This is a genomic window from Streptomyces sp. NPDC032161, from assembly GCF_040636995.1.
Lineage (GTDB): Bacteria > Actinomycetota > Actinomycetes > Streptomycetales > Streptomycetaceae > Streptomyces.
In genome coordinates, this window is the sequence record NZ_JBEZVN010000010.1 from 1 (window position 1) to 115,343 (window position 115,343).

82 protein-coding genes, 1 tRNA gene, 1 other RNA gene and 2 pseudogenes (1 of these 86 running past the window's edge) are annotated in these 115,343 nt (G+C 71.3%); 56 read left to right on the forward strand and 30 right to left on the reverse strand.

Going from position 1 to position 115,343, the window contains the following annotated elements:
* Positions 1–187: 187 nt before the first annotated feature.
* Genes AB0E67_RS20050 through AB0E67_RS20070 form a run of 5 tightly spaced genes read right to left on the reverse strand, consistent with a single transcriptional unit; the run spans position 188 to position 5,581 of the window.
* A complete protein-coding gene (locus AB0E67_RS20050) occupies positions 188–1,498 on the reverse strand; it encodes a DUF58 domain-containing protein (protein ID WP_362028392.1) in 1,311 nt (436 codons plus the stop codon).
* 10 nt (positions 1,499–1,508) lie between these two features.
* Positions 1,509–2,510 carry a MoxR family ATPase gene (locus AB0E67_RS20055; protein ID WP_362028394.1) on the reverse strand — a complete coding sequence of 334 codons (1,002 nt, stop codon included), beginning with the start codon at positions 2,508–2,510 and terminating at the stop codon, positions 1,509–1,511.
* Positions 2,507–3,688 (reverse strand): DUF4350 domain-containing protein, encoded by a 1,182-nt coding sequence (locus tag AB0E67_RS20060; protein WP_362028397.1) that lies wholly within the window; start codon positions 3,686–3,688, stop codon positions 2,507–2,509. Before AB0E67_RS20060 ends, AB0E67_RS20055 begins: the two co-directional genes overlap by 4 nt.
* Complete coding sequence (locus AB0E67_RS20065) at positions 3,685–4,374, reverse strand: DUF4129 domain-containing protein (RefSeq protein ID WP_362028400.1); 690 nt, start codon at positions 4,372–4,374, stop codon at positions 3,685–3,687. The genes AB0E67_RS20060 and AB0E67_RS20065 overlap by 4 nt, the downstream gene beginning before the upstream one ends.
* A 4-nt stretch (positions 4,375–4,378) precedes the next feature.
* Positions 4,379–5,581, reverse strand: coding sequence for a glycerophosphoryl diester phosphodiesterase membrane domain-containing protein (locus AB0E67_RS20070; RefSeq protein WP_362028403.1), 1,203 nt, complete (start codon positions 5,579–5,581; stop codon positions 4,379–4,381).
* Between the two features lie 140 nt (positions 5,582–5,721).
* Here AB0E67_RS20070 and mtnA point away from each other — a divergent pair, with 140 nt between their 5' ends.
* The 7 genes from mtnA to AB0E67_RS20105 all read left to right on the forward strand — a co-directional run bounded on the left by mtnA (position 5,722) and on the right by AB0E67_RS20105 (position 14,331).
* The gene (mtnA, locus tag AB0E67_RS20075) at positions 5,722–6,867 is read left to right on the forward strand and encodes an S-methyl-5-thioribose-1-phosphate isomerase (RefSeq protein WP_362028406.1); all 1,146 of its coding nucleotides are present in this window, start codon (positions 5,722–5,724) and stop codon (positions 6,865–6,867) included.
* A gap of 4 nt (positions 6,868–6,871) precedes the next feature.
* Positions 6,872–7,561 carry a two-component system response regulator MtrA gene (mtrA, locus tag AB0E67_RS20080; RefSeq protein ID WP_007448372.1) on the forward strand — a complete coding sequence of 230 codons (690 nt, stop codon included), beginning with the start codon at positions 6,872–6,874 and terminating at the stop codon, positions 7,559–7,561.
* Between the two features lies 1 nt (position 7,562).
* Positions 7,563–9,596 carry an MtrAB system histidine kinase MtrB gene (gene mtrB, locus AB0E67_RS20085; protein ID WP_362028409.1) on the forward strand — a complete coding sequence of 678 codons (2,034 nt, stop codon included), beginning with the start codon at positions 7,563–7,565 and terminating at the stop codon, positions 9,594–9,596.
* 34 nt (positions 9,597–9,630) lie between these two features.
* Positions 9,631–11,454, forward strand: a complete 1,824-nt coding sequence (locus tag AB0E67_RS20090; protein ID WP_362028411.1) for an LpqB family beta-propeller domain-containing protein — start codon at positions 9,631–9,633, stop codon at positions 11,452–11,454.
* A 187-nt stretch (positions 11,455–11,641) separates the two neighbouring features.
* On the forward strand, positions 11,642–12,424 hold the full coding sequence (locus tag AB0E67_RS20095; RefSeq protein ID WP_362028413.1) for a ComF family protein: 783 nt from the start codon (positions 11,642–11,644) through the stop codon (positions 12,422–12,424).
* A gap of 291 nt (positions 12,425–12,715) precedes the next feature.
* Complete coding sequence (gene raiA, locus AB0E67_RS20100; RefSeq protein WP_073791785.1) at positions 12,716–13,405, forward strand: ribosome-associated translation inhibitor RaiA; 690 nt, start codon at positions 12,716–12,718, stop codon at positions 13,403–13,405.
* Positions 13,406–13,590: 185 nt separating this feature from the next.
* The gene (locus AB0E67_RS20105; RefSeq protein ID WP_362028416.1) at positions 13,591–14,331 is read left to right on the forward strand and encodes a response regulator transcription factor; all 741 of its coding nucleotides are present in this window, start codon (positions 13,591–13,593) and stop codon (positions 14,329–14,331) included.
* A gap of 93 nt (positions 14,332–14,424) precedes the next feature.
* Here AB0E67_RS20105 and AB0E67_RS20110 read toward each other — a convergent pair whose 3' ends face one another.
* Together AB0E67_RS20110 and AB0E67_RS20115 are read right to left on the reverse strand one after the other, a co-directional pair.
* Positions 14,425–15,600, reverse strand: a complete 1,176-nt coding sequence (locus AB0E67_RS20110) for a crosslink repair DNA glycosylase YcaQ family protein (protein WP_362028419.1) — start codon at positions 15,598–15,600, stop codon at positions 14,425–14,427.
* Between the two features lie 147 nt (positions 15,601–15,747).
* On the reverse strand, positions 15,748–16,329 hold the full coding sequence (locus tag AB0E67_RS20115) for a GNAT family N-acetyltransferase (RefSeq protein ID WP_362028422.1): 582 nt from the start codon (positions 16,327–16,329) through the stop codon (positions 15,748–15,750).
* 239 nt (positions 16,330–16,568) lie between these two features.
* Between AB0E67_RS20115 and secA the strand changes: the two genes are divergently transcribed.
* Positions 16,569–19,388, forward strand: coding sequence for a preprotein translocase subunit SecA (gene secA / locus AB0E67_RS20120; RefSeq protein WP_362028424.1), 2,820 nt, complete (start codon positions 16,569–16,571; stop codon positions 19,386–19,388).
* Between the two features lie 290 nt (positions 19,389–19,678).
* Here secA and AB0E67_RS20125 read toward each other — a convergent pair whose 3' ends face one another.
* Positions 19,679–20,107, reverse strand: coding sequence for an Rv3235 family protein (locus AB0E67_RS20125; RefSeq protein ID WP_351525498.1), 429 nt, complete (start codon positions 20,105–20,107; stop codon positions 19,679–19,681).
* A gap of 290 nt (positions 20,108–20,397) precedes the next feature.
* Between AB0E67_RS20125 and AB0E67_RS20130 the strand changes: the two genes are divergently transcribed.
* Both AB0E67_RS20130 and AB0E67_RS20135 read left to right on the forward strand, forming a co-directional pair.
* Positions 20,398–20,904: a hypothetical protein gene (locus AB0E67_RS20130; protein ID WP_360115547.1), complete on the forward strand. Its 507-nt coding sequence runs from the start codon at positions 20,398–20,400 to the stop codon at positions 20,902–20,904.
* Between the two features lie 183 nt (positions 20,905–21,087).
* Positions 21,088–21,759, forward strand: coding sequence for an HAD family hydrolase (locus AB0E67_RS20135; protein ID WP_362028427.1), 672 nt, complete (start codon positions 21,088–21,090; stop codon positions 21,757–21,759).
* A gap of 212 nt (positions 21,760–21,971) precedes the next feature.
* Here the strand turns inward: AB0E67_RS20135 and AB0E67_RS20140 are convergent, their stop codons facing one another.
* Positions 21,972–22,541, reverse strand: a complete 570-nt coding sequence (locus AB0E67_RS20140) for a DJ-1/PfpI family protein (RefSeq protein ID WP_362028430.1) — start codon at positions 22,539–22,541, stop codon at positions 21,972–21,974.
* Positions 22,542–22,930: 389 nt separating this feature from the next.
* Between AB0E67_RS20140 and AB0E67_RS20145 the strand changes: the two genes are divergently transcribed.
* Entirely contained in the window at positions 22,931–27,985 is a 5,055-nt protein-coding gene (locus AB0E67_RS20145; protein ID WP_362028432.1) for an NAD-glutamate dehydrogenase, read from the forward strand.
* 220 nt (positions 27,986–28,205) lie between these two features.
* Here AB0E67_RS20145 and AB0E67_RS20150 read toward each other — a convergent pair whose 3' ends face one another.
* Both AB0E67_RS20150 and AB0E67_RS20155 read right to left on the reverse strand, forming a co-directional pair.
* A complete protein-coding gene (locus AB0E67_RS20150) occupies positions 28,206–29,021 on the reverse strand; it encodes an ABC transporter ATP-binding protein (RefSeq protein WP_362028435.1) in 816 nt (271 codons plus the stop codon).
* Entirely contained in the window at positions 29,014–29,955 is a 942-nt protein-coding gene (locus AB0E67_RS20155) for an ABC transporter permease (protein ID WP_362028438.1), read from the reverse strand. The genes AB0E67_RS20150 and AB0E67_RS20155 overlap by 8 nt, the downstream gene beginning before the upstream one ends.
* A 129-nt stretch (positions 29,956–30,084) precedes the next feature.
* Here AB0E67_RS20155 and AB0E67_RS20160 point away from each other — a divergent pair, with 129 nt between their 5' ends.
* Complete coding sequence (locus AB0E67_RS20160; protein ID WP_362028440.1) at positions 30,085–30,708, forward strand: TetR/AcrR family transcriptional regulator; 624 nt, start codon at positions 30,085–30,087, stop codon at positions 30,706–30,708.
* Positions 30,709–30,837: 129 nt separating this feature from the next.
* Here the strand turns inward: AB0E67_RS20160 and AB0E67_RS20165 are convergent, their stop codons facing one another.
* Entirely contained in the window at positions 30,838–34,512 is a 3,675-nt protein-coding gene (locus AB0E67_RS20165) for a CDP-glycerol glycerophosphotransferase family protein (RefSeq protein WP_362028443.1), read from the reverse strand.
* Between the two features lie 101 nt (positions 34,513–34,613).
* On the opposite strand from AB0E67_RS20165, the pseudogene AB0E67_RS20170 reads away from it, so the two are divergent.
* The 5 genes and pseudogenes from AB0E67_RS20170 to AB0E67_RS20190 all read left to right on the forward strand — a co-directional run bounded on the left by AB0E67_RS20170 (position 34,614) and on the right by AB0E67_RS20190 (position 42,969).
* Positions 34,614–35,616: pseudogene (locus tag AB0E67_RS20170) on the forward strand (glycosyltransferase family 2 protein).
* Positions 35,617–35,730: 114 nt separating this feature from the next.
* Positions 35,731–39,486: a CDP-glycerol glycerophosphotransferase family protein gene (locus tag AB0E67_RS20175; protein ID WP_362028696.1), complete on the forward strand. Its 3,756-nt coding sequence runs from the start codon at positions 35,731–35,733 to the stop codon at positions 39,484–39,486.
* A 144-nt stretch (positions 39,487–39,630) separates the two neighbouring features.
* Positions 39,631–40,842 (forward strand): hypothetical protein, encoded by a 1,212-nt coding sequence (locus AB0E67_RS20180; protein WP_362028446.1) that lies wholly within the window; start codon positions 39,631–39,633, stop codon positions 40,840–40,842.
* Positions 40,843–40,934: 92 nt separating this feature from the next.
* The gene (locus AB0E67_RS20185; protein WP_362028449.1) at positions 40,935–42,449 is read left to right on the forward strand and encodes a bifunctional glycosyltransferase/class I SAM-dependent methyltransferase; all 1,515 of its coding nucleotides are present in this window, start codon (positions 40,935–40,937) and stop codon (positions 42,447–42,449) included.
* 148 nt (positions 42,450–42,597) lie between these two features.
* Complete coding sequence (locus AB0E67_RS20190; RefSeq protein ID WP_362028452.1) at positions 42,598–42,969, forward strand: hypothetical protein; 372 nt, start codon at positions 42,598–42,600, stop codon at positions 42,967–42,969.
* On the opposite strand, the pseudogene AB0E67_RS20195 reads toward AB0E67_RS20190, so the two are convergent.
* From AB0E67_RS20195 to AB0E67_RS20215, 5 genes and pseudogenes are all read right to left on the reverse strand, one after another.
* A pseudogene (locus tag AB0E67_RS20195) lies at positions 42,941–43,234 on the reverse strand (CDP-glycerol glycerophosphotransferase family protein); the annotation flags it as partial. The gene AB0E67_RS20190 and the pseudogene AB0E67_RS20195 sit on opposite strands and share 29 nt — an antisense overlap.
* A gap of 225 nt (positions 43,235–43,459) precedes the next feature.
* On the reverse strand, positions 43,460–44,359 hold the full coding sequence (locus tag AB0E67_RS20200; RefSeq protein ID WP_351516623.1) for a carbohydrate ABC transporter permease: 900 nt from the start codon (positions 44,357–44,359) through the stop codon (positions 43,460–43,462).
* Positions 44,356–45,810 (reverse strand): sugar ABC transporter permease, encoded by a 1,455-nt coding sequence (locus tag AB0E67_RS20205; protein ID WP_362028455.1) that lies wholly within the window; start codon positions 45,808–45,810, stop codon positions 44,356–44,358. The genes AB0E67_RS20200 and AB0E67_RS20205 overlap by 4 nt, the downstream gene beginning before the upstream one ends.
* Before the next feature lie 4 nt (positions 45,811–45,814).
* Complete coding sequence (locus AB0E67_RS20210) at positions 45,815–47,182, reverse strand: ABC transporter substrate-binding protein (RefSeq protein WP_362028458.1); 1,368 nt, start codon at positions 47,180–47,182, stop codon at positions 45,815–45,817.
* 311 nt (positions 47,183–47,493) lie between these two features.
* Positions 47,494–51,231 carry an FHA domain-containing protein gene (locus AB0E67_RS20215; protein WP_362028461.1) on the reverse strand — a complete coding sequence of 1,246 codons (3,738 nt, stop codon included), beginning with the start codon at positions 51,229–51,231 and terminating at the stop codon, positions 47,494–47,496.
* A 567-nt stretch (positions 51,232–51,798) separates the two neighbouring features.
* Here AB0E67_RS20215 and AB0E67_RS20220 point away from each other — a divergent pair.
* The 3 genes from AB0E67_RS20220 to prfB all read left to right on the forward strand — a co-directional run bounded on the left by AB0E67_RS20220 (position 51,799) and on the right by prfB (position 56,261).
* Positions 51,799–53,472, forward strand: a complete 1,674-nt coding sequence (locus tag AB0E67_RS20220) for a serine/threonine-protein kinase (RefSeq protein ID WP_362028463.1) — start codon at positions 51,799–51,801, stop codon at positions 53,470–53,472.
* 214 nt (positions 53,473–53,686) lie between these two features.
* Positions 53,687–54,925, forward strand: a complete 1,239-nt coding sequence (locus AB0E67_RS20225; RefSeq protein WP_362028465.1) for a serine/threonine-protein kinase — start codon at positions 53,687–53,689, stop codon at positions 54,923–54,925.
* 229 nt (positions 54,926–55,154) lie between these two features.
* Complete coding sequence (gene prfB, locus AB0E67_RS20230; RefSeq protein WP_073783485.1) at positions 55,155–56,261, forward strand: peptide chain release factor 2; 1,107 nt, start codon at positions 55,155–55,157, stop codon at positions 56,259–56,261.
* Positions 56,262–56,576: 315 nt separating this feature from the next.
* Here prfB and AB0E67_RS20235 read toward each other — a convergent pair whose 3' ends face one another.
* Positions 56,577–57,629 (reverse strand): pentapeptide repeat-containing protein, encoded by a 1,053-nt coding sequence (locus AB0E67_RS20235; RefSeq protein ID WP_362028468.1) that lies wholly within the window; start codon positions 57,627–57,629, stop codon positions 56,577–56,579.
* 104 nt (positions 57,630–57,733) lie between these two features.
* Positions 57,734–57,928, reverse strand: a complete 195-nt coding sequence (locus AB0E67_RS20240) for a hypothetical protein (RefSeq protein WP_351516633.1) — start codon at positions 57,926–57,928, stop codon at positions 57,734–57,736.
* Positions 57,929–58,197: 269 nt separating this feature from the next.
* Here AB0E67_RS20240 and ftsE point away from each other — a divergent pair, with 269 nt between their 5' ends.
* From ftsE to ssrA, 5 genes are all read left to right on the forward strand, one after another.
* The gene (gene ftsE, locus AB0E67_RS20245; protein WP_351516634.1) at positions 58,198–58,887 is read left to right on the forward strand and encodes a cell division ATP-binding protein FtsE; all 690 of its coding nucleotides are present in this window, start codon (positions 58,198–58,200) and stop codon (positions 58,885–58,887) included.
* A 23-nt stretch (positions 58,888–58,910) separates the two neighbouring features.
* Positions 58,911–59,828, forward strand: a complete 918-nt coding sequence (ftsX, locus tag AB0E67_RS20250) for a permease-like cell division protein FtsX (protein ID WP_362028471.1) — start codon at positions 58,911–58,913, stop codon at positions 59,826–59,828.
* 68 nt (positions 59,829–59,896) lie between these two features.
* Positions 59,897–61,132, forward strand: coding sequence for a S41 family peptidase (locus tag AB0E67_RS20255; RefSeq protein ID WP_362028473.1), 1,236 nt, complete (start codon positions 59,897–59,899; stop codon positions 61,130–61,132).
* A gap of 18 nt (positions 61,133–61,150) precedes the next feature.
* Positions 61,151–61,642, forward strand: coding sequence for an SsrA-binding protein SmpB (gene smpB / locus AB0E67_RS20260; RefSeq protein ID WP_351516638.1), 492 nt, complete (start codon positions 61,151–61,153; stop codon positions 61,640–61,642).
* Positions 61,643–61,837: 195 nt separating this feature from the next.
* Positions 61,838–62,207: a transfer-messenger RNA gene (gene ssrA / locus AB0E67_RS20265) on the forward strand.
* A 131-nt stretch (positions 62,208–62,338) separates the two neighbouring features.
* On the opposite strand, the gene AB0E67_RS20270 is transcribed toward ssrA, so the two are convergent.
* Positions 62,339–63,625 carry an MFS transporter gene (locus tag AB0E67_RS20270; RefSeq protein WP_362028476.1) on the reverse strand — a complete coding sequence of 429 codons (1,287 nt, stop codon included), beginning with the start codon at positions 63,623–63,625 and terminating at the stop codon, positions 62,339–62,341.
* A gap of 83 nt (positions 63,626–63,708) precedes the next feature.
* Between AB0E67_RS20270 and AB0E67_RS20275 the strand changes: the two genes are divergently transcribed.
* The 4 genes from AB0E67_RS20275 to AB0E67_RS20290 all read left to right on the forward strand — a co-directional run bounded on the left by AB0E67_RS20275 (position 63,709) and on the right by AB0E67_RS20290 (position 67,182).
* Complete coding sequence (locus tag AB0E67_RS20275) at positions 63,709–64,719, forward strand: LysR family transcriptional regulator (RefSeq protein ID WP_362028479.1); 1,011 nt, start codon at positions 63,709–63,711, stop codon at positions 64,717–64,719.
* 168 nt (positions 64,720–64,887) lie between these two features.
* Positions 64,888–66,033, forward strand: a complete 1,146-nt coding sequence (locus AB0E67_RS20280; protein ID WP_362028482.1) for a uroporphyrinogen-III synthase — start codon at positions 64,888–64,890, stop codon at positions 66,031–66,033.
* A gap of 94 nt (positions 66,034–66,127) precedes the next feature.
* Positions 66,128–66,508, forward strand: coding sequence for a DUF4259 domain-containing protein (locus tag AB0E67_RS20285; RefSeq protein WP_362028485.1), 381 nt, complete (start codon positions 66,128–66,130; stop codon positions 66,506–66,508).
* A 110-nt stretch (positions 66,509–66,618) separates the two neighbouring features.
* A complete protein-coding gene (locus AB0E67_RS20290; RefSeq protein ID WP_362028488.1) occupies positions 66,619–67,182 on the forward strand; it encodes a GNAT family protein in 564 nt (187 codons plus the stop codon).
* Between the two features lie 54 nt (positions 67,183–67,236).
* On the opposite strand, the gene AB0E67_RS20295 is transcribed toward AB0E67_RS20290, so the two are convergent.
* Entirely contained in the window at positions 67,237–67,803 is a 567-nt protein-coding gene (locus AB0E67_RS20295; RefSeq protein WP_362028491.1) for a GNAT family N-acetyltransferase, read from the reverse strand.
* Between the two features lie 127 nt (positions 67,804–67,930).
* On the opposite strand from AB0E67_RS20295, the gene AB0E67_RS20300 reads away from it, so the two are divergent.
* The 4 genes from AB0E67_RS20300 (at position 67,931) to AB0E67_RS20315 (ending at position 73,887) form a co-directional block, all read left to right on the forward strand.
* Positions 67,931–68,566, forward strand: a complete 636-nt coding sequence (locus tag AB0E67_RS20300) for a CGNR zinc finger domain-containing protein (protein ID WP_362028494.1) — start codon at positions 67,931–67,933, stop codon at positions 68,564–68,566.
* Positions 68,567–68,802: 236 nt separating this feature from the next.
* Positions 68,803–71,232, forward strand: coding sequence for a UvrD-helicase domain-containing protein (locus AB0E67_RS20305; RefSeq protein ID WP_362028497.1), 2,430 nt, complete (start codon positions 68,803–68,805; stop codon positions 71,230–71,232).
* A 611-nt stretch (positions 71,233–71,843) separates the two neighbouring features.
* Complete coding sequence (locus AB0E67_RS20310; protein WP_362028499.1) at positions 71,844–73,277, forward strand: NAD-dependent malic enzyme; 1,434 nt, start codon at positions 71,844–71,846, stop codon at positions 73,275–73,277.
* Between the two features lie 328 nt (positions 73,278–73,605).
* Positions 73,606–73,887: an HU family DNA-binding protein gene (locus AB0E67_RS20315; RefSeq protein WP_017237029.1), complete on the forward strand. Its 282-nt coding sequence runs from the start codon at positions 73,606–73,608 to the stop codon at positions 73,885–73,887.
* 513 nt (positions 73,888–74,400) lie between these two features.
* Here the strand turns inward: AB0E67_RS20315 and murA are convergent.
* Positions 74,401–75,741, reverse strand: coding sequence for a UDP-N-acetylglucosamine 1-carboxyvinyltransferase (murA, locus tag AB0E67_RS20320; RefSeq protein WP_073783455.1), 1,341 nt, complete (start codon positions 75,739–75,741; stop codon positions 74,401–74,403).
* A 310-nt stretch (positions 75,742–76,051) separates the two neighbouring features.
* Here murA and AB0E67_RS20325 point away from each other — a divergent pair, with 310 nt between their 5' ends.
* From AB0E67_RS20325 to AB0E67_RS20405, 17 genes are all read left to right on the forward strand, one after another.
* Positions 76,052–76,612 (forward strand): YqgE/AlgH family protein, encoded by a 561-nt coding sequence (locus tag AB0E67_RS20325; RefSeq protein ID WP_362028503.1) that lies wholly within the window; start codon positions 76,052–76,054, stop codon positions 76,610–76,612.
* 30 nt (positions 76,613–76,642) lie between these two features.
* On the forward strand, positions 76,643–76,930 hold the full coding sequence (locus AB0E67_RS20330) for a DUF3039 domain-containing protein (protein ID WP_073783451.1): 288 nt from the start codon (positions 76,643–76,645) through the stop codon (positions 76,928–76,930).
* Between the two features lie 498 nt (positions 76,931–77,428).
* Entirely contained in the window at positions 77,429–78,733 is a 1,305-nt protein-coding gene (locus tag AB0E67_RS20335; RefSeq protein WP_362028506.1) for an extracellular solute-binding protein, read from the forward strand.
* Positions 78,734–79,008: 275 nt separating this feature from the next.
* Positions 79,009–79,854, forward strand: coding sequence for a sugar ABC transporter permease (locus AB0E67_RS20340; RefSeq protein WP_362028699.1), 846 nt, complete (start codon positions 79,009–79,011; stop codon positions 79,852–79,854).
* Positions 79,851–80,732, forward strand: coding sequence for a carbohydrate ABC transporter permease (locus tag AB0E67_RS20345; RefSeq protein WP_073783447.1), 882 nt, complete (start codon positions 79,851–79,853; stop codon positions 80,730–80,732). The genes AB0E67_RS20340 and AB0E67_RS20345 overlap by 4 nt, the downstream gene beginning before the upstream one ends.
* A gap of 4 nt (positions 80,733–80,736) precedes the next feature.
* Positions 80,737–82,404 carry a beta-N-acetylhexosaminidase gene (locus tag AB0E67_RS20350; RefSeq protein ID WP_362028509.1) on the forward strand — a complete coding sequence of 556 codons (1,668 nt, stop codon included), beginning with the start codon at positions 80,737–80,739 and terminating at the stop codon, positions 82,402–82,404.
* 467 nt (positions 82,405–82,871) lie between these two features.
* Complete coding sequence (locus tag AB0E67_RS20355; RefSeq protein ID WP_360112864.1) at positions 82,872–83,768, forward strand: FAD binding domain-containing protein; 897 nt, start codon at positions 82,872–82,874, stop codon at positions 83,766–83,768.
* Entirely contained in the window at positions 83,765–86,569 is a 2,805-nt protein-coding gene (locus AB0E67_RS20360; RefSeq protein ID WP_362028512.1) for a 2Fe-2S iron-sulfur cluster-binding protein, read from the forward strand. Before AB0E67_RS20355 ends, AB0E67_RS20360 begins: the two co-directional genes overlap by 4 nt.
* Positions 86,566–88,902, forward strand: coding sequence for a molybdopterin cofactor-binding domain-containing protein (locus AB0E67_RS20365; protein ID WP_362028515.1), 2,337 nt, complete (start codon positions 86,566–86,568; stop codon positions 88,900–88,902). The genes AB0E67_RS20360 and AB0E67_RS20365 overlap by 4 nt, the downstream gene beginning before the upstream one ends.
* A gap of 123 nt (positions 88,903–89,025) precedes the next feature.
* A complete protein-coding gene (locus AB0E67_RS20370) occupies positions 89,026–89,589 on the forward strand; it encodes a hypothetical protein (RefSeq protein WP_362028517.1) in 564 nt (187 codons plus the stop codon).
* A gap of 42 nt (positions 89,590–89,631) precedes the next feature.
* The gene (locus tag AB0E67_RS20375; RefSeq protein ID WP_362028520.1) at positions 89,632–91,095 is read left to right on the forward strand and encodes a hypothetical protein; all 1,464 of its coding nucleotides are present in this window, start codon (positions 89,632–89,634) and stop codon (positions 91,093–91,095) included.
* A gap of 156 nt (positions 91,096–91,251) precedes the next feature.
* Positions 91,252–92,541, forward strand: a complete 1,290-nt coding sequence (gene mycP, locus AB0E67_RS20380; protein ID WP_362028522.1) for a type VII secretion-associated serine protease mycosin — start codon at positions 91,252–91,254, stop codon at positions 92,539–92,541.
* Positions 92,542–92,591: 50 nt separating this feature from the next.
* A complete protein-coding gene (locus tag AB0E67_RS20385) occupies positions 92,592–93,179 on the forward strand; it encodes an AAA family ATPase (RefSeq protein WP_362028525.1) in 588 nt (195 codons plus the stop codon).
* Positions 93,180–93,355: 176 nt separating this feature from the next.
* A complete protein-coding gene (locus tag AB0E67_RS20390; RefSeq protein WP_362028528.1) occupies positions 93,356–93,556 on the forward strand; it encodes a hypothetical protein in 201 nt (66 codons plus the stop codon).
* 237 nt (positions 93,557–93,793) lie between these two features.
* Positions 93,794–94,228, forward strand: a complete 435-nt coding sequence (locus AB0E67_RS20395) for a hypothetical protein (protein ID WP_362028531.1) — start codon at positions 93,794–93,796, stop codon at positions 94,226–94,228.
* A gap of 20 nt (positions 94,229–94,248) precedes the next feature.
* Positions 94,249–96,621: a hypothetical protein gene (locus tag AB0E67_RS20400; protein WP_362028533.1), complete on the forward strand. Its 2,373-nt coding sequence runs from the start codon at positions 94,249–94,251 to the stop codon at positions 96,619–96,621.
* 183 nt (positions 96,622–96,804) lie between these two features.
* Positions 96,805–97,452 (forward strand): hypothetical protein, encoded by a 648-nt coding sequence (locus AB0E67_RS20405; protein ID WP_362028536.1) that lies wholly within the window; start codon positions 96,805–96,807, stop codon positions 97,450–97,452.
* A gap of 663 nt (positions 97,453–98,115) precedes the next feature.
* Here AB0E67_RS20405 and AB0E67_RS20410 read toward each other — a convergent pair.
* Positions 98,116–98,190, reverse strand: a tRNA-Cys gene (locus AB0E67_RS20410).
* A 187-nt stretch (positions 98,191–98,377) separates the two neighbouring features.
* Between AB0E67_RS20410 and AB0E67_RS20415 the strand changes: the two genes are divergently transcribed.
* Entirely contained in the window at positions 98,378–99,868 is a 1,491-nt protein-coding gene (locus tag AB0E67_RS20415; protein WP_362028539.1) for an MFS transporter, read from the forward strand.
* Between the two features lie 517 nt (positions 99,869–100,385).
* Positions 100,386–102,167: a DEAD/DEAH box helicase gene (locus AB0E67_RS20420; RefSeq protein WP_362028541.1), complete on the forward strand. Its 1,782-nt coding sequence runs from the start codon at positions 100,386–100,388 to the stop codon at positions 102,165–102,167.
* Positions 102,168–102,504: 337 nt separating this feature from the next.
* Here the strand turns inward: AB0E67_RS20420 and AB0E67_RS20425 are convergent, their stop codons facing one another.
* Positions 102,505–103,074 carry a hypothetical protein gene (locus AB0E67_RS20425; protein ID WP_362028544.1) on the reverse strand — a complete coding sequence of 190 codons (570 nt, stop codon included), beginning with the start codon at positions 103,072–103,074 and terminating at the stop codon, positions 102,505–102,507.
* 581 nt (positions 103,075–103,655) lie between these two features.
* Here AB0E67_RS20425 and AB0E67_RS20430 point away from each other — a divergent pair.
* The 4 genes from AB0E67_RS20430 (at position 103,656) to AB0E67_RS20445 (ending at position 109,515) form a co-directional block, all read left to right on the forward strand.
* Positions 103,656–105,317: a hypothetical protein gene (locus AB0E67_RS20430; RefSeq protein WP_362028547.1), complete on the forward strand. Its 1,662-nt coding sequence runs from the start codon at positions 103,656–103,658 to the stop codon at positions 105,315–105,317.
* A 336-nt stretch (positions 105,318–105,653) separates the two neighbouring features.
* Positions 105,654–107,624 carry a hypothetical protein gene (locus tag AB0E67_RS20435; RefSeq protein WP_362028549.1) on the forward strand — a complete coding sequence of 657 codons (1,971 nt, stop codon included), beginning with the start codon at positions 105,654–105,656 and terminating at the stop codon, positions 107,622–107,624.
* Between the two features lie 338 nt (positions 107,625–107,962).
* Entirely contained in the window at positions 107,963–108,604 is a 642-nt protein-coding gene (locus AB0E67_RS20440) for a helix-turn-helix domain-containing protein (RefSeq protein ID WP_073783412.1), read from the forward strand.
* A 113-nt stretch (positions 108,605–108,717) separates the two neighbouring features.
* Positions 108,718–109,515 (forward strand): S16 family serine protease, encoded by a 798-nt coding sequence (locus tag AB0E67_RS20445; protein ID WP_362028553.1) that lies wholly within the window; start codon positions 108,718–108,720, stop codon positions 109,513–109,515.
* Between the two features lie 109 nt (positions 109,516–109,624).
* Here the strand turns inward: AB0E67_RS20445 and AB0E67_RS20450 are convergent, their stop codons facing one another.
* The 6 genes from AB0E67_RS20450 to AB0E67_RS20475 all read right to left on the reverse strand — a co-directional run.
* Positions 109,625–110,917 carry an MFS transporter gene (locus AB0E67_RS20450; protein ID WP_362028556.1) on the reverse strand — a complete coding sequence of 431 codons (1,293 nt, stop codon included), beginning with the start codon at positions 110,915–110,917 and terminating at the stop codon, positions 109,625–109,627.
* An 8-nt stretch (positions 110,918–110,925) separates the two neighbouring features.
* The gene (locus AB0E67_RS20455) at positions 110,926–111,132 is read right to left on the reverse strand and encodes a hypothetical protein (RefSeq protein WP_362028558.1); all 207 of its coding nucleotides are present in this window, start codon (positions 111,130–111,132) and stop codon (positions 110,926–110,928) included.
* A 146-nt stretch (positions 111,133–111,278) separates the two neighbouring features.
* A complete protein-coding gene (locus AB0E67_RS20460) occupies positions 111,279–111,887 on the reverse strand; it encodes a winged helix-turn-helix domain-containing protein (protein WP_362028561.1) in 609 nt (202 codons plus the stop codon).
* A 165-nt stretch (positions 111,888–112,052) separates the two neighbouring features.
* Positions 112,053–112,943 carry a glycine betaine ABC transporter substrate-binding protein gene (locus AB0E67_RS20465; protein ID WP_362028702.1) on the reverse strand — a complete coding sequence of 297 codons (891 nt, stop codon included), beginning with the start codon at positions 112,941–112,943 and terminating at the stop codon, positions 112,053–112,055.
* A gap of 238 nt (positions 112,944–113,181) precedes the next feature.
* Positions 113,182–114,222 (reverse strand): ABC transporter permease, encoded by a 1,041-nt coding sequence (locus AB0E67_RS20470; RefSeq protein WP_362028564.1) that lies wholly within the window; start codon positions 114,220–114,222, stop codon positions 113,182–113,184.
* On the reverse strand, positions 114,219–115,343 hold the 3' portion of the coding sequence (locus tag AB0E67_RS20475) for a betaine/proline/choline family ABC transporter ATP-binding protein (RefSeq protein ID WP_362028705.1). It continues 75 nt past the right edge of the window; only the last 1,125 of its 1,200 coding nucleotides appear in the window; its start codon lies off the right edge, out of view; the stop codon is at positions 114,219–114,221. The genes AB0E67_RS20470 and AB0E67_RS20475 overlap by 4 nt, the downstream gene beginning before the upstream one ends.

Genomic DNA, 115,343 nt, shown 5'->3' on the forward strand with positions numbered 1-115,343 from the left:
TACTGCAGGGGGGACCCTGTGGGAGAGTAGGTCGCCGCCGAACAGTTTTTGTGGGGAAGCCCCGCACCCTTGTGGTGCGGGGCTTTCTCGCGTTCAAAATCTTTTCCCTCCAGCACCCCGTTGCCGAGGAAACCCCTCGGTATCCGAGGGGACATTTCCCGAAAGCGTCGGGGAACGGCGGCAGGGATCAGAGGCGGCCCGCTGCCTTGAGGGCCAGGTAGGCGTCGGCGAGGGCCGGAGCGAGATCCTCCGGGGTGGCATCGACGACCAGGACGCCGTGGCGCCGGAGTTCTTCTGCGGTCCGAAGCCGGCTCTCCTGGGCCTGAGCGCCGGCTGCGGCCTCATACACCGCGTCCACTGTGCCCCTGGAACGCACCATCTTTTTGATGTGCGGGTCGGCCACGGAGGCCAACAGCACGGTGTGGCGTGGGGTCAATCGGCGCAGGACCGGCAGCAGCCCTTCTTCCACAGGAGCAGCGTCCAGGCCGGTGAGGAGCACGATCAGACTGCCACGAGGAGCGCTGGCGAGGGCGGCGGCTCCGAGCCCCTGGGCATCCGTTTCCACGAGCGCTGGTTCGATCGGAGCCAGGGCGTTGACCATGGCCGATAGAACCTCTCCCGCGGACTTCCTCTGAACGTGGGCCCGGACGCGCCGGTCGTACGCCAGCAGGTCCACGCGGTCGCCCGCGCGAGTGGCGAGCGCAGTCAGGAGCACGGCCGCGTCCAGAGAGGCGTCCAGACGAGGCACGTCCCCGACACGTCCGGCCGAGGTCCGACCCGTGTCCAGGACCAGGAGGATCTGACGGTCGCGCTCGGGGCGCCAAGTACGCACGGCGACGGCGGACTGCCGTGCCGTGGCCCGCCAGTCGATGGATCGTGTGTCGTCGCCGGGAACGTAGTCACGCAAACTGTCGAACTCCGTGCCCTCTCCACGAGTGAGAACGCTGGTGCGGCCGTCGAGCTCGCGCAGTCTGGCCAGGCGCGACGGAAGGTGCTTGCGGCTGGTGAAAGGGGGCAGGACGCGAACCGTCCACGGGACGTAATGGTTTCCCTGTCGAGCGGCGAGTCCCAACGGTCCGAACGAACGAACCGTGACCCGCTCGGCTCGGCGGTCACCGCGCCGGGTCGGCCGCAGAAAGGTGGTCAGCCGACGGCGTTCCCCAGCCGGAACCGCCAACGTATGGCGAGAGGCCGTCCGGTCCTCGCCGGTGGGCCAGCTGCTCGGCGGCCAGGCGTCACGAACGTGTGCACGCAGCCGCCGACGGGAAGGATTGGTCACGGTGAGTTGTACCTCGGCCGTTTCGCCAAGTCGAACGCTTGTGTCACCGGATCGGGTGAACTGAAGCGTTCGTACTGGCGCGGCGAGGGCGTAGTCGCAGAGAATCGCCAAGGAAAGCGGTGCGTTGACCGCGAGCAGGCCGGTCCAGCTGGGGGCCAGGATGCCTACGGGGAGTGACCCCAGGGCGGCCAGCAGGGCGGTGCGTCCGGTAAGGGCCACGGTCAGCGCCTCATCGGGGTACGGGGACGTGGGCGAGGACCGAGGTGATGACGGAGTCGGGGGTGACTCCCTCCATCTCCGCCTCGGGCCGCAGGTGGATGCGATGACGAAGAGTGGGGAGCGCGAGGGCCTTCACGTCATCCGGAATGACGTAGTCGCGGCCGGTGAGCCAGGCCCAGGCTCGGGCGGTCGACAGCAGGGCGGTGGCACCTCGGGGGGATACCCCGAGGGCGAGCGAGGGGGATTCACGCGTGGCACGACAGATATCGACGACATAACCGGCGATCTCGGGCGAGACCTTGGTTCGAGCAACTGCGGCACGAGCTGCTTCCAGGTCGGCGGGCCCGGCGACGGGGCGTATGCCGGCCGATGCGAGATCGCGCGGGTTGAAGCCGTCTGAATGACGGGTGAGGACGTTGATCTCCTCGTCCCGGGACGGCAGGGGGACTGTCAGTTTCAGGAGGAACCGGTCCAGCTGGGCCTCGGGGAGCGGGTAGGTGCCCTCGTATTCGACGGGATTCTGTGTGGCCGCCACGAGGAAGGGGTCGGGCAGGGGCCTGGGGACGCCGTCGACGGTGACCTGCCGCTCCTCCATCGCTTCCAGGAGGGAGGACTGTGTCTTGGGAGGCGTGCGGTTGATTTCGTCTGCCAGGAGCAGATTGGTGAAGACCGGGCCGGGCTGGAAGGAGAACTCCGCTGTACGGGCGTCGTAGACCAGCGAGCCGGTGACATCGCTCGGCATCAGATCCGGAGTGAACTGGACACGCTTGGTATCGAGTTCGAGCGAGGCGGCGAGAGCCCGGACCAAGAGGGTCTTGGCCACACCAGGAACGCCTTCGAGGAGGACGTGCCCTCGGCACAGCAGAGCGACGACGAGTCCGGTCACTGCCGGGTCCTGACCGACCACGGCTTTGGCGATCTCGGAGCGCAACGCTTCCAGGGACGCACGGGCGGTGTCGCCGTTCGCGAGGGGCTCAGTGGTCCCGGCGGGCACTGGGGGCGGGGCGCTCATGAGGTGCGTACCTCTCTTTCGAGGGTGTCGAGTTGATCTGCCAGTCGTACAAGAGCCGCATCGTCGGACGGAGCGGGTCCGAAGAGCACGTACTGGAGGCGGCTCTCATCGCCGTCGAGGCGAGTGGAGACAGCGGGGACGAGTGTGGTGGGGAAATGGGCGTCTCGGGGAGCGACGCCGAGAAGGGTGGCGATACGTCCCCGTGCGGCGGCACGCAACGAGTCGGCGGCGAGGCCGCGGGCGTTCGTCGTGCGGTAGAGGCGGGCCCGGCCCTCGGCGGACTCGGACGCGCGGATGGCGACGGGCAGCTGTTCCGTCACCAGGGGCCCCAGTCGGCGGGCCCGCCAGATGGCGGCCAGTACGGCGGCGAAGGCGAGTTGCAGGGTGCCCCACAGCCAGCCACGAGGTATCAGGTCGGTGAAGCCGCGGTCGGCGCGTTCGCCGTCGTGCTCGGTGAGCGCGCCGATGTCGGTGAGTGAGGGGAGGTACCAGATCAGATGGGGACGGGAACCGAGAAGTTGCAGGGCCAGGGACGCGTTGCCCTGGTCGTCGAGGCGGTCGTTGTGGAGGAGATCGGAGGATCCGAGGAGAACGGTCTCTCCGGCGCCTTGCTCGAACAGGAGCAGGGTGGGAAGGCCGTTGCTCGGGAAGCACGCGGTGGTGGCGAGGTCTCCCGCGGCATAGCGGAAACCTCCCGTTTCGATGGCGCCCGCCCTGCGGGCAGCCGGCAGGGAGCACTCGGGGTCGCGGGTGGTCGTGGGCCCGGCGGACTTCGCGCGGACTCCGGGGACCAGGGTGCCAGCGGATGGAGGACCCGCCGCGAGAAGGACGGTGCGACCACCCGAGTGAGTGGTCCTGGCCCGCAGCTCCTCCTGCTGGTGAGGTGCCAGAAGATCTGGGGAGGTCACGAGCAGGGTGGTGTCGGGGCCGAGGCTGGTTGTGGCCTCGGCCAGGGTGGTGGCGACGCGGACGGAGACTCCGCGGTCCTTCAGGAGTTCGGCGACGGCGCGGCTGCCGTAGCGGTCGGCGGAGCGTGGGTCGAGGCGGCCATGCTGATCGCCGGAGCGCACGGATGCCAGGGCGATTCCTGCCGCGAGGAGCACGAGGAGGGCGAGCAGCAGGCCGCGCACACGGGACCAGGCCTGGCGCGGGGTGAGGGAGGTGGAGGTGCCTGTCATTCGACCGCTCCCTGGGCCGGCGTCGTCAGGAGAGGCTTCGCGGCTTCGAGATCGATGTCCAGTTCCCGCACGGACGAATACACCTGCTCGTCCGCTGTGCGGTCGCCGTATGTGACGTCGTCGAAATCGCCGGCGGCGGCGCGAAGGCGCGTGGCGTGCGAGGGCAGCAGGCGTGCGGCTTCGGCGGCGGCCTCGTCGGCGGTGCGCCCGGGGCGCGGGTCGATCAGGGCCCGTTCCTCCAGAGAGCGCACGATGGCGCGCGTGCGTTCCTGGATCGCTTCGTTCCAGTGTTGCGCGGCGGCATGCGCCTCGGCGGCCGCCCGGTGTTCGGCCGCTGTCCGCGGGGTGTCGTCGAAGAGGGTGTCGGTGGTGCGCACGATGCGGCGTGGGGTGCCCAGCCGCCACCAGAGCGCGGCCACCAGACCGATGACCGCCAGTGCGAGCACGACCAGGCCGAGCGGGCCGCCCGGTGCCGCGCCGGAGGCCATGTTCAGGAGATCGCCGAGCCAGCCCCAGAGCTGGTCGAGACCGCGTCGGAGGAGACCGGGATCGTTCTCGTGGTACATCGGTTTGGACAGCTCGCGCTCCGCGGCCTCACGGGCGGGGACACGCGGAGTGTCCACGGGTATGTCGCCGCTCGCCCGGACCAGCAACCGTGCCGCTGTCGAACCCCCCACCCCCGACACGACATCAGCTCCCGGTGTCGTATTCGGGCAGACCCGCTGCCCGGGCGAGTTCGAGGTCCAGCGCCTCGCGGCGGATTCGCTGGTCGATGTAGAGCAGCGCCATCACTCCGGCGGAGAGTGGGTAGGTGATCGTCGCGGTGATCACCTGGCCGATGCCCGAGATGATCAGGTACGGCCAGGTGGAGAACATGGAGCCGTCGAAGAGAAGGGATTCGGTCCCGCTGCTGTCCACGACCATCGCGATGATGGTGAACGGGATGGCGATGATCACGGCGACGATGGCGGTCAGCAGCCAGGTCAGAGCCAGCACGCCGAAGGTCCGCCACCACGCGTTCCTGACCAGCTTCGCGGAGCGACGCATGGAGGTCGTGATCGATTGGCGTTCCAGCATCAGGGCTGGGGAAGCGAGCGCGAAGCGGACCATCAGCCAGAGGACGACGGCGAGCGCCGCGGGGAGGCCGATGACGACGAGGCCGGCACCAGCCGTGGAGCCGACCAGCAGACCGGGCAGAAGGCCGAGGGTCATGAGCGCGGCGCTCATCAGCGTCAGCAACATGGTCAGGCCCAGCAACTGCGGAAGCCTGGGCCGGGCCTCGGCCCAGGCGTCGGCGAGCGACACCGGGCGTCCCAGCACCGAGCGACTGATCACCACGGTCAGCACGGATGTGGTGAACAGTGTGGCGATCAAGGTGATGAGCATGGACGGCACGTTGGTGATCAACGTGGACTGAACGGATTCGGTGGCCTGCCGGAGTACCTCGGGACCGGTGGCGGTCGGGTCCATCACGGTGGGCTCGGGCAGCAGGTAGCGCTGCATGAGAATCGTTGCGATCTGGGCGATCACGGACACGGCCAGCGTGAAGCCGAGCACGGTGCGCCAGTGGGTGCGCATCGTGGAGACCGCGCCGTCGAGGATCTCGCCGACACCGAGCGGACGCAGCGGGATCACTCCGGGCTTGGCCGCGGCAGGCGGCTGCCCCCAGCCGGGACCCTGGGGGCCGGCACCCCAGCCGTAGCCGGGGGGAGGCAGGCCCGGGCCGGTGCCGGGGGCACTCGGTGGGGACCACTGCGCTGCCGGTGGCTGGGCCGGGGACCAGTTGCCTGCCGGGCCGCTGCCGTCGACGGGCTCGGAGGGGCGGGGGACATCCGCCCCCTGGCCCTCGGAGGGGGCAGATCCGGGCGAGGCCCAGCCCGGAGTGTCGTTCATTCTCGCTCCTTAACGGTCCTGTCCGTTCATCGGCACGGCAGGTCGGCAGCCCATCGTGCCACGCGCAGCTTCATTAGGGACCGGGCGCGGTATCTCCTGCGCGCCTTCATACGGGGCGGCTCACCGGGCAGACTGGGCGGATGGCTGATCACGACGAGCAACCGCCGGTGGGCGACGAGCCTCCCGTCCTTTCCGTACTCCACTGGGACGAGCTGCCGGAAGGGCCCGCGCTGGTGCTTCTCGACCAGACACGGCTGCCCGCGGAGGAGGCCGAGCTGGTGTGCCCCGACGTGCCCTCGCTGGTGCGGGCGATCCGGACACTGGCGGTGCGCGGCGCGCCGTTGCTGGGCATCGCCGGGGCCTACGGGGTGGCACTCGCCGCAGCGCGGGGGGACGACGTCGAAGAGGCCGCGGGGTTGCTGGCGGGTGCGAGGCCCACCGCGGTGAACCTCGTGTACGGGGTACGGCGGGCCCTGTCCGCACACCGGGCGGCAGCGCAGAAAGGGGCGGACCTCCGGAATGCCGCGCAGGCGGCGCTGGCCGAGGCGAGGGCACTGCACCGGGAGGACGCCGAGGCCAGTGCGCGCATGGCGCGGCACGGGCTCGCCCTCCTGGACGAGCTTCTGCCGGCCGGCGGGCACCGGCTGCTGACGCACTGCAATACCGGAGCGCTGGTGTCGGGCGGCGAGGGAACCGCCTTCGCGGTGGCGCTCGCGGCACACCGGGAAGGGCGGCTGAGTCGGCTGTGGGTGGACGAGACCCGTCCGCTCCTGCAGGGGGCCCGGCTGACGGCGTACGAGGCGGCGCGCAACGGCATGCCGTACAACCTGCTCACGGACAACGCGGCGGGGTCCTTGTTCGCCGCGGGAAAGGTGGACGCGGTGCTCATCGGGGCCGACCGCATCGCGGCGGACGGCTCGGTGGCGAACAAGGTGGGGAGTTATCCGCTGGCGGTGCTGGCGAAGTACCACCACGTACCGTTCATCGTGGTGGCGCCCACCACGACCGTGGATCTGGACACAGCGGACGGAGCGGCGATCACTGTGGAACAGCGACGGGGGAGCGAAGTGACCGAGTTCACATTTCTGCAGGGCGGGGTGGTGGAAGAGGAAGTCGGTTGGCGGCTCGTCGCGCCGGCCGGAACCGCCGCGTACAACCCGGCATTCGACGTCACACCGCCGGAGCTGGTCACGGCGATCGTCACGGAGGAGGGCGTGGTTTCCCCGGTCACCGGGGGCGGACTCGCGGAGCTGTGTGCCAGGTCATCGCAGGTAACGATTAGCTAATGGGATGATGTCGATTATGAAGGGACGCGTCCTTGTCGTCGACGACGACACCGCACTGGCCGAGATGCTCGGGATTGTGCTGCGTGGTGAGGGGTTCGAGCCGTCGTTCGTAGCGGACGGCGACAAGGCACTCGCCGCGTTTCGTGAGGCCAAGCCGGACCTGGTCCTGCTGGATCTGATGCTGCCCGGCAGGGACGGCATCGAGGTCTGCAGGCTGATCAGGGCCGAGTCGGGTGTGCCGATCGTCATGCTCACGGCCAAGAGCGACACGGTCGACGTGGTGGTGGGTCTGGAGTCCGGGGCCGACGACTACATCGTGAAGCCGTTCAAGCCCAAGGAGTTGGTGGCCCGGATCAGGGCACGCCTGCGGAGGTCCGAGGAACCGGCGCCGGAGCAGCTCACCATCGGGGACCTGGTCATCGACGTGGCCGGGCACTCGGTGAAGCGGGAGGGGCAGTCGATAGCGCTCACCCCGCTGGAGTTCGACCTGCTGGTCGCGCTCGCGCGCAAGCCGTGGCAGGTGTTCACTCGTGAGGTGCTGCTGGAGCAGGTGTGGGGGTACCGCCACGCGGCCGACACCCGGCTCGTGAACGTCCATGTCCAGCGACTGCGTTCCAAGGTGGAGAAGGACCCGGAGCGGCCCGAGATCGTGGTGACCGTCCGAGGGGTCGGTTACAAGGCCGGACCGAGCTGACATGCCTCTGGGCGGTGCTGCTCCGCGGCCCGGGGAGCCGGGAGCCCGTGCGGAGCGGGCTGCCGCTCCGGTGCACAGGTCGTCCCGGATCGGCCGCCTCCTCAAAGGGGGTCGGCTGTTCCACGACCATGCGCCCGGCGGCCCGGTGCCGCGACTGCTGATGCGCTGGGTGCGGCGTCCGCTGCTGCCCGTCGTACGGCTGTGGCGGCGCAATCTCCAGTTGCGGGTGGTCGCGGGCACACTGCTCATGTCGCTCGCCGTCGTGCTGCTCCTCGGCATCGTCGTGATCGGGCAGGTCCGCAACGGCCTGCTCGACGCGAAGGGCAAGGCCGCCCAGACCCAGGCCGCCGGCGGCTTCGCCGCGGCCCAGGAGAAGGCGAACACCCCGCTCGCCCCCGGTGGACAGGGCAGCGGTGACACCGCGGACGGTACGACCGCCAACAACTCCTGGCGGACCGAGCTGGTCGACCAGCTCGCCAGCGGGGGGAAGAACGCCTTCAACGTGGTGGCGCTCAGCGCGGACGAGGGAACGCGCGCGCCGCGCGGCTCGGGCAGCGTCGAGGCGGCGAGCGTCCCGCAGAACCTGCGGGACGCGGTCAACAAGGGCCCGGGCGCCTTCCAGACGTACTCCGTGATCCGGTACGCGAACGGGCAGGACCCGCAGCCCGGACTCGTCGTCGGCAAACGGCTCTACGACATCGACCACAACCCGTACCAGCTCTACTACCTCTTCCCGCTGACGCAGGAGGAGAAGTCGCTGACGCTGATCAAGGGCACGCTGGCGACCGCGGGGCTGTTCGTCGTCGTGCTGCTCGGGGCCATCGCGTGGTTCGTGGTGCGCCAGGTCGTCACGCCCGTACGGATGGCCGCGGGGGTCGCCGAGCGGCTCTCCGCCGGCAGGCTCCAGGAACGGATGAAGGTCACCGGCGAGGACGACATCGCCCGGCTCGGTGAGGCCTTCAACAAGATGGCGCAGAACCTGCAGCTGAAGATCCAGCAGTTGGAGGAGCTGTCCCGGATGCAGCGGCGTTTCGTCTCCGACGTCTCCCACGAGCTGCGCACGCCGCTGACGACCGTCCGGATGGCCGCCGACGTCATCCACGAGGCGCGCAGCGACTTCGACCCGGTGACGGCACGTTCCGCGGAACTGCTCGGGGACCAGCTCGACCGGTTCGAGTCACTGCTCTCCGACCTGCTGGAGATCAGCCGCTTCGACGCGGGCGCCGCGGCGCTGGAGGCCGAGCCGATAGATCTGCGGCAGGTCGTGCACCGGGTGATCGGCGGGGCCGAACCGCTGGCCGAACGCAAGGGCACCCGGATCAGGGTGGTCGGCGACAGCCAGCCGGTGATCGCGGAGGCCGACGCGCGCCGGGTGGAGCGCGTCCTGCGCAACCTGGTCGTCAACGCGGTCGAGCACGGCGAGGGGCGGGACGTCGTGGTGCGCATGGAAGCGGCCGGAGGCGCGGTCGCCGTGGCCGTCCGCGACTACGGGGTGGGACTCAAGCCCGGCGAGGCGACGCGCGTGTTCAACCGCTTCTGGCGGGCCGACCCGGCCCGTGCGCGGACGACCGGCGGCACCGGTCTCGGGCTGTCCATCGCCGTGGAGGACGCCCGGTTGCACGGCGGCTGGCTGCAGGCGTGGGGCGAGCCCGGCGGCGGTTCGCAGTTCCGGCTGACCCTGCCGCGCACGGCGGACGAACCGCTGCGCGGCTCTCCGATACCCCTGGAACCGGAGGACTCCCGCCGCAACCGGGAGAACCGGGAGCGGGCCCTGCCCGGCTCCGGGGGAGGACACCGGCTGACGGCGGTGCCGGTCCAGCCCGCGGACAGCGACCGGCCGGCGCTTCCGGTGCCGTCCCGCTCCGCCTCGGTTCCCCCGGCGGCGCCGCCCTCGGTGCATCCGGCGGCCCTGCCCGGCAACGGGGCACGAGTGGTCGCACGCCCCGCCGAGGACCGGGCGGGCGGCGAACCCGGGGGCGAGATCGACACCGTGGTACGGGAACAGGAGCGGGGGGACGCGAATCGTGGGATCTGACCGTCGCGGGAGCGCCCGTGGGCGCGTGCCGCGGATGTCCGCGCTGCTCGGATGCGGGGTCGTGCTGCTGTCCGCGTGCAGTTCGATGCCCGTCAGCGGGGACGTCAGGCCGGTCGGCGGCGGCTCGCAGCCCGGCGACTCCCAGGTGCAGGTGTACGCCGTGGCACCGCGTGACAACGCCACCCCCAACGAGATCGTCGACGGCTTCCTGGAATCCATGACCAGCGACGACTCGAAGTTCATGACGACGCGCAAGTACCTGACGCGGAAGGCCGCGAGCACCTGGAAACCGAGCGCGTTCACGACCGTGCTCGCCAAGGCGCCCAACCGCAGCGACCGCCCGCTGAACGACAGCGATCCCGGTGTCACCGAACTCGCCTACACCCTGACCGGCGAGAAGGTGGCGACGGTCGACGGCCAGAGCGCGTATCAGCCGCTCGCGCCCACGGAGTACAACGAGACCCTGCACCTGGTGCGGGAGAACGGCACGGACGGCAAGGAGTGGCGCATCGACGTCGTGCCGGACGGGCTGCTGCTCGGACAGTCGGACTTCCGACGCCTCTACCGTTCGGTCGACAAGTACTACTTCGCCGCCGGACGGACGGTGGGGCAGTCGACGCTGGTCGCCGATCCCGTCTACCTGCGCAGCCGCACGGACCCCGTCACAGGCATGGACACCGTGACGCAGGCGGTCCGCAGTCTTCTGGCGGGACCGACCGACTGGCTGCGTCCGGTGGTCCGTTCCCGCTTCCCCGCCGGTACGACGCTGAAGAAGGACGTCACCTCACTGGCCCCGGACGACCGCAACGTCCTGAGGATCCCGCTCGACAAGAAGGCGGACGGCGCCGGGCAGAGCTCCTGCCGCATGATGGCCTCGCAGGTGCTGTACACGCTGCGGGATCTGACGTCGGCACGGATCGAGCAGGTCCAGCTGCTGCGCTCGGACGATTCCCAGCTGTGCGTCCTCGAGGCGGACCAGGCGGAGGAGTTCGCGCCCGACGGTTCGTCGAGCGGGCCGGACAGCCAGTACTACATCGACGCCAAGGGCCATGTGGAGCGCATCCCCGGCAGCACCAAGGGCAGTGGTGTTCCGGAGCCGGTGTCCGGGCCGTTCGGCAACGGACTGCGGATGGGCGAGGTCGGCGTGGCCAGGGACGAGCAGTCGGCGGCGGCGGTCTCGCGGGACAGGACCTCCCTCTACGTGTCCTCAATCGTCTCGGACGGCGAGCTTCCCCCGGCCCTGGTGACCAGCAGGGCCAAGAAACAGAACGACCGGCTGTCGGCACCGAGCTGGGACGGCCGGGGCGATCTCTGGGTGGCCGACCGGGACCCGCACAGGCCCCGGCTGCTGCGGATACCGGGAGGCACCGGTGAACCGCAGGAGGTCGCCGTGCCCAGCCTGGCCGGCAACCGGATCGAGGCGCTGCGGTTGTCCACGGACGGTGTGCGCATCGCACTCCTGGTGAACCAGGGCGACGGCCGAAGGACCCTGAAGATCGGCCGGATCGAGCGCCACGGCGCGGGGGAGCCGCAGCGGCTCTCGGTGGTGGATCTGCGGCAGGCCGCACCGCAGTTGACGGACGTCACCGCGATGTCGTGGTCGGGCCGCAACCGCCTCGTGGTGGTCGGAAAGGAGGAGGGTGGCGTCCAGCAGGTGCGTTATGTGCAGGCGGACGGTTCGACGCCCGCCTCGGGCGTCCTGCCGGGGCTGAACGAGGTGTCGTCGATCGCGGCGGCGGACGACGAGCAGCTGCCGCTGATGGCGGCGACACGCAATGACGGGATAGTGAAGCTGTCCCCGGGCGACAACTGGCAGACCGTGGTCAAGGAGGGCACGTCGCTGGTCTATCCGGGCTGAGCACACATCGCTGGTCCGTCCCGGGCTGAGCACACGGCTGGCCGGGGCGGAGCGGGGCGCTGCCCGGGCCGGGAGCGGGGGGCGTGTCCGGGGCGGGGAGGCGTGGCTCGCCGGGGCCGCAGCGCGTCGGCGACCCGGGTTTTCCACAGGGGTGGCCGGGTGCCGCGAGTGAGTGCACAGTGGATTCATGCGGGGATGGTGGCGGGAGATCTCCGGGCTGGTATTGCCGGTGTCCTGTGGTGGTTGCGGCAGACCGCGAACGGAGCTGTGCGAGGAGTGCCGGGCGGTGCTGTACGGCGGGGTGCCGCGCCGGGTGAGGCCGGATCCCGAGCCTGCGGGCCTGCCGGTGGTGCACGCGGCCGCGCCGTACGAGAACGGCGTGCGCGGGGTGCTCCTGGCGCACAAGGAGCGTGGGGCACTGGGCCTCGCAGGGCCGCTCGGCAGGGCACTTGCCGGGGCCGTACGGGCCGGGGCGGGGCCGACGGGAAGCGCGGAACCGCTGCTGCTGGTGCCCGTGCCGTCCGCGCGGCGCTCCGTGGCGGCGCGAGGGCATGATCCGACGCGGCGGATCGCGCTGGCGGCCGCCGCCGAGCTGAGGCGGGGCGGTGTTCCGGCGCGCGTGGTCCCGGTGCTGCGGCAGCGCCGGGTGGTGGCCGACCAGGCGGGGCTGGGCGCCCGGCAGCGGGAGCGGAATCTCGCCGGGGCGCTGACGGTCGCGGTCGGCGGCGGGCGGCTCCTCGCGACGGGAAGGGTCGTGCTCGTGGACGACCTGATGACGACCGGTGCCTCGCTGGCCGAGGCGGCGCGGGCGATCGGAGCGGAATGCGGATACGGACGGTCCGCACATGGCGGCGGGCGCGTGAGGGCCGAGCACGTAAACGGGCGGGCGGCCGTCGTCGCCGTATCCCCATCGGCCTTCGAAATAAACCGGAACTCTCTCCGAAGCCGCATCGTTGCAGGTAGTGAGTGAGTAAAAAGGCCTGAACGGAGGTACGCGCGAGTAGCGGGTGCCGAGAACCGGCCGGGCAGGCTATGTTCAGTGGTGAGGAATGGTGAATGCCGGACCTCAATGAATGCACCGCCAGGTTTCGGGCAGGTAACTCACCGACAGTCCGGAAACGGGAATTCGGTGGGGGCGAGTCCCCACCGCTGGGGGAGGAGGTGGACGTCACCCAGTCCGCGGCTCCGGTCATCACCGGGGCCTGGTGCAAAAGGGAGATGCTCCGCCGCTGAGCGGGGCGATCCGGGAACGGAGTTCTGCGTGGACATCGTCGTCAAGGGCCGCAAGACCGAGGTGCCCGAGCGGTTCCGCAAGCACGTGGCCGAGAAGCTGAAGCTGGACAAGATCCAGAAGTTCGACGGCAAGGTGATCAGCCTCGACGTCGAGGTGTCCAAGGAGCCGAATCCCCGTCAGGCCGACCGTTCCGACCGGGTGGAGATCACGCTCCGGTCCCGTGGTCCGGTCATCCGGGCGGAAGCCGCGGCCGGCGACCCGTACGCGGCGCTGGACCTGGCCACCGGCAAGCTGGAGGCGCGGCTGCGCAAGCAGCACGACAAGCGCTACAGCCGCCGGGGCAACGGCCGGATTCCCGCCGCCGAGGTGGCCGAGGCCGTGCCGAATGCCGCGTCGTTCAACGGCGAGGGCGAGCTGGTCCCCGGCGAGACGGCTCCGTCCGTACCGACGACCAGATTCGGTTCCCTGGAGGTCCAGGGCGAAGGACCGCTGGTGATGCGCGAGAAGACGCACGTCGCCGCACCGATGTCGCTCGACCAGGCGCTCTACGAGATGGAGTTGGTCGGGCACGACTTCTATCTGTTCGTCGACTCCGAGACGAAGGAACCCAGCGTCGTCTACCGACGACACGCCTATGACTACGGTGTCATCCACCTGAGGACCGATCCGCTCGCGGCCGACGGGGCGAGCGGCGCGGGCGGTGCGCTCGGCGGCTGACGTCACCCCTCCACGGTGCCCCTGGAGCGTCTGTGCGCCCCCAGGGGCACACGTGTGCGGTCGGCGGGATCACCGCTCGGGCGTCCAGGCATGAAATCATGTCGTCCCAAGCCAACGGCTGTTCGGAGAGCCGCTGTTGGCGGACAGTTGTGAACTTCAGGCCATGGCCTTCAGGGGGAGGAACGATGGCGGACGCCTTCGGGCCCGTGCGCGATGCGCATCACGCCGACGACGCCGGTGCGGACGCGACCGGCGGTTCCCGCAAGGAGCCGATCAGGGTCCTCGTCGTGGACGACCACGCGCTGTTCCGCAGAGGCCTGGAGATCGTCCTCGCCCAGGAGGAGGACATCCAGGTCGTGGGCGAGGCGGGTGACGGCGCGGAGGCGGTCGACAAGGCGGCCGACCTGCTGCCCGACATCGTGCTGATGGACGTACGGATGCCCCGGCGCGGCGGCATCGAGGCATGTACGTCGATCAAGGAGGTGGCACCCAGCGCGAAGATCATCATGCTGACGATCAGCGACGAGGAGGCCGACCTCTACGACGCGATCAAGGCGGGCGCCACCGGTTACCTCCTCAAGGAGATCTCCACGGACGAGGTGGCCACGGCGATTCGCGCGGTCGCCGACGGCCAGTCCCAGATCAGCCCGTCCATGGCGTCGAAACTGCTCACCGAGTTCAAGTCGATGATCCAGCGGACCGACGAGCGCAGGCTGGTGCCTGCGCCGCGGCTCACCGACCGGGAACTCGAGGTGCTGAAGCTCGTCGCCACCGGCATGAACAATCGCGATATCGCGAAGGAACTGTTCATTTCCGAGAACACCGTGAAGAACCATGTCCGCAACATCCTGGAGAAGCTGCAGCTGCACTCCAGGATGGAGGCCGTGGTCTATGCCATGCGGGAGAAGATCCTGGAGATCAGGTGACCGGTCCGGCGATGCGACGGGCGGGGTGACGGCAGCGGATCCGTCGGCGCCCCGGCCCGGCGACGCCGAACCCTCGGTGGTGGGGCGGCGCGCTCACGCCACGCTGCGGGCGATCTCCTGGGCGAGCGGTCCGCGCAGTTCCGGGGCATCGACCCGCTCCAGCCGGACGTCCGAGCAGCCCACCCAGGACGCGGCCTCCGCCAGCGCCTCGGCCATCGGCACCACCGCCTTGCGGCCCTCCAGGGACACCTGACGCGCGACCAGCGTGCTGCCTTCACGCGCCGGGTCCACGCGGCCCAGCAGCTTTCCGCCCGCCAGCAGCGGCATCGCGAAATAGCCGTGTATTCGCTTGGCCCTGGGGACGTACGCCTCCAGGCGGTGCGTGAAGCCGAAGAGCCGCTCGGTGCGCGCCCGCTCCCAGATCAGCGAGTCGAACGGCGACAGCAAGGTGGTGCGGTGCCGCCCGCGCGGCTCCGAGGCCAGCGCCGCGGGGTCGGCCCAGGCGGGCTTCGCCCAGCCCCGTACGGTCACCGGCACCAGGCCGGAGTCCGCCACGACCGCGTCGAACTGCTCACCCTTGAGCCGGTGGTAGTCCGCGATGTCGGCGCGGGTGCCGACTCCCAGGGACTGCCCCGCGAGCGCCACCAGTCGGCGCAGGCACTCCGCGTCGTCCAGATCGTCGTGCAGCACGGCATCGGGCAGGGCCCGCTCGGCGAGGTCGTACACCCGCTTCCAGCCGCGGCGTTCGGTACACACCACCTCGCCGTACATCAGGGCGCGCTCGACGGCGACCTTCGACTCCGACCAGTCCCACCACTCGCCGCCGTTCTTCGCGCCGCCCAGCTCCGTGGCCGTCAGCGGGCCCTCGGCGCGCAGCTGCTTGATCACCGTCTCGTACGCGCCGTCGGGCAGGTCGTGGTGCCAGTGGGGGCGGGAGCGGTAGGCGCGGCGGCGGAACGCGAAGTGCGGCCACTCCTCGACCGGGAGGATGCAGGCCGCGTGAGACCAGTACTCGAAGGTGCGGCCGCCCGACCAGTACGCCTGCTCGATCGTGGGCCGACCGACCGCGCCGAGGCGCGCGTACGGAATCAGCTCGTGCGAACGCGCGAGCACCGAGATCGTGTCGAGCTGTACGGCGCCGAGGTGCCGCAGCACTCCCGGGACCCCGGCCCTGCGGTCCGGGGCGCCAAGGAAGCCCTGGGCGCGCAGGGCTATCCTGCGCGCCTGGTCGGCGGAGAGTTCGACGGCGGGAGGCGGCACGAGCGTCATGTCCCGCACCTTAGAGGCAGGCACTGACAACGGGCTGCCGAGCCGGTGGACCGGGAGCGGACCCTCCGGTTCCGTGGCGGGCGGGTGCGGACGGGCGGGTACGGAACCGGAGGGGCGGAGGCGGAGCGGATCGGTGTGCCGGACGCCTCAGGCGGTCGTGGTCGTGGGCAGATAGGTCCGGTTGCCCGGCAGGCCCAGATCGGACGGGAGCAGCGCGCCGACCCAGGCGTCGCGCCGCACCCCTTTGTTGAGCAGGCCGGACCGCTGCTCGCCCTCCAGTCGGAAGCCGGTCCGCAGCGCCACGGAGCGCGAGGCGACGTTGCCGACCTCGGCCCGCCACTCCAGCCGGTCACCGCCGAGCGAGGCGAAGGTCCAGCGGGCGGCGGACAGCACCCCCTCCGCCGTGTAACCGCGGCCCCGGTGTTCCTTCGCGGTCCAGAACCCCACCTCGTACGTGTCCGGCAGGTTGCGGCGCGTGATGCCGAGGGCACCCGTCAGGGCCCCGCCCTCGCGCAGTACCACCGCGAAGTTGTACATGGAGTCGTCGCGCCAGCCGCCCGGGCACAGCTCCCGCACGAAGAACTCCGCGTCGCCGCGGCCGTAGGGGGAGGGCACGACCGTCCAGCGCTGGATGTCCGGGTCCTGACAGGCCGCGTGGATCCCGTCGGCGTCGCCGTCGGTGAAGGGGCGCAGCAGCAGACGCTTGGTGGTGAGGGTGATCGGCTCCATGCACGGATTGTGGTGAGGCGGCGGCCCGGATGCGAACACTTTTCGGACTTCCCGGCACCTTCGGACCCTCCCGTCCGTTGACAGACGGGAGGACGGCGCAGGCGACGCGGCGGCAGCCCTCCCGGCGTGACGGGGTCCTCGCTTACGATGGCCGTTGCGGTGGGGCCCGCCTGCCGTGCCCGCGCCAGCGTCCACACCCGACCCAGTGCCAGGCCCGACCGGCAAGGAGACCAGCCTCAGTGTCCGTCTTCAACAAGCTCATGCGTGCAGGCGAAGGCAAGATCCTGCGCAAACTGCACCGCATCGCGGACCAGGTCAGCTCCATCGAAGAGGACTTCATCAACCTCTCCGACGCCGAGCTGCGGGCGCTCACCGACGAGTACAAGGAACGGTACGCGGACGGCGAGAGCCTGGACGACCTGCTTCCCGAGGCGTTCGCGACCGTCCGTGAGGCCGCCAAGCGAGTCCTCGGACAGCGCCACTACGACGTCCAGATCATGGGCGGCGCGGCCCTGCACCTCGGCTATGTGGCCGAGATGAAGACCGGCGAGGGCAAGACCCTGGTCGGCACCCTGCCCACGTACCTCAACGCGCTGTCCGGCAAGGGCGTGCACCTGATCACGGTCAACGACTACCTGGCCGAGCGCGACTCCGAGCTGATGGGGCGGGTCCACAAGTTCCTCGGTCTGACCGTCGGCTGCATCATCGCCAACATGACGCCGGCCCAGCGCCGCGAGCAGTACGCCTGCGACATCACCTACGGCACGAACAACGAGTTCGGCTTCGACTACCTCCGCGACAACATGGCCTGGTCCGCCGACGAGCTCGTACAGCGCGGCCACAACTTCGCCGTGGTCGACGAGGTCGACTCGATCCTCGTCGACGAGGCCCGTACGCCGCTGATCATCTCCGGCCCGGCCGACCAGGCCACCAAGTGGTACGGGGACTTCGCCAAGCTGGTCACGCGCCTGACCAAGGGCGAGGCGGGCAACCCGCTCAAGGGCATCGAGGAGACCGGCGACTACGAGGTCGACGAGAAGAAGCGGACCGTCGCCATCCATGAGTCCGGCGTCTCGAAGGTCGAGGACTGGCTCGGCATCGAGAACCTCTACGAGTCGGTGAACACCCCGCTCGTCGGGTACCTCAACAACGCCATCAAGGCCAAGGAACTCTTCAAGAAGGACAAGGACTACGTCGTCATCGACGGCGAGGTCATGATCGTCGACGAGCACACCGGCCGTATCCTCGCCGGCCGCCGCTACAACGAGGGCATGCACCAGGCGATCGAGGCGAAGGAAGGGGTGGACATCAAGGACGAGAACCAGACGCTCGCCACGATCACCCTGCAGAACTTCTTCCGCCTCTACAGCAAGCTCTCCGGCATGACCGGTACGGCGATGACCGAGGCCGCCGAGTTCCACCAGATCTACAAGCTGGGCGTGGTCCCGATCCCGACGAACCGGCCGATGCAGCGCGTCGACCAGTCGGACCTCATCTACCGGACCGAGGTCGCGAAGTTCGCGGCGGTCGTCGACGACATCGTCGACAAGCACGAGAAGGGCCAGCCGATCCTCGTCGGCACGACGTCGGTCGAGAAGTCCGAGTACCTCTCGCAGCAGCTTTCCAAGCGCGGCGTCCAGCACGAGGTCCTCAACGCCAAGCAGCACGACCGCGAGGCGCTGATCGTCGCCCAGGCCGGCCGCAAGGGCGCCGTCACGGTCGCCACGAACATGGCCGGACGAGGCACCGACATCAAGCTCGGCGGCAACCCCGACGACCTCGCCGAGGCCGAGCTGCGCCAGCGCGGTCTCGACCCCGTCGAGCATGTCGAGGAGTGGGCGGCGGCGCTGCCCGGCGCGCTGGAGCGGGCCGAGCAGGCCGTCAAGGCGGAGTTCGAAGAGGTCAAGTCGCTCGGCGGGCTCTACGTCCTGGGCACCGAGCGGCACGAGTCGCGGCGCATCGACAACCAGCTGCGCGGTCGTTCCGGCCGTCAGGGCGACCCGGGCGAGTCCCGCTTCTACCTGTCGCTCGGCGACGACCTGATGCGGCTGTTCAAGGCACAGATGGTCGAGCGCGTCATGTCGATGGCCAACGTGCCGGACAACGTGCCGATCGAGAACAAGATGGTGACGCGGGCGATCGCGTCGGCCCAGTCGCAGGTCGAGCAGCAGAACTTCGAGACGCGCAAGAACGTCCTGAAGTACGACGAGGTGCTCAACCGGCAGCGCGAGGTCATCTACGGCGAGCGCCGCCGGGTCCTGGAGGGCGAGGACCTGCAGGACCAGATCCGTCACTTCATGGACGACACGATCGACGACTACATCCGCCAGGAGACCGCCGAGGGTTTCGCCGAGGAGTGGGACCTGGACCGGCTGTGGGGCGCGTTCAAGCAGCTCTACCCGGTGAAGGTCACCGTCGAGGACCTGGAGGACGCGGCCGGCGACCGGGCCGGGATCACCGCGGAGTTCATCGGCGAGTCCATCAAGGACGACATCCACGAGCAGTACGACGCGCGTGAGAAGCAGCTGGGCTCGGACATCATGCGGGAGCTGGAGCGGCGTGTGGTGCTGTCCGTCCTGGACCGCAAGTGGCGTGAGCACCTCTACGAGATGGACTACCTCCAGGAGGGCATCGGCCTGCGCGCCATGGCGCAGAAGGACCCGCTGGTCGAGTACCAGCGCGAGGGCTTCGACATGTTCAACGCCATGATGGAGGGCATCAAGGAGGAGTCCGTCGGCTACCTGTTCAACCTGGAGGTCCAGGTCGAGCAGCACGTCGAGGAGGTTCCGGTGCAGGACGAGGCCGAGCGCACCTCGCTCGCCAAGGAGGACCTCGTGCCCGCGGCACGTCCGGAGATCCGGGCCAAGGGGCTCGACGCCCCGCAGCGCCCGGACCGGCTGCACTTCTCCGCCCCCACGGTGGACGGCGAGGGTGGGGTCGTCGAGGGCGACTTCTCCAACGGTGGCGGCGCCGCCGCGCCCGCCCCGGACGGGATGACCCGTGCGGAGCGGCGCAAGGCTCAGAAGAGCGGTGGAGGCGGACGCCGCCGGAAGAAGTGACGCCGGGCTCGTCGGCGTACGGGCGATGGCGGCCGCATTTCGGTGCGGCCGGGGCCGGGCACTCCTCGCGGGTGCCCGGCCCCGCCGCGTTCCCGGCCGGTCGTGCGGGGCCCCGGGGCCGTCCCGGAGCCGCTCCGGCGGGGCCACCGGGGCGTGTCGTCCGGGCGCGCCCCCGACGAGCCGGAGCGTGTGTCCCCCGGTCCCGGGCGTGGCTTCCGGGTGTTCCCCGAGGGTGTGTCCCGCCGTCCTGGACGCGGCTTCCGGGGCACGGGGAAGCATCGGCGCGGTCTTCATCGGGGCGTGGCCGCGGGCCGGCATTCGTCTCCCATCTCCACCGCCGCGCAGCGCCAGCGGAGGTCCTTGCCCTGCTCCAGGCGGAAGGCGATGGCCCGTACCCGCTCGCCCGCCGCGATGCTCGCGCACGCCTCCACCACACCCGGAACGGGCTGGGCGCCGTGGCACATGCGGATCACGGGGCGGGCCCCACGGGCCCTGAGCGGGCTCCGTGGGGCCAGTTCGGCCAGTTGGTCGTACGCCTCGCCGATGGTGTGCCCGAGCATCCAGTGCACCGGGCGCTGGCCGCTGAGAACGGCGAGGAGGCGCTCGGCGAACCAGTGATGGGGCCGGACACGCCGCGGAACCCTCGTGCGCTGCGGAGGGACGGTTTCGGGCCTGCACCGGTCGTGGCGTCCGGCGGGCCGGGTCCTGTTCGTGCTCAACGCGCATTGCCCCCGTGCTTCAAGGCCCGGACTGATACCGGGCGGTAACTTCCGATGGGGACCTTCTACGGTGACGGCGAGGCGCCCGCAAGCACCGGTGTGGCGTTGGACACGGTCGGGGCGAATCACCTATCCGGGTGATGAGGGCGGTGGCGTGCGGGGTGTGCGGCGGGCCGGGGGAGGGTGAGGGGCGGTTGCCGGGTGGACGGGGGCGGGCCCGGTGCGCGTAGCCCCAAAGGGGGACGTCGCACGTATCCTGAGGGCGATTCCGACTACGAAAGCGGCCAGCCATGCGCGTGTACGTCCCCCTGACCCTTTCCGGTCTCGCAGCGGCGCACCGGGCGGGGGAGATCGGTCCCGGCCCGCTGACCGCCTACGCCGTGACCCCCGGACTGCGCGAGTGGTACGTGTCCGACGACATCGAGGAGTTGGAGTACGCGGCGCTCAACCGGGCCGCCGCCGCCTCGCTGCGGATGATCGCCGGGGACCCCGACGCCGTTCGCCGGAGGGTCGTCGTCGCCGTCGACGTACCGGATGGTGCGGCCGTGGCCGACCCGGACCGCAGCCTCGACGCCTCGTCGCTCGGCGAGGTGCGCATCGCGTCTCCCGTGTCCTTGACCGTGGCGGCGGCGGTGCACGTCGACGCGGACGACGCCGAGAAGGACGTCAGCGCCGCCGCGGCCGCGCTGGGTGCGGCGGACCTCGGTGACGACGACGCGCAGTTCGTCGTGGACGGTGCCGAGGACCATGAGCTGCTGTGGTTCGGCGTCCAGGAGATCCCGAACCTGATCGGCTGAGAGCGCGGGCCCGGAGCGGTGCCCGGGGAACGACGGAGGCCGGGAGCAGCTTCCGCGAAGGGCGAACGGCAGAGGCCGGGAAACCGGGCTCGGGCACGGCACGGGGCGCCTCATGCGTCCCGCCCGCCCCGGTCACGGCCGCTCCCGCACGGACTGTCGGACCCGCGCGGTACTTTCTACGGCATGGGGACGCACGGAAAGCACCGCACGCATCTGGTCTGGGACTGGAACGGCACTCTGCTCGACGACAACGCGGCGGTCGTCGGGGCGACGAACGCGGCCTTCGGCGAGGTCGGGCTGGCGCCGATCACGCTGGAGCAGTACCGCGAGATGTACTGCGTCCCGATTCCCCGCTTCTACGAGCGGCTGATGGGGCGGCTCCCCACGGACGCCGAGTGGGAGCGGATGGATGTGATCTTCCACGAGTACTACGCCGAACGGCGCGCCGCCTGCGGGCTCACCGAGGGAGCCGCGGACCTGCTCTCGCAGTGGCAGCTGACCGGCGGGAGCCAGTCACTGCTGAGCATGTACGGCCATGAGCACCTGGTCCCGGTGGTGCGGGGGTACGGCATCGAGCGGCACTTCCTTCGGGTCGACGGGCGCACCGGCCCGTCCGGCGGCAGCAAGGCGCGGCACATGGAACGGCACATCGCCGCGTTGGACGGCATATCCCCGGAGTACATGGTGGTCATCGGCGATGCCCTGGACGACGCCGTGGCCGCGGCCCACGTCGGCGCGAAGGCCGTGCTCTACACCGGGGGGTCGCACAGCAGGGCCAGCCTGGAGGCGGCGGGGGTGCCGGTGGTGGACAGTCTGGCCGAGGCCGCCGACCTGGCCACGAGAATCACCGGGTGAGACCACCGGGGTGGCGTGAAGAGCCTGGGACGGCCGGGCGAAGCGGGTGACATGACGGGCTGCACGGACACGGGCGTCCCGGGTCTCCCGTGTGCCCCGAGCCTCCTGTGCGTTCCGCGCGTGCCGCGTGACCTGTGCGTCCCGCATGTGCCGTGTGTTCCGCGGTCCTGTCGCCGGGAGCGTCGTCCCGGCCGGTTGCCGGGGCCCTGGGCTCAGGCCGTCACCGGCGCCTTCGTGCGGAGCACCTTCAGGAATTCGCGCATCCACGCCGAATGGTCCGGCCAGGCACGGGACGAGATCAGCATGCCGTCGACCACGGCCTCGTGGTCCTCGAAGGTGGCGCCCGCCGCCTGCATGTCCAGCTCCAGCGCGGGGTAGGCGGTGACGCGCCGACCGGCCAGCGCGCCGACCGCCGCCGTCATCAGCGGGCCGTGGCAGATCTGGGCGACAGGCCGGTCCGAGTCGAAGAACGCCTTGAGGATCTTGCGCAGCTCCGGGTCGTTGCGAAGATACTCGGGAGCCCGGCCGCCCGGCACGACCAGCGCCACGTAGTCCGCCGGGGCGACCTCGGAGAAGGCCAGGTCGGCGGGCCAGGTGTACCCGGGCTTCTCCGTGTACGTGTCGAAGCCGGGCTCGAAGTCGTGGACCACGAAGCGGAGCGTCTTGCGGGCGGGGGCGGCGATGTGGACGTCGTAGCCCTCCTCGCGCAGCCGCTGGTACGGATAGAGGACCTCCAGCGACTCGGCGGCGTCGCCGGTGACGATCAGGATCTTCGGTGCCATGGCGGGCTCCCACGGGTCGTCGGCCTGTTCCGTCTACCAGAGTGCGGCAACACGGGGCGACGCGCTGTCCAGAGTGTCAAACTTCCCGACCATCTTTTGTACACATGCGGCTCATGACGGTTATGGGGGCGGTCGAGATAGCCTGGACCTCGTGATCAGCGCGATATGCCTCGGGGGCAGCGGAGCCCCCGATCTGCGCCCGGAGTGCCTCAGCACCCGGGCCATGCCTGATCCTCTCCACCCGGGCCGACGGTCAAGAATTACCGATACCGCCCCGGACACCCCTCATAGCGGCATACCGTCGACTCAGACCGGAAAACCCGTGTCGTGGCGGTACGTCGCTGTTTACACCTACGTCACGCAACGGCGCGCGACAGGAGCCAGAGGACATGCAGACCAAGCTGGACGAAGCCAAGGCCGAGCTGCTCGCACGGGCCGCCAAGGTAGCTGAGCACAGCCCGGGCGGTGGTGTCGGTGGCCCGGGTGGTGCCCCGCAGGCGGGCGCCGGGGCCGACGGCAACGGGACGGGACAGGAGCGTCCCGGACAGGACACGATCCTCGCGTACCTCCAGCGTTACTACCTGCACACCGCTCCGGAGGACATCAGCGGTCGCGACCCCGTCGACGTGTTCGGCGCCGCCGCCTCCCACTACCGGCTCGCGGAGGTCCGCCCGCAGGGCACGGCGAACGTCCGGGTGCACACCCCGACCGTCGAGGAGAACGGCTGGACGTCCAGCCACTCCGTCGTCGAGGTCGTCACCGACGACATGCCGTTCCTGGTCGACTCCGTCACCAACGAACTGTCCCGCCAAGGCCGCGGCATCCACGTCGTGATCCACCCGCAGGTCGTCGTGCGCCGTGACGTCACCGGCAAGCTCATCGAGGTCCTCTCCGAGGGCAACGGCCTCCAGGCGACCCCGCAGGGCCGGAAGGATGCCGAGCCGACCAAGGGCGCCAAGGCGACGAAGGGCACCGGCGCCAAGGGGGCCAAGGGCACCGAGCTGCCGCACGACGCGCTCGTCGAGTCCTGGATCCACGTCGAGATCGACCGCGAGACCGACCGCTCCGACCTCCAGCAGATCGCCGCCGACCTGCTGCGGGTGCTGTCCGACGTACGGGAGGCCGTCGAGGACTGGGAGAAGATGCGCGACGCCGCGCTCCGCATCGCCGACGACCTGCCCGCCGAGCCGCTGGACGACCTCGCCGACGAGGAGGTCAACGAGGCCAGGGAGCTGCTGCGCTGGCTCGCCGCCGACCACTTCACCTTCCTCGGTTACCGCGAGTACGAGCTCAAGGAGACCGACGCGCTGGCCGCCGTGCCCGGCACCGGCCTCGGCATCCTGCGCTCCGACCCGCACCACAGCGTGGACGAGGCCCACCCCGTCAGCCCGTCCTTCGACCGGCTGCCCGCCGACGTCAGGGCCAAGGCCCGCGAGCGCAAGCTCCTCGTCCTCACCAAGGCCAACAGCCGGGCGACCGTGCACCGCCCCAGCTACCTCGACTACGTCGGCGTGAAGAAGTTCGACGCCGAAGGCAACGTCATCGGGGAGCGCCGTTTCCTCGGCCTGTTCTCGTCCGCCGCCTACACCGAGTCCGTGCGCCGGGTGCCCGTCATCCGCCGCAAGGTCGCCGAGGTGCTGGACGGCGCGGGCTTCTCGCCCAACAGCCACGACGGCCGCGACCTGCTCCAGATCCTGGAGACGTACCCGCGCGACGACCTGTTCCAGACGCCCGTCGACCAGCTGCGTTCCGTCGTCACCTCCGTGCTGTACCTCCAGGAGCGCCGTCGGCTGCGGCTCTACCTGCGCCAGGACGAGTACGGGCGCTACTACTCCGCGATCGTCTACCTGCCGCGCGACCGCTACACCACCGGCGTACGGCTGCGCCTGATCGACATCCTCAAGGAGGAGCTGGGCGGCACCAGCGTCGACTTCACCGCCTGGAACACCGAGTCGATCCTCTCCCGGCTGCACTTCGTGGTCCGGGTCGCGCCCGGCACCGAGCTGCCCGACCTCACGGACGCCGAGGCCGACCGCATCGAGGCCCGGCTCGTCGAGGCCGCCCGCTCCTGGGCCGACGGCTTCCAGGAGGCCCTCACCGCCGAGTGCGGCGAGGAGCGCGCCGCCGAGCTGCTGCGCCAGTACGGCCGCGCCTTCGCCGAGGGCTACAAGGCCGACCACTCGCCGCGCGCCGCGGTGGCCGACCTCGTCCACCTCGAAGCGCTCAAGAAGGACGAGAAGGACTTCGCCCTCAGCCTGTACGAGCCGGTCGGCGCCGCCCCGGGCGAGCGCCGGTTCAAGATCTACCGGACCGGCGAGCAGGTCTCCCTGTCCGCCGTCCTCCCCGCCCTGCAACGGCTCGGCGTCGAGGTCGTCGACGAGCGCCCGTACGAGCTGCGCTGCGCGGACCGTACCCACGCGTGGATCTACGACTTCGGTCTGCGGATGCCGCAGACCAACGGCACCGGCGCCTACCTCGCCGACGACGCCCGGGACCGGTTCCAGGACGCCTTCGCCGCCGTGTGGACCGGCGCGGCCGAGAACGACGGCTTCAACGCGCTGGTGCTGGGCGCCGGGCTGACCTGGCGCCAGGCGATGGTGCTGCGCGCCTACGCGAAGTACCTGCGGCAGGCCGGTTCGACCTTCAGCCAGGACTACATGGAGAGCACTCTCCGCAACAACGTCCACACCACCCGGCTGCTGGTCTCGCTCTTCGAGGCCCGGATGTCCCCGGAGCGGCAGAGTGCCGGCACCGAGCTGACCGACGGACTCCTGGAGGAGCTGGACGGGGCCCTGGACCAGGTCGCCTCGCTCGACGAGGACCGGATCCTGCGCGCCTTCCTCACCGTCATCAAGGCCACCCTGCGCACCAACTTCTTCCAGACGGGGGCCGACGGCGAGCCGCACGGTTACGTCTCGATGAAGTTCGACCCGCAGTCCATCCCGGACCTGCCCGCGCCCCGTCCGGCGTTCGAGATCTGGGTCTACTCGCCGCGCGTCGAGGGCGTGCACCTGCGCTTCGGCAAGGTCGCCCGAGGCGGTCTGCGCTGGTCGGACCGGCGGGAGGACTTCCGCACGGAGATCCTCGGCCTGGTCAAGGCGCAGATGGTGAAGAACACCGTCATCGTGCCGGTCGGCGCCAAGGGCGGCTTCGTCGCCAAGCGTCTCCCGGACCCGGCCGTCGACCGTGACGCCTGGATGGCCGAGGGCATCGCCTCGTACCGCACGTTCATCTCGGCGCTGCTCGACATCACCGACAACATGGTGGCCGGCGAGGTCGTGCCGCCCGAGGGCGTCGTCCGGCACGACGAGGACGACACCTACCTGGTCGTCGCCGCCGACAAGGGCACCGCGAAGTTCTCCGACATCGCCAACGAGGTCGCCGTCGGATACGGCTTCTGGCTCGGCGACGCGTTCGCCTCCGGAGGCTCCGCCGGTTACGACCACAAGGGCATGGGCATCACCGCCCGGGGCGCCTGGGAGTCCGTCAAGCGGCACTTCCGCGAACTCGGCCACGACACCCAGACCCAGGACTTCACGGTCGTCGGCGTCGGTGACATGTCGGGTGACGTGTTCGGCAACGGCATGCTGCTCTCCGAGCACATCCGCCTCGTGGCCGCCTTCGACCACCGGCACATCTTCATCGACCCGACGCCGGACGCCGCCGCCTCGTACGCCGAGCGGCGCCGCCTCTTCGACCTGCCGCGCAGCTCCTGGGCCGACTACGACAAGAACCTGCTCTCCGCGGGCGGCGGCGTGCACCCGCGCACCGCCAAGTCCATCCCGGTCAACGCGCACATGCGCGAGGTGCTGGGCATCGAGCCGGGCATCACCAAGATGACGCCCGCCGAGCTGATGCAGACCATCCTCAAGGCCCCCGTGGACCTGGTGTGGAACGGCGGCATCGGCACGTACATCAAGTCCTCCGCCGAGTCGAACGCCGATGTCGGCGACAAGGGCAACGACGCGATCCGGGTCGACGGCCGGGACCTGCGGGCCAAGGTCGTCGGCGAGGGCGGCAACCTCGGCGCCACTCAGCTCGGCCGGATCGAGTTCGCCCGCGGCGGCGGCAGGATCAACACCGACGCGATCGACAACAGCGCCGGTGTGGACACCTCCGACCACGAGGTGAACATCAAGATCCTGCTCAACGGTCTCGTCCGCGACGGCGACATGACCGTCAAGCAGCGCAACAAGCTGCTCGCGGAGATGACCGACGAGATCGGCCGCCTGGTGCTGCGCAACAACTACGCGCAGAACGTGGCGCTCGCCAACGCCACCGCCCAGTCGGCGTCCCTGCTCCACGCCCACCAGCGCTTCATGCGCCGACTGGGCCGCGACGGTGACCTGGACCGCGGGCTGGAGTTCCTGCCCAGCGACCGGCAGATCCGCGAGCTGCTGAACGGCGGCAAGGGGCTGACCCAGCCGGAGCTGGCCGTGCTGCTCGCCTACACCAAGATCACGGCGGCCCGGGACCTCATCCGGACCAGCCTGCCGGACGACCCGCACCTCCAGAAGCTGCTGCACGCCTACTTCCCGCACCAGCTGCGCGAGCAGTTCACCGAGGCGGTCGACGGGCACGCGCTGCGCCGCGAGATCATCACCACGGTCCTGGTCAACGACACCGTCAACACCGGCGGTTCGAGCTTCCTGCACCGGTTCCGGGAAGAGACCGGCGCGTCCATCGAGGAGATCGTGCGGGCGCAGTTCGCGGCCCGTGAGATCTTCGGGCTCGGCCAGGTGTGGGACGCCGTCGAGGCGCTCGACAACGAGGTCGCCGCCGACGTCCAGATCCGGATCCGGCTGCACTCGCGTCGGCTCGTCGAGCGCGGTACGCGCTGGCTGCTCGGCAACCGGCCGCAGCCGCTGGCGATCGCCGAGACGATCGACTTCTTCAAGGCGGGCGTCGAGCAGGTCTGGGCCGAGCTGCCGAAGGTGCTCCAGGGCGCCGACCTGGACTGGTACCAGTCGATCCTGGACGAGCTGACCGAGGCGGGCGTCCCGGGCGAGCTGGCCCAGCGGGTCGCCGGATTCTCCTCCGCCTTCCCGGCGCTGGACGTCGTGGCGATCGCGGAGCGCACCGGCAAGGAGCCGCTCGCCGTCGCCGAGGTGTACTACGACCTCGCGCACCGGCTCGGCATCACCCAGCTGATGGACCGGATCATCGAGCTGCCGCGGGCCGACCGCTGGCAGTCCATGGCCCGTGCCTCCATCCGCGAGGACCTGTACGCGGCGCACGCCGCGCTCACCGCGGACGTGCTGTCCGTGGGCAACGGGGGCTCGACGCCCCAGGAGCGGTTCGAGGCGTGGGAGGAGAAGAACGCGGCGATCCTCACCCGGTCGCGGGCCACCCTGGAGGAGATCCGGGGTTCGGACGCGTTCGACCTGGCGAACCTGTCGGTGGCCATGCGGACCATGCGGACGCTGCTGCGCACGCACGGCTAGTGCCGCTCCCGGCACCAGGAAGGCCCGCCCGCCGAGGGCGTGCGCGCCACCCGACGAGGGTGCGCGGCGCCCGACGACGGGGGACGGGACGGGATGGCCGAGAACGCCTGGCACGAGGGCGGGTACGCCTGACACGAGGGCGGGGCGGGCACCGGAGATCCGGTGCCCGCCCCGCCCTCGTCGTCGCGCTCGTGGAGTGCCCGACATCCCGACGGCCCGCTCATCTGCCGCCGGACGTGAACCTCTCGTACGCGGCCACGACCTCGTCCGCCGGACCGTCCATACGCAGCGTCCCGGCCTCCAGCCAGATCGCCCGTTCACACGTCTCGGTGATCGACTTGTTGCTGTGGCTGACCAGGAAGACCGTCCCGGCCTCCTCGCGCAGCTCCACGATCCGTTCCTTGCTGCGCCGCTGGAACCTGGCGTCCCCGGTGGACAGCGCCTCGTCGATCAGGAGCACGTCGTGGCTCTTGGCCGCCGCGATCGAGAAGCGCAGCCGGGCGCCCATGCCGGAGGAGTACGTCCGCATCGGCAGCGTGATGAAGTCGCCCTTCTCGTTGATGCCGGAGAAGTCGACGATCTCCTGGTAGCGCTCGCGGACCTGGGCCCGGGACATGCCCATCGCGAGACCGCCGAGCACCACGTTGCGCTCCCCGGTCAGATCGCCCATCAGGGCCGCGTTCACGCCGAGCAGCGAGGGCTGGCCCTGGGTGTACACCCGGCCCTTCGTCGCGGGCAGCAGCCCGGCGATCGCCTTCAGCAGCGTCGACTTGCCCGAGCCGTTGGAACCGATCAGGCCGATGGCCTCGCCCCGGTACGCGGCGAAGCTCACCCCCTTCACGGCGTGCACCTCGCGCACCCCGGGGGTCTGCCGGCGCGAGACGATCCGGCTGAGCGCCGAGGTCGCGCTGCCCCGCCCGGCGCGGGCGCCGTTGACCTTGTACGTGATGTGCACGTCGTCCACGACGACGGTCGGCACGCGCTCGTCGCCGCCGACACCATTGCCGCCGCCGATGTTGCCGTTGTGGTCAGCCACGTCCGTACCGCTCCTCCGCCTGCCAGAAGTACAAGAAACCGCCCACGCCGCACACCAGCGCCCAGCCCGCCGCGATCGCCCAGACGTGCGGTGGCAGATGGGACGCGTCGAAGCTGTCGATGAGCGCGAACCGCATCAGGTCGATGAAGACGGCGGCCGGATTGCACTTCAGGGCCACCTCGACGATGTGCGGGACCCGGTCGCCCTTGAGCATCTGGTCGACGCTCCACATGACGCCGGAGGCGTACATCCAGGTGCGCAGGACGAACGGCACCAGCTGGGCGATGTCCGGGGTCCTGGCGGTGACCCGCGCCACCGCCATGGACACGCCGGTGTTGAACACGGACTGGAGGAACAGTGCCGGGATCGCCAGCAGCCAGGACGGCTTGGGGAACTGCCCGAACCCGACCAGGATCACTGCCAGCGCGGCCAGCGAGAACAGCAGCTGCTGGAGCTGCTGGAGGGCCAGCGCGATCGGCAGCGAGGCGCGCGGGAAGTGCAGCGCCCGGACGAGTCCGAGATTGCCGCTGATCGCGCGCGTCCCGACGGTGATCGAGCTGCTGGTGAAGGTCCAGATGAACACACCGGTGACGAGGAACGGCACGAAGTCCTCGACGTTGCGCCTGGTGTCCATCAGCACGCCGAAGATGAAGTAGTAGACCGTGGCGTTCAGCAGCGGGGTCATGATCTGCCAGATCTGGCCGAGCTTCGCCTGGCTGTACTGGGCGGTCAGCTTGGCGGTGGCGAACGCCGTGATGAAGTGCCGCCGGTCCCACAGCTGCCGGACGTAGGTGCCGAGCGAGGGCCGTGCCCCGCTCACGGCCAGGCCGTGCCGGGCGGCGAGCGCGGCCAGCTCGCCCGGGGCGTACGCCGGGAGGGACGCGGCGGCGGGGGTGCCGGCCGGGGCCGCTGGAGTCGTTGTCTGGCTCACCACGATCGCTTTCGACGGAGGGGGGAATACGGGATCGGTCGATGGAACGGGACCGTATCGTCGCAACGCCGAGGGTAGGGCGCATAGACGTCGCAACGCAACCGTTTCGTCGTGGCGGACTATGATTCGGCCATGACCACCGCTCCCGGAACCCGCCGCCGTGCCCCCGCCGGAGCCGCCGTGCTGCGCGAGGACGTCACCGACGCGATCCGCAGCGCGGTCTTCGAGGAACTGGCCGCTGTGGGGTTCGCCCGGATGTCGATCGAGGGCATCGCCCGGCGCGCGGGCGTCGGCAAGACCGCCGTCTACCGGCGCTGGAAGTCCAAGCTGGCCCTGGTGCTCGACCTGGTGTCCGCCGTGGCCGTGCAGGGCATGCCGGCCCCGGCCACCGGTTCGCTGCACGGGGACGTCCGTGCCGTGCTGGAACTCGCCTCCTACGCACTGCGGCATCCGGTCGCCTCGCAGGTCATCCCGGACCTGCTGGTCGAGGCGGTCCGCAATCCGGAGATCGCCGACACCATCAAGGCCGCTCTGCTGGATCCGCAGCAGGGCATCGCCGCCGTGGTCGTGCGCGACGCGGTGGCACGCGGCGAGCTCCCCGAGGGCAGCGATCCGGACCGGGCCCTGGACCTGATCGTCGGCCCGCTCTACTGGCGGCTCGCCGTCGTCCGTACCCCGTTGCCCAAGGGCTACCTCGACGACCTGGCGTCCTCGGCGGTCGCGGCGCTCAGAGCGGGCGGCGCGGGCACGTCGTGAAGCCCCAAGGCGGCGTCCGGCGCGCCCGGCGTGCCCGGTGCGGGACCTCGACTCAAGGCGCGCCCGGTGCGCGCGGCGCGTACGGCGTGAGGGTTCGAGGCGCGCGGCGCGTGGCCGGGTGCTGAACGTCTACCCCGCGGCCAGCAGCCGGTCCGCGACGCGGGAGGCGGCCCGGCCGTCGTCCAGGTCGCAGAAGTCCCTGCGGAAGCTCTCGTACGCCGCCGCGTACCGGGCGACCGAGGCGGCCAGGTTGCCGGGATCGCGCAGTACCCCGGCGATGTCGTCGGTGCGGGGGAGCAGCGGGCCGGGCGCCCGGGTCTCGAAGTCCAGACAGAAGCCGCGCACCGTGTCGCGGTAGTGGGCCAGGTCGTAGGTGTGGAAGAGCATCGGGCGGCCGGTGTGCGCGAAGTCGAACATCACGCCCGAGTAGTCCGTCACCAGCACGTCGGCGATCAGGAGCAGCTCCGCGACGTCCGGGTGCGTCGACACGTCGCGCACGCCGTGCTCCTCGGGCACGGTCCCGGTCACCCGCGGGTGGCGCCGCACCAGCACGGTGTGGCCGTCGCCCAGGGAACGGGACAGGGCGGCCAGGTCGAGGGCCGGGTCCCAGCGGTAGCGGGGGTGCTCGCCGTCGGTGCCGGACGGGTGGGCGAGGTGGTCGCGGTAGGTCGGCGCGTACAGCACGACACGGCGGCCGTCCGGGACGCCGAGCCGATGGCGCAATCGCTCGGCGGTCTTGGCCCGGTCCGTGGCGAAGAGCAGGTCGTTGGCCGGTGACCCCGCCTCCAGGACCTCGCCGTCGTAGCCGAGCGCGCGGCGCAGCAACGGGGTCGAGTGGCGGCTGGGGGAGACCAGGACGGACCACTGGGCCGCCCGGCGCGGCAGCGAGGCGAGCCGGTGGTGGTCGGCGTACAGGGTGCCGCCCAGGTCCGTGCCGAAGCGGCCGAGCGGGGCGCCGTGCCAGGTCTGCACGACGGTCTGGCCGGGCCGCCGCTCGAACCACTCGGGCAGCTGCCCCGCGGTGACGATTCGGCGGGACCGGGCCAGTGCCTCGTACCAGGCGGCACTGTGCTCGACGACCGGGACGGCGGCGGGCGGGAGCGGGCCGTGGAGCCCGTCGGTCACCCAGAGGTGCTTCGTCTCCACGCCCCGGCGCACCAGTTCGGCGTGCACGGCGCGCGGTCCGCCGCCGTTCGCGCCGCCGCCCGCGTAGAGGACGGCGTCCCACAACGGGAGCGTGCGCCGCGACGAGTAGTGCGTGCCGCGCAGTTCCGCCCGGCGGAACGCGCCCCGCTCGGTGGCACGGAGGACCGGGCCGGCCCGCAGCGCCAGCCGGTCCCCGAACCGGCGCTCCAGGGCGAACTCCCGGTCGGGCGCGGGGGCCGCCGGGTCCGTGCCGTGCCGGGGCAGCGGCAGCCGGGCGCCGAGCGCGGCCAGGACCCGGACCGGACGGCCGCCCAGATACGCGTCCCAGTGACCCTCGTGCAGTCCCGCCGCCACCGACGGTGCCAGGAACGCGGTGAAGCGGCGCCCCTCGTATGCGCCTGCATCCGCCTCCTCGTACGAATCGGCGTACGCCCCTTTGCGTGAGCCTTCGTACGAGTCGGCGCGCGCTCCCACATGCGCACCGGCGTACGTTCCGGAGCCCGCTCCCTCATGCGCCCCGGTGCCCGGCTTCCCGTAGGCGCCCGCCCCCGCGCGCGGCGGGGCGTGGGTGACGGGGACCGCCACCGTCTCGCGCAGTGTCTCGTGCCGCAGGACCAGGCGGGCCGGGCCCTCCGCCTGCCGCAGGCGCGTTCCGGCCCCGGTCACCCCCTCGACCCGCAGAGCCCCTTCCGCCGTCCAGACGGCCGCGTCCACGAACGGCTGTCCGCTCAGGTCCAGCACCAACTCGCCCGCCGCGTCCGCCACCACCGGCGGAGCCGTCTCCGGGGCGGCGGCCAGCGGCACCCGCGAGCCGTCCGCCAGCACCAGCCGCGCCCGCCACCGCCCGCCGGGCTCCCGCTCCACCTCGGGCGGCGCCCGGTGCGGGACCGGTGGCGCGGACGCCATCCCGGCGAGGTCGGCCAGCGGGATCCGTACTGTGAACCGGCCGTCCGCCCGGCACTCGACCGGGTGGCCGAACTCCTGGTCCGGCACTCCGTCGCAGGTCAGCACCACCGCCTTGGGGCGTGCGCCCGCGTACAGCCGACCGGTCAGCTCCAACGCGCCATCGCCGCGACGGCCGTTCCCGCCGAAGCGCCGGTCCTCGCACCGGGCCGGGAGCCGCACCAGGCTCAGCCGAAGCCGCCCTCCCCGGTGGTCGAGCACCGCCCGCAACCCGTCGCCCAGGTCGTGGACGAGCGGCTGGACGGCACCCGCCTCCGCCGTGCGCACGGCCACCCGGCGGACCGTGCCGTGCGCGGCCACCATGACGCCCACCAGCCATTCACCGGACCGCAGTCGGCGCGGATCGAGGGTCAGCTCGAAGCCGGAGTTCTCGTAACTATGGAGCTCCTGACCGGAGTTGATGGTCGCCTCGGGCGACGGAACGTTTCGCACCGGTACCGTGCGCAGCTGCCGGCCGTGGACCGCGCGCACCATGCCCATCTTCAGCGAGTGGCGCGGCGAGGCGACCGGGAGGTTGCGGACGTACGCGTAGCCGCGCAGCCGCAGCTTCCCGTCGTAGCTCCACCGGGCCTCCGACAGCCGTGCCACGGCCGGGAGATCGGCGCGTGCCAGGCGGACGACGTCCGGCAGACCGGGAAAACCGGCCTGCCGCAGCCCCGGCACCCCGCCGACCAGGAACGTCCCCGCCCCGTTGGCCCGTTCGAAGGCGAGCACGGACAGCAGGTCGGCGAGTCGACGCTCCCGCACCAGCCGCCACTTGAGCCGCAGCTCCGCGGGCAGTTCCTGGATCGCGTCCCGGCCCGGCGCGTCCAAGTGCTCCATCCGGTCCAGGAACGCGCCGGCGCCCGCCATGAACGCCTTCCGGTACTCGGGCCCGCCCCGCGCGAGCCCCTCCAGGAAGCACACGAGGTCGTCGCGCAGGCACGACAGGTCGTAACGTCGTCGCGCACCCGCGTTCGCCATTCCGCCCAGGCCCGCCAGGAACGCGCTGATCTGCTCGCACGCCGCGATCCGGTCCCGTGCGCCCCGCGCGTCCGTACGTCGCCGGGTGACCGACCCCTCCCGAACCCGCCAGTAGTAGACGTGCTCGTGCAGCACGTCGACCGCGCCCGCGAGGTAGTGCGCCGGGATCACCACGGGCGCGTCCTCGTAGAGCTTCCCCTCCGGGAATGCGAAGGAATGACGGTCCCAGAAGGAGCGCCGGAACACCTTGTTCCACGCGACCCGGTCGGTGAGCAGCCGTGGCTCGCGGCTGATGTGGGCGCGCGTCCGGGTGGCGGTCAGCCAGCGGTACTGCCACGCCTGCCGCCGCCCCCGCTCGTCCAGCCGCCACACATTGCCGGTGGCGAAGTCGGAGCCGGTCGTCTCCAGCGAGGCCAGCATCCGCTGGAAGGCGTCGTGGGCGACGACGCCGTCGCTGTCGACGAACGCGAGGTACGGCACATCCGGCGAGGTGTGCCGCACGCCCGTGTTGCGGGCGGCGCTCAGCCCGGCGTTGTCCCGGCGCACATAGCGGAAGCGGTGGTCCCGGGCGGCGTAGCCCCGGGCGATGTCCGTGCTGCCGTCCGTCGAACCGTCGTCGACGAGGACCACTTCGATGTCGGAGACCGTCTGTCCGGCCACCGACCGCAGGCAGTCCTCCAGACAGTCCTCGACGTTGTGGACCGGGACGACGACACTGAGGCGCGGCTTCATGCCCGGACAACAGGGGCGGACGCGCACGGTCACCGGCACTGCCCCGAACGGGTGAACACGCGGTACGGAGGGCGGCGAACGCCCGGCTACCCTCGGCTGCCATGCTCCTCGGCGTCGTCGTGCCCGTCCACGGCGCTCAGGGATATCTCAGGGCGACCCTGGAATCCGTGCTCGGCCGGGGCGTTGACGGTCCGGAGCCGCTCGTGGTCGACGACGGGTCGCGGGACGGCAGCGCCCGGATCGCCGCCGAGTTCGCGGCCCGCGACCCGCGGGTCGGGGTGCTCACCCTCCCCGCGCACCGACGCGGGTCCGGCCCGCAACGCCGGAGCGGCCGAGGCGCGCGGCCGGTACGTGCTCTTCCTCGACGGCGACGAACTGCTGTGCCCCGGCGCGCTGGAGGCGATCACGGGCCGACTGAACGAGCAGGGGGCGATCGGGCGGCCGAACGGCGAGGCGATCGACGGCCGGTGGAACGGGGGCGGGCCGGACGTGCTCCTGCTCGGGCACGACCTCGTCGACTGGTGGGGGGACGCCATGCTTCCGGAGCCGGTCGCCCTCGGCGCCCCCGAAATCGCCCGCGTTCCCGGATCCGGACCCGGTGCCGGACCCGGGGGCGCACCAGGAGCGGGCCCCGGTTCCGGGGCCGCACCCGATCCAGGGGTCGCATCCGGTCCTGGGTCCGGACCCGGTTCCGGTTCCGGGACCTCGGCATCACCGATGCCCTCTCCACTGCCGTGCCGCGCCTCTTCCGCCGCTCCTTCTGGGTCACCCACGGCCTCCGCTTCACCGACGGCCCGTACGAGGACGTCCTGCCCGTCGCGCGCGCCACCCTCCTCGCCGTCGACGCGGGCACCCTCGATGCCCTCGGCCGGATCCGTGTCCGCCGTCGGCGCCGCCGCACCGGCAACTTCGCCGCCACGCCCGGACGCGACCACTTCGCGGTCGTCGACGCCCAACGAACGGCTGCGCGCCGAAGACCGGCCACGATCCGCGGATCGAGACGGCCCGCGCCCGCCATCTGCGCGCCGTGCGCGACGACCCCGGCCGGATCGGCCCCCGGCGACCGTGCCGGAGTGCACGGCGCACCCGGACGGCGGAGCGTAAGCACGGCGTTGCCGACGTCACCCCTTCGGGAGAGACCACGACCGGTGACCCCCGGCCGCCCACGAGGTTGAGCCGTACGCACAGTCAGGCCCCCGATGAACGGACGTGCCCACCATGCCGCCACGGCTCAGTGTCGTCGTACCCGTCCACGACGTCGAGCTCTACCTGACGGACTGTCTGAGGTCCCTCGCGCAGCAGACGATGACCGATCTGGAAGTGGTGATCGTCGACGACGGGTCCACGGACGCCAGCGCGGGCCTGGCCACCGCGTTCGCCGCCCGCGACCGCCGCTTCCGGCTCGTCAGCCAGGCCAACGGCGGCCTCGGCCACGCCCGCAACACCGGGGTGCGCCACTGCGACCCGGGCGCCCGCCACCTCGCCTTCGTCGACAGCGACGACGTGGTCCCGCCCCGCGCGTACGAACTCCTCCTGGGGGCCCTGGACGAGACCGGCTCCGACTTCGCGTCCGGCAACGTGCTGCGGCTGCGCCCCTCCGGGAAGCTCCAGCAGTCGCCCGACTTCCGCAGGCCGATGGCGACGACCCGGCTGCGCACCCACATCTCCCGCGACTGGGACCTCGCCGCCGACCGGATCGCCTGCAACAAGGTCTTCCGCCGCTCCTTCTGGGACGAGCACGCCTTCGCCTTCCCGGTCGGCGCGCTCTACGAGGACATCCCGGTCGTCCTGCCCGCGCACTTCCTGGCCCGGTCCGTCGACGTCCTGAAGGACACGGTCTACCACTGGCGCGAACGGGCGGGTTCGATCACCTCCCGTCGCGCCGTCGTCCGGGGCGTCCAGGACCGTGTCTCGCACATCCTCGGCGTCTCCGCCTTCCTCGACGAGCACCGCGGCGCCGCCGACAAACGACGGTACGAGGAGCACGTCCTCGTCGACGACCTCTGGTACTTCATGGAGGCGCTGCCCGACGGCGACGAGGACTACCGGCGCGCCTTCCTCACGTACGCCAACGAGTTCACCGACCAGGTCGACCCCGCCGTCCTGGACGCGTTGCCGGTGCGTCTGCGGCTGATGTGGCATCTCGTACGCGAGCGCCGGACCGACGAACTGCTGGCGCTGCTCGCCCACGACAAGGCAGAGCCGGGCGCGTTCGCGGTACGGGGCACGCGGCGGCGCACCGCCTCCTTCCCGGTGCTCACCGGCCCCGTCCCGCGCCCCGTGCTCAAGGTCGCCGAACGGGACCTGCCGCTCACCGCCCGCCTGCGGGACGCCCGGTGGCAGGACGGCAGGCTGCATCTGTCCGGGTACGCGTACATCCGGAACCTGCCCGCCACCTCGCGCGTCAGCGAGTTCCGGACCGGCTGGCTGCGCGCCGGGCGCCGCCATCTGGTGCCGCTGCGGCTGCGCACCGTCGTCGATCCCGAGGCCACCGCGCGGTCGCGGCAGAGCCTGCACGACTACGACCGCTCCGGGTTCGAGACGGTCATCGACCCGGCCCGGCTCCGCATCGACGCGCGCCGCGGGCCCGCACGCCTCCTCTGGCGCCCGGAGATCGGCATCGCCGGGCACGGCATGCTGCGCCGCTCCGCCCTCTCGACGAACGAGGCGGCCGCCCCGCCGCCCGTGCACCGGCCCGATGGCGACCACCGCATCGTGCCCGCCTTCGACGACGGCATGCTGGTGCTGCACGCCGAACGGATCGACGCCCGCTTCGAGTCCCACCGGGCGGGCGGTCCGGTAGGTACGGACGGCCCGGACGGCCCGGATGACACGCCCGGCGCACGCACCGCCCACGTCACGCCCGGCGCACGCACCGCACTGGTCGCGCCCGGCGTAAACGGCGCACCCGGCGCGGACGGGCCGGGCGACAGTGTGGTGATCGACGGCATGGTCCGCGCCCGGCTCGCCGCGGGGCCCCTGCGCCTCTCCCTCACCCACCTCCCCTCCGGGACGTCCTTCGACCGCCCGGTCAGGGTCCACGAGAGCGCCGGACCCGCGTCGTCCGGCTGGCGCCGCTTCACCGCGGCCGTTCCGCTCGACGCCTTCGCCGCAGCCCGGGCGGGCGCGGGGGAGGGGGCGCCGCCCGCGCAGATCGCGTACAGCGTGCATCTCGTCGGCCCGGACGGGCGGCGCACGCCGGTCGACGTACCGGGGCCGGTGCTTCCGGGCCGCTACCCGCTGGACGGGAACGGAACCGGGGAGGGGGAGGACGGGAACGGGGACAGGGCGGGCGCGGCCCCACCGCGCGAACTCGGCCTCACCGCGAGCGCGCGCGGCAACCTGCTGATCACCGACCGCGCCGTCCAGCCCGCCGTCGACCTCGCGGCTTGGACCGACGGCGGCCGGCTCGTCCTGGAGGGCACCTTCCCGGGCCGCCCCGGGCGCCCCGCCGTGCTCGTGGCCCGGCACAGCGGCCACGACGAGGAGGTCGTCCTGCCCGTCGCGTTCTCCGGGACCGGCGGGGCACGGCGGTTCCGGGCCGCGTTCCGGCCGGACGCCGTCGACGGACCCGGCGGACCGCTGCCGCTGGGGCAGGGCCGCTGGTACCTCTTCCTGCGCGAGCCCGGCGCGGTCGGCGGCGTGGCGGGCGGCGCGTACGAGGCCCCGCTGCGCATCCCGGCCGCCGCCCACCGCACCCTGCCCGCCGCCCGCACCCTCGGCGGACGCGTGTACGTCGTCGAACGGCGCCACCACGACCAGTTGCTGATCGACTCCGCACCGGTGCTCCCGGCCGCCGAACGCGGCCCACGCGGCACGCGGTTGCTGCGCGGGACGTACCGGAGCCGACGCGGCGCGCCCGTCCGCGACACCGTCCTGTACAGCAGCTTCGACGGTCGCCGGTACTCCGACTCGCCGCGCGCCGTCCACGAGGAACTGGTACGCCGGGGCGTCGAGTTCGAGCACCTGTGGGTGGTGCGCGACCAGCAGGCGCGCGTCCCGGCCGGTGTCACCGCCGTCGAACACGGTTCGGCCGCCTGGCACGAGGCGCTGGCGACCAGCCGTCACATCGTCACCAACACCCAGCTCCCCGAGTGGTTCGAGCGGCGCGACGACCAGTTCGTCGTCCAGACCTGGCACGGCACTCCGCTCAAGCGCATCGGCCTGGACCTGGCGGGCACCGCGCAGGCCAACGCCGCCTACATCGCCACCATCGAGCGGCGCGCCCGCCAGTGGAGCGTCCTGGTCTCCCCGAACGGCTTCTCCACTCCGGTCCTGCGGCGCTCGTTCGGCTACCGGGGCGAGGTCCTGGAGTGCGGCTACCCCCGCAACGACCTGTTCCACGCCCCGGACCGGGCCAAGGTCGCCGCGGCCCTGCGCGAACGCCTGGGCATCCCCGAGGGCCGACGCGTCGTGCTGTACGCGCCGACCTGGCGCGACGACCAGCCGCGCGGCTGCGGCCGGTACGCCCTCGACCTGCGCCTCGACCTGGCCGCCGCCGAGCGTGAACTCGGAGTCGACACCGTGCTGCTGGTGCGCCGTCACCACCTGGTCGCCGACCGGCTGCCGGACAGTGGCAGCGGCTTCGTCCGCGACGTCTCGCGCCACCCGGACGCCGGCGAACTGATGCTGATCAGCGACGCCCTGGTCACCGACTACTCCTCGCTGATGTTCGACTTCGCCCTGACCGGCCGCCCGATGCTGTTCCACACCCACGACCTGGCGCACTACCGCGACACCCTGCGCGGCTTCTGCTTCGACTTCGAGGCGCGCGCCCCCGGCCCGCTGATCCCCGGCGCCGCCGGACTCGTCGAGGCGCTGCGCGACCCGGAGCGCGCCACCAGGGGGCACGCGCGGGCGTACGAGGCGTTCCGCCGGGACTTCTGCGACCTGGACCGCGGGCACGCGGCGGCGGACGTGGCCGACCGCATGCTCCGGGGACCCGAAGGCATTCCGCCCGAGTCGTTCGAATGATTCGGAAATGCGGACGTCCGTACGACTCCGCAGGGAATCGACGCGGCGATCCGCCCACCGGGAAGCAGCGTTGCGTCGCACAGCGTCCACAGGTTGCTACGTTCTGTTTTCATGGGTATCCGAATGCGGTGCGAAACCTGGAGCGTGCGACGAGCGAGAACGACCGTGCTCGTCGCCGCCGCCGCGGGTCTTCTCACCCGAATGCTGATCGCGGCCAACAAACCCGGACCGGCCGACGTGCACATCTTTCATGGTTTCGCCGCGGCCATCGCGCGGTACGGCCCCATTCGGATCTACGAGCAACCGCTTCCGGGGCTGCCCGTCTACAACCATCCGCCCCTGGCCGGGTGGATGCTGCTCGGTCTGAACGAACTCTCCGAACTCGGAATCCCGTTCGCAAGTCTTATCAGGGCGCCCGCCTCGATCGCCGATTTCTGCTGCGCGCTCCTCGTCTTCGAAATCGTGCGCCGACGGCGCTCCTCGGCCGCGGCGGTCGCCTGCGGGGTGGGCGTCGCCCTCAGCCCCGTACTGATCGCCACCTCCGGCTACCACGGCAACACCGACGCGGTCGCGATCACCTTCGCCCTGGCCGCCGCCCACCTCCTCGTGGACCGGAAGGCACCGTTGGCCGCGGGGCTGGCCGCGGCGCTCTCGATCAGCGTCAAGTTCATCCCCGTGGTGACGCTCCCGGCGCTGTTCGTCGTCGCGCTGCGGGCGGGCCGCCCGGCCCTCCTCCGCTTCACCGCCGCCTTCACCGCCCTGATCGCCCTCGTCTGGGGGCCGGTTCTGGCGACCGTGCCGCAGCACCTCGAGGAGAACGTCCTGGAGTACGCGGGCGGCGACCACCGCCTCTGGGGCATCGTCCGGTTCGCCGACCTGGCCGGGCTGCCGGACTCGTTCATCACCTTCGTCCAGGGCGACGGGCACTTCCTGTTCGTGCTGGCCTGCGCGGCGGCCGGGGTGTGGCTGGCCCTGCTGCGGCCCGCGCAACTGCCCGTCGTCGTCGCCTTCACGATGGGGCTGCTGCTGCTCCTGTCCACCGCGTCCGCCCTCCAGTACCTGACCTGGGCGGCTGCCGCTCTCTTCGTCATCGGCTTCTGGGAGGGCGCCGCGTACAGCTGCCTGCTCGGCCTGACCGCGCTCCTCGGCTACATGGGGCGTTCCGCCGTGCGCTGGAGCGAGACCGTGATGCACCTGGGGGAGGCGGGCTGGGCCGTCCTCGCCGTCGGCCTCGCCTGCGGGGTCCGCGCGATCCTCGCCGCGACGCCGTCCGCGCCCGTCCCGCCGTGCGCCGCCGGGCCCGCCCCGCTCACCGCGCCCTGCGCGTCGCGGCCCGCCGGTTCCCCCGTCAGGTGACCACCACCGGGCCCCGGGCCCCGCCCCACCGGGCGGACGCCGGGTCTCCGGCCCCGATCAACCGAGCACCGAGCACAACTGGAGAACGTTCCGTGAAGGAAAGCCCGAGCCCCAGGATCGGCATCCTGGTGGTCGCGTACAACGCCGAGACGACGCTGGAGAGGACTCTCGACCGCATCCCGCAGGACTTCCGGTCCAAGGTCGCCGAGATCCTCATTCTCGACGACGCGAGCCATGACGCGACCTTCACCGCGGGCTGCCGCTGGTCGCAGACGGAGGGAATGCCGCAGACCGTCGTCATGCGGCACACCAAGAACCTCGGATACGGCGGGAACCAGAAGGCCGGTTATGCCCTGGCCGCGGCCCACGGACTCGACATCGTCGTGCTGCTGCACGGCGACGGGCAGTACGCCCCCGAATTCCTGCCCGAGATGGTCGCGCCGATCGAACGCGGCGAATGCGAGGCCGTCTTCGGTTCACGGATGATGAAATCCGGCTCCGCCCTCAAGGGCGGCATGCCGATGTACAAATGGCTCGGCAACCGCATTCTCACCCGGGTGGAGAACCGCCTCCTCGGCTCGCGGCTCACCGAATTCCACTCCGGATACCGCGCCTACAGCGTCGCCGCGCTGGGGAAACTGCCGATCGACCGGAACACCGACGCGTTCGATTTCGACACGCAGATCATCGTCCAGCTGCTCGACGCCGGCATGCGGATCAAGGAGATCCCCGTCCCCACCTACTACGGCGACGAGATCTGCTACGTCAACGGCATGAAATACGCGAAGGACGTCATCAAGGACGTCCTCGAATACCGGCTCGCCGTCAAGGGGTTCGGCACCTGCCCCTGGATCCCCAAGCCCGTCGAATACGCGTTCAAGGAGGGCGACGGCTCCTCGCACGCCGTCATCCTGGAACGGATGCGCGGGCTGCCGCCCGGCCGGGTCCTCGATCTCGGCTGCTCCGGAGGGCTGTTCGCACAGCGCCTCGAAGCCCTCGGCCACCAGGTGACGGGCGTCGACTACGTCGAGGTCCCCGGCGTGCGCGAGAGGTGCACCCATTTCCACCTCGCCGACCTGGAGACGGGGCTCCCCCCGGAGGTCGGCACCGGCTACGACTACGTGGTCGCCGGCGACGTCATCGAGCACCTCTCACGGCCCGAACGGGTCCTCGCCGAGGTCGCGACCGTGCTGCGGCCCGGCGGCCATGTGCTGCTCTCCGTACCGAACTTCAGCCACTGGTACTCCCGGCTGCGGGTCGCGCTCGGGGTCTTCGACTACGACCGGCGCGGCATCCTCGACGAGACCCATCTGCGCTTCTTCACCCGGGCCAGTCTGCGCCGCACCGTCCGCGGCGCCGGGTACGACGTCCTCGACCTCACGTCCACCGGGGCGCCGTTCTGGGCGCTGCTCGGCGGCGGGCCGCTCCCCGCGGTCCTCGGCGGGCTGTCGAAGCTGCTCACCCGGATCCGGCCGACGCTGTTCGGCTATCAGCACGTCGCCCTGCTCACCCCGCACGCGGCCGAGACGATCATCGCTGGAGAGCACGTCGATGTACAGGACATCCTCAACCGACAGTACGTATCCGCCGACCGGGTCGGCGTCTGAGACGAGCGGACCGGTGACGGGGGCGGCCCGCCCGGTGCAGGAAGCGGCCGTACCGGAAGCGGCCGGGTCCGTGTCCGAGGCCACCGTCCCCCGCCCCACCCCCGCCCCGGAGGCCGGGACACCGGCCACGGCAGTCAGGAGCAAGACCTTGACCGTCCCCAGTCTGATGCTGCTGCTTTTCGCCGTGTTCTCGTCGGCGGGCGGCCAGATCATGCTCAAGCACGGGATGAAGGGGGCCGCTGCCGCCGCGCACGACGGCGGATCCGTCGTCCTGCGCGCCGCGACCAGCCCCTGGGTCGTCCTCGGCCTGCTGGTCTTCGCGGTGTCCGCCGTCGCCTGGATGACCACCCTGGCGACGGTGCCGCTGTCCATCGCCTACCCGTTCAACGCGCTCGGGTACCTGCTGATCGTGCTGGCCGGTGCGACGGTGCTGCACGAGCGGACCTCGCTGTGGACCTGGGGCGGCTCGCTGCTCGTGGTCGTCGGCCTGATCACGGTGATGGCGGGCCAGCGACGCTGACCGCGTCGCCGGACGGGTTCCGCTCCGGGAGGTCCCGTCCGGCAACCGGTTCCGCCGCCCCGCCCAGCAGCACCCGGCGCACCACCCGTTCGACGGCGCGCCCGTCGCCGTACGGGCAGAACCGGGCCCGGAACGCGGCCCGCGGCTCCTCGTTCGCCGGGCTGCGCCGGTTGCCGTCGAGGAAGATCCGGATCAGTTCGCCGGCGTCCGTGGAGACCGCCCCGGGGATGTCGCCGGGTGTGCCGGACAGCAGGTCGAAGCAGACCCCCCGGACCGTTGAAGTGAGGGAGTTGCGTCAGAGCGTGACAAATCCGTGAAAGAGCAGGTGGGGTGGTCCTGTCGCGTTGTACAGGACCACCCCGTGCTGACGTACGGATGCGCGTACCGCGTCGCCGCCGCTTCGCCGGTACGCCACCCGGGCGCCGCCGCTGCACCGCGCCCGTGCCGTCGTCCGCCGTGCCGCCGCTTCGCCGCGCGCGTGCCGTCGTCGCTACTTCACCGCGCCCGCCATCACACCGGAGACGAACTGGCGCTGGAAGGCGAAGAACACGGCCAGGGGGATGACCATCGACACGAAGGCGCCGGGCGCCAGCACGTCGATGTTGTTGCCGAACTGCCGTACCTGCTGCTGGAGCGCCACCGTGATCGGCGGCGAACCGGAGTCCGCGAAGATCAGCGCGACCAGCATGTCGTTCCACACCCAGAGGAACTGGAAGATGCCGAGCGAGGCGATCGCCGGACCGCCCAGCGGCATCACGACCCGGGTGAACAGCCGGATCTCGCCCGCTCCGTCGAGCCGCGCCGCCTCCAGCAGCTCCCGCGGGATCTCCGCGAAGAAGTTCCGCAGCAGGAAGATCGCGAAGGGCAGGCCGAAGGCGGTGTGGAAGAGCACCACGCCGAGTGTCGTCTCGAAGATCCCGATCGCGCCGAAGAGCTTCGAGACCGGTACGAGGGCGACCTGCACCGGCACCACCAGCAGCCCCACCACGACCAGGAACCACCAGTCGCGGCCGGGGAAGTCCATCCAGGCGAAGGCGTATCCGGCCAACGAGCCGAGCACGACGACGAGAACGGTCGCCGGAACGGTGATCAGGACCGTGCTCAGGATGGAGTGGGTGATCGTCGAGTTGTCCAGCAGCCGGGCGTAGTTGTCGAAGGTGATCTGTGACGGGGCGGTGAAGACCTTCCACCAGCCGTCGGCGGCGATGTCGTCCGCACCGCGCAGCGAGGAGAGCAGCAGCCCGACGGTCGGCATCAGCCAGAACAGGCCCACCAGGACGAGGAAGACGCGCATCGCGCCGCCCCCGGCGCGGGCCGCGACGCGGGCGGCGAGGGACCGCTCGGCCCGCACCGGCCCGGCCTCGGCGGACGTGGTCGAGGCGGTCGTCATCGGCGCCCCTCCTTCCGGATGCGGCGGATGTTGACGTACATCACCGGGAGCACCAGCAGCAGCAGGAGCACGGCGATGGCGCTGCCGATGCCGAGGTCCGCGTCCGTGCCGAACGAGGAGCGGTAGAGCTGGAGCGCCAGCACGTTCGCGTCGGCCACCGAGGAGCCCGGCGCGATGATGAAGACCAGGTCGAAGACCTTCAGGACGTTGATCATCAGCGTGACCAGCACCACCGACAGGACCGGCGCGAGCATCGGCACCGTGATCCGGCGGAACACCTGCCATTCGTTCGCGCCGTCCACCCGGGCCGCTTCGAGGAGTTCACGCGGCAGGCCGGCCAGGCCGGCGGCGATCAGCACCATCGCGAACCCGGCCCACATCCACACGTAGGAGCCGATGATCGCCGGGGTGACCAGGGTCGGGCCGAGCCATTCGACCCCGTTGTACGGCTCCCTGAAGTTCGAGGCGGGGAGCCGGAGCTCGGCGCCATCGGCGGAGGCGGGCAGGGTGAACACTCCGTCCGCGTCGGCCTTCGCGGAGGCCACCACCTCGCCGTCCTTGACCGCCTGGACCTCGATACCCCGAAGCCCCAGCTCCTTGGCGTCGATGACATTCGGCCGTCCGCCGCCGCCCTTGGTGAAGTCGAGCCACGCGGTGCCGGTGATCTTGCCGGGCTCCGCCTTCGCGGCCCTCGCGGGTTTCGCGTCCGACGGCATCTTCGCCGGGGCCACGCCGACCAGCGGCAGGCTCACCGGCTCCCCGGCCCGTACCGGCGCCTTGGTGACGAACGAGCCGCCGCCGCCCGGCTTCAGCGGGTGGACCGGCAGCGGATGCGCGTTCGGGTAACCGGCCGACTCGGCGAAGGTGTCGTGCACCCCCACCCAGACGGCGTTGGCGACCCCGCGCTCCGGTGCCTGGTCGTACACCAGCCGGAAGATGATCCCCGCGGCGAGCATCGAGATCGCCATCGGCATGAAGACGACCAGCTTGAACGCGGTGCCCCAGCGGATCCGCTCGGTCAGCACCGCGAAGATCAGCCCGAGGGCCGTGGCGATGGTCGGAGCGAACACGACCCAGATCGCGTTGTTCCTGATCGCCGTACGGATCGTCTCGTCCGTGAACAGCGCCTTGTAGTTGTCGAGTCCGGCGAAGCCCGTGCCCGCCTGGTCGAGGAACGACCGGTAGACGGAGTACCCGATGGGATAGACCACGAGCGCGCCGAGCAGCACCAGAGCCGGTGCCAGGAAGAGCGCGGCGACGACCCGGCGGGTGCCGGTCACGCCCCGGAGGCGGCGCCCCGGGGAGTCGGACGGGGCGCCGTCGGGGGCGGGCGCCGGCCCCGCGTCCGGGCCGCCGGACGGCTTCCGGGGCGCGGGCACCGACGGGCGCGCGGACGAATGCGTGTCGGCGGGGGGCACCTCGTCGGCGCCCCCCGCTGCGGCTGTCGTCATCGCGTCAGCTCTTGTACGCCTTGGCCGCGTCGGACTCCAGTCTCGCCTGGGCCCCCGCGATGTCCTTCGGGTTCTTCAGGAAGTCCTGGAGGATCTTCCACTCACCCTTCCCGGGCGTCCCGCCGAACGACTGCGGGGCCTGGTCGGACATGTCGAACCGGACCGCGTCGCCCGCCGCGACCAGCGCCTTCGCCATGGTGCGCTGCACCTCGTTCGGGTACGCGGCGGCGTCCAGGGCCTTGTTCGGCGAGATGAAGCCGCCCTGCTCGGCCATGATCTTCGCCGCGTCGACCGAACCCAGCCAGGTCAGCAGGGCCTGCGCGCCCTTGCCGTCCTTGAGGGCCACCGCCGCGTCGCCGCCCGTCACCACGGGGGACTCGGCGCCGACGGCCGGGAACGGGAACACCTTCGCGTCGGTCCCGATCTTCGCCTTCGTCTGCGCGATGTTGACGCCCACGAAGTCGCCCTCGAAGACCATCGCCGCCTTGGGCTGGTCACCACCGGTGAAGGTCTGGGTGACCGAGGCGGGGAACTCCGTCTGGAGCGCGCCGTCGGCGCCGCCCGCGATGAGCGACGGCTTGCCGAACAGCTCGGCGAGGGTGGTCAGGGCGTTCTTGACGGACGGGTCCGTCCACTTGATCTCGTGCTTGGCCAGCTGGTCGTACTTCTCCGGGCCCGCCTGGGAGAGGTAGACGTTCTCGAACCAGTCGGTGAGGGTCCAGCCGTCCGCGCCGCCGACCGAGACCGGGGCGACGCCCGAGGCGGAGACCGTCTCGGCGGTCGCGAGGAAGTCCTTCCAGGTCTTCGGCTCGGATGCGCCCGCGTTCTCGAACGCCTTGGCGTTGTACCAGATCAGGGACTTGTTGGCGGCCTTGAAGTACACCGCGTACTGGGTGCCGTCCACCGCGCCGAGGTCCTGCCAGACCTTGGCGTAGTTCTTGGTCAGCTGGGCCCGGGCCTCGGCCCCGACGGGCTTGGCCCACTTCTTCCGGGCGGCCTGCTGGATCGCGCCGACCTGCGGGATCATCGCGACGTCCGGCGGCTGACCGCCCGCGATCTTCGTACCGAGGAAGTTGATGATCGGGTCCTGCGCCGGGACGAAGGTGACCGTCGCCCCCGTGCGCTTCTCGAACTCCTTGAGCACCTGGACGAAGTTGGCCTGCTCCGCCCCCGTCCAGACCGCCGCGACCGAGAGCTTCTCGCCGTCCAGCTTCGGCAGGACCAAGCCCGACGAGCTCTCCCCGCCGCTCCCGGAGTCCGGGTCGGACTTTCCTTTCCCGCTGTCGTCGTTGCCGCCGCAACCGGTGAGGGCCAGTGCGCCGATGGCGGTGAACACCACGGCGGCCCTGCTGATCCGATGGGTCGTGCGCATAACTTCCCCGTCTCTCACGTCGTCGTGTGCGCACAGTCCTACGCCGGGACCACGGGCGCCGCAATACCGCTTCCGGCGTCAACTCCTTGATCGTAATGGGCTCGTGACGTGCCATCAGTGCCGATGCGAAGCACCCGCACGGTCCCGGGACGCGCCGGTGCAGGGACGGGGCGGGTGGGGGAGCGTGTCGGGGCGGGGACGCGTGGGCCGGGAGCGGGCGGGGTCCGGGCAGGGCTGTTCCGGCCGGGGCGGGCGATCCCGTTCACGGACGGACGGGGCGGAGCGGGCGGGGCCCGGGCGGGGCTGGGCGGTCAGGAGCGGACGGGGCCGAGCGGGGCCACCGGGCCGGCGTTCACCGACCGGGCCGCCCGCTCCAGCGCGCTGGCCAGCAGCGCCAGGTCCGTCGGACCGTTGCCCAGCTCACGGACCGGGCGGCGGGCCGGCGGATCGCCCATCCGCTCCCAGTCCAGCGGGACGACAGTGGGCCGCGACGTCGCCGTGCGCGGTATGCGTCCCGTCACCCTGCCGCCCTGGAACGGGGTCACCCGCCCGTCCGGATGGCCCAGGCGGCCACGTCCGGGCGCCGGGTCCTCCGGCGAGCGCGGGACGGCCGGGGCGTCGAGCACGATGCGCAACCGGGCCCCCTGTGCGAGGTCCGTGTCCTCCGTGCGCTCGGGGCAGGCCGACGCCGCGACCAGATGGACGCCGAGCCGACCGCCCTCCCGCGCCACGGCCTCCAGGGCCCGCACCACCGAACCGGCGGCGGGACGGCCCGGACTGCCGAGCGCGGGCGCGACCAGCGCGTCGAAGTCGTCGACCAGGACGACGAGCCGGGGCAGCGGGGACGGCCCGGGGACCGCGGACCGTGCACCGGCGGGGCGCAGCCGGAGCGTTCCGCTCATCGGGGAGTCCACGTCACCGCGCTGTTCGGCGGCGCTCGGCGGACGCTGACCGACCATCCGTCGTGCCAGCTCCCGCCGTTGGTGCCAGGCGCCGAAGTCCTCCTCGTCCAGCAGTTCGGCGCGCCGCTTCAGCTCGCCGCCCAGCGCCTGCGCGAACTCCCGCATCCGTACCGGATCGCTGGCCACCAGATGCGTGAAGGCATGCGGGAGTTCGGCGCACGGGGCCAGGCCCTCGCCGCGCTCGGCACCGGCGCCGTCGACCAGCACGATGCCGAGCCGGTCGGGCCGGTCGGCGGCGGCCAACGAGGCGGCGACGGCACGCAGCAGCTCCGTACGCCCGCTGCCGGGCGGACCCTCGACGAGGAGATGGGGGCCCTCCTCCGTCAGGTCCACGCCGACCGCGCCCCGGGGTCCGGCACCGAGCACCACGAAGGGGCGGCCGAAGGCAGGGGCGGAGGCGGGGGCTCCGCGGCCCCGCACGGCCGCGGCCGTGCCCGTCCCGGCTCCTGTTCCCCTCCCGGCCCCTGTTCCCGTGTCCGCGCCGATGCTCGCGCCCGCGTGCGCGGCCACCGAGGTACGCCCTGCCGGGGTTCCGCCCGCGCCGTTCCACGCGCCGGCCCCGGCGACGGTGCGGGAGCCGGGGGCCGGAGCGGGCGACCCGGCGTAGCGTCCGCCGCTGACCCGGGGGGTGCCGGCGCCGGGGTACGGGGTGCGCCCGGAGTCCCGGCCCTCGGGTGCCCCATGCCCCTCGTCGGCGTCCGGCGTGCCGTGGGCCTCGTGGGTCCCGCGCGCGCCCTCGCGGGAGAGGCCGTGGCTCACCGTGCCGACATGCGTGACGGTGTCGCTGCCGGGGTACGGGGAGCGCCCCGCACCGGGACCGTATCCGCCGGGGCCGGACGGCGGGCCGAGGACCGAGCGCTGGGCACCCACGCGGGGGGTTACGCCGCGCGACTGCTGGGCGGGGTGGCGCGTACGGCCCGAACCGGGGTCGTCCGGTTCGGCCGCGCCCGTACCGCCACCGACGCGCGCGGGGCCGACCGGACGCCGGGCCGCGGCGGACGCGGCGGCGGCCGCGGTCATCGGCGGCGTGGGGGGCCGTTCGTCCGCCGCGGACGCCCAGCGGGCCATCAGGGAGGCCGGGGTGGCCCGGGCCAGACCCAGTTCGTCCAGCAGCCGGGCGGAGAGCGGCAGCGCGGTCGATGCGGTCCCGCCGTGCGCCGACGCCGCGGCGTCCGTGCGCAGCGGGGCCAGGGCCCGGCCGAACCGCTCGGCCCAGTGCGCCGAGACCGCGTCCACCGCGGCGACCGTGCCGCGGCCCGCCGCCCGGCCGTCGGCCGTGCGCAGCAGCCGCAGGGCCGTCGCCACGTCGCCGCTCAGCATCGCGACCGCCCCGCACTCGCGGAACGCGATCGAGGCGTGGCAGGCGGCCTCGTACGTCGCCGCGACCGGGGAGGTGGGCGTGGCGGCCGGGGTCTCGGCCAGACAGATCAGATGGATCCCGGCGGCGGCACCGGCGGCGGCCAGCCGGGCGGTGCTCTCGCGCAGTGCCGCCGAGCCGGGGTCGCCGTCGACGATCAGAACGGTGAACGGCCCCGCGTACCGCGCGGCGGCCTCCGCGATCGTGGCCCGGTCCAGGCTCGCCCAGCCGGGCCCGAGCGGGCCCTCGTCCAGCCGCCGGACCAGCTCGGCCGAGCGGGCGACGGCCTGCTCGCGGTCGTACGCGAGAAGCAGCCGGCAGTCCTGGCCGCGCGTGGGACGCACGTGCGGCAGCCAGCCGAGCCAGGCCCACTCGCGTCTGCGTTCCTCGGCGCCGCGCGCCCGGTCCGCGCTGATCAGCACGATCTCCAGATCGGCGGGGGAGTGCAGCGCGGCGAGCTGCGCCACCACCGAACGGGCGAGCCCGGCGAGCCGGTTCCGCGGCCCGGCCAGGCCGAGCGAACCGGCCTCCCGCAGCCCCACGGTCACCGGCACGGCGGGCAGCTCGGCCCGGTCGGTCGTGCCCAGCCGCACCACGAGCGCCTCCGGGTGCGCGGTGCCGCGCTCCCAGAGCCGGGGGCCGGGGCCGAGCGCCGTCAGCAGCACGGCCGCGGGATCGGGCCAGATGCTTCCCGCCCCCGGCTTCGCGGGGATTCCGGCGGAGTCCCCGTGCGGCAGCGGGGCGGCGCCGGGCCCGTCGGGTGCCGCCCCAGGGGCGCTCTCGCCCCTGCCGCCCGCGAGCCGGCGCGCCCAGGCGCCTATCCCGCCCTTCCGGGGCGTTTCGCCCTCCGGAGGGGCGGAGGCGGGGCCGGCAGCGGCGTCCGGGAGGCCGGAGGGGGCGGGGCGACGGCCGGTCGCGGTGCCGCCGTGCCCTCCGTCTCCGCCCTCCGGGGCGTCGTGCGCCGCCGCCCCGTGTCCGGTTCCGGCGCCGTGCCCCGTCCCGGGGAAGCCCCCCGGGACGTCCGCATGGCCGGAATCATGGCCGGAATCGTGCTCGTAGGTCGGCCCGTCGGCCGCGCCCGCCGTGTCGGACACCCGCAGGTGCCCCTCGCCGTCCGGCGCCGTCGCCAGCGTCGGCGTGCGCGCGCCGGAGGTCAGCAGGAGCGTCGACTCGCCGAGCCGCAGCAGGGCGCCGGGCTTCAGCCGGACCGGACGCTCGTGGACCGGCCTGCCGTCGAGCAGGGTGCCGTTGGTGGACCCCAGGTCCGTCACCGAGACCAGCCCGTCCTCGGCGACCGTCACCGCGCAGTGCAGCCGTGAGACGTCGGGGTCGTCGAGCGGGACGTCCGCGTCGGCGGAGCGGCCGATGCTGATCCGGCCGCCGTGCAGCAGATGGACCCCGCCCGCGTCGGGCCCCGCCACCACGTGCAACTGGGCCGGAACGGCGTCGTCCCCGGCGTCGTCCTCGCCCGGGACCTGGAGCGAGAGCACGGCCCCGTCGACCAGCGGGGGCTCGCCCAGCGCGCACCGCTGCGCGTCGAGCCGCTCGCGCCCGGCGAACAGCACCACGGCACCGCCGCCGGCCGGCCCGTCGGACCCGGAGACGGCCGAGGCCAACCCGGGCGCCACGGCGGCGAGCGCCGTTCCCGGCGGGGCGGTGACCAGCACGTCACAGGCGCGCGCCGGGGTCTGGCCGCTGCGCGGCGCGAGGACGGTCAGCCGGATCTGCATCGCCGTCAGCGGTCCCTTCTGCGCGGGGCGCCGAGCAGGGGGAACGCCCTGTTGATCTCCCCCCACCCGGCACGGACGCGTCGTCCGGTACAGGATCGTCACGAGCCGCGGGGTTTCCCTCCACAGTCCGTGCTGTACGCATCCTCGCACCTGTCGCCGACAGTCCGCCCGGCGACCGCCGGAAAATGATCTTGATTGGCCGAGTGTGCGCCCATAAGTGCCCGCCCAGGCACCGCTCGCGACGCGCTCCGCGGCCCCGCAAGCGTTCCGGCCCCCGTCCCGGCCCCCGCCCCGGCCCGCGTCCGGCGCCTGAACCGGAGCCCCGTCCCGTCACCGGAACCGTCCCGTCGGTGCTCGCCCGGTCCGTGCCCGGCGGCCGTCCGGCCCGTGTGTGGCAACCATCGGCCGAAAAGGAGCGTCTTGTTCCGCGACGGCGCGGCACCGGACTTGGTCCGGCCGCCCTTCGGGTGACGGCGCCGGTTTGACGACAGCCTCTAGAGTGGGCCGGAACTCCGGGTGCGAATCCGGGACCACCGTGAACACCACGATCTGCAGGGAGCGCATGACGTGCGGCCGGTAGGCAGCAAATACCTGCTTGAGGAGCCGCTGGGGCGCGGCGCCACGGGCACCGTCTGGCGGGCCCGCCAGCGGGAGACCGCGGGTGCCGAGGCGGCCGTCGCCGGCGAGCCCGGCGAGACCGTGGCGATCAAGGTCCTGAAGGAGGAGCTCGCCAACGACGCGGACGTCGTGATGCGGTTCCTGCGCGAGCGCTCGGTGCTGCTCCGGCTCACCCACGAGAACATCGTGCGCACCCGCGACCTGGTCGTCGAGGGCGATCTCCTCGCCCTCGTCATGGACCTGATCGACGGCCCCGACCTGCACCGGTACCTCCGCGACAACGGTCCGCTCACCCCGGTCGCCGCCGCCCTGCTCACCGCGCAGATCGCGGACGCGCTCGCCGCCAGCCACGCCGACGGTGTGGTCCACCGCGACCTGAAGCCCGCCAACGTCCTGCTCGACGAGCGCGACGGCGCGATGCGCCCCATGCTCACCGACTTCGGCATCGCGCGCCTGGCCGACTCCCCGGGCCTCACCCGGACCCACGAGTTCGTCGGCACGCCCGCCTACGTCGCACCCGAGTCCGCCGAGGGCCGCCCGCAGACCTCCGCCGTCGACATCTACGGCGCGGGCATCCTGCTGTACGAGCTGGTCACCGGCCGCCCGCCGTTCGCCGGCGGCACCGCCCTCGAAGTCCTGCACCGGCACCTCAGCGAGGAGCCCCGCCGCCCCACCACCGTCCCGGAACCGCTGTGGACGGTCATAGAACGCTGCCTGAGCAAGGACCCGGACCGGCGCCCCAGCGCCGAGAACCTGGCCCGCGCGCTGCGCACCGTCGCGGCCGGCATCGGCGTCCACGCCAGTGCCGCCGAGATCGCCGCGGCCGACGGGGTGGGAGCCCTGCTCGCCCCCGACCCGTCGCCCGCGCCCGTGCCGGAGACCCCCGGCGCCGCCGCCCCGACGCAGGTGCTGCCGAGCAACGCCGGTTCGTACGACCCCGACGGGGCGACCAGTGTTCTCCCTCACACCTCCGGCCAGGGCGGCCCGGGCGGACAGGCCGACCCGACCACGGTCATGCCGCCCGTGCCCCCGCGCCCGGACGGCCCTCCGCAGCCCGACGGCCCGCACCCCTGGCAGTCCCAGCTCCAGGCCGCCCGCGACCGCAACGAGCAGACGCAGGTCCAGTACCTCGACCCCAGCCAGGACCCGCTGCGCCGTCGCCCCCAGCGGCCCCAGCCGCAACCGCAGCCCCGGCCGCAGCGAGCCCAGCAGCCGCCGCAGCACCAGCCGTATCCGCCGCAGCAGTACCCGCCTCAGCAGTACGCCCCGCAGCCGTACCAGCCGCAGCCCCAGCCCCAGCAGCCCCCGCCGCCGCCTCCGCAGCGCCAGCAGTACGCGCCCCCGCAGCAGCCCGCGCCCCGCCCGCCCCGCGAGCCGCGGCAGCGCAGCGCCAACCCGATGCGCATCCCCGGCCTCGGCTGCCTCAAGGGCTGCCTGTTCACCCTGGTCCTGCTCTTCGTCGCCGGCTGGCTGATCTGGGAACTGACCCCGCTCCAGGACTGGATCGGCCAGGGCAAGAGCTACTGGCAGGCGATCACCGACACGGTCTCCAGCATCACCGACTGGATCTCCAAGCTCGGCGGCAGCGACAGCGGCAACGGCGGTGCAGGCACCGGCCCCTGAGCCGTCGTCCGACGCGCCGACGGGCGTCGGCACATCATCAACTCTGTAGCTATGTCGACTTCCGCGGGACGGAATCCCCCGTGATTCCACCGCAATTCGCCCGCGGAAGCGAGGGCTGGCACCATCCCGGGCACTCAACCCCCCGGCCGACGCGTAACTTTGTCGACCGGGGGTCATGAGCGACGGTCCATCGCCAGCCGCTGAGGGAGCAGTCTTGGCACGGAAAATCGGCAGCCGGTACACCGCCCACCAGATCCTGGGGCGCGGCAGCGCCGGCACGGTGTGGCTCGGCGAGGGGCCCGAGGGCCCGGTGGCCGTCAAGCTGCTCCGCGAGGACCTCGCATCCGACCAGGAGCTCGTGGGCCGCTTCGTCCAGGAACGCACCGCGCTGCTCGGCCTGGACCACCCCCACGTCGTCGCCGTCCGCGACCTCGTGGTGGACGGCAACGACCTCGCCCTGGTCATGACCCTGGTGCGCGGCACGGACCTGCGCACCCGCCTCGACCGTGAACGCCGCCTCGCGCCCGAGGCCGCGGTCGCGATCATCGCGGACGTCGCCGACGGCCTGGCCGCCGCGCACGCCGCCGGAGTGGTCCACCGCGACGTCAAACCGGAGAACATCCTCCTCGACATGGAGGGCCCGCTCGGCCCCGGCAACGCGCACCCGGCCCTGCTCACCGACTTCGGCGTGGCCAAGCTGATCGACACCCCGGGACGCACCAGAGCCAGCAAGATCATCGGCACCCCGGACTACCTGGCCCCCGAGATAGTCGAGGGCCTCCCGCCCCGCGCCGCAGTCGACATCTACGCCCTCGCGACCGTCCTGTACGAACTCCTCGCCGGCTTCACCCCGTTCGGCGGCGGACACCCCGGCGCCGTGCTGCGCCGCCACGTGACGGAGACGGTCGTCCCCCTCCCCGGCATCCCCGAGGAACTCTGGCAGCTCCTCGTCCAGTGCCTGGCCAAGGCCCCGGCCTCCCGGCTGCGCGCCTCCGAGCTCGCGTCCCGGCTGCGCGAGACGCTCCCGCAACTGGCAGGCATCCCGCCGCTGGACGTCGACGAGCCCGGCACCGGGCCCGAGCCCCGGACGTACGACGAGGAGCCGCACGCCCCCGCCTCCGAGGAGCCCCGCCGCCGCGGCGCGGTCCCGCTGGTCCCCGGCTCGTCCACGGACTCCAGCCGCGACACCCACACCAGCATGCGCGTCCCGGCCCCCGACGAGCTCTCCGGCGGCCCCCGCGGCACCGCCCGCGCCCCGCGCTCCCCGGGTGCGCCCCGCCCCGGCTCGGCCCGCAACAAGTCCGCGGCCGTCCGCAAGCGCCGCCTCACCCTGGGCGCCACCGCCCTGGTGCTGGCGGCGGCGCTGGGCGTGGGCGGCTGGCTGGCGCTGAGCGGCGACTCCTCGGAGGCGCCCCCGCAGGACACGGAGAGCTCGGCCCCGGCGATCCCCTGAGCCGGGCCGCCGGATCCGTCGCACGGGTGGTGCACCCGGCCGCCGAGCCGTGACCGCGGCCGTGACCACGTGCGCCGACGGCACGCGACGAGCGGCGTCACGGAGTCGTGATCGGAGGCGCCGAAGGGAATGCGACGGGCGGCGTCGGCGGGACGCGGTCGGCGGCGTCACCGAGACGTGATCATGCGGCCCGGGGAAGGTCCGCTCCGACAGCCGTTACGCTGGACCCGTGGCAGTCGTCGATATTTCCGAAGAGCTGAAGTCCCTCTCCTCGACCATGGGGTCCATCGAGGCCGTCCTGGACCTGGATGCGCTGAGGGCGGACATCGCCGCGCTCGAGGAGCAGGCGGCCGCGCCCTCCCTCTGGGACGACCCCGAGGCGGCGCAGAAGATCACCAGCAGGCTTTCGCACCTCCAGGCCGAGGTCCGCAAGGCCGAGGCCCTCCGCGCCCGCATCGACGATCTCGGAGTCCTCTTCGAGCTCGCCCAGGACGAGGGCGACGCCGACACGCTGGCCGAGGCAGAGGCCGAGCTGGACGCCGTCAAGAAGGCGCTGGACGAGATGGAGGTCCGTACGCTCCTCTCCGGCGAGTACGACTCCCGCGAGGCCCTGGTCAACATCCGCGCCGAGGCGGGTGGCGTGGACGCGGCGGACTTCGCCGAGAAGCTCCAGCGCATGTACCTCCGCTGGGCCGAGCAGCACGGCTACAAGACCGAGGTCTACGAGACGTCGTACGCGGAGGAGGCCGGCATCAAGTCGACCACCTTCGCCGTCCAGGTCCCGTACGCCTACGGCACGCTCTCCGTCGAGCAGGGCACCCACCGGCTCGTCCGGATCTCGCCCTTCGACAACCAGGGCCGCCGCCAGACGTCCTTCGCGGGCGTCGAGGTGCTGCCCGTGGTCGAGCAGACCGACCACATCGAGATCGACGAGTCCGAGCTGCGCGTCGACGTGTACCGCTCCTCGGGCCCCGGCGGCCAGGGCGTCAACACCACGGACTCCGCGGTGCGCCTGACCCACATCCCGACCGGCATCGTGGTCTCCTGCCAGAACGAGCGCTCGCAGATCCAGAACAAGGCGTCCGCGATGAACGTCCTCCAGGCGAAGCTCCTGGAGCGCCGTCGTCAGGAGGAGCAGGCCAAGATCGACGCCCTCAAGGGTGACGGTGGCAACTCCTGGGGCAACCAGATGCGGTCGTACGTCCTGCACCCGTACCAGATGGTCAAGGACCTGCGTACGGAATTCGAGATGGGCAACCCGGAAGCGGTCTTCAACGGTGAGATCGACGGCTTCCTGGAGGCGGGCATCCGCTGGCGCAAGCAGCGGGAGAAGTAGCGGCGAGCGGAGAAACGACCGACGAAGGAGCGGCCGGTCCCGGAATCCCCCGCGGGGTTCGGGCACCGGCCGCTTTTCCGTCGGGGCCGTTCACGGGGCCGGTCCCGAAGGGGAGTTGGGGCCGGGAGCCGCACGGGCGGCTTGACGCGGCGGTCTGGCGAGTGCGTCACAGTCTCGCTGCTGAATGACGGTCAACTACGAGCAAACCGGTGCACATTGCTTGGAACGGCCTTGACGTAATTCTTAACTGTGGACAGGGTGCTAGAGCAGCATGCGTATGTCCGGGACGGGTGTGAACGGGGGCGGGCGGCATGGCTACGACTCGATGTGGCGCCGTTCGGAGCGAACCCTGCGGAGCCGAGGCCCACATATGGCTGCTCCACTGACGAGAACAGCTACTGGGGGTAGCAACAGATGACCAAGAAGACGCGAGTACGCGTCGCGCGGATCGCCGCCGGTGCGGTGATCGCCGCAGGTGCCTCGCTCACCGCTGCCGGTGCGGCACAGGCCATGGGCGGCGACCTTGGTATCGGCGTGGAGGCCGACGACACGGCGATCAGCGCCCAGGCCGGGCTCACCGGCGAGGCCGACGGCGGCAACGGCGGGGACCCCGGTGGTGTCGACCAGGGCGGCACCAATGAGGGTGGTACCAACGAGGGCGGCACCAACGAAGGTGGCGCGAACGAGGGTGGCACCAATGAGGGTGGCGCCAACGAGGGCGGCACCAACGAGGGTGGCGCGAACGAGGGCGGTACCAACGAGGGCGGCCAGCAGTCCGGCGGCAACGGCAACGGTGGCCAGCAGTCGGGTGGTAACGGCAACGGCGGTCAGCAGTCCGGCGGTAACGGGAACGGTGGCAACCAGTCCGGTGGCCAGCAGTCCGGCGGCAACGGCAATGGCGGTCAGCAGTCGGGTGGCAACGGGAACGGTGGCAACCAGTCCGGTGGCCAGCAGTCCGGTGGCAACGGCAACGGCGGCAACGGCTCCTCCGGCACGTCCGGGAGCGGCTCGTCCGGTACCACGGGCAACGCCTCCTCCGGCACCACCGCCGGCGGCGGCGACACCGGTTCCTCCACCGGTGAGACCGGCACCTGCACCGTCGACCTCGACGGCGCGAAGTGCGCCGACAACACCACCCCGGACTCCGCCGGCAACCAGCCGGTGGAGCAGGGCAAGGGCAAGGACGAGCTCGCCGAGACCGGCGCCGCCGAGACCACGTTCCTGCTGGTCGGCGCCGCGACGATGATCGCCGGGGGCATCGGCTTCCGGATCCTGCCGCGCCTGGTGAGCGGTCGTACCGTCGCCTGACGGTGACCGCACCGCGTAACCACGCGTAAGCGCGAAGGGGCCCGGGATGTCCATCGGCATCCCAGGCCCCTTCACGTACACGCCTGGCGCGCACCCACCGTGCACGCCCGCTCGCAGTCCGTACGCGCCCGCCGTGGTCACTCGCTCCGGCGGGCGGACCGGCGCTACACGGTCTGGTGCGCCAGCAGCGCCAGTGCGCCCAGCATCACCACCAGCAGGGCCACCAGCGTCACCGGACTCAGCCCCGCGAGGACGCCCTGCTCCTGCTGGAGCCGCTCCCGGCTCGCCCGGCACACGGGGCAGCGGCCCTCGCTCACGGGCGCCGCGCAGTTCGCGCACACCAGTCGGTCATAGGTCATGCGCTTTCCTCCTCCCGCGCGGCGGAGCCGCATGTGCCTTCTCTCCGCACAACGCTCACGGAAACGCAACCGTTCCCCCTCCCACTGTGCCAGCTCCTGCGGATTTCGGCGCGGCCCGTCCGGGATCACCCGTTCCGTAGCGCTTGCGCCCCGCCCGCGGCTGTTGCCGTTCCGCCATAAATCGCCCATCGCAGGACGTGCGCCTGCACGCGTCAGCCGGGTTCGCGTATGGTCACGCACACCTACTCCCGGCCGACCGTGGTGCATCCGTGATCCGATTCGACAACGTCTCCAAGACCTACCCGAAGCAGAGCCGTCCCGCTCTCCGGGATGTGTCGCTCGATATCGAGAAGGGCGAGTTCGTCTTCCTGGTGGGCTCCTCCGGCTCCGGCAAGTCCACCTTCATGAGACTCATCCTCCGCGAGGAACGCGCCAGCACGGGCTCGGTCCACGTCCTGGGCAAGGACCTCGCCCGCCTGTCCAACTGGAAGGTGCCGCACATGCGTCGCCAGTTGGGCACGGTGTTCCAGGACTTCCGGCTCCTCCCCAACAAGACCGTCGCGCAGAACGTGGCGTTCGCGCAGGAGGTCATCGGCAAGCCGCGTGGCGAGATCCGCAAGGCGGTGCCCCAGGTCCTCGACCTGGTCGGCCTCGGCGGCAAGGAGGACCGGATGCCCGGCGAGCTCTCCGGTGGTGAGCAGCAGCGCGTGGCGATCGCGCGGGCGTTCGTGAACCGCCCCATGCTGCTGATCGCGGACGAGCCGACCGGTAACCTCGACCCGCAGACCTCCGTCGGCATCATGAAGCTGCTGGACCGGATCAACCGGACCGGCACCACCGTGATCATGGCGACCCACGACCAGAACATCGTCGACCAGATGCGCAAGCGCGTCATCGAGCTGGAGCAGGGCCGTCTCGTACGTGACCAGGCCCGCGGCGTCTACGGCTACCAGCACTGAGCATCGAGCACTGAAAGGACGCCATGCGCGCCCAGTTCGTCCTGTCGGAGATCGGCGTCGGCCTCCGTCGCAACCTCACGATGACCTTCGCCGTCGTCGTCTCCGTCGCCCTCTCGCTCGCCCTGTTCGGCGGCGCGCTGCTGATGCGCGAGCAGGTCAGCACGATGAAGGACTACTGGTACGACAAGGTCAACGTCTCGATCTTCCTCTGCAGCAAGAGCGATGTGACCTCGACGCCCAAGTGCGCCAAGGGGGCCGTCACGGCCCAGCAGAAGAAGGAGATCGAGGCCGATCTCAAGAAGATGGACGCCGTCCAGACGGTCACGTACGAGTCGGCCGACGAGGCGTACAAGCGCTACCAGGAGCAGTTCGGCGACTCGCCCATGGCGGGCAACATCACGCCGGACCAGATGCAGGAGTCGTTCCGGGTCAAGCTGCACGACCCGAAGAAGTACAAGGTCGTCGCCACCGCGTTCGCCGGTCGTGACGGGGTGCAGTCCGTCCAGGACCAGAGGTCCATCCTGGACAACCTCTTCGGGCTGATGAACGGCATGAACGTGGCGGCCGTCTTCGTGATGGTGCTGATGCTGGTGATCGCGCTGATGCTGATCGTGAACACCGTCCGGGTGTCCGCGTTCAGCCGGCGGCGGGAGACCGGCATCATGCGGCTGGTCGGTGCCTCCGGCTTCTACATCCAGATGCCGTTCATCATGGAGGCCGCGTTCGCCGGTCTCATCGGTGGTGTGCTCGCCTGCGTGATGCTGCTGGCCGGGCGGTACTTCCTGATCGACGGCGGTCTGGCACTCCAGAGCAAGCTGACCCTGATCGACTTCATCGGCTGGGACGCGGTCCTCACCAAGCTGCCCCTGGTGCTGGCGATCGGGCTGCTGATGCCCGCCGTTGCCGCTCTCCTCGCGCTCCGCAAGTACCTGAAGGTGTGACGAGTGCCCACCGCGGTGAACGGCCAACCGTCCGTGCCTCCGTGGGGTGTTGTCCTAGACTCAGCGCCATGTCGGGTCCCGTACGGTGTTTCGGGCCCCGCGGCGTACGCCGCGGGGCCGCCCTGACATTGGTCTTCGCGTCCGTGCTGGCCACCGCGGCCGCCACCGGCTCGCTGCCGCGCGACAAGGCGAAGTCTCCGGTTCCGGCGGCCCGTTCCGTCGCCCCCGTCGCCTCCGCCGCGACCGCGGCCGGGGCCACCGTCGACGGCGACGAGGTCGTCTCGGCCGCCGCCCGCGCCGTGGCGGACGGCAAGTCCGGTACGGAAGCGGCCGAGAGGGTCGTCAGCCGCAGCGGCGACCGCTGGGGCGCGGTGTACGACGGGCGGCAGTACGAGGAGTTCGAGCAGGCACTCGACGGCTCGTACACCGGAGTCGGGATCGCCGCGAAGCGCTCGGCCGACGGGCTGGTCGAGGTGGCCCGGGTGCAGCCCGGCGGCCCCGCCGACCTGGCCGGTGTCGAGCCGGGCGACCTGCTCCGCACCATCGACGGCCGGCGAGTGGACCGGCGCCCCGTCGCGGAGGCCGTCGCCCTGCTGCGCGGGGACCGCACGGAGGCCGCGGCGGGCAGCACCGTGGTCCTGGGCGTCCAGCGTGGTTCCGTCCTCCGTACGAAGACGCTGAGCCGGGCCAGGCTCAGCACCGAGGCCGTCACCGTGCGACGGATCGGACCGGACCGTTCCGCGTTCTCCGCGCCCGCCACGCCTTCCGCGGCGGTGCTGATCGACGTCGACTCGTTCACCAGGGGATCGGGGGCCGAGGTACGGGACGCGGTCCGCGGGGCCCCGGCCGGGGCCGGGGTGCTGCTCGATCTGCGGGGCAACTCCGGCGGCCTGGTCGCGGAGGCCGTCACCGCCGCCTCCGCCTTCCTGGACGGCGGCTTGGTCGCCACCTACGACGTGCGCGGGGAACAGCGGGCCCTCTACGCGGAGCCGGGCGGCGACACCGACCGCCCGCTCGTCGTCCTCGTCGACGGCGGCACGATGAGCGCCGCCGAGCTCCTCACCGGCGCGCTCCAGGACCGGGGCCGCGCCGTCACGGTCGGCTCGCGCACCTTCGGCAAGGGCTCGGTCCAGATGCCCAGCAGGCTCCCGGGTGGTGCGGTGGCCGAGCTGACCGTCGGCCACTACCGCACCCCCGCGGGCCGCGGTGTCGACGGCCGCGGCATCACCCCGGACCTCGTGGTCGGCTCACGGGCCGAGCAGCGGGCCGAGACGGTATTGAGTGGCCTCGGAGGCAGCCCTTAGTGCGAAAATGGCCGCACTATGGCTAAGGAAAAGGACACGGGGCGCAAGCTCATCGCGCAGAACAAGAAGGCCCGGCACGATTACCACATCCTCGACACCTACGAGTGCGGTCTCGTCCTCATGGGCACCGAGGTCAAGTCGCTGCGACTGGGCAGGGCATCCCTGGTGGACGGTTTCGTCCAGATCGACGGCGGCGAGGCGTGGCTGCACAACATCCACGTCCCGGAGTACGTGCAGGGCACCTGGACCAACCACTCGGCGAAGCGGAAGCGCAAGCTGCTGATGCACCGGGCCGAGATCGACAAGCTGGAGTCGAAGGCGAGCGAGACCGGCCACACGATCGTGCCCCTCGCGCTGTACTTCAAGGACAGCCGGGTCAAGGTCGAGATCGCGCTCGCCAAGGGCAAGAAGGAGTACGACAAGCGGCAGACCCTGCGCGAGAAGCAGGACCTGCGGGAGACCAACCGCGCGATCGCGGCGGCGCGGCGGCGCCAGCGCGGCACCCACTGAACCCGGCACCCACTGAACCGGGGCGCGCACGCCGGGCCCCGGCCGGGGCCCGGAGAACGGAAGCCCGGGGGCGGCGGAGGTCGGCGACGGAAGGCGTACGGCCGGGCCCGCGGGAATAGGCTGGCATGGTCGTGCGTTGGTCACGTACGATGGCATCGCACCTCACAGCGGGTGCACGCATTGAAAACACAACATGGGGATGATCGGTTTCGACAGCGGCTGTCGAAGCAGGGGAAGCGTGTCGAGGAAGCGGCAATGATCTCGTAAACCATATGTCGCAACCAATAATCGCCAACACCAAGCGCGATTCCTTCGCCCTCGCTGCCTAAGTAGCGACTTGCGAAGTGTCAGCCCGGGGTTGATCCCGACCCGGATCCTGGCATCATCAAGGGATCTAAACTTCTAGACCCGGTCACGGGGCCCAGAAGGAAATCAAACAGTGACTGAGCCCGTCGGAGACTTGTCCGCGTGATCTCCGGGGCTGAGAAAAGCGCAGCGGACTGCACACGGAGAAGCCCTGATTCCGCACCGTTGGACGCGGGTTCGATTCCCGCCATCTCCACAATTCCCATGTGAACGAGGACCCCGTTGCCCGCCCGGCAGCGGGGTCCTCGTGCGTGTGTCCCAGGTCCGTGCGTCCTGGGGTCCCTACGCGCCGGGTTCCTGCGCGACGGGCCGGTCATCGGGGTGTACCGGTCATCCCGGGTGTCGTGTCCGTGCGCCGGTTCCTGGGACGCGGACCCCGGCCGCCGCGACGACCAGCGCCAGAGCCGCCGCGCACACCGGTACGACGTAGCCCGTCACCCGGCCCGTGTGCTCCACCATCCAGCCGCCGGTCGCTGCCCCCGCGGCGATCCCGCCCAGCAGCGCGGTCACCGCGAGCGTCATGCCCTCGTTCAACTGCCCCTCCGGAGTGAGGCGTTGGACCAGTGTCATCCCGGTGACCATCGTCGGGGCGGTCGCCGCACCGGCCAGCAGCAGCGCGCCCGCGAGTACCGGCAGCGCATCGGCCCAGGAGGCGGCGAGCAGCGGCAGTGACATCAGCGCCGTCATCCCCGCCAGGCAGCCCAGCAGCCGCCGCCTGATGTCCGGGGCCGGGCGCAGCGATCCGTACAGCAGCCCCGCCGCGCACGAACCGGCCGCCTGGAGGGCCAGGATCGCGCCCCCGGCGTGGGCGATCGTGACGACCTCCATCGAGCCGAAGATCGCCCCGGTGGCGAGGAAGGCGGCGAGCAGGGCGGGCATGCCGGGGGCGCGGAGCGGGGAGTCGGCATGCGTGCGCGGAGCGACCGGCGGTTCCGTGGCGCGCTGGGCCGCGAAGATCAGCACGCCCGTCATCAGCAGGACCGTCCCGACGAGCGTTCCGGCCTCCGGGAAGAGTGAGCCGCACAGCAGGGCGGCGAGGACCGGGCCGAGCATGAAGCAGAGCTCGTCCATGGCCTGTTCGAAGGAGTTCGCCGTGTGCAGGGCGGCCGGATCGCCCCGGTGCAGATGGGCCCAGCGGGCCCGGGACATCCCGCCGGTGTTGGGGGTGGTGGCGGTCGCGGCGTAGCAGGCGAAGAGCGTCCAGTCCGGGGCGCCGTAGTGCACACAGAGCAGCAGCGCGAGTGATCCGAGTGCGGCGATCGCGGTGGCCGGCACGGCCACCCGGGCCTGTCCGTACCGGTCGACGAGGCGTGCCGTCCAGGGCGCGACCACCGCCGTCGCGGCGAGCCCGGCCGCGGTGACGGCCCCCGCCAGGGCGTACGAGCCGCGCGAGCCGGCGATCATGATCACCGCGCTGACGCTGAACATGCCCATGGGCAGCCGGGCGAGGAGGTTGCCCGCCGTGAAGGCGCGTGCGCCGGGGGTGGCGAGGAGCCGGAGATACGGGTTGGCGGAGGCCCGTCGGGCGGGGGAGGGGGCGGCACGGGCAGCGATGACCAGCAGGTCCCCGGAGAGGGCGAACACGGGAGCGGAGGGCGGGTTTCTCTCGTACGGCATGGGATCACCCTCGGGGCGCGCGGCCCGCGGGGTCCAACACCTTCTGTGCGCTGATTGACACGTCTGTGTTGTAAATTCTCGGCATGGTTCCCCATGACGGTGCCGGAACGGGCAGTCGGACGAGCAGCCGCGGCGACACCGACCCCCGGCTGCTCCGCGCCTTCGTGGCCGTCGCCGAGGACCTGCACTTCACCCGTGCCGCCGCCCGCCTCTTCATCGCCCAGCAGGCACTGAGCCGGGACGTCCGGCGGCTGGAGCGCGAACTGGGCACGGAACTCTTCGTGCGCACCACCCGGCAGGTGGCCCTGACCGCCGACGGGGAACGACTCCTCCCGTACGCCCGGCGGGTGCTGGAGGCGCACGCCGACCTCGCCGCCGCCTTCGGGGACGCCGCGGCCCGCCCGCTCCTCGTCGACCTCAACACCGACGGCATGACGGCGGCCCGGGTGCTCGCCCGCGCGCGTGAACTGATTCCCTCGTGCGAGCTGATGGCGCGCTTCGAGAGCGGCCTGACCTGGGCGGCGGGGGAGATCCTGGCCGGCCGGCTCGACGTCTCCTTCGGCCGTGCCGCAGGGCTCGATCCGGCGGTACGGGCGCGGCTCGGCGTGCTGCCGGTGCGGTACGAGCCGATGGCCGTTCTGCTGCCCGCCGATCACCCGCTCGCCGGGCGGGAGGCCGTCGCCCCGGGCGACCTGGCCGGCGAGATCGTCTACGCGGGTGACGGGAATCCGCGTACGGGGGAGTGGACGGACCTCGCCCGGCTGCTGTTCGCGGAGTGGGGCATCGAACTCGCGCCTCCGGTTCCGCTCGCGGTCGGCGTGGCCGAGTTCCAGCGGGTCATGGCGAAGTCGGCGAACCCGGTGCTGTGCGTCGTCGGCTTCCCGCCGTTGCCGGGCACCGTGGTGCGTCCGTTGGTCCGGCCCGTACCGGTCTCCCCGCTGCTGATGGTGTGGCGCAGGGACCTGCGCCATCCGGGCCTCGACGCCCTGCGCGAGGCCGCGGCCCGGCTGGGGGCCGAGGAGGGCTGGCTGGAGCGGCCGGCCGGGAGCTGGCTGCCCCAGGCCGACGCCGCGCTGATGCTGACGCGCGGATGACATCGACGAACGGCGCAACGGGCGGGAAACACGGCGGAACCGGGTCCGTCACGTGCCGTTGGCAGGCTCTGCCCTCCGTGCGCCCCCAGGGCGACGGGTGGACGGCCGAAGGGACGGCGGGACGACAGTCGGCCGGACGGCAGCCGGAACGAGAGCAGGGAAGGGCACATGCGTGAAGAGCACGAACCCCTCACCGGGTTCACCGTCGGGGTCACCGCCGCACGCCGCGCGGAGGAGTTCGGGGCGCTGCTGGAGCGGCGGGGCGCCGCCGTCCTGCACGCACCGGCCCTGCGGACCGTGCCGCTCGCCGACGACACCGAACTCCTCGCCGCCACCCGGGAAGTCATCGGTTCCGTCCCCGACGTGGTCGTTGCCACCACCGCCGTGGGCTTCCGGGGCTGGATGGAGGCCGCCGACGGCTGGGGCCTCGGCGACCGGCTGGCGGCGGCCCTGCGCGGGGCCGAACTGCTGGCCCGCGGCCCCAAGGTCAAGGGCGCGGTACGGGCGGCCGGGCTGACCGAGAGATGGTCACCCGCCTCCGAATCCATGGACGAGGTGCTCGACCGGCTCCTCACCGAAGGCGTGGCGGGACGCCGGATCGCCCTCCAACTGCACGGCGAGCCTCTCCAGGGCTTCATCGAGCCGCTCCGAGCGGCGGGCGCCGAGGTCGTCGCCGCACCCGTCTACCGCTGGACGGACCCCGAGGACATCGCACCGCTCGACCGGTTGCTCGACGCCGTTCTGGCCCGCGGCGTGGACGCGCTCACCTTCACCAGCGCCCCGGCCGCCACCTCGTTGCTCGGACGGGCGGGAAGGCGCGGGCAGTCGCCGGAACTCCTGAGCGCGCTGCGCGAGGACGTGCTCGTGGCCTGCGTCGGGCCCGTCACGGCGCGGCCGTTGCACGCGCTCGGGATCGACACCGTCCAGCCGGAACGCTTCCGGCTCGCCCCGCTCGTCCAGCTGCTGTGTCACGAACTCCCCGCGAGGGCACCGGTGCTGACGGTCGCGGGGCACCGCGTCCAGATCCGTGGCCATGCCGTGATCGTCGACGGCGAACCGCGCCCGGTGCCGCCCGCCGGAACGGCCCTGCTGCACGCCCTGGCCCGCCGGCCGGGCCGGGTGGTGGGCCGCGCCGACCTGCTGCGCGCGCTGCCCGGCGGCGGCACGGACGAGCACGCGGTGGAGACGGCCGTGGCGAAGCTGCGCACCGCGCTGGGCGTACCCGAGCTCGTTCGGACCGTGGTCAAACGCGGCTACCGGCTGGAGCTGGACCCGGCCGAGGACACCGGGCCCCCGGACCTCCGGGGCGCGTGACGGCACCTGGTCCGACCGGCGTTGTCAGTGCCGTGCGATAGAACCTGGAGGCAGCGGGGACACGTGCGCGACGACGACCGGCGAGGGGAAGACCATGGGCACTTGGGGCAGCGGGAATTTCGACAGCGACACGGCGGCGGACCACCTGTCGGGGATCACCGGGCGTCTCCTCTCGGAGATCGAGGAGGCGATGGCGGGCGATCCGGTGGGTCTGGAGCCGGACGACTACTGGGGGGTGGTCGTGCCGTGCGACATCGATCTGCTGTGCCTGATCGCGGAGCGGGGATACGTCGGCGCGGTGGTGCCGGAGCCGGCGGTGGCCGAGGCGTGGAAGCGGACGTTCATGGACGTGTGGGAACGGACCATCGACGGTCTGGAACCCGAGGAGGAGTACAAGAAGACCCGGCGGGCGGAGCTGAACCGCACGTTCGACCGGCTGGTGGACCTGGCGAGGGCGCGGCACGAGGAGGAGTGAGGAGCGGCGGGCGGGGCGGAGCGAGGACCGGCACGTGGGAAAGGCAGGAGGAGGGCGCGGTGAGGCCCGCGGAGCGGGGCCGTTCGGCGGTACGGGGATAACCTGAAGGGATGATCAACGACTCCCATCAGCTCGACGCGGAGGTACGACTCCGCCCCGCCACCATGGCCGATGCCGCTTCCCTCGCCGCGGCGTTGACCCGCAGCCGCGCGTACATGCGGCCCTGGGAGCCCGTGCGGCCCGAGGCCTTCTACACCGAGGACGGGCAGCGGGAGCGGTTGGCCGGGATGCTCGCGGATCGGGACGCGGGGCGGTCGATGTCGTGGGTGCTCGCGGACGAGCAGGACCGCGTGATGGGTGGATTCAACCTCAACGGCATCGTGCTCGGGCCGTTCCGCAGTGGCACGCTCGGCTACTGGATGGACGTCGAGTACGCGGGCCGGGGGCTGGCCACGGCCGCCGTGCGCCGGATCTGCGAGTCGGCCAGGGACGACCTGCGGCTGCACCGGGTCGAGGCGGGGACGCTCCTGGACAACGTGGCGTCCCAGCGGGTGCTCGTCAAGTGCGGCTTCGAGGAGTACGGGATGGCCCCGCGCTGTCTGCACATCAACGGCGAATGGCGCGACCACCGGCTGTTCCAGCGGATCCTGCACGACGACCCGCCGACCGACTGAGCCCCGGCTCCAGGGGGCTCCCGTGGAAAGCCCCGGGGCGCGGGCGGCGGGTGTTCAGGAGGCTCGTCGCCCGGCGCCCCCGGGGCGGAACCGTACGTGCCGATGGCCCTCCCGCGGCCATGGCGGCCGCGTCGGCAGGACCTCCGCGAGGTCGTAGCCGCACTTCTCCGCGACCCGGCACGAAGCGTCGTTGTCCACCTGGTGCAGCAGATCCAGCCGCGCCAGGCCGTCCTCGGCGAACGCCTCGAACACCCAGTCGGTCAGCGCCCCGAGCGCCTGCGGCGCCACCCCTCGGCCGCGCGCCCACGGGGCCGTCCAGTAGCCGACCTCCCCGCTCGCCGCGTCCAGGGCGGGGCGGCTGAACGCCACATTGCCGACAAGCGCACCGGCGGACGCGCGATCGACCACGGCGAAGGAGAAACGGCTGCCGGATTCCCGGCCTTCCTGCTGCCTTCTCAACCAGCGCTCGGCCTCGGCCTCGTCGGTCACCCGCGTGCGCAGCATGGCGCGCATCGAGGGATCGCGGAACGCCTTGATCACGTCCGGCATGTCGTCGGGCAGCCAGGGACGGAGCAGGAGCGCGTCGGCCTCAAGAGCGGTGGCACGGCGTTCGTCGGGCACCCGGAGACCATAGCCGTCCCGGGGCATCCCTCCCCGGCCCCGTACGGCGCCAGGGGTTCCGAGCCGGTCGGCCGAGGGGCACTCTGGGGGAGACCTCCGGCGGAGACCCCGAGGCGGTGACACGCACATGGCAGCGGGCAAGAGTGCGTACGACTGGCGGTTCGGCTCCGGCCGCCCCTGCCTGGACCTGGTGGCGACGGGAACCGGCACGTCCGGGGCGTGCGAACTGCTCGACGGCGCCGAGCGGCTCGCCGACTGGCTGCTCGCCACCGGACTCGTACCGAACGGCACCCACCTCGGTGCCGTGGACGACAGCTGGGTGGTGCGCTTCCGCCAGCTGAGGACGGGCGTCGAGCGGCTGCTGACCGCCGAAATCGGCGGCGGGCGCAGGCCCGAGGGCGCCCTGGACGCCCTGGAGCGGGTCAACGCGCTCGCCGCGGAGCCCCCGCCGGGCCTCCGGGCCGTACGGGGCAGGGGCGGCACGCTGATACGGACACTGAACGGCGACCCCGAGTGCGGGGCGCTGCTGGCCGCCGTGGCCCGCGACGCCGTGGAACTCCTGACCGACCCGGTGGCGCGGGCCGGACTGCGTCGCTGCGAGGCCGACAACTGCCGTCGGCTCTATCTGGACACCTCGCGCGGCCACCGGCGCCGCTGGTGCTCCAGCGAGGTGTGCGGGAACCGGGAACGAGTGGCCCGTCACCGGCGCCGGATGGCGGCGGCCGCGGCCGTCACGGCGGTCGCGGACGCCGATCCGGCGTGACGGCAAGGAGCGGCGGCGCCGTCCCACCGAGAACGGGGCGCTAGTCGTATTGCCCCGTCGCGTCGGGCAAACCTTGCCGGTCACGGCACTAGCACGCAAGCCCGGAGACGAAGCACGGTGAGGGAGTAAGCGGGGGAACGGGGCCCGCCACGCCCTTCTCCTGTGCGGCAGGTGCGCGGCGGGCCCCCGTCGCATATGGTTGACGGCTGCCCGATGCACGTCAGAAGGGGGCCTCGGTGGCCGCGCAGGATGCCGCTGTCGATTCATTGCGGGACCGGGAGACCGGTGTCGAGCAAGAACATCTCGACCGTGTGTACCGTCGCCTCGAGGAGAAGATCCACGAGGCGGAGTTCCTCATGGACGACGCCGCCAAGCGGGGGCAGGTCGGCACCCCGGGAGCACTCGCCGAGCGCGACGCCCAGGTGTTCCGGGCCGGGATCCACCTCAACCGGCTGAACAGCGAGTTCGAGGACTTCCTCTTCGGACGCATCGACCTGCTGCTCGGCAAGGACGGCGAGCGGGGCCCCGACGGCGCGTACACCTCGGTCGAGCCGGCCGACGACGCCGTACGCGAGGACGGCTCGGCCGACATCGCGGAGACGCTGCACATCGGCCGGATCGGCGTCCTCGACTCCGAGTACGCGCCCCTGGTCATCGACTGGCGTGCGCCGGCCGCCGCGCCCTTCTACCGGTCGACGCCGAAGGCCCCGGGCCGGGTGGTGCGCCGCAGGGTCATCCGTTCCAAGGGCCGCCGGGTCCTCGGCGTCGAGGACGACCTGATGCGTCCCGAGCTGACCGCGTACCTGGACGGTCAGCGGCTTCCCGTCATCGGCGACGGCGCCCTGATGGCGGCGCTCGGCCAGGCCCGCAGCCACACCATGCGGGACATCGTCTCCTCCATCCAGGCCGAGCAGGACCTGGTGATCCGGGCCCCCGCGGCCTCCGTCACCGAGGTGTCCGGCGGCCCCGGCACCGGCAAGACCGCCGTCGCCCTGCACCGCGCCGCGTACCTCCTCTACCAGGACCGCCGGCGCTACGCGGGCGGCATCCTCGTCGTCTCGCCGACCCCGCTCCTCGTCGCGTACACCGAAGGCGTGCTGCCCTCACTGGGGGAGGAGGGGCAGGTCGCGATCCGCGCGGTCGGCTCGCTCTCCGACGAGGCGGCGGGCCCCGAGGGCGCCACCGTCTACGACGAACCCGCCGTCGCCCGGATCAAGGGCTCCTCCCGGATGCTCCAGGTGCTGCGCAAGGCCGCGCGCGGCGCGCTGGAACGACCCGGCGCCCCGGGCGGGGCGAAGGGCCGCGACGGCGGCCAGCTCTCCTTCGGCGACATGACCGACGCGACCGACGCGCACGAGGCGACCGATGCGGCGACCGGCACCGCCGGTGCGCCCCCGGCCACCCCGACCCGGCTGAGGGTCGTCGCGTTCGGTGCTCGCATCGAACTGGACGCCGACGAACTGCGCCGCATCCGGCAGTCGGTGCTCGGCGGCACCGCTCCGGTCAACCTCCTGCGCCCGCGCGCCCGCAGAATGCTTCTGGACGCCCTGTGGAACAAGTCGTCCGGCCGGGGCCGCTACACCGACCCCGAACTCGTGGCCGAACTGCGTTCCTCCTTCGACGAGGACGTCTCCACCGAGACCCCCTTCATCGAGTTCCTGGACGCCTGGTGGCCCGAGCTCACCCCGCGCGGGGTGCTCGCCGCGATGGCCGACGAGAGGCGGCTCGGCCGCTGGTCGCGCCGGGTCCTCAACCAGGGCGAGGTGCGCCGCCTGGCCCGTTCCCTGAAGCGCCTCGACCGGAACGGCGACGGCCCGCTCTCCGTGCACGACGTGGCGATGCTCGACGAGCTCCAGGTGCTGCTCGGGACCCCGACCCGGCCGAAGAAGAAGCGCGAACTGGACCCGCTGGACCAGCTCAGCGGCCTGGAGGAGCTGATGCCGGGGCGCGAGGAGACCCAGCGCGAGCGGGCCGAGCGGCTGGCGGCGGAGCGCACGGAGTACGCGCACGTCATCGTCGACGAGGCGCAGGACCTGACGCCCATGCAGTGGCGCATGGTCGGCCGCCGCGGCCGGCACGCCACCTGGACGATCGTCGGGGACCCGGCCCAGTCCTCCTGGTCCGACCCGGACGAGGCCGCGCGGGCGCGCGACGAGGCGCTCGGCACCCGGCCGCGCCGCCACTTCACCCTCACGGTCAACTACCGGAACCCGGCGGAGATCGCCGAGCTGGCGGCCAGGGTCCTCGCGCTGGCGATGCCCGGGAGCGAGTCACCGGCCGCGGTCCGCTCCACCGGGGTGAAGCCGCGCTTCACGACCGTACGGGACGGCGATCCGGCCGCCTCGGTGCGGGAGGAGGCGCGGCGCCTGCTGGCCGAGGTCGACGGGACCGTCGGCGTGGTCGTCGCGATGAACCGCCGGGCACAGGCCCGCGCATGGCTCGCCGGTCTCGGCGATCGGGTGGTCGCGCTGGGCAGCCTGGAGGCGAAGGGCCTGGAGTACGACGCCACGGTGGTCGTCTCGCCCGCCGAGATCGCCGACGAGTCCCCGGCCGGCCTGCGGGTGCTGTACGTGGCGCTGACGCGTGCGACGCAGCAGCTCACGGTGGTCTCGGGCGAGCGTGACCTGCCCGACGAGGACGGCGTCCCGGACCTGCTGCGGGACTGAGGGCGCGCGGGGCCGGGGGCGTGCTCGGCACGGCAGGGGGGCGGGCCGGGGTCCGGGAACCGGTCGGGCCCCGGCCGTACGGGGTTCCGGGAGCCGGATCGGGTTCCCCGAGGCCGGATCGGAACCGGATCGGCCGGATCGGAATTCGTGCCGGGCTCCGGGAATCGCTTTTCCGAGGTGTTTGTTAGCCTGGTGTGCGGCACCGGCTCGATCCAAGCCCCCGGGCCCAACCTTCGTCGCTTCGAGCGACCACTTGCCGCGAGGCGAGCATGGCGGGTCGGTGCCGTTCAAGCAGATGACAGACCCGCGTCACCTCCTGGTGGCGCGGGTCTGTTCTCGTTCACAGGGACGGTCCCGGGCCGCATCCGGCTCGTACCGGACGCGCCGGATGTGCTGGATGTATCGGACGTGCCCGATCCGGTGCGGAGCGGGCGGTCTCGCCGGGGCCGGCCTTCCGCCCCGCCATGTCATCTCGTATGGTGGAAACCCTTTTCCGGGATGTGGCAGTCATTACCGGCTACTGGTCGGTAGGTGCGACGATCGGAAAGCACGTCCGAGGCGAGCGCCCCGGCCGCGCGGCAAAGAAGCTAAGGAAAGCGAAGGACTCGGCCATGGCAACGGCGCCCAGCGTCTCGTACTCGATGACGGTCAGGCTGGAGGTGCCCGCGAGCGGCACGTCCGTCTCCCAGCTCACCACGGCCGTCGAGTCCTCCGGTGGCTCGGTCACCGGCCTCGACGTGACCGCGTCCGGCCACGAGAAGCTGCGGATCGACGTGACCATCGCCGCCACCTCCACCGCTCACGCCGACGAGATCGTCGAGAAGCTGCGTGGCATCGAGGGCGTCGTCCTGGGCAAGGTCTCCGACCGTACGTTCCTGATGCACCTCGGCGGCAAGATCGAGATGGCGTCCAAGCACCCCATCCGCAACCGCGACGACCTCTCGATGATCTACACCCCGGGCGTGGCCCGTGTCTGCATGGCGATCGCCGAGAACCCCGAGGACGCGCGCCGCCTCACCATCAAGCGCAATTCCGTCGCAGTTGTGACGGACGGCTCCGCCGTGCTGGGCCTCGGCAACATCGGGCCGAAGGCCGCCCTGCCCGTGATGGAGGGCAAGGCGGCCCTCTTCAAGCGGTTCGCCGGCATCGACGCCTGGCCGATCTGCCTGGACACCCAGGACAGCGACGCCATCGTCGAGATCGTCAAGGCGATCGCGCCCGGCTTCGCGGGCATCAACCTGGAGGACATCTCCGCGCCCCGCTGCTTCGAGATCGAGGCGCGCCTGCGCGAGGCCCTGGACATCCCGGTCTTCCACGACGACCAGCACGGCACCGCCATCGTGGTGCTGGCCGCGCTGACCAACGCGCTTCGCGTGGTGGGCAAGGGAATCGGGGACGTACGGGTCGTCATGTCCGGCGCCGGAGCGGCCGGTACGGCCATCCTCAAGCTCCTCATCGCCGCGGGCGTCAAGCACGCCGTCGTCGCCGACATCCACGGTGTGGTGCACGAGGGCCGCGAGGACCTGCTCTCCGCCGCCCCCGACTCGCCGCTGCGTTGGATCGCGGACAACACCAACCCCGAGTCCGTCACCGGGACCCTCAAGGAGGCCGTCGTCGGCGCCGACGTCTTCATCGGCGTCTCCGCCCCCAACGTCCTGGACGGCTCGGACGTCGCGGCCATGGCCGACGGCGCGATCGTGTTCGCGCTCGCGAACCCGGACCCCGAGGTGGACCCGGCAATCGCCCGTCAGACGGCCGCAGTTGTCGCCACCGGCCGTTCCGACTTCCCGAACCAGATCAACAACGTGCTGGTCTTCCCGGGCGTCTTCCGCGGCCTGCTCGACGCCCAGTCCCGCGCCGTCAACACGGACATGATGCTCGCCGCGGCCCGCGCGCTCGCCGATGTCGTCGCCGAGGACGAGCTGAACGCGAACTACATCATCCCGTCGGTCTTCAACGACAAGGTGGCGGGCGCGGTCGCCGGTGCCGTCCGTGACGCGGCGAGGGCCGCGGGAGGCGCTGTGACGGGCCCCACGTCGATCTGACCCAGGTCGGACCGGCCTACGGCGCGTCGCGGGTCGCGACGCCCCAAACGCCCCTTTAGGGTGGGCGGGCGGCGCGTCCCGCACAGCCCCGCACCCGCTGCGGACCGCTTCCGCGGCGTCGACGGAACGTCACCACGGCGAGGAAGTGGTGCTTTTCGTGTGACTCCGGAGGGTGCCGGATTGGCTTTCCCGCCGCAGGTGGGGGCAGGATGCGTAATCGGGCGCGAGGGTCTGACGAAAGACCCGGGTCCGGGGACTGTCCGAGGGCCCTGGCAGCATCGGCTTCGATCTCACGCCTCACAGGCAAGAAGAACACGGGAGTAACAACATGAACCGCAGTGAGCTGGTGGCCGCCCTGGCCGACCGTGCCGAGGTGACCCGCAAGGACGCCGACGCCGTGCTGGCCGCGCTCGCCGAGACCGTCGGTGAGGTCGTCGCCAAGGGCGACGAGAAGGTCACCATCCCCGGCTTTCTGACCTTCGAGCGCACCCACCGTGCCGCTCGCACCGCTCGTAACCCGCAGACCGGTGACCCGATCAACATCCCGGCCGGTTACAGCGTGAAGGTCTCCGCGGGCTCCAAGCTCAAGGAAGCCGCCAAGGGCAAGTAAGCCCTCATGGACGCGACGAAGGGCGGGCACCCGACCAGGGTGACCGCCCTTCCGTGTACCGGCCCGAGAGGGGCCGTTGCGTCCCGCCGTCGGCCATCCGCGGCCCCTTCGCCGCCCATCCGGTGGTCGAAGGCACGGCGCCCGAGCCGCGAGGCACACCGCCCGGGCCGGGCCGAGAGGCTCCGGACCGGGTCCACGGGCGCCGCGGAGGCCGCCTCCGCGGCGACGGACGTCGTACGCCGGACACCGTCCGCGAAAAGGCCCGTGCACGCCGGACACCGCCCGTGAGAGGGGTCCGGGAGCTTCGGACGCTTCCGGGGGAGGGGTCCGTGTACGCCGGACGGGGGCCCGGGGCAGCGCCCCGAACCCCCGTCAGCAGCCGTCGACCGCGCGGAACCCGGCCCGGCACCGGGCCGACGCCGATCCGTCGCGGAAACCCGGGCCGGCATCGGCCCGCCGCCGAACCCGGACCGAGGTCCGGCCGGCACCGGTCCCGGCACGGACCGCCGTGGCTCAGACCAGCGCGCCGCCCGGCAACTCCACGTTCGCGCCCAGCTTCTCCAGCTTCTCCATGAAGTTCTCGTAGCCGCGGTTGATCAGGTCGATGCCGTGCACCCGCGAGGTGCCCTGTGCCGCCAGTGCCGCGATCAGGTACGAGAAGCCTCCGCGCAGGTCGGGGATGACCAGGTCCGCGCCCTGGAGCTTCGTGGGGCCGGACACCACCGCCGAGTGCAGGAAGTTGCGCTGGCCGAAGCGGCAGTCCGAGCCGCCCAGGCACTCGCGGTAGAGCTGGATGTGCGCGCCCATCTGGTTGAGCGCGGAGGTGAAGCCGAGCCGCGACTCGTACACCGTCTCGTGGACGATGGACAGGCCCGACGCCTGGGTCAGGGCCACGACCAGCGGCTGCTGCCAGTCGGTCTGGAAACCGGGGTGCACATCCGTCTCCAGGGCGATGGCGTTCAGCGCGCCGCCGGGGTGCCAGAAGCGGATGCCCTCGTCGTCGATCTCGAACGCGCCGCCGACCTTGCGGAAGGTGTTCAGGAACGTCATCATCGAGCGCTGCTGTGCGCCCCGCACGTAGATGTTGCCCTCGGTGGCCAGCGCCGCGGATGCCCAGGAGGCCGCCTCCAGGCGGTCCGGGATCGCCCGGTGCGTGTAACCGTCCAGCCGGTCGACACCGGTGATCCGGATCGTCCGGTCGGTGTCCATCGAGATGATCGCGCCCATCTTCTGCAGCACGCAGATGAGGTCCTCGATCTCCGGCTCGACCGCCGCGTTGGACAGTTCGGTGACGCCCTCGGCGAGCACCGCCGTCAGCAGCACCTGCTCGGTGGAGCCCACCGAGGGGTACGGCAGCCGGATCTTCGTGCCGCGCAGCCGCTGCGGAGCCTCCAGGTACTGGCCGTCCGCGCGCTTCTCGATGGTCGCGCCGAACCGCCGCAGCACGTCGAAGTGGAAGTCGATCGGCCGGCCGCCGATGTCGCATCCGCCGAGCCCGGGGATGAACGCGTGGCCGAGCCGGTGCAGCAGGGGGCCGCAGAAGAGGATCGGGATGCGCGAGGAACCCGCATGGGCGTCGATGTCGGCGACGTTGGCGCTCTCGACATGGGTCGGGTCCAGGACCAGCTCGCCCGGCTCGTCGCCCGGGCGCACCGTCACGCCGTGCAGCTGCAGCAGACCCCGCACCACCCGCACGTCGCGGATGTCGGGCACGTTGCGCAGTCGGCTGGGCCCGCTGCCGAGCAGCGCGGCGACCATTGCCTTCGGCACCAGGTTCTTGGCGCCTCTGACGCGGATCTCGCCCTCCAGCGGGGTTCCGCCGTGGACAAGCAGGACATCGTCTGTGCCGGTCATGAATCTCGCGTTCCGGAGTGGTCGGGCAGGGGCCAAACGAAAGGGTAATGGCCCATCGTCCCCCTTCCCGCAGGGAGCCGGGGGTGCGCGAACGTCATGAATTCGCCACAACACGCTCTGCTTCTCCGCTCTTGCGGAGGGTCACCGTCCGCTAGGCTTCCGGCTCGCTCCGTCGCGCCTGTCGTCCGGCCCGCCGGCCCGCGCGCTCCTCGTGCATCCGTGCGCCCTGAGCTGCGCGTGGAGCCCGGCTCGGCGACCGGCGGGCCCGGCCGCTCCCCGTCGGGGGCCGAGATGCGGGATCATTTCTGCCATGACCGAGGTGTCCTCGCTCACAGGGCGACTGCTCGTGGCCACACCCGCACTCGCGGATCCGAATTTCGACCGCGCCGTGGTGCTGCTCCTCGACCACGACGAGGAGGGCTCGCTCGGCGTGGTCCTGAACCGGCCGACCCCGGTGGGCGTCGGCGACATCCTCACGTCCTGGGCCGGACTGACCGGCGAACCGGGCGTCGTCTTCCAGGGTGGCCCGGTCTCGCTCGACTCCGCGCTCGGCGTGGCCGTCATCCCCGGCGACGAGGGGCCCCTCGGCTGGCGCCGGGTGTACGGGGCGATCGGTCTGGTGGACCTGGAGGCGCCGCCGGAGCTGCTGGCCGCCGCCCTCGGCTCACTGCGGATCTTCGCCGGGTACGCCGGCTGGGGCCCCGGGCAGCTGGAGAAGGAGCTGAACGGCGGTGCCTGGTACGTCGTGGAGTCCGAGCCGGGAGACGTCTCCTCGCCGCGTCCGGAGCACCTCTGGCGGGCGGTTCTGCGCCGCCAGCGCAGCGAACTGGCCATGATCGCCACGTATCCCGACGACCCGTCGCTGAACTGAAGTCCCCGGCCTTCAGTACCCTTGGCCTCTATGAGCACTCTTGAGCCCGAGCGCGGGGCAGGTACGGGCACCCTCGTAGAGCCGACGCCGCAGGTGTCGAACGGCGACGGCGACCACGAGCGCTTCGCCCATTACGTCCAGAAGGACAAGATCATGGCGAGTGCCCTGGAGGGCACCCCCGTGGTCGCACTGTGCGGCAAGGTCTGGGTACCGGGGCGCGACCCCAAGAAGTACCCGGTCTGCCCCCTGTGCAAGGAGATCTACGAGTCCATGGGCTCCGGTGGCGGCAAGGACAAGGGCGGCAAGGACAAGAAGTAGTCCGCCGCGGTCCGTGAGCGGTCCTCCCTGAGGGGTTCGAGCGGTCCCTGAGGGGCGAGCGGTCCCGAGGGGTTCGAGCGGTCCCCGAAGGGGCCGAGCGGTCCGCACACCGTTTGGAGCAGTTCGGAATTCTCCGGGACCGTTCGGAAACGTTCGGGCACCAGGGCTTCGGGTCCCCGGGGCGTGCGTCGACGCACGCCCCGGGGACCCTTTGCGTTGCGTCGAGGCACGGGAACGCGGGGCCTCCCGCGTCGCACAGATCGCGTTCACCCGTCGCGCGGTCCGGGTTCCATCAGGCGATTTGCACGTATTGCTCGATCCGTGCGCATTGCACGGTCTGCATGTGTTACCTGCATGCGTTGCGCGGGCTGTGTCCCTGGGTCACAGAGTGGTTGAGACCACTTGTCGGCGTCGCGCGTGCGCACCTACTCTCCTGCCAGTTGTGCAGAACGAAACGCGCGTTGCGTATGTTGCAACGCCTGGCGTAGGAGTTCACGGATGAAGCTTTCTGCCCGAATCGCCGCCCCGGCCGCGGCGCTTGTGCTGGCGGGGCTCACCGCCACCGCCTGCGCGCCGCAGACCTCCGACACCGGTGCCAAGGGGGACGAGAAGACCGGCACGCTGCGGGTCTGGCTCTTCCAGGAGGTCGGCAACAAGCCCAAGGAGCAGGTCGTCGACGCCGCGGTCGCCGAGTTCGAGAAGGCACACAAGGGTGCGAAGGTGGAGGTCGAGTACATCCCGGTCGACACCCGCGCCCAGCGAATCAAGGCCGCGTTCAACGACCCGAAGAGCGCCCCCGACGTCATCGAGTACGGCAACACGGACACCGCCGGATACGTCAAGGACGGCGGACTCGCCGATGTCAGCAAGGAGTTCGCCGCCTGGGACGAGGCCAAGGACATCGATCCGACCGCCAAGCAGTCCGTCACCGTCGGCGACAAGGTCTACGGGGCGCCCCTCTTCGTCGGCGTACGGGCGCTGTACTACCGCACCGACGTCTTCGAGGAGTTGGGGATCGAGGCCCCCAAGTCCCAGGCCGAGCTGATCTCCACCGCGAAGAAGATCCACCAGAAGAAGCCGGACCTGTACGGGCTGGCGGTCGGTGGCGCGTACACCTACGGCGCGATGCCGTTCATCTGGGCGAACGGCGGCGAACTGGCCGAGGAGAGCGGCGGCACGTACGAGGCGGCCATCAACAGCGACAAGGCCCGCAAGGGCATCGAGGCGTACACCTCCCTCTTCGGCGACGACAACTGCCCGGCCGCCAAGTGCGCGTCCATGGGCGGCAACGCGACCGTCACCGCGTTCGCCTCCGGCAAGGCCGCCATGGCGATCGGCGGCGACTTCAGCCACGCGGCCGTCGAGGCGGGGGCCGTGAAGGGCAAGTACGCGGTGGTGCCGCTGCCCGGAGTCGAGGAGGGCTCCGTCGCTCCGGCGTTCGCGGGCGGCAACAACATCGGCGTGCTCAAGAGCAGCCCGCACCGCACCCTCGCCGTGGACCTGATGAAGTCCCTGACCGGCAAGGGGACCCAGGAGAAGATGTTCGACGCGATGGGCTTCCTGCCGACGTACACGGACGTGCGGGACACGGTCGCGAAGAAGGAGCCGTTCGTCGAACCGTTCGTCAAGGCGCTCGGCGCGGGTGCCAAGTTCGTCCCCGCCTCGCCCGGCTGGGGCTCCATCGACTCCTCGCTGGTCCTGCCGACGATGTTCCAGGAGATCGTCAGCGGCCGTAAGGACGTGGTGGCGGCCTCGGACGACGCGGCGAAGAAGATGGACGCGGCGTTCGCCGACGCGGGCTGACGATGACCTCGAACACGACGAACGACGCCGCGGGCAGCGCGGCGGGCGACGGGCCGGACGGCGCGGTCACCGGCGCGGGCGCCACGAACACCACCGCGACCGGCGCGTCGTCCGGCACCGCGACCGGCACACGCGCCGCGACCGGCACGGCGTACAAGACGCCCGGCGCGTCCGGAGCCGGCGGCGGGACCGGCACGGCCCGCGTCCGTCCGCTCCGGCCCCGCCGACGCCCCGCCTCGCCCGCCCACCGCTCCGGCTGGACCCCGTGGCTCTACCTGCTGCCCGCCCTCGTCCTCCTCGGCGGGCTGCTCGTATACCCGATCTACCAGCTCGGCCTGATCTCGTTCCTGGAGTACACCCAGGCCCAGGTGAGCGGCGGCGAGCCGACCACCTTCCAGGGCTTCGGGAACTACGCGACGCTCTTCGGCGACGGCCAGTTCTGGCAGGTCCTCCTGGCGACCGTGGTCTTCGCCGCGGCCTGCGTCGTGGCCACGCTGCTGGTCGGCTGCGCGCTCGCCGTCCTGCTGACCCGCATCCGGGCCGTGCCGCGGCTGGTGCTGATGCTGGCCGCGCTCGGCGCGTGGGCGACGCCCGCGATCACCGGTTCCACCGTCTGGGTGTTTCTCTTCGACCCGGACTTCGGCCCGGTCAACCGGGTGCTGGGGCTCGGGGACTTCTCCTGGACGTACGGGCGCTACAGCGCCTTCGCCCTGGTGCTCCTCGAAGTCCTGTGGTGCTCGTTCCCGTTCGTGATGGTGACCGTGTACGCGGGTATCCGGGCGATCCCCACGGAGGTCCTCGAAGCGGCGGCGCTGGACGGGGCCTCGCAGTGGCGGATCTGGCGGTCGGTCATGGCCCCGATGCTGCGGCCGATCCTCCTCGTCGTCACCATCCAGTCGATCATCTGGGACTTCAAGGTCTTCACCCAGATCTACGTCATGACCAACGGCGGCGGCATCGCCGGTCAGAACCTGGTGCTCAACGTGTACGCGTACCAGAAGGCGTTCGCGTCCTCGCAGTACAGCCTCGGCTCGGCGATCGGCGTCGTGATGCTGCTGATCCTGCTGGCCATCACGCTGGTCTACCTGCGCCTGATGCGGCGCCGGGGGGAGGAACTGTGAGCACGCCGAACACGCTCCGCGTCCGTGGGTCCGGCCGGTCGAACCCGCTGCGCGTCCGTCGGCCCGGCCGGCTGGCCGCCGAGGCCGCGGCCCTGCTGATCGCCGCCGCGGTCGCCTTCCCGCTGTACTGGATGGTGCTCTCCGCCTTCAAACCGGCCGGGGAGATCCAGTCCACCGAAGCGCGCCCTTGGACGCTGTCGCCGTCCCTGGACTCGTTCCGCCGGGTCTTCGAACAGCAGGACTTCGGACGGTACTTCCTCAACAGCGTGATCGTCGCCGGCACGGTCGTCCTCGTCTCCGCGGCGATCGCCTTCCTGGCGGCGACGGCCGTGACACGGTTCCGCTTCCGGTTCCGCACCACGCTGCTGATCATGTTCCTGGTCGCGCAGATGGTGCCGGTGGAGGCGCTGACCATCCCGCTGTTCTTCCTGATGCGGGACTTCGGGCAGCTGAACACGCTCGGCTCGCTGATCCTTCCGCACCTCGCCTTCTCGCTGCCGTTCGCGATCTGGATGCTGCGCGGCTTCGTCCGCGCCGTGCCGGAGGCCCTGGAGGAGGCTGCCTGTCTCGACGGCGCGAGCCGCACCCGCTTCCTGTGGCAGATCCTCTTCCCGCTGGTCTTCCCCGGCCTGGTCGCCACCAGCGTCTTCTCGTTCATCTCGACCTGGAACGACTTCCTGTTCGCGAAGTCGTTCATCATCAGCGACACCTCCCAGTCGACGCTCCCGATGGCGCTGCTGGTCTTCTTCAAACCCGACGAGAACGACTGGGGAGGGATCATGGCCGCCTCGACGGTGATGACCATTCCCGTGCTGGTCTTCTTCGTACTCGTACAGCGCCGCCTGGTCTCGGGACTGGGCGGGGCGGTAAAGGACTGACGTCATGGACATGGATCTCATCCCGGCCCCCGTGCGCGCCGTCGGCGCCGGTGACCCCACAGGCGCCGACGGCACGGGGAACGGGGCGCCGGACGGACTCCCGCTGGACTCCGCCACCACCATCACGGCCGCCCCCGGTACCGAGAACACCGAACGCTGGCTGCGCTCCACCCTCGGCGCCGCCTTCGGTCTCCCGCTCGCCCCCGGCGGCGAGGACGCCGCGCGCACGATCCGGCTGGGACTCGACCCCGCCCTGGAGCCCGAGGGCTACCGGCTGGCCTCGACCCCCGACGGCGTCGAGATCACCGGAGGCAGCCCCGCTGGCGTCTTCTGGGGCGCGCAGACGCTGCGTCAGCTCCTGGGTCCCGAGGCGTTCCGGCGCGCGCCCGTCAACCCCGGTACGCGCCGCGTCATCCCCTTCGCGCGGATCGAGGACTCACCCCGCTTCCCCTGGCGCGGCATGATGCTCGACGTGGCACGGCACTTCCTGCCCAAGGACGACGTGCTGCGCTACCTCGACCTCCTCGCCGCCCACAAGCTCAACGTCTTCCACTTCCACCTCACCGACGACCAGGGCTGGCGCATCGAGATCAAGCGCCACCCCAGGCTCACCGAGGTCGGTTCCTGGCGGTCACGCACCAAGCACGGCCACCGGGCCTCGGAGCTGTGGGACGAGACCCCGCACGGCGGCCACTACACGCAGGACGACATCCGCGAGATCGTCGCGTACGCCGCCGAGCGGCATATCCGGGTCGTGCCCGAGATCGACATCCCCGGCCACTCGCAGGCCGCCATCGCCGCGTACCCGGAACTGGGCAACACCGACGTCATCGACACCACCACCCTCTCCGTCTGGGACACCTGGGGCATCAACGCCAACGTACTCGCCCCCACCGACAACACCCTGCGCTTCTTCGAGGGCGTCCTCGAAGAGGTCCTGGAACTCTTCCCCGCCGCCACCTCGCCCTTCATCCACATCGGCGGCGACGAGTGCCGCAAGGAGCAGTGGAAGGACTCCGCGGTCGCCCAGTCCCGGATCGAGGAACTCGGCCTGGCCAACGAGGACGAACTCCAGTCCTGGATCATCCGGCACTTCGACACCTGGCTCACCGCGCGCGGACGCCGCCTCATCGGATGGGACGAGATCCTCGAAGGCGGTCTCCCGGCGGGCGCCGCCGTCTCGTCCTGGCGCGGCTACGGCGGAGGCGTCACCGCCGCCGAGGCCGGCCACGACGTCGTGATGTGTCCGGAACAGCACGTCTACCTGGACCACCGTCAGGACGGCGGCCCCGACGAGCCGATGCCCATCGGCTTCATCCGCACCCTGGAGGACGTCTACCGCTTCGAGCCCGTCCCCCCGGGCCTCTCCGAGGAGGCGGCCCGCCACATCCTCGGCACCCAGGCCAACGTCTGGACCGAGGTCATGCAGAACCGGGCCCGCGTCGACTACCAGGTCTTCCCGCGCCTCGCCGCGTTCGCCGAGGTCGCCTGGTCGCCGCTGCCCGCCTCCGCCGACCGGGACTTCGCCGCCTTCGAGCGGCGCATGACCGCGCACTATGCCCGACTCGACGCGCTGGGCGTCGACTACCGGCCGCCGTCCGGCCCGCTGCCCCGGCAGCAGCGCCCGGGCGTGCTCGGACGCCCCTTGGAGGGACCGCCCCCGAACGTGTGATCCTGGCCTTCGCCCCGTCCCCGGCCGTCACGCCCCTCCCGTAGGAGCGTGACGGCCGGAGGCGTTCCCGTGTCGTGCGCCCGGCCGCCGCGGGACGTTCCGTACGCGAAGGGCTGTCTCCAGGAAGGACGGCGTACGGGAAGGGCGATGTACGGAAGGGCGGTGTACGGGACCGGCTCGTACGGGACGGGCTCGTACGGGAAGCCCGGCGTACGGAAGCCGGCCGTACGAGAAGCACGGCGTACAGGACGAGCGCTACGGAATTCGCCGAACAGTGGCAATTCCTCCTCCACGCCGAAGCAGAGCGAATCGGGATAATTCCCCTGCTCACGGACGGATACGCCCTTCGTGGACCCTCGCGTCGGCCCGGTCGGAAGATGTGCCAGAGTTGCCACGTCCAGGCTTCGAGCACGTACCGTACGGCGATACAAGCCGGACAGCCGGGACACCGGGAAGGGGCAGCTGGGTTGACCACGCACGCACCGCAGGCGACGCAGTCCGTGACGTTGCCGGCCTCGCTCGACGAGGCCGTGGCGGCACTCGGCGCCATGCCTGCCGCCGTTCCTGTGGCGGGCGGAACAGACCTGATGTCGGCCGTCAACAAGGGGCTGTTGCGTCCCTCGGGGCTGGTCGGCCTCGGCCGCATCAGCGAGCTGCGCGGCTGGCACTACCAGGACGGCCACGCCCTGCTCGGTGCGGGGCTCACCCACGCGCGCATGGGGCGGCCGGACTTCGCCGCCCTCATCCCCGCCCTGGCCGCGGCCGCGCGCGCCGCGGGCCCGCCCCAGATCCGCAACGCCGGAACGCTCGGCGGCAACATCGCCACCGCCGCGCCGACCGGCGACTCCCTCCCGGTCCTCGCCGCCCTGGAGGCCGACCTCGTCATCGCGGGCCCGAACGGCACCCGACGGGAGATCCCGGTCTCGCACCTGCTGGCCGGCCGCGACATGCTCGAACCGGCCGAGCTGATCGGCTTCGTCCGCGTACCGCTGCTGCACGCCCCCCAGGTCTTCCTCAAGGCCACCGGCCGCACGGGCCCCGGCCGTGCCACCGCTTCCGTCGCGATAGTCCTCGACCCGGCCCGGCGCGGGGTGCGTTGCGCGGTCGGCGCCATCGCGCCGATGCCGCTGCGCCCGCTGGAGGCCGAGCACTGGATCGCCTCACTGATCGACTGGGACGGTGCCCGGGGCCTGGCCCCCGAGGCGCTGGCCGCCTTCGGCGAGTACGTCGCCGCCGCCTGCGTCCCGGACCAGGCACCGCCCGTCGAGGGGGGAGAAGCACCACCGCTGCCCCCCGCCGTACTGCATCTGCGGCGTACCGTCGCCGCACTGGCCCGGCGCGCGCTGGGGAGGGCACTGTCGTGAGCAACGAGGACCGCAACAAGCAGCACGAGCAGTACGGTCAGGGGGAGCAGTACCAGCAGGGCGAGCAGTACGGGCAGGGCGAGCAGCCCCGGCCGGCTTCGCAGCACGGCGGCTGGCAGCCGACGCCGCAGGGCGGCGAGTTCGACACCGAGGCGACCGCCTTCGTCCACCTGTCGCCGGAGGACCTGGCGAACATTCCGCTGGCCGCGCCCGGCCACGGCTATGTACCGCCGATGATCGTGCCGTTGACCCCCGCCGCCGGGTTCGACCCCGCGACCACGCAGAACTGGGTCGCGCAACCGCAGAGCCGTCAGGAACAGGACCCGTCAACGGAGCAGCCCGCCCCGACGGCGCCGGACGCGGTGCACTGGCCGGACCCGAACCAGCAGCAGGCGTCGTACGGATACGGATACCCGCAGACGCCGCAGTACGAGGACCCGGCCGCGACGGGCCAGTGGAACTTCCACGAGGCCGCTGACGCCGAGTCCGCCGGGAATGCCGAGCCTGGCGGGCATGGCGGGCATGGTGGGTCCGTCGGACAGGTCGAGCCCGGTGGGTACGCCGGACATGTCGATCACACCGGTCACGTCGACCTCGCTGGTCACGTTGACCACGTTGGTCACGTCGACCACGCTGGTCACACTGGGCACACGGACCTTTCCGGTTACGACGGCTACACCGGTTACGACCCATACGGCGGGGCCGCCGGTCAGGGTGCGCAAGCGGCTCCTGCGAGCCACGGCGACCCGGCAACTCACGCGGATCACCACGATCACGCCAACCACATCGGCTACACCGATCACACCCCTCACCACACCGAGCACGTCGAACACCCCGGTCACAACGGTCAGACCGACTCCGGTGTTCAGTCGGCCCTCAGCGGCCCCCGCACCGACCACACGGACCACACCGGTCACACGTCCCACACCGGCCAGACCGGTCATGTCGGTGGCTCCGGGCACACCGGCCAGTGGACGATTCCGGTCGCCGAGGGCGATCTGCCGGAGGAGTCGGGCGAGTTCGCGGCCTCGGCGCTGGCCTCCCAGTGGTACGCGGACCGGACCCCGCCGGCCACGCTGCCGGGCGGCGCGCCCGCGCCATGGGCGACTCAGCACCCGGCGGAGCCCGAGCAGGGCCCTGCAGCCGAGGCCGATGCCCGCGCCCCGCACCAGCCCGAGCCCCGTACCGACGTCCGGACCGATCCCCACGCCGAGCGCGAGCCCGCGACCGGCCCCGCGACCGAGTCGGCCCACGCGTCCGAGCCCGAACCGGTCCCCGCGCCCGTGCCCGGAACGCCCATGCCCGGCGCGTCCGCGCCCGGCGAGGCTGTCGAACCGGAACGGACATCGGAGAGTGCCGCCGCACCCGCGACGGAGCCGACCGCCCCCGACCCCACGGCAGCTTCTCCTGGGGCGAGCGCCGCCGTGCACTCCGACGCGGCGCCCGTTGCGTACGAGGACACCCCTCGGACGGCCGAGGCGGCCCCGGAGGTGTCCGTCGAGGACGGCTCCGGCCCCGGTCCCGCCGCCGGAACCTCGCCCGTCACCGATCCCGGTCCCGCTTCCGTTCCCGCTGCCTCGGACGCGCCCGTTCCCGGGGCGCACTCCGCGCAGCCCGCGGTCCCCGGCGACGATGCGGACACCGAGCCCGGTGCTGGTGCCGGTGCCGAGCGCGTTGCGGAAACAGCCCTTCCGCTGTCGGGCGGGGCTTCCGGCGCGCCCACCGACACGGCGTCACCGGACACGGCGTCACCCGACACGGCGTCACCCGGCACGGCGTCACCGGAGACCCCGCCGGACGCCTCTCCGTCGGAGAGCCCGTCGCCGGACGCGCGGCCCGCAGAGGCCCGCCTCACCGAGGCGGCGGCGATCGAGGTGGAGGCGACCGGGGCGGAGGCGACCGGGGCGGAGGCGACCGGGGCGGACTCCGCCGAGCCGCACCCACAGGCCGACCCCCGGCCCGCAGATCTCCACCCCACGGATCTCCATCCCACCGGCGCCGAGCCCGCCGTCTCGGAGCCGACCGGCCCGGAGCCGACCGATCCGGAGCCGACCGGATCAGACCCGGCCGAACCGCAGCCCACGGCCCCCCGGCCCGCCGACTCCGAGCAGGCCGATCCGCAGTCGGCCGACCCGCGGCCCGCCGACACGGAGTCCGCCGCCTCCGAGCAGACCGACCCGCAGCCGTCGGGCGTTCCCGACGAGCATCCCGCCGTCTCCTACGTCCTGCACGTGAACGGCACCGACCGTCCCGTCACCGACGCCTGGATCGGCGAGTCGCTGCTCTACGTACTCCGCGAGCGTCTCGGCCTCGCGGGCGCCAAGGACGGCTGCTCGCAGGGCGAGTGCGGTGCCTGCAACGTCCAGGTGGACGGGCGCCTGGTCGCGTCCTGCCTGGTTCCCGCGGCCACCACGGCCGGCAGCGAAGTGCGCACGGTCGAGGGCCTGGCCGTGAACGGCGAACCGTCCGACGTCCAGCGCGCCCTCGCCAAGTGCGGTGCGGTCCAGTGCGGTTTCTGCATCCCGGGCATCGCGATGACCGTCCATGACCTGCTGGAGGGCAACCACGCCCCCAGCGAACTGGAGACGCGCCAGGCGCTCTGCGGCAATCTCTGCCGTTGCTCCGGCTACCGCGGCGTACTCGACGCCGTGAACGAGGTCATCGCGGGCCGCGAAGCGCACGCCGCCCCCGTTTCGTCGGACTCCACGTCCCCGGAGTCCGACGAGCCCCACATCCCGCACCAGGCGGCCCCCGGCGCCGCCGGTGTCCAGCCGCTCCCGCAGGACGGAGGCATGGCGTGAGCAAGGACGCGGCCACCGCGGCCACCGCGACCAGCACACGGATCGCCACCCCGCAGGCCGAGGGAACCGACACCGAGCCGGCCGCGCTCGGCCTCGGTGTCTCCCTCATGCCCGCCGACGCGCGCGCGAAGACCGAGGGCACCTTCCCGTACGCCGCCGACCTCTGGGCCGAGGGCCTGCTGTGGGCGGCCGTCCTCCGATCCCCGCATCCGCACGCCCGTATCGTCTCCATCGACACCTCGGGCGCCGCCGGGATGCCGGGGGTACGGGCCGTCGTGACCCACGCGGACGTACCGGGGGAGGGCACGTACGGACGCAAGGTCGTCGACCGTCCGGTCTTCGCCTCCGACGTCGTACGCCACCACGGCGAACCGATCGCCGCGGTCGCCGCCGACCACCCCGACACGGCCCGCCTCGCCGCCGCGGCCATCGCCGTCGAGTACGAGGTCCTCGATCCGGTCACCGACCCGGAGAAGGCGTTCGCCGCCGAACCGCTGCACCCCGACGGCAACCTGATCCGCCACATCCCGCTGCGCTACGGCGATCCGGAGGCCACCGGGGACGTCGTCGTCGAGGGCCTGTACCGCATCGGCCGCCAGGACCCGGCCCCGATCGGCGCCGAGGCCGGACTGGCCGTGCCCCGTCCCGACGGCGGCGTGGAGATCTACACCGCCTCCACCGACCCGCACACCGACCGCGATCTCGCCGCCGCCTGCTTCGGCCTCGAACCGGACCGGGTGAAGGTCGTCGTCACCGGTGTGCCCGGCGCGACCGGTGACCGCGAGGACCCCGGCTTCCAACTGCCCCTGGGACTCCTCGCGTTGCGCACCGGCTGCCCGGTCAAGCTGGCCGCCACCCGCGAGGAGTCCTTCCTCGGCCACGCCCACCGCCACCCCACCCTCCTGCGCTACCGCCACCACGCGGACACCGAGGGCCGACTGGTGAAGGTCGAGGCCCAGATCCTGCTCGACGCGGGGGCGTACGCCGACTCGTCGTCCGAATCGCTGGCCGCGGCCGTCGCGTTCGCCTGCGGTCCGTACGTCGTGCCGCACGCGTTCATCGAGGGCTGGGCCGTCCGTACGAACAACCCGCCGTCCGGCCATGTGCGCGGCGAGGGCGCGATGCAGGTGTGCGCCGCGTACGAGGGCCAGATGGACAAGCTGGCCGCCAAGCTCGGCATGGATCCGGCCGAACTGCGCATGCGCAATGCCCTGGCCACCGGCGACATCCTGCCCACCGGCCAGACGGTGACCTGTCCGGCACCGGTGGCCGAACTCCTCCAAGCCGTCCGTGACTTCCCTCTTCCCACTCTCCCCAAGGACACCCCGGAGGCCGACTGGCTGCTCCCCGGCGGTCCGGAGGGCGCGGGCGAACCCGGCGCGGTGCGACGGGGCGTCGGCTACGCGCTCGGCATGGTCCACATGCTCGGCGCGGAGGGTGCCGACGAGGTCTCCACGGCCACGGTCAAGGTCCATGGCGGCGTCGCCACGGTCATCTGCGCGGCGGTCGAGACGGGCCAGGGCTTCTCCACCCTCGCCCGCCAGGTGGTCCAGGAGACCCTGGGCGTCGAGGAGGTGCATGTCGCGCCCGTCGACACCGACCAGCCCCCGGCCGGTCCGACCACGCACGGCCGCCACACCTGGGTCTCCGCCGGAGCGGTGGAGCGCGCCGCCAAGATGGTCCGTACGCAGCTTCTCCAGCCGCTGGCCCACAAGTTCGGCATGTCCACGGAACTGCTGCAGATCAACGACGGCAAGATCACGTCGTACGACGGCGTGCTGTCCACGACGGTCACCGAGGCCATGGACGGCAAGGAACTCTGGGCCACCGCCCAGTGCCGCCCCCACCCGACCGAGCCCCTGGACGAGTCGGGCCAGGGCGACGCCTTCGTCGGCCTCGCCTTCTGCGCGATCCGCGCGGTGGTGGACGTCGACATCGAACTGGGCTCCGTACGCGTGGTGGAGATGGCGGTCGCCCAGGACGTCGGCCGGATCCTCAACCCGTCCCAGCTGGCCGCCCGCATCGAGGCGGGCGTCACCCAGGGCATCGGCGCGGCTCTCACCGAGAACCTCCGTACCACTCGTGGCCTGGTCCGCCACCCCGACCTCACCGGCTACTCGCTCCCGACCGCCCTGGACGCGCCCGACATTCGCATCGTCAAACTCCTCGAAGAACGCGACGTGGTCGCCCCCTTCGGCGCCAAGCCGGCCTCCGCGGTCCCCGTCGTGACCTCTCCCGCCGCCGTCGCCGCAGCGGTGAGGGCCGCCACCGGCCGCCCCGTCAACCGCCTCCCGATCAGGCCCCAGTCGGCGGTGGTGACCCCCAACTCCTGATCCCCGCACCGTTGGCGAGATCCGGGTTGCAGGTGCAACCCGGAGGTGCACGCTGTCATGGGGGTTGACTAAGGTGAACACCTGAGCAGTGATCGGCTGTTGCCGGACGGGGGAGGGGTTGCTGTGGGACAGAACGAACCGGGAGTCGAGTCTTCGCCATTGTCATCGGCCGTCATGGGCGGTCTCGGAGCCCTGGGCGCCATCAGCCCGATCGGCGCCGTCGCCCAGACCGCGGTGGGCGACCTGGTCACCGAGCTCTCGTCGTTCACCAAGTTCCGTGAACGGATCGAGGAGATCCTGCGCGACCTCAAGGCTTCGCCGGCGGGGCCGCACAAGGTCGGCGAGGAGCGCGCCTCGCGCGATCACTTCGGCGGCGTAAAGGGCGAGTGGGCGGAGGCGGACGGCCTCTACGCGTCGTACTCCCTCATCATCAAGGAGCTGGAAACCCTCTCGAAGCTGCTGTCGGACTCCATCGAGGGCTTGAGCATCGCGGTTCTGGCGGCGCATAAGGGCTACGAGAACCTCGACGAGGATATCCGCGAACGCATGCTCGCGATCAAGAACGACACACAGGCGCACTACAAGGGGGAGTACAACCCTGTCCCCGAGGAGGGGAAGCACGCTGGTAAGCCACCGGCTCCCGCGAAGCCGGATGGCGACACGGCGGGCACCGGGGACATCTCTTGATGAAGGTCGTTGGCTCGATATCGGGCGGGACGGGGGAGTGAGATGGGTACGACATCGTTCGACGACATGCCGCACGAGCGGATGATTGCTTGGCTGGACAAGGCCGACAACGCGACTGTGCAAGGGGCGGCCGACCGTCTGCTGAGCGCGGCTACCGAGATCGACAAGATCGGCGAGGAGCTGAAGGTCCGTCCGCAGATGGTGGAGTGGAAGGGTGAGGGCGCGAATTCCTTCCGCACCTGGAGTGCGGATCTGGCCAATGCCACTCTGAGGCTGGGGCTGTACAGCAAGGAGGCGTCGAAGCGCCTCGGTGAGGCGGCCCAGGCGATCGCCGCGGCCAAGGCGGCGGCACCGCGCCCCAAGGCGGGTGCGGAGGCCTCTTTGAAGGCGGCTCTCTCGACGCCGAACGACCCGGACGCGGTCTTGCTGGCGCGGGAGTTGCGCACGGAGAAGGACGCCATGGCCAGGGAGATGACGAAGCTCTCCCAGGCGTACAACCAGTCGGCGGAGCGGATCGGCTCGCTGAAGAAGCCGGAGTTTCCTCCGCCGCCGCAGGTGATTTCGCCGGACAGCGCGTTTTTCGGGCGGGACAACAGGGGTGGCTATGTCTCTGGAGGGGGCGCGGCCGTGGGCGCCTCCGGTACGGAAGGGGGCGGTGTCGGAGCGGTGCCGAACAATGCTTCGGTGCCTGAACGCGGCCATGAATCGACTGGTTGGGCGTCAGCGCCCTCAACTACGCACGCAAGTGTGAGTGCTCCGGTCAGCGGCACTGGGCCGCACCCGGTGGACATGGAGATCGACGGTGTCGCGACGCTACCCAAGGCTCCACCGAACCTCTCTGTGAACCAGCCTGAAGTGCCGCTCCCCGGAAGGCCCGATGGAGGCCTGCCTGTATCGCCTGGCGTTCTGCCGCCCAGTTTCGGGGGCAGAACCACAGCGCTGCCCCCGTCGTCGAATGCGGGCGGCAGGGCAACGGGTATTTCTCGTCCCCCGATGCCTTCGATCACAGGAAGCCCGGTGACAGGCCCCATAGCGAGGCCTTCCGGGGATTCTGGAATCGTGGGTGGCCGCTCGGTTACGCAGACTCCCGGGCGTCCCACAGCCGGTCTTCCACGCGGCACCGTGGTCGGTGGTGAAGGCACTAACGCCGGTCGCGGAGTGATGGGTCATGGTGCTGGAATGGGCGGAGTCGGTGGCGGCGGCCAGAGCGCAGTTGCCGGCGGCCGCCGATTGGCGGGCGAGACGGGCGGTGTCGTAGGGGGCCGCTCTCAACAGGCTGGTCGCATGGGGAATCGCCCTTTCACACCCGGTGGAACCGGCCTGGTGCGGGGCACGGCAACGGGAGAGGGCAGCCGAGGCGTTGGTCCCGTGGGGCGTGGGGGCCCCAATAGCTTCCGAGCCGGAGACCAACGCCGCGATGAGCGGGAGCGCCCGGATTACCTCGTCGAGGATGAGGAAACCTGGCAGCAGGGCGACCGGCGGGTCGTCCCGCCGGTGATCGACTGAGCAGCAACGATCAGAAAAGGGAATGGGATGCGTACCAGCAGTGCAGTGGCTGTCCGTCGTGGAATGGCCCTCTCGTGCGCAGTGGCGCTACTGCTGGTGGGAGCCGGTCCCGCGTATTCGGACTCCATCCGTTCACAGCAGTGGTACCTGGATGCTATGAGCGCCGATCAGATCTGGAAAATGAGTACCGGTGAAGGTGTCACCGTAGCTGTTGTCGATTCAGGTGTGGACTCATCCATTCCGGACCTCCGGGGGCGGGTTCTCAAGGGGTTGGATCTGGCGAAGGATTCTCCAGGAGATGAGCGCACGGATTACAACAACCACGGGACCGGGATGGCGAGCATCATCGCCGGAAGCGGCAACGAGCGTGGTGGTGGTGGTTCTTTCGGGCTTGCCCCGGGGGCGAAGATCCTTCCGATTCGGCTGAGAGACACCCGTGGCAAGGTGAGCGGCGGAAGAGCGAACACGTACTTCAATGAGGACTTGTCGGCGGCGATTCGCTTCGCGGTTGATCACGGTGCGAAAGTCATCAATGCTTCGATCGGGAACAACCTTGGGGGTTCGCAGCAGCTCGCGGATTCCGTGAAGTATGCCCTGGGGAAGGGCGCACTTATCTTCGCAGCTGTGGGGAACAGCGGTGACAAGGGAAATCAGATCGAGTATCCTGCTGCGACCCCAGGAGTCGTTGGTGTGGGGGCGATCGGGAAGGATCTGCACAGGGCAGACTTCTCCCAGTTTGGCCCGCAGGTTGATTTTGCGGCCCCAGGCGTGGACGTTGTGCACGGTTGCAGCGGGGGCACCGAAATGTGTAAAACCAGTGGCACCAGCGATGCCACAGCCATCGTTTCCGCTTCCGCCGCGCTGATCTGGTCTAAGCACCCGGAGTGGACCAACAATCAGGTCCTGCGGGTCCTGCTCAACACGGTCGGCGCTCCGACCAGTGGCGCCCTGCGTAACGACCACATCGGCTACGGAGCCGTCCGACCCCGGCGCGCACTGATGAACCCCGGCGACCCCGGTCCCGCAGACAAGTACCCGCTCCCCGACCTAGCCGCAGCGGCTTCCCCGTCTCCTTCCGCCCAGCCGTCGAAGGCCGGCGACGGCGCCAAGGACGGGGGCAAGCCCGCCGCCGCGTCTCCGGCTGCCGACGATCAGGGCGACAACACGCCACTCTGGGTTGGCGCGGGCATCCTTTTGGCTGCTCTTGTCGGTGGTGTGGTGACCTTTGTCGTCATCCGCTCTCGCCGGCGGCGGGCCGCGGCCGCGGCCCCGCCTCCCCCCTCGTACCAGCCGCCGCACGGCTATGCACCGCCCTCACAGGGCTATCAGCAGCCGCCACGGGCACATCAACAGCCGCCCTACGCGCCTTACGCTCCGCCGCCGAGCAGCGCGGAGCCCAACTCGACCTACGGCGGCACTCTCAACCAGGGCAACCCCAACGCGTGAATCCGGGGCGATCCTCGAACGTCGGCAAGAGCATCCAAATGGAGCACGACATGGGCACCGCGAAGTCCGCACGCAGCCAAGAGAGCGCGCAACACGAACGGCCTGGCCCCGCCGTCATCCTCATCACCGGTGTGATGGCCTCCGGGAAGTCCACTGTTGCCCAGGCCCTCGCCGAGCGGCTGCCACGGGCCGTGCACGTGCGGGGCGATGTCTTCCGGCGGATGGTGGTTTCGGGGCGGGCTGAGATGGTGCCGGGGGCGTATGAGGAGGCCGCCGCGCAACTCCGGCTCCGGTACCGGCTGTCCGCGATGACCGCCGACACGTACGCGGAAGAGGGGTGGACCGCCGTGGTCCAGGACGTGGTGCTGGGCGAGGAGTTGAACGCGTACCTCGACCTCGTACGCACGCGACCGCTGTATGCCGTGGTGCTTGCTCCCGAAACATGCGCTGTGGCCGAGCGAGAGGCCGGGCGGACCAAGAGCGGGTACGGGGCCGGGTGGACGGTCGAGGCGTTGGATCAGGTACTGCGGGAGGAGACGCCGAGGGTCGGTCTCTGGCTGGACACGACCGGGCAGAGTGTGGACCAGACGGTCGACGCGGTGCTGGATGGGTTGGAGCGGGCACGGGTGACGGGCTGAGCGCCCGTCCAAGTGGTGAGGCGAACGAAGGCAGTACGGGCCGTTCCGCTGGGTGGTGTCGGTATGTTCCTCGTGCGATGCTTCTGCGAAGCAGCGGCACCTCGGGGGCCGGCCCGGGCTCGTACGCGGGTCACAGACGCGAATCACAAACCGGGGGCACGAGTCACGGGTATCTGGTGGGCAGCAGGTGCATCAGCTGCGTCTATTTCGTCAGTGCCGAATCCCCCGATTATCTGCTGAAGCAGGAGGCGGCGCGGGATGGGAGGGGCAGCAGCGCCATGTACACCGACTTCGAGGCGAAGAAGACCATATCCATGCCGCCCGAGGGTCAGACGATGACGATGGACGAGTTCCGCAGTGCCGTTGGCGCCGACTGAGGGCGAGGCGGCGGGCAGGTCCGACGACGTGACGGGTGTGCGGCCTTGAGTTGTGTGCGTAACCGCTCACGCGTCGGGGCCGAGTGGATTCGCGCCGGGTTGATCGGAAATAGTGCACCAATGCATGTATTTGCATACCTTCCCGCAGGCAAATCCGGGTCGCTATATTGAGAGTTGGCCGACGCGTGACCGCGCTTGGAGCTGAGGCGAGGTCCGTGCGAGATTGTGGGGGGACTTATGGCGTTTGATGCGGAGTGGGCGGCGCTGCGGGCGGAGTCGACGCGACGTGTCGATATGAGACTGAACGGCGTTGACGGCGGCAGCGGGCAGTCAAGTGGGTCGGGAGCCGCAGACCTGGCGGTAAATCAGGACAATCTGGGTTCCATCGGGCATGAGGCGTACGGGTTGCACACCCGGCTTTCCAAGGACGGTGACCATGCCCGGCCTTCGACGTTCGAGGCGTCGCTCGCGTTGACCAACGGCAACTTTTCGAGCGGGTCAGCGTTGCTGAAGGTCCATGACCGGTGGAACACGCATCTGAGGACGCTTCTGAATTCCTGCGCGCAGATTTCAAACCATCTTGACTACAGCAAGTCCGCCCATGCGAAGGACGACGTCCAGATCGCCGGTGATCTGACTTCGATCTCCAAGCTGAACGAGTATCTGAAGTAGTACGTCGGGGGAGTGGGCACATGTTGAAGTTCGAGGACATCGTCGACGCGTCCGTGGGCAAGCTGAAGACGGCCGCCGATGACTGGGCCGAGATGGTGACCAAACTGGATCGTCTGGCCGAGGACGCCCGCAACGGCATGAAGGCCAAGGCCGACAAGGCTGAGTGGGAGGGCGTCAACGCCGGCGTCACCAAGGCGTTCATCGGGAAGACGGTCAAGGAGTTCGAGGACGCCGCGGCCGAGGCCAAGGGTGTCAAGCAGATCCTTGAGGACGCCCACACGGCCATCAAGAAGGCCAAGGACGACCTGATCGGCATCCGGGACGACGAGGGGCCGGCGGCCGGGATCCATGTCGACGCCAAGGGAAGGGTCACGGCCCGGAACCCTATTTCGGAGATCCCGGCCGCACGGCACGACCCCGATTACTCCGAGCTCCTGCGCAAGGAGAAGGCCAGTATCGAGGCGTGGCAGAAGAAGATCGATCTGATCGTCGACAACTGCAACGACACGGATGTCGCCTTCAAGAACGCGCTTGAGGCCAACGTCACCGACCGTCAGGACTTCAACGCGCCGAAGTACACGAGCCTGGACCAGGAGGAGGCGGCCCGCGCTGCCGCATTCGCGGCCAAGGGGCGCGACCTCACGCACGCCGAACTCCGGGCACTCAACGAACTGCTTCGCGACAACGCCAGATCGCCGGAATTCGCAAAGAACTTCTACGAGGAGCTCGGCCCGGAGAAGTCCCTCGCGTTCTTCGGGCAGCTCTCGACGGACACGTACGAGTACGGAAAGGTCGACAAGGAGCGGCTCAAGGACGTCCAGGATCTCCAGAAAAACCTGGGACTCAACCTGGCCATGGCGTCTCACGACAAGGAGTTCAGCGACAAGTGGGGCCCGGAGCTGCGCAAGCTGGGCACGGAGCGCATCCCGTTGGCCAAGTACGACAGCAACGGCCCCTTCGGCTACCAGTTGCTCGGCGGCATCATGCGGTACGGGAACTACGATGCGAAGTTCCTGAAGCCGATCGCCGAGCACGTGGCGCAGCTGCATCAGAAGGACCCGGACATGTTCGCCGGGAACAAGGTGGTGAACAGTCCCTTCAAGAACCCGTTCAACCCCTCGGGGGTCAACGGCTCCGGCTACGACCCGACCGTGTCCATGCTGGAGGCGCTCGGTAACAGCCCCGATGCGGCGAAGCACTTCTTCCACGACGTACCGACCGCGTACAACGAGGACGGCACCGTCAACCAGGGTGCCACGGCCGATCTCGGCAAGGACAAGGACGGGAACAAAGTCCGGAACTACCTCGACTTCTTCGGTACCGAGAAGTGGGATACCTACGGGGATGTCGACTCGCTCGACGAGAGCGAACTCAAGGCGTCCCTCAACTACCTGCCGGATGCTCTCGGGCATGCGCTGGAATCGGCGACGCTCGGATATCCCGCAGGCCACCCCGACGTAAATGCTGTGAGGGACAGTGGTAATGCCGAGATCATGCGGAACGTGATGGAGAAGTACTCGGATGCCAAGCTGCTCAAGGCCCAGGAATCATTGTCCGACAGCCTGGGCGCGATGGGTGCAGGGTATATCGATGACATCAACTGGGCGATGGACAAGAACAAGGAGGACAGCGTCTTCGCGCCCAGTGGGAACAGGGACGGCCGCCTTGACTTCTCCGACACCCTCGATTCCAGCGGCCGTGACATCACCAGGAAATTCCTCAGCGCTCTGGGGCATCACCCGGACGCCTACGCATCTTTGAGCGCTGCCGAGCAGGTCTACACGAGCAGCGCACTTGAGGCGCAGGTGGACAAGAACGGCGTAATCGACACGGGTGACGTCCGGCGGACAGTGAAAATCGGAGCCGAGGTTCAGGGAATGCTGGACCAGTCGCGTGCGGATCAAGTTGTGGTCGACGGCGTCAAGGAGCACGAGAAATACGAGAAGGCTGCGGAGAAACGGTCCGGTTGGGTTGAGTTCGGTGGCACCGCCGCACTGGGGGCCGGAGTGGCGACGGCCGCCTTCTTCCTGCCTGCGGCTCCAGTCATCGGTGCCGGTGCGCTCCTGGTGCCTATGTTCACCGATGTGGCGACCGGAGCCGCTGAACAGGTCATCGGAGATGTGGTCGGCGGTATGGGGGAGGACGCGATCGACAAGAACAAGGAGAAGGTCGACGATCTCACCGCTGAGCAGCAGGAAGCCATTTATAAGGCGGGAGAGAGCTATACGGAGAATCCGGTCGACAATTTCATTGCCCGCCACAAGGAGGAGATCGGCAGGCTCGACGCCAGGACGGGCGGATCCCTCGCCGAGGACCTGGACGACTCGAGGCTTCTCGGTTACGGGGACGGGAATCTTCGCGCGCGCGTCCAGGGTGTCGGTCCCGCGTCCTGATTGTTCGTGGCGAAGGCAGGGGCGCTGAGGTGCTGGACGGGCAGCGGAGGCCCTGTGGTCGTTTCGGGATGGAGCGGCGTTGGGCCGGAATGTGCGGGCGTCGTGCACGTCGGTCGGCCGACGGCTGACGAATCAGCTGATGACGAGAAGGGTTGCCGGGATGAGTGAAGTGGGTGTGCACGGGTGAGGCGATGGCTGACGGCCGCCGGTCTGGTGATGACCTTGGGCGCCGGGAGCGTGGCATGCGCTTCGGAGAAGAAGGAGGAGAAGACGTTCGTCGGGGCCGAGGAAGTCTGCGGCGACGTGTTCGCCGGTCCCTTGGCGGAGATGGTCGAGAAGGTGACCGGGGACAAACTCTTCTTCGCGAAGAGCCCGAAGGGCATGGAGAGAGTTGTCGCGGCACTCAAGGAAGGGTATGAGTCCGGGCGTCCATGGGCTGCGGGGGACGTGCTCTGCCTGTTGCATCCGAAGGGTGCGACGCAGACGGATGAGGGGGGAGTGAAGTTCTCCATGTATGCGCCACAGGATGTGGAGGACGAAGGGCTTCCGGCCGGCCATGAGCTGTACACCATGGGCGTGCAATCCTCTGTCGGGCGAAGCAACGCGACAATCTATTTCGAGTGTGCCACCCCCCAGTTGAAGGGTTCGGACAAATCCCCTCTACGCATCCATGGCAGCTTCGGGCGTGGTGAGAGCGACGCACCGGACACGCGTGAGTACCGCAACCTGAACATGGCCATCCTGCATGCCGTTTCGCTCAAGCTGGTGAAGGAACTCGGCTGCGAGAACAACGGCGGGCTGCCGAAGGCCCCCGTGCTCAAGCCGAAGTAACACGCTCTGCGTCCGGCGACGACCGGGAGGGCCGGCCGGGCAGTGACCCGGAGATCGGCTGATGGCGGTGGAGGTCCGGGGCCGAAGCCGGCGGTCCATGACCCGCTGTCGCCGTTGCTGTCGCGCTCCTCGTCGGTGCCGTCGGCTGCAGAGAGGAGGGGGACGATCGTGTTGAGGCAGCCTGGGAACAGTCCGTACTCCCCGAGCGGCTCTGCGGAGGTGCCGCGGTTTCCGTCGAGGCGGGGAAGGCTCTGAAGGTCGCATCTCTGCCCCGGTCGGGACGCCCTTCTACGAACTCCGCGTTACCAGGTACTTGTTTTGCCGGGCTGCTGCAGCGGGCGACAATGCCTAAGGGCAATACCGGTGACCTTGGCGCCCGACAGAGCCTCTGTGCACGACGTTTTCGCGCGTCAGAGCCGTCAATGGCACGCTAAGTCACCGGTATTGTGCCTAAGGGCTGTCCTGACCCGAAGGTGACGCCGAGGCGCCGATGAAGGCCTACGCGACCGTCGCCCACTCCGTGGCGCCGACCGTGGCGAACGGTTGGGCTGCGAGGGCGACGGATGGCTCGAGGCCCAGCCGTCGCTGGAACCGGCGTAGACCCGGGGCACAGCGGAACGGCCGCCCCCACGCCATGAGGGCGGCCGTTCCTTGTGCTCCCGATGGAGACCGTGACCGGATTCGAACCGGTGTAACTCGAGTTGCAGTCGAGCCCCTGAACCACTCGGGCACACGGTCGTGTGTTCCTCGTCGTGGTCCGACCGTAGGGGCGCGGACCGGGGCGGCTCAAGGGCGCGGGGCGGGGTGCAACGGGACTGCCATACGGCGTTCACGAACGGGAGGTTCCGGTCCTACGACCAACGGTCTAGCGGGGGACCTCCTCCCGACAGGGCCCACCTGCGCGTATGCCCCTTACCCTGGGGCCATGAGTGCCCTGGAACCCCGAGACGCCGATACCGGCACCGCCACCGACGAACCCTCCATACCGGCTTCGGCCCTGTCCTCCACCGCGCCCGCCGAGACCGGCGGGGTGCTCGGGCGGTCGTACCGGGCGCTCAGCATCGGCATCGTCTCCGTCGTGTTCCTGATCGCCTTCGAGGCGACCGCCGTGGGGACCGCGATGCCGGTGGCCGCGCGGGAGCTGGACGGTATTCCGCTGTACGCGTTCGCGTTCTCCGCGTACTTCACGACCAGCCTGTTCGCGATGGTGCTGTCCGGGCAGTGGGCCGACCGGCGGGGGCCGCTGGGGCCGCTCGCCGCCGGGATCAGCGCGTTCGGGGCCGGGCTGCTGCTGTCCGGGACCGCGGGGACCATGTGGCTGTTCGTCGCGGGGCGGGCCGTACAGGGGCTCGGCGGCGGGCTGGTGATCGTGGCGCTGTACGTGGTGATCAGCCGGGCCTATCCGGAGCGGCTGCGACCGTCGATCATGGCGGCGTTCGCGGCGAGCTGGGTGATCCCGTCCGTCGTCGGGCCGCTCGCCTCCGGCACGGTGACCGAGCACCTGGGGTGGCGGTGGGTCTTCATCGGCATCCCCGTACTGGTGGTGTTCCCGCTGGCGCTCGCGCTGCCCGCGATCCGGCGCCGGGCCTCGGGGCCGCCCGACCCCTCGGCGGGCGCCGAACCGTACGACCGCCGTCGCATCCTGCTCGCGCTCGGCATCTCGCTGGGCGCCGGACTGCTCCAGTACGCCGGGCAGCAGCGGAACTGGTTCGCGCTGCTGCCGGCCGCCGCGGGCTTCGCCCTGCTCGTGCCCGCCGTGCGCGGGCTGCTGCCGCCGGGTACCGGCCGGGCGGCGCGCGGACTGCCGTCCGTGGTGCTGTTGCGCGGGGTGGCGGCCGGTTCGTTCATCGCCGCCGAGTCGTTCGTACCGCTGATGCTGGTGACCGAGCGCGGGCTGAGCCCGACGCTGGCCGGGCTCTCGCTCGCGGCCGGGGGCGGGACCTGGGCGCTCGGTTCGTTCGTGCAGTCCCGGCCGCGCCTGGAGCCGTACCGGGAGCGGCTGATGGTGGGCGGCATGGTGCTGGTCGCCGCCGCGATCGCCGCCGCGCCGTCCGTGCTGATCGACGCCGTGCCGGTCTGGACCCTCGCCGTGGCCTGGGCCTTCGGCTGCTTCGGCATGGGCATGGTGATCGCGTCGACGAGCGTGCTGCTGCTGAAGCTGTCGGCGCCGGAGGAGGCCGGGGCGAACTCCGCCGCCCTCCAGATCTCCGACGGGTTGTCCAACGTCCTGCTGCTCGCCGCGGGCGGGGCCGCCTTCGCGGCGCTCGGCGGCGGGACGGTGGGTGCCGTGCACGAGGCGGTGGAGGCAGGCGGGTCCGGCTCGCATCCGGGGGCGTTCGCGGCGGTCTTCCTGCCGATGGCGGGGGTGGCGCTGGTGGGGGCGTGGGTGGCGTCCCGGGTGCGGGCCAAGGCTTAGCCCGGCCCGGCGTCGCTCACTGCGGTCGGTATCGCTCACTGCGGTCCGGTATCGGTCACTGCGGTCCGGTATCGGTCACTGCGGTCCGGTATCGGTCACTGTGGCCCGCCACCGTCCGGCGCGGCCGGGCACAGTCCGGCGCGGCCCGGCACCGCTCGGCGAGGTCGGCAGCGCTCGCAGACGCGTCGCTTGGTGTGCGACCCGGGTCTTTCCGCATGTCAACGGGCATCGGCTGAGCGCGGGCTTCGATGTCGACGAGGCCGAGAAGTTCGTACTGGACGTGTCCCAGCGGGCTCTCGACAGGCAGAGGATCGCGGAGAGGCTCCCCGCACTCGCCGCGCATGACGGCGTTTTGTGACGTTTGTGAGGGCGGTCTCAGCGCGGACGAACCGCCGTTCGCCTGTACGCGGTTCCGTCCCGCCCACCGGTAGGGTGGCCCGGTTGTCGTATCGCCTGCGGGTCCGTCCCGGCCCGTACGGACAGCACCCACGTACCCGAGAGACCCGAACCGGAGACCGTGACTACTACCGCCTCCCACCACCTCTCACCCGCCTTTCCCGGCCGCGCCCCCTGGGGCACGGCCGGGAAGCTGCGAGCCTGGCAGCAGGGCGCCATGGAGAAGTACATCCAGGACCAGCCGCGCGACTTCCTCGCGGTCGCCACCCCCGGCGCGGGGAAGACCACCTTCGCGCTGACCCTCGCGTCATGGCTGCTGCACCACCACGTCGTGCAGCAGGTCACCGTCGTCGCGCCGACCGAGCACCTGAAGAAGCAGTGGGCCGAGGCAGCGGGCCGGGTGGGCATCAAGCTCGACCCGGACTACAGCGCGGGCCCGCTGAGCAAGGAGTACGACGGTGTCGCGGTCACCTACGCGGGTGTCGGCGTCCGTCCCATGCTGCACCGCAACCGCTGCGAGCAGCGCAAGACCCTCGTGATCCTCGACGAGATCCACCACGCCGGTGACTCGAAGTCCTGGGGCGAGGCGTGCCTGGAGGCGTTCGACCCGGCGACGCGTCGGCTCGCGCTCACCGGTACGCCGTTCCGGTCCGACACCAACCCGATCCCCTTCGTCGAGTACGAGGAGGGCAACGACGGCATCCGGCGCTCCTCGGCCGACTACACGTACGGCTACGGCAACGCGCTCGCCGACGGGGTCGTCCGGCCGGTGATCTTCCTCAGCTACAGCGGCAACATGCGCTGGCGCACCAAGGCCGGCGACGAGATCGCCGCCCGCCTGGGCGAGCCGATGACCAAGGACGCCATCGGGCAGGCGTGGCGGACCGCGCTCTCGCCCACCGGCGACTGGATCCCCAATGTGCTGGCCGCCGCCGACAAACGGCTGACCGAGGTGCGCAAGGGCATCCCGGACGCGGGCGCGCTGGTCATCGCCACCGACCAGGACTCGGCGCGCGAGTACGCCAAGCTCCTGAAGAAGGTCACGGGCGAGAAGCCCACCGTGGTCCTCTCCGACGAGAAGGCCGCGTCGAAGAAGATCGACCAGTTCAGCGCGGACGACTCGCGCTGGATGGTCGCGGTCCGCATGGTGTCGGAGGGCGTCGACGTGCCGCGCCTGGCCGTGGGCGTGTACGCCACCACCATCTCCACGCCGCTCTTCTTCGCGCAGGCCGTCGGGCGTTTCGTGCGTTCGCGCAGGCGCGGCGAGACCGCCTCGGTCTTCCTGCCCACCATTCCGATGCTGCTCGACTTCGCGAACGAGATGGAGGTCGAACGCGACCACGTCCTCGACAAGCCCAAGAAGGGCAGCGACGAGGAGAACCCGTTCGCGGAGGAGGACAAGCTCCTCGCCGACGCCGAGCGGGCGGAGGACGAGGAGACCGAGGACCAGCTGCCCTTCGAGGCGCTGGAGTCGGACGCGGTCTTCGACCGGGTGCTGTACGACGGTGCCGAGTTCGGGATGCAGGCGCACCCCGGCAGCGAGGAGGAGCAGGACTACCTGGGGATTCCGGGGCTGCTGGAGCCGGACCAGGTGCAGCTGCTGCTCCAGAAGCGGCAGTCCCGGCAGATCGCGCACAGTCGGCAGAAGCCGGCCGGCGAGGCGGATCTGCTGGAGAAGCCGGCCGAGGCGCGGCCGGTGGTCACGCACAAGCAGCTGCTGGGGCTGCGCAAGCAGCTCAACACGATGGTGTCGGCGTACACGCACCAGAGCGGCAAGCCGCACGGTGTGATCCACACCGAGCTGCGTCGGGTGTGCGGTGGGCCGCCGAGCGCGGAGGCCACGGCCGGGCAGATCCAGCAGCGGATCAAGAAGGTCCAGGAGTGGGCCACCCGTATGAGGTGACCGCCGCTGAAGGGGCTGTCCGAAGTGACGTGGCCGCAGTACGTGATCGACGTGACGTGACCGCAGTACGTGATCGAAATGACGTGGCCGCAGTGACGCGATCGCAGTGACGGGGCGCCGGGGACGGTCCGGCGCGTCGGCCGGGATCGTTGGTGCAACGGCCCGGGGAGGGGACGGCGGTCCTCGCCCCGGGCCGTTGTCGTCGGTGCGGATGGGGGCATGCGTCAGGGACGGACGCGGTGCGGAGCGGGTGCGGGCGGCGCACCGGCGGACGCCGGATCGGTGGGGCGGAGGATCGGACCGATGGGTGCCGGGGCGGTGGGCGCCCGGCCGGTGTTCACCAGGTGAACGCCGTGGACTGGGCCGATGTGGCCACGCACGGAACGGTGGCCGATGTCGGGGACGAGGCCACGATCTGCAGGGACCAGTTGGTGGTGCTCGGGGGAGTGGACAGCACCACGGAATCGGTGCGGTCACCGGCGGCCAGCGTGCCGGAGGTGAGCTTCAGCGGGCCCAGTGTGATCGGGCTGCCGCCGCTCATGCCCGGGTTGGTCTTGCCCGAGAACTGCACCTGACTGGTCGCACCGCCCGAGGTCCTGGTCAGCTTGAGCGTCGTCGTGATGCTGTTCGGGTCCGCGCTGGTGCCCGGCGGCATCGTGATCGCGGTGGACGTGATCTTGATGGTCTTGGACGTGCCCGAGTCGGCCGCGGTCAGGGTGGCGAGGCCGCTGCCCCAGGCGCCGCAGTCGTACGTGGCCGTCGCCGTGAGCGGGGTCACGGCGTGGGCCGTCGGTGCCAGGGCCAGCGCGGCGGCCGCGGAACAGGCCGCGGCCAGCACCACCGGGACGCAGACGTGTCTTCGGCTCGGCGTTCCTGACGTGGGCGACGGTACGGGAATGATCGACATGATGGGGTGAACCCCTTTCGACTGGATTCGAGGACCCGAAGGTCCGCTGATCCTCAATCCGCAGACTCGAAGGTGCGCGGAGCTGCGGAGTTGTGGAGCCATGGAATGGCGGGATTTCGGAATCATGAAGAGGTGGATTCACGGAACCGCAGCCTCATGGATTCACGGGTCGCGGTTCCGTGATTCGTGGTCCACGCATTCACGCATTCACGCATTCATGTGTTCACGCATTCGCGCCTTCGCGGATGCGTGGGGTGTGACGAAGGCTTCCTGTGAATGGTGGGACGCGATCTTCCGTGCGTTCGGCTATCTTTCTCTGCCTGCCTGCCTGCCTGCCTGCCTGCCTGCCTGCCTGCCTGCCTGCCTGCCTGCCGAGTGTTCGCTCGTTCCTGCCGGGCTCGGCATTTCGGGTGAGTGAAACCATGATCTTCAGAGATGTCAAGAGATGTCGACCAGTGCATGAAAAATCCTCGCGAAATGCCTTTCGGGCATTTCGAACAAGGATCATTCGTTTCTCTCTTGACTTCTCCGCACGTGCCCTCCTCAATGTGCGCAATCAACGGGCCATGGAGGGGTGTCTGGTGATCCGACGACGAAGACCCGGTGCGACCGGGCTGCTCGCCGCCTGTTTCGTACTGCTGCTGAGCGGTGTCGGGGCCGCGGCCGGGGCCGGGGAGGCCGGGCCGGGCGGCCCGTCGGCCGCGGGGCGGGGCGCCGGTACGGTCACCCCGACCGTCCACTGCCTCCTGCCCGCCGGCCAGGGCGAGGCGACCGGGCCGCAGGAGATGACCGTCGAACTGTCACCCGCCGTCGTCGCGCCCGGTGGCCGGGTGCACGCGAAGGTCACACTGGGGCCGTCCCCCGCGACCAGCCGGCTGGCCCTGGAGGACGTGCCCACCGTCCCCAGTCTCGACCTGGCGATGTCCGGCGGGGCCACCGGCACCGTCACCGTGCGGGGCGCCGAGTTCACGATGGACGTCCCGGCCGACAGGCCCATCGAACTCCCGCCGTACGAAGGCGACTTCCTCGTCCCGGCGAACGCGTCAGGTGCGGTCTCCTTCGCCCCGGTCCGTACGTTGACGCAGACCAAGGTGCTCGGTTCCGTCTTCGAGACGCCGTGCGACGTGGTCGACGGGGGCGGTTCCATCGGCACCGTCACGGTGGAGGGCACCGGTTCCGAGCCCGCCACCCTGACCGCCCCCGCCGAGCCGGTACGCCCCAACACCCCCGTGACGCTGGGAGGTTCGGGCTGGACCCTGGGCGGCACTCCGGTGCCGTCGCTCTGCGCGGCGGGCGGTGGCGGCTGCGATCCGCTGAAGTTCAGCGGCAACGACCTCGGCATCGACGCCCACGGAACGCTGCACGGCACGGCCACCCTCGCTCCGGCGGGGTCGGTGCCGGACGGCAGGTACGAGGTGAAGGTCAACGACGGCACGAAGGAGGCCACCGCCCCTCTCACCGTCGAGGCCGTCGCGGCCGGCGACCGGGAGATCTCGCTCTCGCGGGACAGCGGACCGGTCGGCACGGTGATCACGGTCAGCGGCAGGAACTACAACCCGGACCGCTGGATCAACGTGATCGGCCTCGACGCGACGGGCACCGGGATCGACGACAGCACGGTCTACGTCAAGAGCGCCCCGGACGGCACCTTCGCCGTCGAGTTCACCGTGGTCTCCGACGCGATCACCGCGGTCCAGGCCGACGAGGGCAACGACCCGGCGACCGTGCGGACCGTCCCGTTCACCGTCTCCACGGACGGCGGCGGGGGAGGGGGCGGCAGCGCCGACCAGAGACTGACCGCCTCGGTCCGGGCCGGGACCCTGTCCATGGTCCAGGCCGGGGACGTGGTGGACTTCGGCACGACGGTCCTGGGCACCGGCAGCGGTGTGCAGCGCTCCCGGCTCAACCGGGTCGAGGTGGAGGACGCCCGCGGCGTCGACAGCGGCTGGTCCCTGACCGCCACCCTCACCGGCTTCACCAGCGCCGACGGCGGCACCATCCCGGCGGACGCCGTCCGGTGGACGCCCAGGTGCGCGGCCCGGGACGGCAGCGTGGGGACGCCGGTGGCGGGATCGCCCGCCACGCTCGGGAGCCGGGCGGCGAGCCTCTGCCGGATGAACCCGGACGGGTCCCGCCCGTTCACCGGCGGCCGGTTCGACGCCGACGCGGACCTCACGCTGACGGTCCCCGGATTCACCAGGCCCGGGGACTACAGCGCCACCCTGACCCTCACTCTTCTCTGAGATCCGTCCTCTCCGAGATCCGTCGGAGGAAGGTCCCGGAGGCGCCCGCCCGCTCTTCGCGAGGGAGCGGGCGGGCGCCGCCCTTTCGTATGCGAGGGGAACAGAACACCGGGTCGCGCGCCCGCGGAATCCCGGTCGCGTGCCTGCGGAACGCCGGGTCGCGTAACCCCGGAATCCCGGTTGCGTGCCCGCGGAATCCCGGTCACGTGACTCCGGTCACGTGCGAAGAGAACCCCCAGCCACGCCCGACCACGGAGGAGTCGTATGTCCGTCCGACAGAGATCGTCCGTCCGACAGAGGCCGGGAAGACCGAGAGGACCGAAGGGGCCGGACACGGTGCTGCGCCGCGCCGTCGCCCTCGCCGCGGGCACCGTCCTCGTCTGGACCGGCGGGACCGTCGCGCTCGCGCCCCCGGCCCACGCCGGTACGGTCACCCCGACCGTCCACTGCACGCTGCCCGCGGGGCAGGGCGAGGCGACCGGGCCGCAGCAGATGAGCGTCGACCTCTCGCCCGCCGTCGTCGACCCCGGAGGCAGGGTCCATGCGAAGGTCACCCTGGGACCGTCCCCCGCCACCAGTGGGCTCAGCCTGAACGACGTGCCGACCACCCCCAGCATCGACCTCGCCATGTCGGGCGGCGCGACCGGCACGGTCACCGTCACCGGACCCCAGGTCAGCCTCGACATCCCGGCCGGAAAGCCGATCGAGATACCGCCCTACGAAGGCGACTTCCTCATCCCCGCCGACGCCAAGGGGCCGATCTCCTTCACCCCCGTACGCAACCTGACGCGTACGAAGGTGCTCGGCGCCACCTACGAGACCCCCTGCGCCGTGGTGAGCGGCGGCGGGTCCGTCGGCACCGTGGACGCCGAGGGCACCGCGGGACTGCCCGCCACCCTGACCGCCCCCGCCACCGCCGTGCGGCCGTCCACCGGGGTCGCCCTGTCCGGCAGCCTCTGGACCGCCGGGGCCACCCCCGTGCCGTCGCTGTGCGCGGCGGACGGCGGCGGGTGCGACACCGGCAAGTTCGTCTCCGGCACGCTCGTGATCAGCGGTTCGGGGGAGCTGACCGGGAGCGCGGTGCTCGCCGACGCGGGCGCGGTGCCCGACGGCTCGTACCAGGTGAAGGTCGGCGACGGCACGAAGGAGGCGACCGCGCCCCTGACGGTCAAGGCGTACGTGCCCGGCGGGCCGAGGGCCATCACGCTCTCCCGCGCCGGTGCGCCGCTCGGCAGCGTCATCCGGGTCACCGGCGACAACTACCACCAGGACCGGTGGATCAACACCGTCGGCCTGGACGCGAACGGGGTGACGCTCGACGACACCGCCGTCTACGCCAGGAGCACCCCCGACGGGACGTTCACCGCCGACTTCACCGTCTCCGACCCGGGCATCGCCGCGATCCAGGTCGACGAGGGCAACGATCCGGCGACCGTACTGACCATGCCGTTCACCGTGACCGACGCCGCCGCGACACTCTCCGCGGGCGCGGCGAAGGTCAAGCCGGGAGGGACGATCGCCGTGTCGGGCGGCGACTGGCCGTCCGGGACCACGCCCGTCGCCGCGCTGTGCGCCGCCGACGGCAGCGCCTGCGACAGTGCCGGGATCGGCGGTTCGACCCTGCGGATCGACGGGGAGGGGAAGCTCACCGGTACGGTCACGGTGGCCGGTTCCACCCCGCGCGCCACGTACGCGCTCCAGGTCACCGCAGGTGGCGCACAGGCCCTCACCCCGCTGGCCGTGGCCCCGACCTTCGTGGTCCTCACCCCGTCCGCGGGCCCGAGGGGAACCGCCGTCACCGTCCTCGGGCAGGGTTTCGCGCCCGTCGCCACCGTGTCCGTCGTCGGACTGCGGGCCGACGGGTCGCAGACGTCCGACGCGGTGCGGACCAAGGTGGTCGGGCTGGACGGGGCGTTCTCGCAGACCTTCACCGTCAAGGACGCCGGCACCGTCGCGATCCGGGTCCGGGAAGTCCTCGTCAACCCCCGGACCGAGACCGCGGCGTTCACCGTCCAGGACGGGTCCGTCCCCGCCGGGCCGGAGTTCGCGCTCTCCCCGCCCGAGGGGCCCGTCGGCACGGTGGTCCAGGTGACCGGCCGGGGCTTCGCACCCGTTGCCACGGTCTCGGTGACCGGGCGCACCGCGGACGGGAAGCAGACCTCCGACTCCTACGTCACCCGGGTCGTCGGACTCGATGGAACCTTCGCCCTCAACTTCACGGTCCGCGACCCGGCGACTAAGTCCATCAGAGCCTGCGAAGTCCTTGTGAACGGAAAAGTTATCCAGCGCTCGTTCGCGGTGAGTTAACGATCGTTCGCATCTTGTGCACGGAGTGTTTTCGCCGCGTCGGTCGACCTGGACGCGCGTAGACGTCCAGGATCCGGCCGCCGCCGCGCTGACCGGCGCATATGCCCGCGCGCCGGGTTTCGCTCCCCGCGCACGCCCGGATTCTGGACGAGGTCTTCCGCTGAGCGGACTCGCTCGCTACTGTCCCCCGGAATGAACGCACCGTGGCAGCGCCGCCGCGGAGCGCAGCCGGTGTCTTGGCCAGGCAGGCGGCCTCTCCGTGCGCCGCCGACGGGACCGGTGGCCGCACAGACCGTGGGAACCAGCCGCCGCCGCTCACCACAAGAGGAGAGGGCGTCGTGACCGCTGAGACCTCCCAGACGCTCGACCGGGGACTGAGAGTCCTCAAGCTGCTCGCCGACACCGACCACGGCCTGACCGTCACCGAGTTGTCCAACAAACTCGGCGTCAACCGAACAGTGGTCTACCGTCTGCTCGCCACCCTGGAACAACACGCCCTGGTACGCCGTGACCTGGGCGGCCGGGCCCGGGTCGGCCTGGGGGTGCTGCGCCTGGGCCGCCAGGTGCATCCGCTCGTGCGGGAGGCGGCGCTGCCCGCGCTGCGGTCCCTGGCCGAGGACATCGGGGCCACCGCCCACCTCACGCTGGTCGACGGCAACGACGCGCTGGCGGTGGCGGTCGTCGAACCGACCTGGACCGACTACCACGTGGCCTACCGGGCCGGCTTCCGTCACCCGCTGGACCGGGGCGCCGCCGGCCGGGCCATCCTCGCGGCCCGGCAGAAGCCGACGGGCGGGGCGGCCTTCACCCTCACCCACGGCGAACTGGAGGCCGGGGCGAGCGGTGCGGCGGCCGCGCTGGTGGGGGTGACGGGTGTCGAGGGCAGCGTGGGCGTGGTGATGCTCTCGGATTCCATACCCGAACGGGTCGGACCCCGGGTCGTGGACGCGGCCCGGGAGGTGGCGGAGGCGCTGAGATAGCACCCGGGGGAGGAAGCGGAGAGGACCCGGAGGCGGAAGCGGAGGGGACCCGGGAGCACCCGCCCGCATCACCGAGCCGACCCGCGCCCCGTGCGGGCGGTTAGATTGGGCGGGTGCTCATTCGCCTCACTCGTCTCTCACGCCCCCGTGCCCTCGCCCTGTGTGCCGTGCCCGTCCTCGCCCTCTTCGGCGTGGCCGCGTTCACACCGCTGCCGTTCACGCTGGCGCAGCCCGGTACGACCGCGAACGTGCTCGGGAACGACCACGGCACCCCCGTGATCAGCATCAAGGGCGCGCCCACCCGCACCACCAGCGGCGAGCTGAGGATGACGACGATCGTCGCGACCGCGCCCACCGCCGACATCGGCATCGGCGACGTGGTCGACAGCTGGTTCCGGACGGACCGTGCGGTCCTGCCCCGCGACTCGGTCTACCCGACCGGCGGCTCCGAGAAGGAGATCGAGAAGCACAACCTCGAAGACATGAGGAAGTCGCAGAACTCCGCCGTCGACGCGGCCCTGAACCACCTCGGCAAGCCCAAGGGTTCGGTCGACGTCACCCTGCACCTCGCCGATGTGGGCGGCCCCAGCGCGGGGCTGTTCTTCGCGCTCGGCATCGTCGACAAGCTCGACGGCGACGGCTCCGGAGGCGATCTCACCGGCGGTCGCACGATCGCGGGCACGGGCACGATCCAGCCGAACGGCAAGGTCGGGCCGGTCGGTGGGGTGTCGCTGAAGACCCAAGCGGCGCGCCGCGACGGCGCCAGCGTCTTCCTCGTCCCGAAGGCCGAATGCACGGAGGCGCGCGCCGAACTCCCCGAGGGTCTCCGACTGATCCCGGTCACGACCCTGAACGACGCGGTGTCCTCGCTCCGGGCGCTGGAACGGGGACACAAGGTCCCGAGCTGCTGACCTCGCGGTTCGCCCAGGTCTTCGCCCTTCCGGCTCCTGCCTCCCCGCGGTCTTCCTCGCTGCGGCCTCCTTCCCCCCTCTTCCGCTGTTCCGCTGTTCCCCTGTTCCTTCATTCCTTCGACTTCGCCGTCGTCGGCTCCGGCTCCGGTTCCGCCCCTTGCGGGACGGCGTCCGCCGCCGCCCCGTCCATCGTGCGCCACACCGGGAACACCAGCGGGCTCAGCGTCGCCAGCAGGTACACACCGCCCATGGCGAGCAGTGCGCCCCGTGCGCCCGCGCCCTCCACCAGCAGGCCCGCGGCGAGGCCGCCCACCGGCATGGCGAGTTCGCCGCCCGCTGTGAGCACCCCCGAGACCCGGCTGCGCAGCGCGTCGGGCACGCTCCCGTAGATCACCGTCGTCAGGACCGGGTTCAGCACCCCGCCCGCGATGCCGCTCAGCGCCATGGTCACCGCGAGCGGCGCCGTCGTCCCGGTCAGCGCGGCGACCGCGTACCGGGGCGCGCCGCACAGCACCACGCACACGGTGAAGACGGCCCACCGCGAGAAACGGTGTCCGAACGCCCCGTACAACAGCGCCCCGGTCAGCCCGCCCGCGCCGAACAGCGCGGTGAGCAGTCCGATGTCCCGGGCTCCGCCCAGCTCCGCGGACGCGTGCACCGGCAGCAGGACGGCGTTCCAGCCCTGATCGGTGCCGTTCATGAAGAGGACCGTCAGCACGATCGCGAGCAACAGCCGATGGCCCGTCAAATAGGCGTAGCCCTCGCGTAGTTCGCTGCCGTACGCCCGCAGCGAGACGGGGGTCGCGGTCCGGCGGGGCTCGGCCGCGCGCACCCCTCGTACCCCGAGGGCGATCAGCAGTGCGGACATCAGGAACGTGGCGGCGTCCAGCAGTAGTACGGTCTCCGCACCGGTCAGGGCGATCAGTACACCGGCCAGTGCCGCCCCGACCATCCGGGCGCCGCGCGAGACGGCGTCGAAGAGGCTGGCGGCACGGGCGAGGGTGGTGCCCGCGTGCTCGGCCAGGTCCGGCACCAGAACGTAACGTGCCGTGTTGCCCGGGGTGTGCAGCAGACCGTTGACCGCCATCAACGCGCACAGCATCCAGAACGTGAGCAGGCCGGTCCGGTGGAGCAGCGGTACGGCCGCGACGGCGAGGCCGCACACCAGGTCGGAGGCGACGGACACCCGGCGGCGGCCGAGGCGGTCGATGACGGGTCCGCCGATCAGCGCGGAGACGATGATCGGCAGGGTCGCGCAGAAGGCGACGACGCCGGCCCGTCCCGCACTGCCCGTGGTCTCCAGCACGAACCAGGGGACCGCGATCAACGTCAGCGAAGTCCCGGCTGTGGATATGGAGTTGGCGGACAGTACGGCGGCGAGCGGGACACGGCTCCGGGGCATCCGGCCGCTCATGCCGTGCCGGGCAGGGCGGATGCGTGGCCCGGGTGCCCGGAGTGACGGGGCAGGATGCGCAGCCCGGACTCGACGAGGAACCAGCCCAGTCGGGCGCGCAGCCCGGTGCCCGGTTCGGCCGGGGTGAGGAGGAACTCCGTTGCCTGCTGCCGGAGTTCGGTGGAGCGCTGGTGGTGCAGCAACAGGTGGGCCTCGGGGTGCATGACGTGTCCTTCCGGTCGGTGGGGTTGTTCGTGCTTGCTGCTTGCTGCTTGCTGCTTGCTGCTCGGCGGCTGGCGGCCGGTGTCCGATGGCCGGCCGGTGGTGCGGCGTTCCCCGAGGCCGGGCGGCCGTGGTCCGGTGGGGGGCGTCAGTCGGTGGGGCGGGGGAAGAGGTGCAGGTGGCTGCGGACGGTGACCGCGCCCTCGGTGCCCTCCGGAACCCGGTCCCGGTAACTCTCGATGAGCTCGTGCATCTTCGTGATCAGCTCGGCGGAGAGGTCGGGGGTCAGGCGCAGCTTGAAGTCGCTGGCCTCCCACGCCCGATGCCACTCCTCGGGCCACTCGTGCATCGTGCCGAGCCAGGTGCTCAGCTCCTGGGCGTGGTTGTCGGCGATCTCGTGGAGCACGACGCCGACGGCGCCGCGCACGTCGGGATCCGGGTGGTTCACGAAGAGGCCCGTGTTGAACGCGGTGCCCGCGTGGACGGCGCGCCACCAGCGTTCGCGGCCCTTGCCGCGCTCCGGGTCGTCCTCGACGAAGCCGTACGAGGCCAGCCGGCGCAGGTGGTAGCTGGTGGCGCCGCTGGATTCGCCGAGCCGGTCCGCCAGGCCGGAGGCGGTGGCGGGGCCGAACTCCCGAAGTGCGTTCAGCAGGCGCAGGCGCAGTGGGTGGGCGAGCGCTCGCAGGGTGCGGGTGTCGACCATGTGGATGTTCAGTTCGTCGGCGGGGCGGTCGTCGCCGTCCTTTTTCGCGGGCATGTCACAACCGTAGGCTTGCAAAGAAAGCTTTGCAAGCTTTTCTTTGCATCGACTTCTTTGCAACTCCCCGTCGGCCGTCCGCCGTCGGCCGTCCGCCGTCGGCCGTCCGCCGTTCTGCTCCGTTCCGTGTCGGTGTCCCCCCACCCACCCACCAGCCGTTCCGCGTCAGCCGTTCCTGATGAACCCCTCGCGGATCAGCCAGTCCTTCGCCACCTGGTGCGGGTCCTGCCCGTCCACGTCCACCTTGGCGTTGAGTTCCTGGGCGACCTCGGTCGTCAGCTTCCTGGTGACCGGGTCGAGGAGCTCCGCGATCTGCGGGTACCGCCGGAACGTCTCCGTGTGGACGACGGGCGCGGCGTTGTAGTTGGGGAAGAAGTGCTTGTCGTCCACGAGCACTTCCAGGTTCATGGCCTTGACCCGGCCGTCCGTGGTGTACACCTCGCCGAGCAGGCAGGAGTTGGACTTCGAGACCTGGGTGTAGATGATCCCGGCGTCCATCTTCTTGATGTTGCCGGCCGGGAGGGACATCCCGTACGCCTTCTGCATGCCCGGCAGTCCGTCGTCGCGCGAGGCGAACTCGTTCTCCACGCAGATCGTCACCGCCGACGGGTCGCGCTTCGCCAGCGCGGCGACGTCGGAGAGCGTCCTCAAGTGGTACCTGGCGTTGTTCTTCCTGCTGACGGCGAGCGCGTAGGTGTTGTCGAGCGTGGACTGGGGCAGCCACGTCACACCGTTCTTGCGGTCCTCGTCCCGCACCGCCCGCCACTGCTTCTCAGGGTCGGGGATCGGTGCGGCGTGACCGAGGTAGGTGATCCAGCCGGTGCCCGTGTACTCGTACATGGTGTCCGCGTCGCCCTTGACGATCGCCTCGCGTGCGCTGATCGAGCCGGGCAGGTTCGTCCGGTCCAGCACCTCCGCACCGGCGGCCTTGAGCACCAGGCCGATCATCTGGCCCAGGATGATGTTCTCGCTGAAGTTCTTCGAGGTGACGGTCAGCGAGGCGCCCTCCAGCGGCCGGCCCCGGCCGACCGAACCCGGCCGTACCTCGTCCGCCATCGGCGACCCGCTCTTCAGCCCGCACCCGGAGAGCGCCGACGTCAGGGCCACCACGGCCGCGAACGCCCGCAGGAGCCGACCGCGCACCCGGCGCGCCCCGTCCATCCGGCCTATCCCGGCCACCCGGAGTGCCGTCCCCACCCGGTGCGTCCCGCGAACAGGGTGTGACCCCTGCACCTCGTGCGCCCCGTGCATCCCGCGTTCCCCGCGTCCGCGGCGCCTTTCGCGCGGACCCATCTCACCCCACCTCCAGTCCGCGCGGGGTCAGCGCCACCTCTGCCAGCGAGGCCAGCCAGTCCACCAGCAGCGCCAGCACCACCGTCAGCACCGATCCCAGCACCAGCACCGGCATCCGCTGGGTCTGGATGCCCGAGGTGATCAGGTCGCCCAGCCCGCCACCGCCGACGAACGTCGCCAGCGTCGCCGTACCCACGTTGAGCACCAGCGCCGTCCGCACCCCGGCCAGGATCAGCGGTACGGCGAGCGGGAGTTCGACCCTGGTGAGCGTCCCCATCGGCGACATGCCGATACCGCGCGACGCCTCGACCAGGTTCGGATCGATCGCCCTGAGCCCGGCCACCGTGTTGGAGAACACCGGCAGCACGGCGTAGATCACCATGCCGATGACCGCCGTCGACGGACCGATGCCCAGCCAGATCACCAGCAGCGCCAGCAGACCGATCGCCGGGGTCGCCTGCCCGATGTTGGCGATCGCGGTGACCAGCGGCGCGCCCCTGCGCAGTCCGCGCCGGGTCAGCGCGATGCCGAGCGGGATCGCGATGATCAGCACCCAGAACGTCGAGATGGCGGTCAGCTCCACGTGCTGCCACCAGCGCAGCCGCACATTGCCACCGGTGAGCGCGTTCCGCGCGATCGAGTCGAGGTGGATGTTCGTGATCCACAGATAGGTGACGGCCAGGACCGCCACGAGCACGGCCGGCAGCACCACCAGCTTGCGCCAGGTGATCCGGGGGCGCGGTTTCGACGGCGGGGGCGGGGGCTCCTCCTCCTCGTCGCGGAAGGCATGGCCCTTGACGTCGTGTTCGCCGGGCGGGCGGTCCTTGTCGGAGGAGGGGCCGGGCCGTTCGGAACGCCCGGGTCGGGCGGAACGCGCGGGGCGGCCGGCACGCCGGTTCCGTGCGGGCCCGTGGTTCGACCGGGCCGGTCCGGGGTTCGGGTGCGGCGGGCCCGGGTTCGCCTGTGCGGGGCCGTGGTTCGACTGCGCCGGTCCGTGGTTCGCCCGCGACGGTCCGGGGTTCGACGGGGAATCGGGAGTCATGTGCCGGCACCGCCCTCCAGCTCCTGCTCGGTCTGGTGGGCGCGGAGCACCTCCAGATCGTGCTGGTGCTCGATGGCGGCCAGCCGGTCGGCCTCCAGCAGTTCGTGCACCGAGTTCATCAGGGTGTGCATGTCGACGACCCCGATGAACTCGCCGCGCCGCCCGGTCACCGCGACCCGCCCGCCGCTGTCGGTCAGCACCGCCTCCAGCGCGTCATGCAGTGTCGCGTCCCGCGTCACCGTGTCGTGCACCAACTGCCCGGCCCGGGCCAGCGAACCGCGCGCCCGCATCAGGTCGCCGCGCCGAAGCCACTTGTACGGGCGGTTCCTTCGGTCCAGCATCAGGATCTCGTTGTGCGGGCCGATGCGCAGCTTGTTGAAGATCGACTGGAGCGGGTCGTCGACCGTCACCGTCGGGAACCGGGCCACCTCCACATCGCGTACGCGGGTCAGGTTGAGCCGCTTCAGCGCGGCCCCGGCACCGACGAACCCGGAGACGAAGTCGTCCGTCGGGTTGGTGAGGATCGCCTCCGGGGTGTCGAACTGGGCGATGTGCGAGCGCTCCCGCAGGACGGCGATCCGGTCGCCCAGCTTGATCGCCTCGTCGAAGTCGTGGGTGACGAAGACGATGGTCTTGTGCAGTTCGTGCTGGAGCCGGATCAGCTCGTCCTGGAGGTGGTCCCGGGTGATCGGGTCGACCGCGCCGAACGGCTCGTCCATCAGCAGCACCGGTGGATCCGCCGCCAACGCCCGTGCCACGCCCACCCGTTGCTGCTGACCACCGGAGAGCGCGCGGGGATAGCGGCCGTGGAACTCCCTGGGGTCGAGCCCCACGAGGTCGAGCATCTCCTCGACCCGGTCCCTCACCCGCGCCTTCGACCAGCCGACCATCCTCGGTACGAGGGCGATGTTCTCCGCGACCGTCATGTGCGGGAAGAGTCCGGACGACTGGATCGCGTACCCGATCTTGCGGCGCAGCCGTACCGGATCGATGTCGGTGACGTCCTCGCCACCGATCAGGATCCGCCCGGACGTCGGCTCGATCAGCCGGTTGATCATCTTCAGCGTGGTGGACTTGCCGCAGCCGGAGGGGCCGACGAAGATCACCGTCTCGCCGGCCCT

Coding starts and splice junctions, on each gene's coding strand:
- AB0E67_RS20335 (WP_362028506.1), top strand. CDS start 77,429: ATGAAGCTTTCTGCCCGAATCGCCGCCCCGGCCGCGGCGCTTGTGCTG.
- AB0E67_RS20140 (WP_362028430.1), bottom strand. CDS start 22,541: ATGGCACCGAAGATCCTGATCGTCACCGGCGACGCCGCCGAGTCGCTG.
- AB0E67_RS20470 (WP_362028564.1), bottom strand. CDS start 114,222: ATGACTCCCGATTCCCCGTCGAACCCCGGACCGTCGCGGGCGAACCAC.
- AB0E67_RS20315 (WP_017237029.1), top strand. CDS start 73,606: ATGAACCGCAGTGAGCTGGTGGCCGCCCTGGCCGACCGTGCCGAGGTG.
- AB0E67_RS20270 (WP_362028476.1), bottom strand. CDS start 63,625: ATGCCGTACGAGAGAAACCCGCCCTCCGCTCCCGTGTTCGCCCTCTCC.
- smpB (WP_351516638.1), top strand. CDS start 61,151: ATGGCTAAGGAAAAGGACACGGGGCGCAAGCTCATCGCGCAGAACAAG.
- mtrA (WP_007448372.1), top strand. CDS start 6,872: ATGATGTCGATTATGAAGGGACGCGTCCTTGTCGTCGACGACGACACC.
- AB0E67_RS20275 (WP_362028479.1), top strand. CDS start 63,709: ATGGTTCCCCATGACGGTGCCGGAACGGGCAGTCGGACGAGCAGCCGC.
- AB0E67_RS20160 (WP_362028440.1), top strand. CDS start 30,085: ATGACCACCGCTCCCGGAACCCGCCGCCGTGCCCCCGCCGGAGCCGCC.
- AB0E67_RS20115 (WP_362028422.1), bottom strand. CDS start 16,329: ATGGAGCCGATCACCCTCACCACCAAGCGTCTGCTGCTGCGCCCCTTC.
- AB0E67_RS20425 (WP_362028544.1), bottom strand. CDS start 103,074: ATGTCGATCATTCCCGTACCGTCGCCCACGTCAGGAACGCCGAGCCGA.
- AB0E67_RS20290 (WP_362028488.1), top strand. CDS start 66,619: ATGATCAACGACTCCCATCAGCTCGACGCGGAGGTACGACTCCGCCCC.
- AB0E67_RS20395 (WP_362028531.1), top strand. CDS start 93,794: ATGGCGTTTGATGCGGAGTGGGCGGCGCTGCGGGCGGAGTCGACGCGA.
- AB0E67_RS20415 (WP_362028539.1), top strand. CDS start 98,378: ATGAGTGCCCTGGAACCCCGAGACGCCGATACCGGCACCGCCACCGAC.
- AB0E67_RS20385 (WP_362028525.1), top strand. CDS start 92,592: ATGGGCACCGCGAAGTCCGCACGCAGCCAAGAGAGCGCGCAACACGAA.
- mtnA (WP_362028406.1), top strand. CDS start 5,722: ATGGCTGATCACGACGAGCAACCGCCGGTGGGCGACGAGCCTCCCGTC.
- AB0E67_RS20205 (WP_362028455.1), bottom strand. CDS start 45,810: ATGACGACAGCCGCAGCGGGGGGCGCCGACGAGGTGCCCCCCGCCGAC.
- AB0E67_RS20310 (WP_362028499.1), top strand. CDS start 71,844: ATGGCAACGGCGCCCAGCGTCTCGTACTCGATGACGGTCAGGCTGGAG.
- mycP (WP_362028522.1), top strand. CDS start 91,252: ATGAGCGCCGATCAGATCTGGAAAATGAGTACCGGTGAAGGTGTCACC.
- AB0E67_RS20070 (WP_362028403.1), bottom strand. CDS start 5,581: ATGAACGACACTCCGGGCTGGGCCTCGCCCGGATCTGCCCCCTCCGAG.
- ftsX (WP_362028471.1), top strand. CDS start 58,911: ATGCGCGCCCAGTTCGTCCTGTCGGAGATCGGCGTCGGCCTCCGTCGC.
- AB0E67_RS20175 (WP_362028696.1), top strand. CDS start 35,731: ATGCCGCCACGGCTCAGTGTCGTCGTACCCGTCCACGACGTCGAGCTC.
- AB0E67_RS20130 (WP_360115547.1), top strand. CDS start 20,398: ATGCGCGTGTACGTCCCCCTGACCCTTTCCGGTCTCGCAGCGGCGCAC.
- AB0E67_RS20055 (WP_362028394.1), bottom strand. CDS start 2,510: ATGAGCGCCCCGCCCCCAGTGCCCGCCGGGACCACTGAGCCCCTCGCG.
- AB0E67_RS20240 (WP_351516633.1), bottom strand. CDS start 57,928: ATGACCTATGACCGACTGGTGTGCGCGAACTGCGCGGCGCCCGTGAGC.
- AB0E67_RS20200 (WP_351516623.1), bottom strand. CDS start 44,359: ATGACGACCGCCTCGACCACGTCCGCCGAGGCCGGGCCGGTGCGGGCC.
- AB0E67_RS20090 (WP_362028411.1), top strand. CDS start 9,631: ATGTCCGCGCTGCTCGGATGCGGGGTCGTGCTGCTGTCCGCGTGCAGT.
- AB0E67_RS20450 (WP_362028556.1), bottom strand. CDS start 110,917: ATGCCCCGGAGCCGTGTCCCGCTCGCCGCCGTACTGTCCGCCAACTCC.
- AB0E67_RS20105 (WP_362028416.1), top strand. CDS start 13,591: ATGGCGGACGCCTTCGGGCCCGTGCGCGATGCGCATCACGCCGACGAC.
- AB0E67_RS20375 (WP_362028520.1), top strand. CDS start 89,632: ATGGGTACGACATCGTTCGACGACATGCCGCACGAGCGGATGATTGCT.
- AB0E67_RS20110 (WP_362028419.1), bottom strand. CDS start 15,600: ATGACGCTCGTGCCGCCTCCCGCCGTCGAACTCTCCGCCGACCAGGCG.
- AB0E67_RS20215 (WP_362028461.1), bottom strand. CDS start 51,231: ATGCAGATCCGGCTGACCGTCCTCGCGCCGCGCAGCGGCCAGACCCCG.
- AB0E67_RS20465 (WP_362028702.1), bottom strand. CDS start 112,943: ATGGCGGACGAGGTACGGCCGGGTTCGGTCGGCCGGGGCCGGCCGCTG.
- AB0E67_RS20350 (WP_362028509.1), top strand. CDS start 80,737: ATGGACATGGATCTCATCCCGGCCCCCGTGCGCGCCGTCGGCGCCGGT.
- murA (WP_073783455.1), bottom strand. CDS start 75,741: ATGACCGGCACAGACGATGTCCTGCTTGTCCACGGCGGAACCCCGCTG.
- AB0E67_RS20325 (WP_362028503.1), top strand. CDS start 76,052: ATGACCGAGGTGTCCTCGCTCACAGGGCGACTGCTCGTGGCCACACCC.
- AB0E67_RS20455 (WP_362028558.1), bottom strand. CDS start 111,132: ATGCACCCCGAGGCCCACCTGTTGCTGCACCACCAGCGCTCCACCGAA.
- AB0E67_RS20460 (WP_362028561.1), bottom strand. CDS start 111,887: ATGCCCGCGAAAAAGGACGGCGACGACCGCCCCGCCGACGAACTGAAC.
- AB0E67_RS20300 (WP_362028494.1), top strand. CDS start 67,931: ATGGCAGCGGGCAAGAGTGCGTACGACTGGCGGTTCGGCTCCGGCCGC.
- AB0E67_RS20400 (WP_362028533.1), top strand. CDS start 94,249: ATGTTGAAGTTCGAGGACATCGTCGACGCGTCCGTGGGCAAGCTGAAG.
- mtrB (WP_362028409.1), top strand. CDS start 7,563: ATGCCTCTGGGCGGTGCTGCTCCGCGGCCCGGGGAGCCGGGAGCCCGT.
- AB0E67_RS20210 (WP_362028458.1), bottom strand. CDS start 47,182: ATGCGCACGACCCATCGGATCAGCAGGGCCGCCGTGGTGTTCACCGCC.
- AB0E67_RS20255 (WP_362028473.1), top strand. CDS start 59,897: ATGTCGGGTCCCGTACGGTGTTTCGGGCCCCGCGGCGTACGCCGCGGG.
- AB0E67_RS20280 (WP_362028482.1), top strand. CDS start 64,888: ATGCGTGAAGAGCACGAACCCCTCACCGGGTTCACCGTCGGGGTCACC.
- AB0E67_RS20095 (WP_362028413.1), top strand. CDS start 11,642: ATGCGGGGATGGTGGCGGGAGATCTCCGGGCTGGTATTGCCGGTGTCC.
- AB0E67_RS20135 (WP_362028427.1), top strand. CDS start 21,088: ATGGGGACGCACGGAAAGCACCGCACGCATCTGGTCTGGGACTGGAAC.
- AB0E67_RS20235 (WP_362028468.1), bottom strand. CDS start 57,629: ATGCCGATGGACATCCCGGGCCCCTTCGCGCTTACGCGTGGTTACGCG.
- AB0E67_RS20060 (WP_362028397.1), bottom strand. CDS start 3,688: ATGACAGGCACCTCCACCTCCCTCACCCCGCGCCAGGCCTGGTCCCGT.
- AB0E67_RS20145 (WP_362028432.1), top strand. CDS start 22,931: ATGCAGACCAAGCTGGACGAAGCCAAGGCCGAGCTGCTCGCACGGGCC.
- AB0E67_RS20285 (WP_362028485.1), top strand. CDS start 66,128: ATGGGCACTTGGGGCAGCGGGAATTTCGACAGCGACACGGCGGCGGAC.
- AB0E67_RS20330 (WP_073783451.1), top strand. CDS start 76,643: ATGAGCACTCTTGAGCCCGAGCGCGGGGCAGGTACGGGCACCCTCGTA.
- AB0E67_RS20165 (WP_362028443.1), bottom strand. CDS start 34,512: ATGAAGCCGCGCCTCAGTGTCGTCGTCCCGGTCCACAACGTCGAGGAC.